At 61.1% G+C, this 115,343-nt stretch carries 95 protein-coding genes and 6 pseudogenes (1 of these 101 cut by a window edge); 62 read left to right on the top strand and 39 right to left on the bottom strand.

Features of this window, described 5'->3' with window-relative positions:
* The first annotated feature begins 235 nt into the window (after positions 1–235).
* The 3 genes from nirB (at position 236) to pcaQ (ending at position 4,511) form a co-directional block, all read left to right on the top strand.
* Complete coding sequence (nirB, locus tag ACMGGN_RS15565) at positions 236–2,788, top strand: nitrite reductase large subunit NirB (protein WP_115272958.1); 2,553 nt, start codon at positions 236–238, stop codon at positions 2,786–2,788.
* On the top strand, positions 2,788–3,150 hold the full coding sequence (nirD, locus tag ACMGGN_RS15560) for a nitrite reductase small subunit NirD (RefSeq protein WP_125924946.1): 363 nt from the start codon (positions 2,788–2,790) through the stop codon (positions 3,148–3,150). Before nirB ends, nirD begins: the two co-directional genes overlap by 1 nt.
* A 428-nt stretch (positions 3,151–3,578) precedes the next feature.
* Positions 3,579–4,511, top strand: a complete 933-nt coding sequence (pcaQ, locus tag ACMGGN_RS15555) for a pca operon transcription factor PcaQ (RefSeq protein WP_046787419.1) — start codon at positions 3,579–3,581, stop codon at positions 4,509–4,511.
* A gap of 63 nt (positions 4,512–4,574) precedes the next feature.
* Here pcaQ and ACMGGN_RS15550 read toward each other — a convergent pair whose 3' ends face one another.
* Positions 4,575–5,897, bottom strand: coding sequence for a hypothetical protein (locus ACMGGN_RS15550; RefSeq protein ID WP_174142135.1), 1,323 nt, complete (start codon positions 5,895–5,897; stop codon positions 4,575–4,577).
* Between the two features lie 361 nt (positions 5,898–6,258).
* On the opposite strand from ACMGGN_RS15550, the gene ACMGGN_RS15545 reads away from it, so the two are divergent.
* From ACMGGN_RS15545 to ACMGGN_RS15530, 4 genes are all read left to right on the top strand, one after another.
* Entirely contained in the window at positions 6,259–7,023 is a 765-nt protein-coding gene (locus tag ACMGGN_RS15545; RefSeq protein WP_012313179.1) for an FKBP-type peptidyl-prolyl cis-trans isomerase, read from the top strand.
* A 279-nt stretch (positions 7,024–7,302) separates the two neighbouring features.
* Complete coding sequence (locus ACMGGN_RS15540; protein ID WP_012313180.1) at positions 7,303–7,743, top strand: YkvA family protein; 441 nt, start codon at positions 7,303–7,305, stop codon at positions 7,741–7,743.
* 100 nt (positions 7,744–7,843) lie between these two features.
* The gene (locus ACMGGN_RS15535) at positions 7,844–8,182 is read left to right on the top strand and encodes a helix-turn-helix domain-containing protein (protein WP_046787417.1); all 339 of its coding nucleotides are present in this window, start codon (positions 7,844–7,846) and stop codon (positions 8,180–8,182) included.
* On the top strand, positions 8,179–8,547 hold the full coding sequence (locus tag ACMGGN_RS15530) for a hypothetical protein (RefSeq protein WP_012313182.1): 369 nt from the start codon (positions 8,179–8,181) through the stop codon (positions 8,545–8,547). The genes ACMGGN_RS15535 and ACMGGN_RS15530 overlap by 4 nt, the downstream gene beginning before the upstream one ends.
* Before the next feature lie 111 nt (positions 8,548–8,658).
* On the opposite strand, the gene ACMGGN_RS15525 is transcribed toward ACMGGN_RS15530, so the two are convergent.
* A complete protein-coding gene (locus ACMGGN_RS15525; protein WP_012313183.1) occupies positions 8,659–10,740 on the bottom strand; it encodes a carboxy terminal-processing peptidase in 2,082 nt (693 codons plus the stop codon).
* A gap of 142 nt (positions 10,741–10,882) precedes the next feature.
* Between ACMGGN_RS15525 and ACMGGN_RS15520 the strand changes: the two genes are divergently transcribed.
* Complete coding sequence (locus ACMGGN_RS15520) at positions 10,883–11,845, top strand: NAD(P)H-quinone oxidoreductase (protein WP_204920134.1); 963 nt, start codon at positions 10,883–10,885, stop codon at positions 11,843–11,845.
* 100 nt (positions 11,846–11,945) lie between these two features.
* Here the strand turns inward: ACMGGN_RS15520 and ACMGGN_RS15515 are convergent, their stop codons facing one another.
* From ACMGGN_RS15515 to ACMGGN_RS15490, 6 genes are all read right to left on the bottom strand, one after another.
* The gene (locus tag ACMGGN_RS15515; protein WP_204920136.1) at positions 11,946–12,599 is read right to left on the bottom strand and encodes an HAD family hydrolase; all 654 of its coding nucleotides are present in this window, start codon (positions 12,597–12,599) and stop codon (positions 11,946–11,948) included.
* A gap of 13 nt (positions 12,600–12,612) precedes the next feature.
* On the bottom strand, positions 12,613–13,602 hold the full coding sequence (locus tag ACMGGN_RS15510; protein ID WP_039602575.1) for an ABC transporter ATP-binding protein: 990 nt from the start codon (positions 13,600–13,602) through the stop codon (positions 12,613–12,615).
* Position 13,603: 1 nt separating this feature from the next.
* Positions 13,604–14,410: an ABC transporter permease gene (locus tag ACMGGN_RS15505; protein WP_012313187.1), complete on the bottom strand. Its 807-nt coding sequence runs from the start codon at positions 14,408–14,410 to the stop codon at positions 13,604–13,606.
* Positions 14,400–15,239, bottom strand: coding sequence for an ABC transporter permease (locus ACMGGN_RS15500; RefSeq protein ID WP_414156087.1), 840 nt, complete (start codon positions 15,237–15,239; stop codon positions 14,400–14,402). Before ACMGGN_RS15500 ends, ACMGGN_RS15505 begins: the two co-directional genes overlap by 11 nt.
* A complete protein-coding gene (locus ACMGGN_RS15495) occupies positions 15,236–16,042 on the bottom strand; it encodes an alkaline phosphatase family protein (RefSeq protein WP_046787413.1) in 807 nt (268 codons plus the stop codon). Before ACMGGN_RS15495 ends, ACMGGN_RS15500 begins: the two co-directional genes overlap by 4 nt.
* A 109-nt stretch (positions 16,043–16,151) precedes the next feature.
* On the bottom strand, positions 16,152–17,216 hold the full coding sequence (locus ACMGGN_RS15490; RefSeq protein ID WP_046787412.1) for an ABC transporter substrate-binding protein: 1,065 nt from the start codon (positions 17,214–17,216) through the stop codon (positions 16,152–16,154).
* Between the two features lie 341 nt (positions 17,217–17,557).
* On the opposite strand from ACMGGN_RS15490, the gene ACMGGN_RS15485 reads away from it, so the two are divergent.
* Positions 17,558–18,271 (top strand): UTRA domain-containing protein, encoded by a 714-nt coding sequence (locus ACMGGN_RS15485; protein WP_046787411.1) that lies wholly within the window; start codon positions 17,558–17,560, stop codon positions 18,269–18,271.
* A gap of 15 nt (positions 18,272–18,286) precedes the next feature.
* Here ACMGGN_RS15485 and ACMGGN_RS15480 read toward each other — a convergent pair whose 3' ends face one another.
* Complete coding sequence (locus tag ACMGGN_RS15480; RefSeq protein ID WP_414156086.1) at positions 18,287–20,443, bottom strand: mechanosensitive ion channel family protein; 2,157 nt, start codon at positions 20,441–20,443, stop codon at positions 18,287–18,289.
* 44 nt (positions 20,444–20,487) lie between these two features.
* On the bottom strand, positions 20,488–20,655 hold the full coding sequence (locus ACMGGN_RS15475) for a hypothetical protein (protein WP_012313193.1): 168 nt from the start codon (positions 20,653–20,655) through the stop codon (positions 20,488–20,490).
* Positions 20,656–20,868: 213 nt separating this feature from the next.
* Here ACMGGN_RS15475 and ACMGGN_RS15470 point away from each other — a divergent pair, with 213 nt between their 5' ends.
* Together ACMGGN_RS15470 and ACMGGN_RS15465 are read left to right on the top strand one after the other, a co-directional pair.
* Complete coding sequence (locus ACMGGN_RS15470; RefSeq protein WP_148708292.1) at positions 20,869–21,300, top strand: hypothetical protein; 432 nt, start codon at positions 20,869–20,871, stop codon at positions 21,298–21,300.
* Between the two features lie 52 nt (positions 21,301–21,352).
* A complete protein-coding gene (locus tag ACMGGN_RS15465; RefSeq protein WP_115272954.1) occupies positions 21,353–22,090 on the top strand; it encodes a hypothetical protein in 738 nt (245 codons plus the stop codon).
* Positions 22,091–22,134: 44 nt separating this feature from the next.
* On the opposite strand, the gene ACMGGN_RS15460 is transcribed toward ACMGGN_RS15465, so the two are convergent.
* The 5 genes from ACMGGN_RS15460 to minC form a co-directional block, all read right to left on the bottom strand.
* Complete coding sequence (locus ACMGGN_RS15460; RefSeq protein WP_039603106.1) at positions 22,135–23,424, bottom strand: M18 family aminopeptidase; 1,290 nt, start codon at positions 23,422–23,424, stop codon at positions 22,135–22,137.
* Between the two features lie 123 nt (positions 23,425–23,547).
* A complete protein-coding gene (locus ACMGGN_RS15455; protein ID WP_012313196.1) occupies positions 23,548–24,183 on the bottom strand; it encodes an RluA family pseudouridine synthase in 636 nt (211 codons plus the stop codon).
* A gap of 141 nt (positions 24,184–24,324) precedes the next feature.
* Positions 24,325–24,579 (bottom strand): cell division topological specificity factor MinE, encoded by a 255-nt coding sequence (gene minE, locus ACMGGN_RS15450; RefSeq protein WP_012313197.1) that lies wholly within the window; start codon positions 24,577–24,579, stop codon positions 24,325–24,327.
* A gap of 3 nt (positions 24,580–24,582) precedes the next feature.
* A complete protein-coding gene (gene minD / locus ACMGGN_RS15445; protein ID WP_115272953.1) occupies positions 24,583–25,395 on the bottom strand; it encodes a septum site-determining protein MinD in 813 nt (270 codons plus the stop codon).
* A 100-nt stretch (positions 25,396–25,495) separates the two neighbouring features.
* Positions 25,496–26,248: a septum site-determining protein MinC gene (gene minC / locus ACMGGN_RS15440; protein ID WP_046787408.1), complete on the bottom strand. Its 753-nt coding sequence runs from the start codon at positions 26,246–26,248 to the stop codon at positions 25,496–25,498.
* A gap of 111 nt (positions 26,249–26,359) precedes the next feature.
* On the opposite strand from minC, the gene ACMGGN_RS15435 reads away from it, so the two are divergent.
* Both ACMGGN_RS15435 and ACMGGN_RS15430 read left to right on the top strand, forming a co-directional pair.
* Positions 26,360–27,295: a lipid A biosynthesis lauroyl acyltransferase gene (locus ACMGGN_RS15435; protein WP_046787407.1), complete on the top strand. Its 936-nt coding sequence runs from the start codon at positions 26,360–26,362 to the stop codon at positions 27,293–27,295.
* 66 nt (positions 27,296–27,361) lie between these two features.
* Positions 27,362–28,510, top strand: a complete 1,149-nt coding sequence (locus tag ACMGGN_RS15430; protein ID WP_174142141.1) for a patatin-like phospholipase family protein — start codon at positions 27,362–27,364, stop codon at positions 28,508–28,510.
* 153 nt (positions 28,511–28,663) lie between these two features.
* On the opposite strand, the gene ACMGGN_RS15425 is transcribed toward ACMGGN_RS15430, so the two are convergent.
* The gene (locus tag ACMGGN_RS15425) at positions 28,664–29,488 is read right to left on the bottom strand and encodes a VacJ family lipoprotein (protein ID WP_115272951.1); all 825 of its coding nucleotides are present in this window, start codon (positions 29,486–29,488) and stop codon (positions 28,664–28,666) included.
* Positions 29,481–30,779 carry a serine/threonine protein kinase gene (locus ACMGGN_RS15420; RefSeq protein WP_039603299.1) on the bottom strand — a complete coding sequence of 433 codons (1,299 nt, stop codon included), beginning with the start codon at positions 30,777–30,779 and terminating at the stop codon, positions 29,481–29,483. Before ACMGGN_RS15420 ends, ACMGGN_RS15425 begins: the two co-directional genes overlap by 8 nt.
* Positions 30,780–30,973: 194 nt before the next feature.
* Here ACMGGN_RS15420 and ACMGGN_RS15415 point away from each other — a divergent pair, with 194 nt between their 5' ends.
* Positions 30,974–31,342 (top strand): hypothetical protein, encoded by a 369-nt coding sequence (locus tag ACMGGN_RS15415; RefSeq protein WP_161872990.1) that lies wholly within the window; start codon positions 30,974–30,976, stop codon positions 31,340–31,342.
* A gap of 39 nt (positions 31,343–31,381) precedes the next feature.
* Here ACMGGN_RS15415 and ACMGGN_RS15410 read toward each other — a convergent pair whose 3' ends face one another.
* Positions 31,382–32,947: a beta (1-6) glucans synthase gene (locus tag ACMGGN_RS15410; protein ID WP_237860391.1), complete on the bottom strand. Its 1,566-nt coding sequence runs from the start codon at positions 32,945–32,947 to the stop codon at positions 31,382–31,384.
* Positions 32,948–33,144: 197 nt separating this feature from the next.
* Here ACMGGN_RS15410 and ACMGGN_RS15405 point away from each other — a divergent pair, with 197 nt between their 5' ends.
* From ACMGGN_RS15405 to ACMGGN_RS15365, 9 genes and pseudogenes are all read left to right on the top strand, one after another.
* The gene (locus tag ACMGGN_RS15405; protein WP_046787404.1) at positions 33,145–34,005 is read left to right on the top strand and encodes a glycine betaine ABC transporter substrate-binding protein; all 861 of its coding nucleotides are present in this window, start codon (positions 33,145–33,147) and stop codon (positions 34,003–34,005) included.
* 244 nt (positions 34,006–34,249) lie between these two features.
* A complete protein-coding gene (locus tag ACMGGN_RS15400) occupies positions 34,250–34,561 on the top strand; it encodes a DUF485 domain-containing protein (RefSeq protein ID WP_039604303.1) in 312 nt (103 codons plus the stop codon).
* Entirely contained in the window at positions 34,558–36,222 is a 1,665-nt protein-coding gene (locus tag ACMGGN_RS15395; RefSeq protein WP_046787403.1) for a cation acetate symporter, read from the top strand. The genes ACMGGN_RS15400 and ACMGGN_RS15395 overlap by 4 nt, the downstream gene beginning before the upstream one ends.
* A gap of 193 nt (positions 36,223–36,415) precedes the next feature.
* Entirely contained in the window at positions 36,416–36,895 is a 480-nt protein-coding gene (locus ACMGGN_RS15390; protein ID WP_046787402.1) for a CS1 type fimbrial major subunit, read from the top strand.
* Between the two features lie 79 nt (positions 36,896–36,974).
* On the top strand, positions 36,975–39,452 hold the full coding sequence (locus tag ACMGGN_RS15385) for a CS1-pili formation C-terminal domain-containing protein (RefSeq protein WP_414156085.1): 2,478 nt from the start codon (positions 36,975–36,977) through the stop codon (positions 39,450–39,452).
* 87 nt (positions 39,453–39,539) lie between these two features.
* On the top strand, positions 39,540–40,274 hold the full coding sequence (locus ACMGGN_RS15380; protein WP_119688433.1) for a molecular chaperone: 735 nt from the start codon (positions 39,540–39,542) through the stop codon (positions 40,272–40,274).
* Between the two features lie 5 nt (positions 40,275–40,279).
* The gene (locus tag ACMGGN_RS15375; protein ID WP_414156084.1) at positions 40,280–41,461 is read left to right on the top strand and encodes a hypothetical protein; all 1,182 of its coding nucleotides are present in this window, start codon (positions 40,280–40,282) and stop codon (positions 41,459–41,461) included.
* 30 nt (positions 41,462–41,491) lie between these two features.
* Positions 41,492–42,118 (top strand): response regulator transcription factor, encoded by a 627-nt coding sequence (locus tag ACMGGN_RS15370; RefSeq protein ID WP_046787399.1) that lies wholly within the window; start codon positions 41,492–41,494, stop codon positions 42,116–42,118.
* A gap of 12 nt (positions 42,119–42,130) precedes the next feature.
* Positions 42,131–45,208: pseudogene (locus ACMGGN_RS15365) on the top strand (transporter substrate-binding domain-containing protein); the annotation flags it as partial.
* Between the two features lie 84 nt (positions 45,209–45,292).
* Here the strand turns inward: ACMGGN_RS15365 and ACMGGN_RS15360 are convergent.
* Entirely contained in the window at positions 45,293–45,445 is a 153-nt protein-coding gene (locus ACMGGN_RS15360; protein ID WP_003252624.1) for a DUF3309 family protein, read from the bottom strand.
* Between the two features lie 206 nt (positions 45,446–45,651).
* Between ACMGGN_RS15360 and ACMGGN_RS15355 the strand changes: the two genes are divergently transcribed.
* Complete coding sequence (locus tag ACMGGN_RS15355) at positions 45,652–46,467, top strand: SDR family oxidoreductase (RefSeq protein ID WP_414156083.1); 816 nt, start codon at positions 45,652–45,654, stop codon at positions 46,465–46,467.
* Between the two features lie 120 nt (positions 46,468–46,587).
* Positions 46,588–46,776: a carbon storage regulator CsrA gene (gene csrA / locus ACMGGN_RS15350; protein ID WP_046787397.1), complete on the top strand. Its 189-nt coding sequence runs from the start codon at positions 46,588–46,590 to the stop codon at positions 46,774–46,776.
* Positions 46,777–46,830: 54 nt separating this feature from the next.
* On the opposite strand, the gene ACMGGN_RS15345 is transcribed toward csrA, so the two are convergent.
* The 5 genes from ACMGGN_RS15345 to mnmC form a co-directional block, all read right to left on the bottom strand.
* On the bottom strand, positions 46,831–47,058 hold the full coding sequence (locus ACMGGN_RS15345) for a YheU family protein (RefSeq protein ID WP_039603187.1): 228 nt from the start codon (positions 47,056–47,058) through the stop codon (positions 46,831–46,833).
* A 61-nt stretch (positions 47,059–47,119) separates the two neighbouring features.
* A complete protein-coding gene (locus tag ACMGGN_RS15340) occupies positions 47,120–48,304 on the bottom strand; it encodes an osmoprotectant NAGGN system M42 family peptidase (RefSeq protein WP_046787396.1) in 1,185 nt (394 codons plus the stop codon).
* A gap of 118 nt (positions 48,305–48,422) precedes the next feature.
* Positions 48,423–50,168 (bottom strand): N-acetylglutaminylglutamine synthetase, encoded by a 1,746-nt coding sequence (ngg, locus tag ACMGGN_RS15335; RefSeq protein WP_046787395.1) that lies wholly within the window; start codon positions 50,166–50,168, stop codon positions 48,423–48,425.
* A gap of 3 nt (positions 50,169–50,171) precedes the next feature.
* Complete coding sequence (locus ACMGGN_RS15330) at positions 50,172–51,959, bottom strand: N-acetylglutaminylglutamine amidotransferase (RefSeq protein WP_414156082.1); 1,788 nt, start codon at positions 51,957–51,959, stop codon at positions 50,172–50,174.
* Positions 51,960–52,175: 216 nt separating this feature from the next.
* A complete protein-coding gene (mnmC, locus tag ACMGGN_RS15325) occupies positions 52,176–54,149 on the bottom strand; it encodes a bifunctional tRNA (5-methylaminomethyl-2-thiouridine)(34)-methyltransferase MnmD/FAD-dependent 5-carboxymethylaminomethyl-2-thiouridine(34) oxidoreductase MnmC (protein WP_414156081.1) in 1,974 nt (657 codons plus the stop codon).
* Positions 54,150–54,312: 163 nt separating this feature from the next.
* Here mnmC and pap point away from each other — a divergent pair, with 163 nt between their 5' ends.
* Entirely contained in the window at positions 54,313–55,806 is a 1,494-nt protein-coding gene (gene pap, locus ACMGGN_RS15320) for a polyphosphate:AMP phosphotransferase (protein WP_119688438.1), read from the top strand.
* Positions 55,807–55,925: 119 nt separating this feature from the next.
* Positions 55,926–56,888: a DMT family transporter gene (locus ACMGGN_RS15315; RefSeq protein ID WP_414156080.1), complete on the top strand. Its 963-nt coding sequence runs from the start codon at positions 55,926–55,928 to the stop codon at positions 56,886–56,888.
* A 97-nt stretch (positions 56,889–56,985) separates the two neighbouring features.
* Here the strand turns inward: ACMGGN_RS15315 and ACMGGN_RS15310 are convergent, their stop codons facing one another.
* Positions 56,986–58,380, bottom strand: a complete 1,395-nt coding sequence (locus ACMGGN_RS15310) for a class II fumarate hydratase (protein ID WP_119688439.1) — start codon at positions 58,378–58,380, stop codon at positions 56,986–56,988.
* Positions 58,381–58,535: 155 nt separating this feature from the next.
* On the opposite strand from ACMGGN_RS15310, the gene ACMGGN_RS15305 reads away from it, so the two are divergent.
* The 7 genes from ACMGGN_RS15305 to ACMGGN_RS15275 all read left to right on the top strand — a co-directional run bounded on the left by ACMGGN_RS15305 (position 58,536) and on the right by ACMGGN_RS15275 (position 66,363).
* Positions 58,536–59,057, top strand: coding sequence for a DUF2059 domain-containing protein (locus tag ACMGGN_RS15305; RefSeq protein ID WP_115272938.1), 522 nt, complete (start codon positions 58,536–58,538; stop codon positions 59,055–59,057).
* 10 nt (positions 59,058–59,067) lie between these two features.
* Positions 59,068–59,367, top strand: a complete 300-nt coding sequence (locus ACMGGN_RS15300; protein ID WP_012313276.1) for a BolA family protein — start codon at positions 59,068–59,070, stop codon at positions 59,365–59,367.
* A gap of 203 nt (positions 59,368–59,570) precedes the next feature.
* Positions 59,571–60,503: a rhodanese-related sulfurtransferase gene (locus ACMGGN_RS15295; protein WP_046787387.1), complete on the top strand. Its 933-nt coding sequence runs from the start codon at positions 59,571–59,573 to the stop codon at positions 60,501–60,503.
* Positions 60,504–60,507: 4 nt separating this feature from the next.
* Positions 60,508–61,140 (top strand): DsbA family protein, encoded by a 633-nt coding sequence (locus ACMGGN_RS15290; protein WP_414156079.1) that lies wholly within the window; start codon positions 60,508–60,510, stop codon positions 61,138–61,140.
* A complete protein-coding gene (locus tag ACMGGN_RS15285; protein ID WP_046787386.1) occupies positions 61,133–62,965 on the top strand; it encodes an ABC transporter ATP-binding protein in 1,833 nt (610 codons plus the stop codon). The genes ACMGGN_RS15290 and ACMGGN_RS15285 overlap by 8 nt, the downstream gene beginning before the upstream one ends.
* 116 nt (positions 62,966–63,081) lie before the next feature.
* Positions 63,082–65,538, top strand: coding sequence for an EAL domain-containing protein (locus ACMGGN_RS15280; RefSeq protein ID WP_414156078.1), 2,457 nt, complete (start codon positions 63,082–63,084; stop codon positions 65,536–65,538).
* Between the two features lie 39 nt (positions 65,539–65,577).
* Positions 65,578–66,363: a TenA family transcriptional regulator gene (locus tag ACMGGN_RS15275; RefSeq protein ID WP_046787384.1), complete on the top strand. Its 786-nt coding sequence runs from the start codon at positions 65,578–65,580 to the stop codon at positions 66,361–66,363.
* Between the two features lie 135 nt (positions 66,364–66,498).
* Here ACMGGN_RS15275 and ACMGGN_RS15270 read toward each other — a convergent pair.
* Positions 66,499–66,657: pseudogene (locus ACMGGN_RS15270) on the bottom strand (YciK family oxidoreductase); the annotation flags it as partial.
* A 3-nt stretch (positions 66,658–66,660) separates the two neighbouring features.
* Here ACMGGN_RS15270 and ACMGGN_RS15265 point away from each other — a divergent pair.
* Positions 66,661–66,924, top strand: a pseudogene (locus tag ACMGGN_RS15265) (TenA family transcriptional regulator); the annotation flags it as partial.
* Between the two features lie 140 nt (positions 66,925–67,064).
* Here the strand turns inward: ACMGGN_RS15265 and ACMGGN_RS15260 are convergent.
* Positions 67,065–67,223: pseudogene (locus ACMGGN_RS15260) on the bottom strand (YciK family oxidoreductase); the annotation flags it as partial.
* A gap of 3 nt (positions 67,224–67,226) precedes the next feature.
* Here ACMGGN_RS15260 and ACMGGN_RS15255 point away from each other — a divergent pair.
* Positions 67,227–67,490, top strand: a pseudogene (locus tag ACMGGN_RS15255) (TenA family transcriptional regulator); the annotation flags it as partial.
* Positions 67,491–67,625: 135 nt separating this feature from the next.
* Here ACMGGN_RS15255 and ACMGGN_RS15250 read toward each other — a convergent pair.
* The 3 genes from ACMGGN_RS15250 to ubiG are packed head-to-tail and all read right to left on the bottom strand — an operon-like array spanning position 67,626 to position 69,782.
* Complete coding sequence (locus ACMGGN_RS15250; RefSeq protein WP_046787383.1) at positions 67,626–68,366, bottom strand: YciK family oxidoreductase; 741 nt, start codon at positions 68,364–68,366, stop codon at positions 67,626–67,628.
* A gap of 43 nt (positions 68,367–68,409) precedes the next feature.
* Entirely contained in the window at positions 68,410–69,081 is a 672-nt protein-coding gene (gene mupP, locus ACMGGN_RS15245; RefSeq protein ID WP_012313283.1) for an N-acetylmuramic acid 6-phosphate phosphatase MupP, read from the bottom strand.
* A 2-nt stretch (positions 69,082–69,083) separates the two neighbouring features.
* Positions 69,084–69,782 carry a bifunctional 2-polyprenyl-6-hydroxyphenol methylase/3-demethylubiquinol 3-O-methyltransferase UbiG gene (gene ubiG, locus ACMGGN_RS15240; RefSeq protein WP_046787382.1) on the bottom strand — a complete coding sequence of 233 codons (699 nt, stop codon included), beginning with the start codon at positions 69,780–69,782 and terminating at the stop codon, positions 69,084–69,086.
* Between the two features lie 110 nt (positions 69,783–69,892).
* Here ubiG and mtnA point away from each other — a divergent pair, with 110 nt between their 5' ends.
* From mtnA to rfbA, 26 genes and pseudogenes are all read left to right on the top strand, one after another.
* Positions 69,893–70,969, top strand: a complete 1,077-nt coding sequence (gene mtnA / locus ACMGGN_RS15235; protein WP_039602966.1) for an S-methyl-5-thioribose-1-phosphate isomerase — start codon at positions 69,893–69,895, stop codon at positions 70,967–70,969.
* A gap of 314 nt (positions 70,970–71,283) precedes the next feature.
* Positions 71,284–74,055: a DNA gyrase subunit A gene (gyrA, locus tag ACMGGN_RS15230; protein ID WP_414156077.1), complete on the top strand. Its 2,772-nt coding sequence runs from the start codon at positions 71,284–71,286 to the stop codon at positions 74,053–74,055.
* A 252-nt stretch (positions 74,056–74,307) separates the two neighbouring features.
* Positions 74,308–75,393, top strand: a complete 1,086-nt coding sequence (gene serC, locus ACMGGN_RS15225) for a 3-phosphoserine/phosphohydroxythreonine transaminase (RefSeq protein ID WP_039604670.1) — start codon at positions 74,308–74,310, stop codon at positions 75,391–75,393.
* Positions 75,393–76,487 carry a prephenate dehydratase gene (gene pheA, locus ACMGGN_RS15220; protein ID WP_039604669.1) on the top strand — a complete coding sequence of 365 codons (1,095 nt, stop codon included), beginning with the start codon at positions 75,393–75,395 and terminating at the stop codon, positions 76,485–76,487. The genes serC and pheA overlap by 1 nt, the downstream gene beginning before the upstream one ends.
* A gap of 160 nt (positions 76,488–76,647) precedes the next feature.
* Positions 76,648–78,888: a bifunctional prephenate dehydrogenase/3-phosphoshikimate 1-carboxyvinyltransferase gene (locus tag ACMGGN_RS15215; RefSeq protein ID WP_414156076.1), complete on the top strand. Its 2,241-nt coding sequence runs from the start codon at positions 76,648–76,650 to the stop codon at positions 78,886–78,888.
* Positions 78,885–79,571 (top strand): (d)CMP kinase, encoded by a 687-nt coding sequence (gene cmk, locus ACMGGN_RS15210; protein ID WP_046787379.1) that lies wholly within the window; start codon positions 78,885–78,887, stop codon positions 79,569–79,571. The genes ACMGGN_RS15215 and cmk overlap by 4 nt, the downstream gene beginning before the upstream one ends.
* A gap of 123 nt (positions 79,572–79,694) precedes the next feature.
* Entirely contained in the window at positions 79,695–81,371 is a 1,677-nt protein-coding gene (gene rpsA, locus ACMGGN_RS15205) for a 30S ribosomal protein S1 (RefSeq protein WP_012313291.1), read from the top strand.
* A gap of 694 nt (positions 81,372–82,065) precedes the next feature.
* Positions 82,066–82,362 carry an integration host factor subunit beta gene (gene ihfB / locus ACMGGN_RS15200; protein WP_012313292.1) on the top strand — a complete coding sequence of 99 codons (297 nt, stop codon included), beginning with the start codon at positions 82,066–82,068 and terminating at the stop codon, positions 82,360–82,362.
* 20 nt (positions 82,363–82,382) lie between these two features.
* Entirely contained in the window at positions 82,383–82,646 is a 264-nt protein-coding gene (locus ACMGGN_RS15195) for a lipopolysaccharide assembly protein LapA domain-containing protein (RefSeq protein ID WP_039601301.1), read from the top strand.
* Positions 82,647–82,750: 104 nt separating this feature from the next.
* Positions 82,751–84,196: an MBL fold metallo-hydrolase gene (locus tag ACMGGN_RS15190; protein ID WP_414156075.1), complete on the top strand. Its 1,446-nt coding sequence runs from the start codon at positions 82,751–82,753 to the stop codon at positions 84,194–84,196.
* 220 nt (positions 84,197–84,416) lie between these two features.
* Positions 84,417–85,469, top strand: a complete 1,053-nt coding sequence (locus tag ACMGGN_RS15185; protein WP_119688447.1) for an LPS O-antigen chain length determinant protein WzzB — start codon at positions 84,417–84,419, stop codon at positions 85,467–85,469.
* Between the two features lie 192 nt (positions 85,470–85,661).
* A pseudogene (gene rfbC / locus ACMGGN_RS15180) lies at positions 85,662–86,201 on the top strand (dTDP-4-dehydrorhamnose 3,5-epimerase); the annotation flags it as partial.
* Between the two features lie 6 nt (positions 86,202–86,207).
* Entirely contained in the window at positions 86,208–86,642 is a 435-nt protein-coding gene (locus ACMGGN_RS15175) for a sugar 3,4-ketoisomerase (protein WP_414156839.1), read from the top strand.
* Complete coding sequence (locus ACMGGN_RS15170; RefSeq protein ID WP_119688449.1) at positions 86,635–87,105, top strand: acyltransferase; 471 nt, start codon at positions 86,635–86,637, stop codon at positions 87,103–87,105. The genes ACMGGN_RS15175 and ACMGGN_RS15170 overlap by 8 nt, the downstream gene beginning before the upstream one ends.
* Positions 87,098–88,213: a DegT/DnrJ/EryC1/StrS family aminotransferase gene (locus ACMGGN_RS15165; protein WP_237860974.1), complete on the top strand. Its 1,116-nt coding sequence runs from the start codon at positions 87,098–87,100 to the stop codon at positions 88,211–88,213. The genes ACMGGN_RS15170 and ACMGGN_RS15165 overlap by 8 nt, the downstream gene beginning before the upstream one ends.
* A gap of 3 nt (positions 88,214–88,216) precedes the next feature.
* Entirely contained in the window at positions 88,217–89,494 is a 1,278-nt protein-coding gene (locus ACMGGN_RS15160; RefSeq protein ID WP_119688451.1) for an O-antigen translocase, read from the top strand.
* A complete protein-coding gene (locus ACMGGN_RS15155) occupies positions 89,491–90,942 on the top strand; it encodes a group 1 glycosyl transferase (protein WP_119688452.1) in 1,452 nt (483 codons plus the stop codon). The genes ACMGGN_RS15160 and ACMGGN_RS15155 overlap by 4 nt, the downstream gene beginning before the upstream one ends.
* The gene (locus tag ACMGGN_RS15150; protein WP_237860977.1) at positions 90,939–92,120 is read left to right on the top strand and encodes a hypothetical protein; all 1,182 of its coding nucleotides are present in this window, start codon (positions 90,939–90,941) and stop codon (positions 92,118–92,120) included. Before ACMGGN_RS15155 ends, ACMGGN_RS15150 begins: the two co-directional genes overlap by 4 nt.
* The gene (locus ACMGGN_RS15145) at positions 92,113–93,018 is read left to right on the top strand and encodes a glycosyltransferase family 2 protein (RefSeq protein ID WP_119688454.1); all 906 of its coding nucleotides are present in this window, start codon (positions 92,113–92,115) and stop codon (positions 93,016–93,018) included. The genes ACMGGN_RS15150 and ACMGGN_RS15145 overlap by 8 nt, the downstream gene beginning before the upstream one ends.
* Complete coding sequence (locus tag ACMGGN_RS15140) at positions 93,015–93,935, top strand: glycosyltransferase (RefSeq protein ID WP_119688455.1); 921 nt, start codon at positions 93,015–93,017, stop codon at positions 93,933–93,935. Before ACMGGN_RS15145 ends, ACMGGN_RS15140 begins: the two co-directional genes overlap by 4 nt.
* Entirely contained in the window at positions 93,932–94,897 is a 966-nt protein-coding gene (locus ACMGGN_RS15135) for a UDP-glucose 4-epimerase family protein (RefSeq protein ID WP_119688456.1), read from the top strand. The genes ACMGGN_RS15140 and ACMGGN_RS15135 overlap by 4 nt, the downstream gene beginning before the upstream one ends.
* The gene (locus ACMGGN_RS15130; protein ID WP_119688457.1) at positions 94,894–95,907 is read left to right on the top strand and encodes an MraY family glycosyltransferase; all 1,014 of its coding nucleotides are present in this window, start codon (positions 94,894–94,896) and stop codon (positions 95,905–95,907) included. The genes ACMGGN_RS15135 and ACMGGN_RS15130 overlap by 4 nt, the downstream gene beginning before the upstream one ends.
* 59 nt (positions 95,908–95,966) lie before the next feature.
* The gene (locus ACMGGN_RS15125) at positions 95,967–97,964 is read left to right on the top strand and encodes a polysaccharide biosynthesis protein (protein WP_119688458.1); all 1,998 of its coding nucleotides are present in this window, start codon (positions 95,967–95,969) and stop codon (positions 97,962–97,964) included.
* A 113-nt stretch (positions 97,965–98,077) separates the two neighbouring features.
* Entirely contained in the window at positions 98,078–99,148 is a 1,071-nt protein-coding gene (rfbB, locus tag ACMGGN_RS15120; protein WP_414156074.1) for a dTDP-glucose 4,6-dehydratase, read from the top strand.
* The gene (gene rfbD / locus ACMGGN_RS15115; RefSeq protein WP_119688460.1) at positions 99,145–100,041 is read left to right on the top strand and encodes a dTDP-4-dehydrorhamnose reductase; all 897 of its coding nucleotides are present in this window, start codon (positions 99,145–99,147) and stop codon (positions 100,039–100,041) included. Before rfbB ends, rfbD begins: the two co-directional genes overlap by 4 nt.
* A gap of 4 nt (positions 100,042–100,045) precedes the next feature.
* Entirely contained in the window at positions 100,046–100,927 is an 882-nt protein-coding gene (rfbA, locus tag ACMGGN_RS15110) for a glucose-1-phosphate thymidylyltransferase RfbA (protein ID WP_119688461.1), read from the top strand.
* 56 nt (positions 100,928–100,983) lie between these two features.
* Here rfbA and ACMGGN_RS15105 read toward each other — a convergent pair whose 3' ends face one another.
* The 9 genes from ACMGGN_RS15105 to wecB form a co-directional block, all read right to left on the bottom strand.
* Positions 100,984–102,240: an acyltransferase family protein gene (locus ACMGGN_RS15105; protein ID WP_237860980.1), complete on the bottom strand. Its 1,257-nt coding sequence runs from the start codon at positions 102,238–102,240 to the stop codon at positions 100,984–100,986.
* Between the two features lie 129 nt (positions 102,241–102,369).
* Complete coding sequence (locus ACMGGN_RS15100) at positions 102,370–103,596, bottom strand: glycosyltransferase family 4 protein (RefSeq protein WP_237860982.1); 1,227 nt, start codon at positions 103,594–103,596, stop codon at positions 102,370–102,372.
* Positions 103,593–104,840, bottom strand: coding sequence for a glycosyltransferase family 4 protein (locus ACMGGN_RS15095; protein WP_237860984.1), 1,248 nt, complete (start codon positions 104,838–104,840; stop codon positions 103,593–103,595). The genes ACMGGN_RS15100 and ACMGGN_RS15095 overlap by 4 nt, the downstream gene beginning before the upstream one ends.
* Positions 104,837–106,576 (bottom strand): hypothetical protein, encoded by a 1,740-nt coding sequence (locus ACMGGN_RS15090; RefSeq protein ID WP_147405241.1) that lies wholly within the window; start codon positions 106,574–106,576, stop codon positions 104,837–104,839. Before ACMGGN_RS15090 ends, ACMGGN_RS15095 begins: the two co-directional genes overlap by 4 nt.
* Positions 106,577–106,619: 43 nt before the next feature.
* Positions 106,620–107,042, bottom strand: coding sequence for a hypothetical protein (locus ACMGGN_RS15085; RefSeq protein WP_119688466.1), 423 nt, complete (start codon positions 107,040–107,042; stop codon positions 106,620–106,622).
* 20 nt (positions 107,043–107,062) lie between these two features.
* A complete protein-coding gene (locus ACMGGN_RS15080) occupies positions 107,063–108,760 on the bottom strand; it encodes a DUF6270 domain-containing protein (RefSeq protein WP_237860986.1) in 1,698 nt (565 codons plus the stop codon).
* Between the two features lie 7 nt (positions 108,761–108,767).
* On the bottom strand, positions 108,768–114,020 hold the full coding sequence (locus ACMGGN_RS15075; RefSeq protein ID WP_237860988.1) for a glycosyltransferase: 5,253 nt from the start codon (positions 114,018–114,020) through the stop codon (positions 108,768–108,770).
* Positions 114,021–114,033: 13 nt separating this feature from the next.
* Positions 114,034–115,296, bottom strand: coding sequence for a UDP-N-acetyl-D-mannosamine dehydrogenase (wecC, locus tag ACMGGN_RS15070; RefSeq protein ID WP_119688469.1), 1,263 nt, complete (start codon positions 115,294–115,296; stop codon positions 114,034–114,036).
* A protein-coding gene (wecB, locus tag ACMGGN_RS15065) for a non-hydrolyzing UDP-N-acetylglucosamine 2-epimerase (protein WP_414156073.1) crosses the window boundary here: on the bottom strand, positions 115,293–115,343 show its 3' end. 1,092 nt of this gene lie beyond the right edge of the window; the window shows 51 of its 1,143 coding nt (coding positions 1,093–1,143); the start codon falls outside the window, past its right edge; it ends in the stop codon at positions 115,293–115,295. The genes wecC and wecB overlap by 4 nt, the downstream gene beginning before the upstream one ends.

The following is a 115,343-nucleotide window of genomic DNA, read 5'->3' as shown; positions in this document are numbered from 1 at the left end:
CAAGCCGGCTCCTGCACGGGCTCCGCTGCTCTCAAGCCCTGTGCTGCAGCTGTGGGCGCCGGCTTGCCGGCGATAGGGCCGGGCCAGGCAACATAACTGGCACATTCCATGCTTTATCTCCAACACAACAAGCCCCACTGATCAACGGCGATCAACCGGGGGCACACCGTGATGAATACAGGCAAAGGCGCCTGGAGCTTCGGCTCCAGGCGCTTTTTTGATCGAGGATCGGCTTATGAAGGCAACAGCGAGCAGCGGGCAACGAGAGCGACTGGTCATCGTCGGCAACGGCATGGTGGGCCACCATTGCGTCGAGCAACTGGTCGAACGCGGCGCGCTGGCGCGCTTCGAGCTGCGTGTGTTCGGCGAGGAGCGCCAGCGCGCCTACGACCGCGTGCACCTGTCTGAATACTTCGGCGGCAGCTGTGCCGAAACCCTGGCGCTGTGCGAGCAGGGCTTCTATGGCGTCAACGGTGTGCACCTGCACCTGGGTGAAGCGGTGCTGCAAATCGACCGCGAGCGCTGTGAAGTGGTTACCGCCGAAGGCCGCTATGGGTATGACCAGCTGATCCTGGCCACCGGTTCCTACCCCTTCGTGCCCCCGATCGAGGGCTCCAGCGGCAACGCGCGCCTGGTCTATCGCACCCTCGACGACCTCGACGCGATACGCGCCGCTGCCGTTGATGCCACCCGTGGCGTGGTGGTTGGCGGCGGACTGCTGGGCCTCGAGGCAGCTAACGCCCTTAAGTCCCTGGGCCTTCAAGCGCATGTGGTGGAGTTCGCCCCGCGGCTGATGCCGGTGCAACTGGATGCTGAAGGCGGCGCCGCGCTCAAGGCGCAGATCGAAGCCCTGGGCGTCGGCGTGCACCTGTCGCGCGCTACCCAGTCGATCAGCGACGGTGAGGCCTACCGCTACCGGATGAATTTCGACGGTGGCGAACACTTGGAAACCGACCTGGTCGTGTTCTCTGCCGGCATCCGCCCGCAGGACGCCCTGGGCCGTGCCTGCGGCCTGGAGATCGCCGCGCGCGGTGGCGTGGTGATCGACAATCACTGCCGCTCCAGCGACCCACGCATCTTCGCCATCGGTGAATGCGCCTCGTGGAACGGCAGCGTGTTCGGCCTGGTTGCTCCGGGCTACAGCATGGCGCGCAACCTGGCGGCGCTGCTGTTGGGCGAGGCGGCCGGGGAATTCACCGGGGCCGACATGTCGACCAAGCTCAAGCTGCTGGGCGTCGATGTCGGCTCCATCGGCGACGCCCATGGCGCCACGCCCGGCTCGCGCAGCTACCGCTTCATCGACGAGGCCAACGCCGCCTATCGCCGGCTGGTGGTCGATGCCAGTGGCAAGCATGTGCTCGGTGCGGTGCTGGTGGGCGACAACAGCTACTACGACACACTGCTGCAATACGCTCAGAACGGCATCGCCCTGCCTGCCGACCCGGCGGCGCTGATCCTGCCGCAAAGCGGTGGCGCACCGGCCCTGGGCGCCGATGCGCTGCCTGACAGCGCGACCATCTGCTCCTGCCACAACGTCAGCAAGGGCGCAGTGTGCGCAGCGATCGACAGTGGTTGCGCCGACCTTGCCGCGGTCAAAGGCTGCACCAAAGCGGCTACCGGCTGTGGCGGCTGCGCGGCGTTGCTCAAGCAAGTGTTCGAGCATGAACTCACCGCCCGTGGCGTGACCGTGGACAAGAGCCTGTGCGAGCACTTCGCCTACACCCGCCAGGAGCTGTACGGGCTGGTGCGGGTGGGTGGCATACGCACCTTCAACGACTTGCTGGCGCGCCATGGCAAGGGCCATGTCGGCTGCGACATCTGCAAGCCGGCGGTGGGCAACATCCTCGCTTCGTGCTGGAACCAGCCGATCATGGACCCTGCGCTGGTGCCACTGCAGGACACCAACGACACCTTCATGGCCAACATGCAGAAAAACGGTACCTACTCGGTGGTGCCGCGCATTCCCGGCGGCGAAATCACCCCGGACAAACTGATCGTGATCGGTCAGGTGGCCAAGAAGTACGACCTTTACACCAAGATCACCGGCGGCCAGCGCATCGACCTGTTCGGCGCCCAGTTGCACGAGCTGCCGCTGATCTGGGGCGAGCTGATCGAGGCCGGCTTCGAGACTGGCCACGCCTATGGCAAATCGACCCGCACGGTGAAGTCCTGCGTAGGCAGCACCTGGTGCCGCTACGGTGTGCAGGACAGCGTCGCCATGGCGCTGCGCCTGGAGGACCGCTACAAGGGCCTGCGCAGCCCGCACAAGCTCAAGTTCGCGGTCTCTGGCTGCACCCGCGAATGTGCCGAGGCGCAAAGCAAGGACATCGGCGTGATCGCCACCGACAAAGGCTGGAACCTTTACGTCTGTGGCAATGGCGGCATGCGCCCACGGCATGCCGAACTGTTCGCTACCGACCTGGACGATGAGACCCTGGTGCGCCTGATCGACCGCGTGCTGATGTTCTACATCCGTACCGCCGACAAGCTGCAGCGCACGTCGGTATGGCGCGAAAGCCTGGACGGCGGCCTGGACTACCTCAAGCAGGTGATCCTCGACGACAGCCTGGGCCTGGCTGCCGAGCTGGAAGCGCAGATGCAGCATGTGGTCGAGCAGTACGAATGCGAATGGGCCAACGCCCTCAACGACCCGGAAAAGCTCAAGCGCTTCCGTACGTTCGTCAACGATCGACGCGCCGACCCGGACGTGCATTTTGTCCGCGAGCGTGAACAGCGTCGCCCCGCTGCACCCCTGCACCTGATCCCTACCGTCGAGGAGGCTGTGTGATGAACCTGTCCAATGCTGCTGTGGCAAAGCAACCCAACTGGCAAGCGGTGTGCAACACCGATGACCTGGTCGCCGACTCTGGTGTGGTGGTGTGGCTCGATGGCACCCAGGTCGCCTTGTTCTACCTGCCTGGGCAGGCGCAGAGCCTGTACGCGGTGGACAACCGCGACCCACGCTCCGGAGCCAACATCATTGGCCGCGGGCTGGTGGGCAGCCTGCAAGGCGAGCTGGTGGTGGCAGCACCGCTGTACAAACAGCACTTCAGCCTGCACAGCGGTGCGTGCCTGGAAGATCCCGGCCAGCGGTTACGTGTGTGGCCGGTACGAATGAACGGGGAGGCGGTGGAAGTGGCGATGGCCTGATCCCGGCTCTTGCCTGTCTCTTGCGCTTGCTCTTGCTTTGCTTTGCTTTTGCTTCTAAGCGCGCGATAGCTCAGGCGCCGCCGATTGCGACTTCAGGAGGCCGAGCGCAGGTCTTGCGAAGGGAGGTGACGGGCATGGATGCCCGTCAAGCGCTGCGGCCCATGGATGGGCCGTCAGCGCGGTCCTCCCGGGAGCAAGGCCGGAGCGAGGGAACCCCGGAGCGCAGCGTAGGGGCCGGATGATGGGAGCCGACGGTTTTGGTTACTTTGGCCACGACCAAAGTAACCCGCCGTAAGGGCGCAAAGGTGAATCAGCGCCTCCATGGCGAATGGATATTCACCCGATCTGAAAGCCGCAAGCCGCAAGCCGCCAGCCGCCAGCAGCGCGACCCGGATACGCCACAGGTGGCGATGCGGTAAGCTTGGCGCATGAACCTCGACACCCGCATCAAGTACCGCCACCTGCTGTGCTTCCTGGAGATTGCCCGGCAGGGCAGCCTGGCCAGGGCCGCCGACATTCTGGCGATCAGCCAGCCGGCAATTTCCAAGACCCTCAAGGAGCTTGAAGACCTGCTCGAGACGCGCCTGTTCGAGCGCAGCCGCCAGGGCGTCGAGCTGACCCCGGCCGGCACCCGCTTCATGCATTACGCCGGGCCCAGCGTACAGGCCCTGCGCGACGGCGTGAGCAGCTTGCGCGGTGAAGCGCGGGCGCCGTCGCAGGTGCGCATCGGCGTGCTGTCCACGGTCGAAGGCCTGCTGATGCCCGAGGTGCTGTGCCGCCTGCATCAACGCCATGAAGCGTTGCTGATCAGCGTGGTGACCGGCGCCAGTGCACAGTTGCTCGGCCAGTTGCGCCTGGGCGAACTGGAACTGGTGGTCGGGCGCATGACCGACAGCCCACAGATCCAGGGGTTGTCGTTCGAACACCTGTACAGCGAGTCGATGGCCCTGGTCGTGCGCCCCGGGCACCCCTTGCTGGCCAGTATGCAGGTAGACCGATCACGCGTTGGCCGTTATCCACTGGTGCTCCCACCACCGGGCACTACCATTCGCCAGCACGCCGACAGCCTGTTCGTGCAATGCGGCATTCAACTGCCGGCGCAGCGCCTGGAGACCCTTTCGCTGGCCTTGAGCCGCCGCTACCTGCTGGGCAGTGATGCCGTGTGGGTGGCGCCGCGTGATGCAGTGCTGCTTGACCTGCGCCGCGGTGAGTTGGCCGAGCTCGATCTGGGGGTGCGGGAGCCAGGCGGGTCGGTGGGCATCTGCCGCAATGCCGCCTTGGCGCTGAGCCTGCCGGGGCAGTGGGTGTGCGATGTATTGCGGGAAGTGGCGGGGCAATATCGCGAGCGGTTGTACCCGTAAGCTTCGTTGTAGCCGAGCGTTCCTGGCCCAGAAACGCTCGTGTGGTGTACGTCCCAACTGTTATCAAGCGGTTCGCAAAGACACCGCGACCACACAAGGAACAGTGGAACCTCGCGCCTCTTCGTCACGGCCATTGATCAACAAGCGCTTGTTGCCTGGATCGAGCGTGACCGTCGATCCCGATGCATAGAAGCCATCCTCTGGCACTTGAGCACCGACCTGGCCATAACCGAGAGGCGGGACGAAGCGGGTGTCAAACGTGCCATCCGAGGTCAAGCTAAAGGCAAGCGTATAAGTGTAGAAACTACCGTAGCCGACCAGGCCATCGCCTGTCTCTACTCCCGCATACCAACCGCCCGGTTGGTCAAACACCAGCGCTTCGCCGCCGTTGAACTCACTGGCCGGCATGCCCGAATAGTCGATTCGGTAAACACTCGGGTGGCTGATATCTTCATCGAGGTCGTACAGTTCCCCGTAGAAAGTGATTCGTTCCGCGACGGGGTCTACGGAAAAACCGTTATTGATGATCCATGGCGCGGACCAGTGCTGGCCATTGTTGCCAAAGGCATTGTCCACTTTCCCGTCGGTGGTCAAGGCTGTGGTGACGCCATACGCGTCTTCCCCCTGCATCAGATACAAGGCCAATACAAGGTGCTGCGAACCTGAGGGGGGTGTAAAACTGGCAATGCCGTCGATGATGTGTGAGTGGGTATCGGGAATCAGCTTGCTGACATCGAGGATGCCATCAGCGCCAAAATCCAAGCGCAATGCGCCGTCACGGTCCAGCCCGATCACCACCGGTTCGAATTTCTGTGGGCCGCGACGCAAGCCTGTGACGAAAATATGGTCTTTCGCCAAAGCCAGGTGCTCCAGCAGCAGTTCCTCCTTGACCAATGCATGGGTAGCAACGTACCCCTTGCCCTCACCAAACGTCAGATCCGGTTGCCCTTCGGCATTCAGTTTCCAAAGGTGACTGGCTGACTCCCCCTGCACCGGGACAACGATCAGTAAATTACCTGCATCATCTTCTGCGATGCTCTCGGGTGCCTCATAGGCTGCGCTTGCAGTCTTGTTGAAATCGAAAATTCCATCGCCATTGAAGCTGCCATCCAGCTTTCCGTTTTGTTTCAGGCAAGCCACAAAGACCCTGGCGTCCTCAGTGTTCGGGTTGAAGCTTTCACCGATTACATAACTGCGTCCATCGGTGACCATGCTGTTGATGATTGCAGTGCTGTCGGCACGAGACCCGGCGCTTTTTTCAAGGATGTAGGCAATCCCATCGATGCCATAAGCACCATCGATGGGAGCTTGTGGCAACTGCATGGATGCTTGGGCCAAGGTTGGGGGCACGCGGGTTGAGCGGGCAGGCTTTCGTGAAGTGTTCATGACTTTTCCTTGGTGATGAGTGACCGCTGGGCATCAAGGCTTCACGCCGTTATCAGCCATCGCGGCTCACTCAGATGCGGCTGGATGCGTTGCAGGGCCATTGGAGGCCAGGCTCGAATCCGGCGCTACTGGCAGAAATGCCAGGGCGGGGCTGGTCGCTGGAAGAGCCAGTTTTGCAGGGGCGTCCGCTGTGCATATGGTCAATACTGGCCAAACGCCCGTAAGGTTGTGTGCAAGCGCGTTGTCGAGTGAACTTACTCCATGAAACCCGCTCTTATGCCGGTAGCCATTGGTAATGGCCGCCTGATAAGCTCGCGGCTTTACCCTGATTGCCCATATGGCGCATGAACAAGGAAATAGCATGAAACAGCATCGTTTGGCGGCTGCGGTTGCCCTGGTAGGCCTGGTACTGGCTGGCTGTGATCAACAGGCCAGCAGCCCCGAGCTGAAAACTCCGGCACAGAAAGCCTCCTACGGTATCGGCCTGAACATGGGCAAGAGCCTGGCTCAGGAAGGCATGGAAGACCTTGATTCCAAAGCCGTCGCCCTCGGCATCGAAGACGCCGTTGGCAAGAAAGAACAGCGCATCAAGGACGAAGAGCTGGTAGAAGCCTTCACCTCGCTGCAGAAGCGCGCCGAGGAGCGTCTGGCCAAGGCCAGCGAAGAAGCCGCCTCCGCAGGCAAGAAGTTCCTCGAAGAAAATGCCAAGAAGCCAGGTGTGGTCACCACCGCCTCGGGCCTGCAGTACGAAGTGGTCAAGAAGGCCGACGGCCCGCAGCCCAAGCCGACCGATGTGGTCACTGTCCACTACGAAGGCAAGCTGATCGATGGCAAGGTGTTCGACAGCTCGGTAGAGCGTGGCAGCCCGATCGACCTGCCGGTCAGCGGTGTCATCCCAGGCTGGGTCGAAGGCCTGCAACTGATGCACGTTGGCGAGAAGTACAAACTGTTCATCCCGGCTGAGCTGGCCTATGGCGCACAGAGCCCAAGCCCGCTGATCCCGGCCAACTCGGTCCTGGTGTTCGACCTGGAACTGATCGCCATCAAAGACCCGGCCCAGCTGCAGGGCGACGCGCCTGAAGCTCAGGCACCTGCCGAAGCTCCGGCTGAAGCACCTGCCAAGTAATACTGGCTGGTAGTGCACAACGCCCCGCTCGCCGGGGCGTTGTCGTTTGTGCATCAGGCATTGGGCCGAACCTCGTGGCCAGGAGATTGTCCGAGAAAGGGCAGTGTGAAGAAGCAGGAGGCTTCTGACGCAAATCGTTTGCGGTTCTGAAACGACTGTGTAAAAAACGCCCGATCTGACCGGGGCCCTTGCTTTACAGGCACCTGCCGTCAGAAACTTCGCCCTGTTCACAAGGTTATCCACAATAAATGTGGATAACCTCTCCCTGCTGGAGGCTACATGAGCGCACCCTGGAATTTCGCCCGCTTCCTGCCCTTGGCCGAGCGCCTGCTTAGCCGTGGCCGCTTGCCGGCTTTGCTGTTCGCCGTGGCCCGCAAAGGCCCACGCCTGGGCCAGTTGCGTGAAGACATCAAGCTTTTGCAGTCGCTGTGCCTTGCCTGGTGGCGTGGCGAGTACCGGGCGATCAGCCCCAAGGCACTGGTGACCATCGTCGCCGGCCTGCTGTACTTCGTCAGCCCCATCGATGCCATCCCCGACTGGCTGCTGGGCGTAGGCTTTCTCGATGATATCGCCGTGCTCGGCTGGGTGCTGAAGACCGTCTCCGATGAGCTGGCGCGTTTCAAGGCCTGGCGCGACAGCCAGGCACCCGAGCGCCTGCGCGTGGTCGAGCGCTTGCCCGACACCCCTGAAGCTTTGCGCCTGGAGCGTAAAACGCACTGAAATCGAGCAGATCCCCACAGACCCCCGGGCTTGGTAATATAATTGGCATAAGGGTTATGCCTACGGATTACATGCGGTAATCCTACGTAAGGGGGTTGTAATGGGTATTCAGGTCATTAGCCGGGACGGTCAGCCCGAGTACGCAGTCGTTCCCTGGGAGCAGTATCAGGCGCTGCTCAAGGCGGCCGGCCAGGCGCCTGCCGAGGCGGTTGGCGAAACCAGCGATCACAGTGCGGCAAGCGCCAGTTTGCCCGCCTTCAGCGAAGTGGCGCAGCTGCGTGAGGCCAAAGGCATCGCACCAGAGCAATTGGCGCGAAATGTGGGGGTAAGCCCCGCCTACCTGGCGATGATCGAGTCGGGTGAACGCCAGCCGGATGCGGCGATCCGCCGTGCCCTGGCCTGGCACTTGGGTGTGGCGGGCTGGAGCGAGCCGTCATGAGCCAGGTCAGGATCAGCCGTCAGCATTGGCAAAGCTTGCTGGATGAGCTTGACCTGGCCCGCCGTCAACGGCATTTGCTGACTTACCGCGCGCTGATCGAGCGTTTGCAATTGCCCAGCCCGGCCATGCAGACGCTGACTGCAGCGCTTGAATACCTGGCGGTGCTCGATGCCCGTGCCGAGCAGCCGCTGCGCAGCTCGCTGGTGATCAGCCAGGGCGCCAGCCGCCTGCCGCGTACCGGCTTCTTCGAATGTGTGGAGCGCCTTGGGCGCTTCTCCGGGCCGGTCGACGGCATGGAGGCAGCGTCGTGGCATGCTTCGGAAGTTGTGCGGGTATTCGAGTACGCCTACCCGGAGATTGCCTGACAGGCCGATAGACCTGCCCCGCCAAACTCCCACCAACGCCACACACCGAAAACAGAAGGGGCCGGGCACTTACGTGCCCGGCCCCTTCTGTTTCACATCAGCGCTGACTGATTACTGCTTGGCCACCTTGGTGCTGGCACTCAGGTAGTCGATCAGGATGCGACCGGTCTCGGACAGGTAAGCGTCGTCTTCGGGCTTGGTGTTTTCATCCTCGGTCGGCAGGGCGTCCTCGTCCTCTTTCTTCAGTTCCTTCAGCGGCTCTTCACCCTTGGCCTTGCGGCGGATGTTTTCCAGCGCCAGCTGTTTGGCCTCGATCTCATCGTGGCGGGCACGGCGGTCCTGCTCGTTGAGGCTGACGGTCTTCTCGTTCATCAGCTTCTGGGTCAGTGCCAGGCGGTCACGGATATAGGTGAACTCCGCGTCCTTGTCGCTGCGCGCTTCATGCTGGGCCTTGAGCTGCGCCAGGAAGGGCTTGAACGGGTCGGCCGCCGGCTTGACCACCGGGCGGATGGTGTCCCACGGCATGGCCTCGGGCAGGGCGCTTTCACCGATTTCCTTGGTGTCGATGATCGACGGGTAGTCGATGTCTGGCAGCACGCCCTGATGTTGGGTGCTCTGCCCGGACACCCGGTAGAACTTGGCCAGGGTCAGTTTCAGCTCGCCATGGTTGAGCGGCTGGATGGTCTGTACGGTGCCTTTGCCGAAGGTCTGGCCGCCTATGATCAGGGCGCGGTGGTAATCCTGCATGGCGCCGGCGAAGATTTCCGAGGCCGAGGCCGAGAGGCGGTTGACCAGCAGCACCAAGGGGCCTTTGTAGAAGGCGCCTGGGTTTTCGTCTTCTAGCACGTCAACCCGGCCATCGCTGTTGCGAACCAGCACCGTGGGGCCTTTCTCGATGAACAGGCTGGTCAGCTCGGTGGCTTCTTGCAGGGAACCGCCGCCGTTGTTGCGCAGGTCGATGACCACGCCGTCGACTTTTTCCTTTTGCAGTTCGGTGAGCAGCTTTTTCACGTCGCGCGTGGTGCTCTTGTACTCCGGGTCCCCGGCTCGGTAAGCCTTGAAGTCCAGGTAGAAGGCCGGGATTTCAATGATGCCCAGCTTGTAGTCACGGCCAGCCTGCTTGAGCTTGAGCACCGACTTCTTGGCCGCCTGCTCTTCAAGCTTGACCGCCTCGCGGGTGATCGACACCACTTTGCTGGTCTGGTCGCTCGGGGCATTGCTGGCCGGGATGATTTCCAGGCGCACAACCGAGCCTTTCGGGCCACGGATCAGCTTGACCACTTCGTCCAGGCGCCAGCCGACCACGTCGACCATTTCCTTGTTGCCCTGGGCGACGCCGATGATCTTGTCGGCCGGGGCCACCTGCTTGGTCTTGGCCGCAGGGCCGGCAGGTACCAGGCGCACGATCTTGACCTGGTCATTGTCGCTCTGCAGCACCGCGCCGATGCCTTCGAGCGACAGGCTCATGTTGATGTCGAAGTTTTCGGCGTTGTCCGGCGACAGGTAGTTGGTGTGCGGGTCGTAGGACTGGGCGAAGGTATTGATGTAGGCCTGGAAGATGTCTTCGGCACGGGTCTGGTCCAGGCGCGACAGCTGGTTCTTGTAACGCTTGGTCAGGGTTTCCTGGATCTGCTTGGGCTCTTTGCCGGCGATCTTCTGGCGCAGCACCTCGTCCTTGACGCGCTTGCGCCACAGGTCGTCCAGCTCGGCCTGGTTCTTCAGCCACGGGGCGTCCTTGCGGTCGATCAGCAAGGTTTCCTTGGCGGTGAAGTCCATCTTGTCGACGCCCTTGTTCAGCTCGGCCAGGGCGAAGTCCAGGCGTTGCTTGACGCGGTCCAGGTAGCGCTTGTAGATGGTGAAGCCCGGGTCGAGGTTGCCGCTTTTGAGGAAGTCGTCGAACTGCCTCTTCCACTTGTCGAACTCGGCGATGTCGGCCGCAGTGAAGTAGCTGCGCGCAGGGTCGAGCAGCTTGATATAGCTGTCGTAGATGATCACCGAGCGGGCGTCATCGAGCGGCGGCTTGCTGTAATGGTGGCGTTTGAGCAACTCAACCACGTTGAGGCTGGCGACGATTTCGTCACGGTCCGGCTGCAGGCTGTCCCATTTGTTGGCGGCCGCCGCATTGCCGCCGAGCGTGAGGCTGCCCAGGCCGATCATCAGGGCCAGGGCGGTGCTTGGGAGGAAATGCTTCATGCTGATTCGACGTGGAGGCAATTGATCACGCATAGTAGGCCGTCTTTTCCGTTGCCGGTTCCATGGAGCCGGACAAATACTGCAAAAAGCCAGGGGCGTGGATACCCCAGGCTCAGTCATGTCAATCAACTATGGAGGCACTGTGAAGGCATTGCAAGGCGAAGACGGACATGTGGAGTGGGTCGAGGCCGAGCGCCCGGCCCTGGATGCCGGCCAGGTACGCATCCGCGTGGCTGCGGCGGGCCTGAACCGGGCCGATCTGTTGCAGATGAAGGGCCTTTATCCGCCACCACCCGGTGCCAGCCCGTACATGGGCCTGGAATGCGCCGGGGTAGTGGAAGAAGTGGGGCCAGGCGCCGACTGGCGGGTAGGCGACCGGGTGTGCGCGCTGCTGGCCAGCGGGGCCATGGCCGAGGAAGTGGTGGTCGATGCCCGCCATGTGCTGCCGGTCCCCGAGGGCCTGAGCCTGCACGAGGCAGCAGCGCTGCCCGAGGTCTACGCCACCGCGTGGTTGAACATTTTCCAGCTCGGTGCGGTGAAGGCCGGCGAGAAGGTACTGGTACACGCCGGTGCCAGCGGTGTCGGCTCCGCAGCCATTCAGTTGTGCAAGGCGTTCGGCAACCCGGTGTACGTCAGCGTTGGCTCGCAGGACCGCCTGGCGTACTGCCAGGCCCTGGGCGCGACGGGCGGAGTGGTGCGCAACGAAAACCTGGAAGCGCTGGAGGGCATGGGCCCGTTCGACGTGATTCTCGACCCGGTGGGTGCCAGTTACGGGCAGCTCAACCTCAAGTTGCTGGCACGCGATGGGCGCTGGGTGATCATCGGCCTGATGGGCGGGCGCATGGTTGAACTGGACCTGGCGCAGGTGCTGGGCAAGCGCCTGGAAATCACCGGTTCCACCTTGCGCAACCGTGATGACGGGTTCAAGGCCGAGCTGCTGCGTGAGCTGCAGCAGCAGGTGTGGCCGCTGTTCACCGAAAAGCGCTTGTCGCCACAGCTGGTGGACACCTACCCCGTCGAATTCGCCCAGGCAGCGTATGCCGAGCTTGAGAGCAATCAGGTGTCGGGCAAGCTGGTGATGGTGATCGACGCTAGCCTGGCGTGAGATTGCCGGGGCTGCCTTGCAGCCCATCGCAACACAAGGCCGCTCCTACCGTAGGAGCGGCCTTGTGTCGCGAAAGGGGCGCAAAGCGCCCCCATGGCCCTCAAGACCAGCTCAGTATCGGCCAGCCATTCTTCTCGGCATGCTCGCGCAACACCGCATCCGGGTTCACCACATGCGGATGATCCACCTTCAGCAACAACGGCAGGTCGTTGCGCGAATCGGAATAGAAGCTCGCCCCCTCCAGGTTCTCCTGCTCCTGGTCCAGCCACTCCAGTAAGCGGGTGATCTTGCCCTCACGGTAAGTCAGCACCCCATGAGTCCTCCCGGTATACACCCCGTTCACAGCCTCCAGCTCGATTGCCAGGTACTCGTCCACCCCTAACCGCGCCGCAATCGGCCCGACCAGGTGAGTGCCCGAGGCGGAAATGATCAGGATGCGGTCGCCACGCTTGCGATGCTCGGCGATGCAGCGGCAGGCATCACCGAAAATGATCGGCTCGATGACATCCTCCACCCATGGTTCCACCAGGTGCTCGACCTCTTCCAGCGTACGCCCGGCAATCGGCTCCAGGCTGAAGGCCATGTACTCTTCCATCTGCAGGTGGCCTTTGCCGTAGGCCTCCATCAGGGCATGGTCGCGGCGCAGGAACTCCTTGCCGTCGACCCAGCCCAGCCGCGCCATTTGCTCGCTCCACAGCGACGCGCAGTCGCCATGGATCAGGGTTTCGTCCAGATCGAAAATTGCCAGTGCCATGCGTTGAATCTCCTTAGGCCACTTCCCGTAGCGCCGTGGGGTCGATCGACAAGGATACCCGCTGGCCGTCCGCGTGCAGGTCGGCCGATGAGCGATTGAGCACATCCACCACCAGCTCCACGTCACGAACCCGTACCCGGTAGCGGATCACATTGCCCAGCAGGCTGTGGCTGCGCACTTCGCCGTCCAGTTCGCCATCGCGGCTCAAGGTGATCGACTCGGGGCGAATCGCCAGGCGGCTGGCCACCGGGCGTTGCAGCAGGCGGCTGGCACTGTCCGGGTCGAGCAGGTTGTAGTTGCCGATGAAGCCGGCGGCAAACAGGTCCACCGGGGCCGTGTACAGGGTTTCGGCGTCGCCGCTCTGCACGATGCGCCCCTGGTTCATCAGGAAGATGCGATCAGACATCGTCAGCGCTTCTTCCTGGTCATGGGTAACGAAGATGGTGGTCAGCCCCAGTTCGCGCTGGATGGCGCGGATCTGCTCGCGCAGGTGCTTGCGAATACGCGCATCCAGCGCCGACAGCGGCTCGTCGAGCAGCAGCAGGCGTGGCCGGGTGACCAGCGAGCGGGCCAGGGCCACTCGCTGGCACTGGCCACCGGACAGCTGGTGCGGGTAGCGCCCGGCAAAACTGCCCAGTTCCACCAGTTCCAGCGCCTCGCGCACACGTACCTGAGTGTCACTGGCCTTGACCTTCTGCATGCGCAGGCCAAAGGCGACATTCTGTTCCACGGTCATGTTGGGGAACAGCGCATAGCTTTGGAACACCATGCCGATACCGCGCTTTTGCGGGCTCAGCGGCACGATGTCCTGGCCGTCGAGCAGGATCTGCCCGCCGTCCACCGGGGTCAGCCCGGCGATGCAGCGCAGCAGGGTGGACTTGCCGCAGCCGGAGGGGCCGAGCAAGGTGACGAATTCGCCGCGCTCGATCTGGCAGTCGATATTTTCGAACACGGGGGTGCCGGCATAGCGTTTGTGCAGTTTCTGTACGCTGACGAAGCTCATGTCAGGTCTTGTCCTTGTTCAGGCGGTTGGCGACCCAGGTCAGTACCAGCACGAAGGCGAAGTACGAGATCACCAGCGCGCTGTTGAAGTGGCCGCTGCTGTTGCGCATGTTGTTCAGGTACACCTGCAGGGTCTCGTAGCGCGTGCCGACCAGCAGGTTGGCGAACACGAATTCGCCGAACAGGAACGAGAACGACAGCAGCAGCGCCACCATCAGGCCTTTGCGCAGGTTGGGCAGCACCACCAGGAACGCCGCCTGCCAGGTGCTGGCGCCGAGCAGTTGGGCGGCGTCCATCAGGTCGCGCAGGTTGATCGCCTGCAAGTTGTTGGTGATCGCCCGGTACATGAACGGCAGGGCGATGGTGAAGTAGCAGCCGATCAGGATCCACGGCGTGCCGACCATGGCCATCGGCCCGCTGCCGTACAGCTGCAGCAGGCCCACCGAGGACACCACCGGCGGTACCGCGAACGGCAGCAGGATGAGGATATTCATCAGTGCGTCGAGCTTGGGGAAGTGGTAGTGCACCACGAACAGCAGCGGCAGGATCAGCACCACCGACAGCAGCAGTGCGCCCACGCACACCAGCAGCGACTGGCCGAAGGCCGCGAGAAAGCGCGGCTCGCCCCACAGCGCCACGTACCACTTGAGGGTCAGGCCGCTGGGCAGCAGGCTGGCTGACCAGCTGGTGGCCAGCGAGTAGAGCAGGGTGCCGGCCAGTGGTAGCAGCAGAATGAGAAACAGCAGGTACACCACAGCGCGGTGGTAGAGGCTGCCGGCGCTGGGCCTGGTTGAGCGGTTAGCGTGCATGGTAGCTCCGTTTCAGCAGCCATTGATGGACGACCGTGACCACCGTCATCAAGCCCACCAGCACCATGGCCAGCGCGCTGGCCAGGTTGGGGTCCAGGCTGATGTCACCGGCCACCAGGCCGGCGATGCGGATTGGCAGCACGTTGAAGTTGCCGGTGGTCAGCGCATACACCGTGGCATACGCGCCCAGGGCATTGGCCAGCAGAATGACGAAGGTACCGAGCAGGGCCGGGGTCAGCACTGGCAGGCCGATGTGCCGCCAGTATTGCCAGTGGCTGGCGCCCAGCAACGCGGCCGATTCGTGCCAGTCTTCGCGCAGGGCATCGAAGGCCGGGTAGAGCAGCAATACGCCCAGGGGGATCTGGAAGTAGGTGTAGACCAGGATCAGGCCGCTTTTGGAGTAGATGCTGAAGTCTTCCAGCAGGCCAACCTGCTTGAGCAGCAGGGTCAGCGCCCCGTTGAAACCAAGCAGGATGATGAACGCGAAGGCCAGCGGCACGCCGGCGAAATTGCTGGTCATGTTGGCGAAAGCGCTGACGAAGTCGCGCAGGCGCGAATCCACCTGGCGCAGCGAGTAAGCACCGAGGGTGGCGATGATGATGCCGAACAGGCTCGACCAGAAGCTGATTTCCAGGCTGCGTTGCAGTGCCTGCAGGTAGAACTTCGAGGCGAACACCTTGCTGAAGTTGGCCAGCCCCCAGCCCGCTTCCGACTGCACGCTGTTGATGGCCACCCAGGCCAGCGGGGCGATCTGGAAGATGACGAAGAACACAGCGAACGGCAGCAGGCAGAGCAGGGCCAGGTAGCGCCCGCGGGCGCCGGCATTCACTTGAGCAGCTCCCGGCAGACGGTCTTGTCGTGGGCAACGCCCAGCAACTCGCAGATGGTGCCACACAGCTCGGTTTGCAGCGGCTTGGCGGCCGGGTCGAGGCTGAAGGCGTCGCCAAACACGAACAGCGGCACTTCACGCTCTTCGGCCAGCAGGCCGTTGTGCGAGCGGTCGTTGTTCATGCCGTGGTCGGCGGTGACCAGTACCTGGTAGCCCTCTTCGAGCCAGTGCGGCAGGTAGTCGGCCAAGAGGATGTCGGCGCTGCGCGCAGCGTTGCGGTACTGGCTGCTGTCCAGGCCGTGGCGGTGGCCGGTGTCGTCGATGCTCATCGGGTGCACCAGCAAAAAGTTCGGCGCATGGCGGCGGCGCAGGTACTCGGCGTCGGCCAGCAGGTGTGAGTCGGGGTAGCGGTCGTCCCAATAGAACAGGCCATGCTGGATCGGCAGCTTCGGCGCGTGGGTATGGCGGTCGCGCTGCGGGTCGAAGGGCGAGCGGTTGTACAGCTCGCTCATCCAGTGATAAGCCGCCGCCGCAGTGCCCAGGTTGGCCTCGCGGGCGTAGTGGAACACGCTGCGCTGGTTGGACAGGCGGTTGACGTTGTTGTGCACGATGCCGCTGTCGATCGGCGCCACGCCGGTGAGGATGCACTCGTACAGCGGCCGGGACAGCGACGGCAGCTCGCATTCCACGCGGTACAGCGCGGCACGGTCGGCTTCGACGTAAGCGTGCAGGTGGCCCATGGCGTGATGGGCCACCTGGTGGTTGAGGCCGTCGAGCAGGACCAGGATGACATTGTGTTGCATGGTGGCTCCCTGTGGAGCTGCAAGCTTCAAGCTACAAGCTGCAAGAACGAGCCGGCATGTCGATCACCTGCTTGCACTTGTAGCTTGCAGCTTGCAGCTTGAAGCTTCTTCATTCCATCTCGATGATGACTTGCTCCTGCCACATCTGCGGCAGCTTTTTCGAGGTCGCTTCCCACACTTCGGGTTTCTTGATCGGCTGCGCAGCGCCGTACTGCTCGTTAGGCAGCAGCTTGGCCTGCACGTCCGCGGGCAGTTTCAGGTGCTCGGCGCGGATCGGCCGGGCATGCCCCTTGGCCAGGTTGATCTGCCCGGCATCGCTGAAGATGTACTCACGCGCAAGCTTGGCTGCATTAGGGTTTTTGGCGTACTTGTTGATGATGGTGGTGTAGCCGGAGATGACCGACCCGTCCGAGGGGATCAGCACTTCGAAGCGTTTCGGGTCGATCTGGTCGCGGTAGCTCAGGCCGTTGAAGTCCCACACCACGCCCACTTCGACCTCGCCTTTCTCCAGGGTCTGTATGGTCGGGTTGGCCAGCGACAGGCGCTTCTGCTGGGCCAGCTTGGTGAACAGCTGAAGGCCCGGGGCGACGTTGCTCTCATCGCCCTTGTAGGCGATGGCTGCGGCCAGCACGCCGTTGGCGGCCTGGGCGGCAGTACTGACATCGCCGATGGCGACCTTGTACTTGCCTTTTTCCAGGTCGTGCCAGGTTTTAGGGCGTTCTTCTTCCTTCACCAGGTCCTTGTTGATGATGAAGGCGATGGTGCCGGTATAGGCCAGCGCCCAGTGACCATCCTTGTCCTTGGCCCAGCCCGGTACCTGGTCCCAGGTGCTCGGTTTGTACGGCTGGCTCACGCCCTTGGCCACGGCAATCGGGCCGAAGGCGGCACCGACGTCACCGATATCGGCGCTGGCGTTGTCCTTCTCGGCATCGAACTTGGCGATTTCCTGGGCCGAGCTCATGTCGGTGTCGGTGTGCTTGAGGCCGTACTTGCTGGCCAGGTCTTCCCAGGTGCCTTTCCAGTTGGCCCAGGCATCGGGCATGCCCACGCTGTTGATCGTGCCCTCCTTGCGGGCAGCGTCTTCCAGGGCCTTGAGGTCGGTGCCGGCGGCCATGGCCGAGGTACACAGGGCCATGGCCGAGCCGAGCAGTGACGCCATGAACAACTTTTTCATCCGAAGCTCCTTTGGGTGGGTGCCTTGCGCGATCGTTGTTATGAGTGAAGCCTTGCTTGGCTAACCTTTGGTCTAGGTCAGCAAACCTTGCGCCAAGGTAGGCCGGTTGCGTGACAATTTGATGTAAGGGAAGGGTTGAACCAGGTGCTGCCGCCTCCTGCGAATACAGCGTAGACCAGATCGCAAGCCCCGATTCATAAGGCTTGGCCCGAATCTGGCAGTGCTCTGATGAAGTGTGTACAGCTGCTTTGTCACAGCATGTTCATCAGCCCTGCCTAGGCTTGCACTATTCTCCAAGTGCCCTGTTCTGGGGCTGGACTAGTCCAGATAGGTAACCCTTGATGCAGTCGACGCCACCGCGTGCGGTAACAGCCATCTGCCATGCCTTGCAGGAGCAGATCGAGCACGGCCTGCTGGCGCCGGGCGGCAAGCTGCCGGCCGAGCGCAAACTCAGCGAGGTGTTCGATACCACGCGTATCACCCTGCGCGAGGCCTTGGTGCAGCTGGAAGCCCAAGGGCTGATCTACCGCGAAGAGCGGCGCGGCTGGTTCGTCGCCCCCGAGCGGCTGACCTACGACCTGATCGAGCGTAGCCACTTTCACGCGATGGTGCGGGACCAGGGGCGGGTGGCCAGTACCGAACTGCTTTCGGCCCGGTTGCAGCCGGCATCGGCGGCCATTTGCGCGCGTCTGCACCTGCCGGCGCTATCCAGCGTGATACGCATCTGCCGGTTGCGGCGTATCGATGGGCGGGCGGTGCTGTATGCCGAGCATTACCTCAACCCGCGTTACTTCCCCGACATCCTCGAACATGACCTGGCGCAGTCGCTGACCGAGATTTATGGGCGGGTCTACGGCATCCGCTACGGGCAGGTGTGCTTTGAAATCCTGCCCACGGCGTTACCCGTGGCTGCGGCCGCAGCCTTGAAGGTATCCACCGGCAGCCCGGGGCTGCATATCACCCGGGTCAACAGTGACCAGCATGGGCACCTGATCGACTGTGACCTTGAGTATTGGCGCCATGATGCGATCCGCATCCGCGCCCAGGCCGGATAGCGGCTGCTGGCGACCCTAATCGGTGGTCCCGCCGGCCTCTGCCATCGAGCCGCCACCCGCCGTCACCACCTGTACCGACAAGCGTGGCATCGCCAGGTCCAGCCCGGCTGCATCCAGCTGGCGCTTCAAGGCCAGGTTGAACGCCCGCGACACTTCCCATTGCTTGATGGGTGCGGTCTTGAAGCGTGCCCGCAGAATCGCCGAACCAGACTCGAAACTTTCCACCCCTTGCAGCTCAAGGGGTGACCAGATATTGCGGCGCATCAGTGGATCGTTGCGCAGTTTCTGCCCCACTTCGCGGATCAGCGTGATGGCCTGGTCGATGTTCATACTGTGCGGGATGGCCACACGGAAGATCGCATAGCCGAACTCGCGCGAGTAATTCTTGATGCTCTTGATCTCGCTGAACGGGATGGTGTGCACGATGCCATCGATGTCGCGCAGGCGCACGGTGCGGATGGTCAGGCCTTCAACGGTGCCCAGGTGGCCACCCACATCGACATAGTCGTCGATGGCCAGGGAGTCTTCGATGATGATGAACAGGCCCGTGATCAGGTCGGCCACCAGCGACTGCGCGCCAAAACCGATGGCCAGGCCGATCACCCCGGCACCGGCCAGCAGCGGCGTGACGTTCATGCCCATGTTGGCCAGGGCGACGATCAGCGCAATGATGAAAATCACCACGAACATCACGTTGCGGATCAGCGGCATCATGGTTTGCGCGCGGGCGTTGGCCAGGCCCCGGCGTGAACGCACCAGGGCGTGGTGCACGGCCGTGTCGGCCAGTATCCACACCAGCCAGGCGACAATCAGCGTGCCGGCCAGGCCCAGCAGGCGCAGGCTGACTTCATGGCCTTCACCTTCGGCGAAGCTGATCATCGACTGGCCCCAAACGCGCAGCCCCAGCTCGATGAACACCAGCCAGATGAACAGGTGCACCAGCACATAACCGAAGTTGCGCAGGCGCTCTGTGTATACCGCTTGCCGCTTGTTGGCGCGCTTGGGGTTGGCGGCGTGGCGGCGCACCAGGCCATTGAGCACCATGCACACCACCACCAGCACCGTGCACATCAGTGACTGGCGCAGCGCGGTGCTGGTGTCGCCGGCCGACACGAAGGTGGCGAACAGCGAGATCGCCACCAGGATCATCGCCGGTATGTACCAGAAGCTGCCAAGGATTTCGATGGTGTCGCTCAGGGTGCGCCGGGTCAGGCGCCGCGACAGTGGCTGGTTGCGGATCAGGTGGGCGATCGGGCGGCGGAAACGCAGGATGAACAGCCCCGTGCACAGCGCGGCGATCACATTGGCCAGGGTGGCCAAGGCGTGCGCCAGGTGTGTACCAAGGGCGACGGTCAGGCGCGGGTCGCTCATCGCTTCGCCAAAGGCGGCGAAGCTGCCGATCAGCCACAGCGGCCGAAATGCCTGGTGGCGCAGGATGTGCAGCGCGCGGTGGCGGTGCGGGCCGTCGAGCAGCGAGAAGGCGATCACGCAGATGGCCGAAAAGCAGGTGCCTACCACCAGCGCATAGGCCAGCACCATGGCCATGGACTTGCCGAGCGAGGAGGGCAGGGCAAAGCTCAGGTACACCGTGAACACCAGCGCCACCAGCCACGGCCCCAGCTTGCGCAGGGCGAAGCGCACCAGGTCCCAGGTGCGCGGGTGCTGTGGCAACTCCTCGGTCAGGCCGAAGCGCACACGCACCCGGTGGCCGATCCAGTTGAATGCATAGGCCAGCAGGCTCCACACGGCGATGATCGCGGCAAAGCCGAACAGGATCGCCGGCCACTGGTGCACGGGCACCACCAGTTCAGCCAGCTCCGCCTGGGCCTGGTCGATTTCCAGCGCCCACCGCTGGAACGGGCTGGCGTCGCCGCTGAACTGCTTCTCGAAATCATGCAGCGCACCGCCGATCAGGCCCAGCACGCCCTGCTCGACGGTGGGTTGCGACTGCTTGGTGGCATCGCGCAGCTTCTTCAGGTCGGCCAGCAGCTTGGCGCGTTGCTGGTCGTTCTCCAGGTTCTTGATCACCTCGTCCAGCGATTTGCCCAAAGGCTCGGTGGCTTCTGGCTGGGCCGGCGCACTGGAGCCAAGCAGGCCAGGCAGGCCGGCGGCCTGTACCGGGGAGATGAACAGAAACAGCAGCAGGGCAAGGCAACGCAGGAGGGCTGGCACCGGGAAATCTACCTCAGGTCAAACGATTGGCCGAGTGTAGAGGTTTATGTGGGGAGTTTCTCCAGGATCTTCCAGCAGGTGAGGCCGAAGATGCCCAAGGTGCCGATCCACATCATCAGCACACCGACGTCGCGCTCACGCAGGCTGAAGCCGATGGTCAGCAGCATCAGGAAACCGAACACGGGGACGAACAGGGACAGGAAAGGGGACATGACGGGCGATCCTTCTGCACGTGCGGGGGGGATGCTTTAAGCATAGTGGCTAGCTGGCGAAGCGGAATGACTTGTATCACATAATGTTTAATCGGTGGGGTTAAAGGTTCATATTTCCTACGCATCTATCAGACCAGTTTCCTACACAGGAATGCATCCCTTGGCCGATATAAGATTCACCACGGTGTGTGGGGATTTTTAGAAGGTTCGACGATGAGTGCAAAATCAGTACGCAACAGTTTATCGTTGTTGGCGGTGGCAGGGTTGAGCATTACTGCCCATGCCGAGAATAACTTGGCAACGGTGATTGTCGATAATAAAACAAGTGCCGCAGCCAGTTACACCTATGAGCACATGTCAGGTACGTCACAGCCGGTCATGGGTGAAGTGAATGCCCGCCAGAACAGAGTGTTTTTAGTTACAAGCTTTGCTGATTCAATTTCGGGCATGCGCTTTGTGTACGCATCCGGTAGTAAAAAGTGTCGTTTCTCCGTATCGCATACTGCGCCACCACCACGCTATATACCCACCTGGAAAAAGGATGCTGTTTCGATCGGGTCATCGCGCGCAACTTGTACGGTGAAGATGGAAAGGATAGGAACGCAAATGCCTTATCACTACACGGTGAGGTTCACTATTCAATGAACCTCGCGGGGCGCTAGTGAAGGTGCCCCTCGATGAGCACCGAGGAACGCCCATGAAAATTTTCAGCGTTAATGCCACGCCTGTCGTACGCCAGGAAAACGTTCTGCTACCGCCCACAAAGTCGGAGGAGGGTACTGCACAACCAGGGTGCAAGGTGAGTTTGTCTGATGAGGCCCTTAACGACGCCAGAAACAAGGACGAGGTTCGAGCACTTCATGCACGGATCTATGGAACACCGTCGCTCGGGGATCGAATCAGTTATAGCTATCGAACACGGGGAGAAGAAAAATTCAAGAATGAACCGCCTCCAGAAAATTACACGCCTGAACAGGCTGAACGCCACCGGCAAGCCCTGGATTATCTGGTAGGTATCGAAAAGCTCTCAGGGGTGGAGACTCAGTTTGAGGAAAACCCGTTTTGGGGGTTGGACCGCGCTCATCTAGTGGCAATCGAGCAGGATGAAAACAGTTATACCGAAGTGGAACGTTATGCGGCAGCTAGAGCAAAAACAGCATTGGACAATATTTTCTTCACACGTCTCAGCGACCATGCCTATAACACAGGCGACCTAAGACCCGTGTTCAAGGGATATCTTGAGTATCTGGATAACTTGACCGACGTCGAACGCCTCAATTTTCCAGCCGATGAACGTGAACGGGTAGCCGGTCTTTTAGCTCGTGCGCAAAGCGAATCTGGCAGCCTCCCCGAAGGCTTCTCCCTCTGGCAATACATGAACTGGGCCCCTGAAGGCCGCCTCGACCTCGAAGCGCTGCTGAACCCCGCGCCTTAGTCGGCAACGCCCGCCCCCACTGAAGGGGCGGGCACTGCCGGCGGTCAGGGCAGTTCGCGGCTGCGGTAAAACGCGGTCAACACCTTCACCAGGTGCGCCAGATCCTGGCTGCCGCACAGTTCACGTATCGAGTGCATGGCAAAGGTCGGCAGGCCGATATCGACCGTGCGCACGCCCAGGTGGCTGGCAGTGATCGGGCCGATGGTCGAGCCGCAGCCCATGTCGCTGCGCACCACGAAGCTCTGCACCGGCACTTCTTCGGCCATGCACAGGTGGCGGAAGAAGCCGGCAGTTTCGCTGTTGGTAGCGTAGCGCTGGTTGTTGTTGACCTTGATCACCGGCCCGGCGTTGAGCTTGGGCCCGTGGTTGCCGTCATGCTTGTCGGCGTAGTTGGGGTGCACGCCGTGGGCATTGTCGGCCGAGACCATGAGCGAGCGCTGGATGGTGCGCACGTAAGTGTCGCCGTCCGGCAGCAGGCGCTGCAGGGTCTGCTCGAGCATCGGGCCGTCGGCGCCGCAGGCCGAGCAGCTGCCGACTTCTTCGTGGTCGTTGCACACCAGCACGCAGGTTTCGTCACTGTCAGCGGCCAGCAGCGCCTGCAGGCCGGCGTAGCACGACAGCAGGTTGTCCAGGCGCGCCCCGGCGATGAAGTCACCGTTCAGGCCGATCAGTGCGGCGTCTTGGGTGTCGTAGAAGCTCAGCTCGTAGTCCAGCACCACGTCGGCGTTGAGCTGGTGTTCACGGGCAAGCTGCTCGGTGAGCAGGGCGCGGAAGTCGATGCGCTCGTCGCCGGCCACCTGGGCCAGGATTGGTGGCAGTTCGTTCTGCGGGTTGATCTGCCAGCCTTCGTTGGCAGTGCGGTTGAGGTGGATCGCCAGGTTGGGAATGATGGCGATCGGCAGCTTGAAGTCGATCAGCTGGCTTTCGACCTTGCCATCACGCCGGAAGGTCACGCGGCCGGCCAGCGACAGGTCACGGTCGAACCACGGCGCCAGCAGGGCGCCGCCGTACACTTCCACACCCAACTGCAGGAACCCTTGGCGCTGCAGCTCCGGCTGCGGCTTGACCCGCAGGCACGGGCTGTCGGTGTGCGCACCGACCATGCGAATGCCACCCAGCAGCGGCGCTTGCTTGCCCAGGTTGATGGCGATGATCGAAGAATCGTTGCGGGTGACGTAATAGCGGCCGCCAGGCACCGTGGCCCAACTGTCACGCTCGTCCAGGCGCTGGTAGCCGGCCGCTTCGAGGCGCAGGGCCAGGCTGGCGGTGGCGTGGAAGGGCGTAGGGGAGGCCTTGAGAAAATCGATCAGGCCGGTGTTCAGTGCTTCGCGCATAACTCACTCCAATTCGAGCTTCAAGCCGCAAGCTGCAAGCTTCAAGCAAGAGCAGGCCGCGGAGCAAGCTGCAACGCGATCTGTTCTGGCTTTTCTTGCAGCTTGTCGCTTGAAGCTTGCAGCTTAAAAAGGTGCAGGGCACTCGAACTTCAGCCGCTCACCGGAAACCGGGTGGGTGAAGCTCAACATGGCCGCATGCAGGCACAACCGCTCATGTGCCGCCAGCGCCTCGGGGTTGGCATACAAACGGTCACCGAGCAGCGGGTGCCCGATCGACAGCATGTGCACGCGCAACTGGTGCGAACGGCCGGTGATCGGCGTCAGCTCCACCCGGCAGTGGTCGCCGCAACGCTCGAGGATGCGCCAGAAGGTCAGGGCGTGTTTGCCTTGCTCATGGTCCACCACATGGCGGGGCTTGGTGGGCGGGTCGTAGCGCAGGGGCAAATCGATGCTGCCGCTGTCCAGCGCCGGTTGGCCCCAGCACAGTGCGGTGTAGGCCTTCTCGGTCTCGCGGTCGTGGAACTGGCGCGACAGCTCGCGGTGGCTGTCGGCATCGCGGGCCAGCAGGATGATGCCGGAGGTTTCCCAGTCCAGGCGGTGGACGATCAGCGCATCCGGGTAGCCGTTTTCCTGCAGGCGGGTGATCAGGCAGTCCTTGTTGTCATCGGCGCGGCCTGGCACCGACAGCAGCAGGGTCGGCTTGTTGACCACCAGGATGGCGGCGTCTTCATGAAGGATCTGGACGTTCGACAGCGGCATTGCGGGTTCTCGGTCAAATCGGGGAAAACCATTGGGGCCGCGTTGCGGCCCGTTCGCGACACAAGGCCGCTCTCTGTAGGAGCGGCCTTGTGTCGCGAACGGGCTGCAAAGCAGCCCCAATGATCAAGCCCGTTCGCTGTATCAGCGATCGGGCAAGGTGATGTTCAGCTCCAGAATCGAGCAACTGCCCTGGTTTTCCAGTTCGATGTGCACATCATCGCTGCCGATGTTCACATACTTGCGGATCACCTCGAGCAGCTCTTTTTGCAGGGCCGGCAGGTAGTCCGGTTCGCTGCGCTGGCCGCGCTCATGCGCCACGATGATCTGTAGACGCTCTTTCGCCACCGACGCACTGGTCTGTTTCTGTCTGCCACGAAAGAAGTCAAAAAGGTTCATGGTTTATTTGCTCCCGAAAATGCGCTCGAAGAATCCCTTCTTCTGTACATCGATGAAGCGCATCGGCTTCTCTTTGCCCAGCAGGCGGTCGACCGCGTCGCTGTAGGCCTGGCCAGCATCGCTCTGATCATCGAGAATGACCGGGATACCTTGGTTGGACGCCTTGAGTACCGCCTGCGACTCCGGGATCACACCCTTGAGCTTGATCGACAGGATCTCTTCCACGTCGGCCACGCTCAGCATTTCGCCCTTGACGACACGCTCGGGGTGGTAACGGGTGATCAGCAGGTGCTCCTTGATCGGCTCTTCGCCGTTTTCAGAGCGGCGCGACTTGCTCGACAGGATGCCCAGCATACGGTCGGAGTCACGTACCGAAGACACTTCAGGGTTGGTCACGACGATGGCTTCGTCGGCGAAGTACATGGCCAGGTGCGCGCCTTTCTCGATACCCGCCGGCGAGTCGCAGATGACGTACTCGAACTGTGCTTTGAGGTCCATCAGTACCTTTTCGACGCCTTCCTGGGTCAGTGCGTCCTTGTCGCGGGTCTGGCTGGCGGCAAGTACGTACAGGTTCTCAAGGCGCTTGTCCTTGATCAGGGCCTGCTGCAGGTTGGCTTCGCCGTTGACCACGTTGACGAAGTCGTAAACCACGCGGCGCTCGCAGCCCATGATCAGGTCGAGGTTACGCAGGCCCACGTCGAAGTCGACGATGACCGTCTTGTGGCCGCGCAGTGCGAGGCCGGTGCCGATGGCGGCGCTGGTGGTGGTCTTGCCCACACCCCCCTTGCCGGAAGTAACGACGAGAATCTTGGCCAAGGTGTTTCACCCCTAAATAAGTCGGGACAGGCGTCCCAGCAAAATGCAAAAAAACGGCAACAGGTAAAAAAGTTGCTCTAAAAATGACGGCAAGTATCCGTTAAAGACGGGTGATGTTCAACACGTCACCGGACAGGCTGACTTGCACGCCGCCGCCCCACAGCGGGTCGCGGCGCAGGTCCTCGCAGACCTTGTACTGGCCAGCGATGGAGACCATTTCGGCGGTCATCTGCTGGCAGAAGATACGGGCCTTGGTGTTGCCTTTGATGCCGGCCAGGGCGCGGCCGCGCATGGCGCCGTACACATGGATGTTGCCATCGGCCAGAAGTTCCGCACCCGGGCTCACAGAGCCTGTGACCACCAGGTCGCCACCCTGAGCATAGATCTGCTGGCCGCCACGTACAGGCGAAGTGATGATCCGGGTCGGGCGGATTTCCGGCTCTGCAGCGGGCGCCGGCGCCGGCTCGGGCTTTTTCACTTCCGGCTCCGGCTCCAGCGGCCGCTCACGGGCGCCGGAGGGCGGCAATACCGGCAGGTCGATGGCGATCGCGGCAGCGATGTCCTCGATGCGGTTTGCACGGATCGCCAGGGTTCGCAAGCCGTGGTGACGGCAGATGCGCATCAGCCCGGGCAGGTCGATCGCCCCTTCGTCGGCCGGCAGCTTGTCCAGCGCCAGCACCAACGGTGTGTTGCTGAAAAAATTGGGGGCTTGGGCCACTTTCGCCGCCAGCTGGCGGTCGAGGGCTTCAAGGTCGTTGCGCCCCAGCTCCAGCACAGTGATGGCGAGCATGCTGCCCTTGAGCTGGAACACGGAGGCGGTGTCGGGTGTGTGGTTTGGGCTCATGGTCTGCATAGACGGCTTGTTGCGGAAAAAGTGCCCTGACTTATAACGATAAGACCGGTTGGCCGCAACCGGCGCCGATCCGATGTAGAATGCTCGGCCTTTGACTTACCGGAAGCTTCAATGGAACGCCCGCGTTTTCGTCCCTATTTCCTTCACCCCAGGTTCTGGGGCCTGTGGCTGGGCCTAGGCCTGCTGTGGCTGGTGGTGCAGTTGCCCTACCGCGCCCTGTTGTGGCTTGGCGCTGCCCTGGGCGCGCTGATGTACCGGGTGGCCGGTGAGCGCCGACGCATCGCTGCACGCAACCTGGAACTGTGTTTCCCCCAGATGTCCGTCGACGAACGGCGCCGTTTGTTGAAGGCGAATTTCGCCTCCACCGGCATCGCCTTCTTCGAAATGGCCATGAGCTGGTGGTGGCCCAAGGCCAGGCTGGCGCGCCTGGCGCACATCGAGGGCCTCGAGCACCTGCAAGCCGCGCAGCAGGCCGGGCAGGGCGCGATCCTCATGGCCGTGCATTTCACCACCCTGGAGATCGGCGCCGCGTTGCTGGGCCAGGTGCACACCATCGACGGCATGTACCGCGAGCATGGCAACCCGTTGTTCGACTTCATCCAGCGCAGCGGCCGTGAGCGCCACAACCTCGATTCGCTTGCGGTGGAGCGTGAAGACGTGCGCGGCATGCTCAAGCTGCTACGTGCCGGCCGCGCTATCTGGTATGCGCCCGACCAGGACTACGGCGCCAAGCAGAGCCTGTTCGTGCCGTTGTTCGGCATCCAGGCGGCGACGGTTACCGCCACCACCAAGTTCGCCCGCTTGGGCAAGGCGCAGGTCATTCCCTTCACCCAGAAGCGCCTGGAGGATGGCAGTGGCTATCGCCTGGTGATCCACCCGCCGCTGGAAGGCTTCCCCGGTGAAAGCGAAGAGGCCGATTGCCTGCGCATCAACCAGTGGATCGAAGGCGTGTTGCGCGAGTGCCCGGAGCAATACCTGTGGGCGCACCGGCGCTTCAAGTCGCGGCCTGAAGGTGCGCCGCGGCTGTATGACAAGAAAAAGCGCTGATCATGTGGGCGCCGGCCTGCCGGCGATGAGGCCAGCACTGGCGGTAAGAGATCCAGGGAGCAAGACATGGCCCCACCCCCGACTACCGGCCTGATCCTCTCTGGCGGCGGCGCCCGCGCCGCCTACCAGGTCGGCGTTCTGGCCGGCATCGCCGAGCTGCTGCCTGCCGGCGCAGCCAACCCCTTCCCGGTGATCGTCGGTACCTCGGCCGGCGCCATCAATGCCGTGACCCTGGCCAGTGGCGCAATGCGCTTCAGCGAGGCAGTGCAAAGGCTCACCGCCTTCTGGCAGAACCTGGGCAGCCACCTGGTGTTGCGCAGCGACTGGCCCGGTGTAATCCGCCAGGCCAGCCGCTTTGTCGGCCACAACCTGCTGGGGCTGGGTGGCCAGGCACCGGTTGCCCTGCTCGACAGCAGCCCGCTGCGTGGCCTGTTGCAGTCGCACATCGACCTCGATGGCATTACCCATGCCCTGGCCAGCGAGCAGCTGCGCGCGGTGGCGGTAACCGCATTCGGCTACGAGTCTGGCCAGGCGGTGACCTTCTACCAAGGCCGCGGCACCATCGACGCCTGGCTGCGCCACCGCCGGCTCGGTGTGCCCACGCCCTTGACCGTTGACCACCTGCTGGCCAGCTCGGCCATCCCGCTGCTGTTCGCCCCGGTGCGGCTCGGCGATGAGTACTACGGCGACGGCGCGGTGCGCCAGTCGGCGCCGATCAGCCCGGCCCTGCACCTGGGTGCCAGCCGCGTGCTGGTGGTCGGCGTCAGCGGCAACCCGCAGCGGCCAGCGCCGCCGCTGCCGACCCAGCGCGTGTTCAGTGGCCATCAGCCAAGCCTGGCGCAGATCGCTGGGCACATGCTCAACAGCACGTTCATCGACAGCCTGGAAGGCGATATCGAGCTGTTGCAGCGTTTGAACCACCTCAGCCGCCTGCTGCCGGCCCACCTGGATGCGCGACGCCTGGGCCTGGCGCCGATCGAGGTGCTGGTGGTGGCGCCCAGCCAGCCGCTGGACGAAATTGCCGCACGGCATCGGCGCGAGCTGCCGGCAGCGCTGCGCTTGTTCCTGCGCGGGCCGGGGGCGACGCGGACCAGCGGGGCGGGGGTGTTGAGCTACTTGCTGTTCGAAGCCAGCTATTGCAGCGAGCTGATCGAGCTGGGGCGGCGGGATGCGCTGGCCAAGCGGCGGGAGCTGGAGCAGTTTCTGGGGGTGTAATCGAACCTACGCGGCGCGTAGGAGCGGCCTCGTGTCGCGAAAGGGCCGCAAAGCGGCCCCAGGTTTTCAGCGGCGCTGCAACTATCGATGGGGCCGCTGTGCGGCCCTTTCGCGACACGAGGCCGCTCCTACAGCGGTTGTGCAGGCAGCACGTTACTCGGCAATCTGCAGCTTGCGCGACTGGGTGTACACATACCGAACCTTCTCGTACTCGAACGGCGAGTTGAGCTGGCCGTAGCGGAATTTGGTGGTGTAGCGCTTGTCCACCGCGCGCAGCAGGAAGATTTCCGGATGATCGGTGCTGACCTCGGCCATGTTCAGGTAATTGATCGCCTGTTCGCCAGCGTAATCCACCACCACCCCGGTGGTATCGCGCAGGTTGGACGGCCCAAGCACCGGCAGCATGATGTATGGCCCATCAGGCACGCCATAGAACCCCAACGTCTGGCCAAAATCCTCGCTCTGGCGCGGCAGGCCCATCTTGGTCGCCGGGTCCCACAGCCCACCCACACCGATGATGGTATTGAACATCAGCCGTGCGGTGATCTCTGCCGAACGCTTGGCCTTGAGCTGCAGCACGCTGTTGAACAGGTTCGGCACATCGCCCAGGTTATTGAAGAAATTGCTCACCCCGGTACGCACGAACCTGGGCGTCACGTACTGGTAGCCATCCACCAGCGGCAGCAGCACCCACTGGTCCAGGCGGTAGTTGAAGTGGTAGATGCGCCGGTTCAGCGACTCCAGCGGGTCGTATATGTTGAGCGCCGCCAGGGTGGAGCGCTCGAATTCGCGCTGGTCCAGGCCTGGGTTGAATTTCAGCTCGCGCAGCGGGTCGGTGAAGCCGTCGGCTTCGGGGGCCAAGGGTTCGGCGGTTACTTGAGGATCGGACTCGATCACGCTGGTGCGCGGCGCGGTTTCCGCGGCCAGGGCATTGCCGGCAACCAGCAGGGCGGTGGCGAAGAGGAATTTGTTAACCACGGAAGAACTCCAGCATGGCGTCGCTGTTGACGCGGTAGTTGAGGTTGCCGCAATGGCCGCCATGGGGGTACAGGGTCAGGCGCTCGCCGAACACCTTGCGCAGGAAGCCGATATCGCCAGGGCCGAGGATGACATCATCGGCATTGTGCATCACGGCGATTTTCGGGCTGTCGCGCAGGTAGTCCTCCAGCGCGTACAGGCTCACCTGGTTGACCAGTTGCAGGATGCTGTTGCCGTCGGTGCGGGCGCGCCACATCGGGATCACCTGCTCGGTCATGTAACAGTCGAAGTCGCACTGCAGGGCACGCTTGAAGAACGGCGTAAGGCTGCTGCCCTCGGTGATCGGGTACTTCGGCGGGATGATCAGGCCACGGCGGTTGATCAGGTCCGACGTGAAGGCGATGTCGGCCGCCGAGAAGCGGAACGAGGTGCCGATCAGCATCGCCATCTGTTCGTTGGACAGGTGCTGGCGCGACTGCTGGAAGTCATACAGCAGCGCCTCGTTGAGGTCGATGTAGCCCTTGTCCTGGAAATAGCGGGTGAGCTTTTCCAGCATCAGCTCATAGAACGTGGTGCTGCGGTCGATGCCTTTGACCTGGGTCTGCACCAGTTTGTCGAGGTTGTTGATCGAGGTGTACAGGTTGACCGGCGGGTTGAGCAGCAGCACACGCTTGAAGTTGAAGCTGCGGCGGGTTTCATCCAGGTGGCTGACGAACGCCGCGTCCAGCGCGCCCAGGCTGTAGCCGGTGAGGTAGTACTCGCTGATCGGCAGGCGCGGGTGCTGGGCACGTACGGCTTGCATCACCCGGTACATGTCTTCGGCGTCTTCCCGGCTGATGCCCGGGGTGGCGAAGCGCGAGGCGGCGCTCATGAAGTCGTAGCTGGTCGGCGACGACAGCTGAACCACATGGTAACCGGCCTGGTAGAACAGTTTTTTCAGGTATTCGTTGATGGTGCTCGAATACGGCGCGCCTGTGCCGGCGATGATGAAGATCAGCGGCGCTTCATGGTCCTGGCGAGCCAGGCGGTACTTGAGCTTTTTCACTGCCCAGAAGTTGTCGGGCAGGGTGAATTCACGCTCCGGGCGCAAATTGAGGCTGTAGTCGCTCTGGTCGATCTCGTCGTCGCTGGGCAGCGTTGGGCGCTGGTCGGGCGGCGTCGTGGCGATCGTCGCCTCGAACGGGTTGGTCAAGGGGAAGCCGTAGGTTGCGGCGTCGATGTCGCGCGCAGAAGCGGCCACAGCCATGAGCAGGCCGCCAAGAAGGGCGGCTAGGCGCCAATATCGAAGCATGTAATCCCCCAGAAAGAACGCGAGCAAGGTACTGCGCTACGCAGGCTAGGACCACAAGTGCCTTGGCAAAGTTGCCAAGTGCGGTGGCCTTTGGTGTGCTTGTTATCTGCAACATAGCTGCAGATTGTGATTTTGCCTTACAACGGGCCTTGGGCGATCATGGATCGTTTCGATTACTGCTATTGGAGAACGGGATGTCTCGTACCTTGCCGGCTGCGCTGCTGTTGCTGTTTCTCGCCTTGTGGTTGGCTGCCAGTTACGGCGTGCGCTACGGGTTGATGGAAGATGCGCAGTGGGTCGGCCTTTGCGCCGTACCGGGTGAGCACTGGCAGTGCCAGGTGCGCTCGATGCTGGGGCTGGGCATTCACTTTCAGGTGATGGCCTGGGCCGGGCTTGCGCTGGCGTTGCTGGCGCAGGTGCTTGGCGGGCGCAGCGGTTGGTGGCTGGCGGTGTTGGCGCTGGTGTTCGGCATCCCGGCGCTGGTGCTGTATACCGCCAGCATTGCTGTATTTGCGGTGGTGCTGGCGGGGTTACGGCTGGTACGGCAAGCGCGTCGCAGCTGACAGGGGCTGCCGTGCAGCCCATTCGCCGGCACCTGGGTATCAAGCCTTGCGCACCCGCAAACTCCGCCACAACGCCGCAGCCATCAGCACACTGACCACCGCCCACCCCCAGGCCTGCTGATTCTCCAGCCCTTCCCGGTACAGCTGCGGCATCACGCCAGCCCCGACGATAAACGCCAGCAACGCCACCTCCGCCCGTGCTGCTACCACCGGGCGCAGCAAGTAAACCAGCGCCGGCAACGCCAACGCCGCGGTAGGGAAACTGCGATAACGCGGGTCGAACACCATCGCAAGCATACTCACTGCCGCGGCAAAGCCTGCCGCCAGCAATAGCCACCCAGCGCGCGTCTCGAGCCAGGCAAACACACGCTCCCGCCAGCCAGCCCGGCGCGCCAACGCAAGTACCGCATGGGCCAGTACCATCAGGTTCAACCCCGCCAGCAACGCCGCCCACAGCCATTCCCCGGCAAACCTTGCGTGGGTCCGCATCAATTCGCCCCACAGCCCCAGGCAGCCAGCGCCAAACGCCGCCAGCAACGGCAACAGCAACGCCCCGGTCGCGGTGCCAGGGCGCCCTGCGAACACCAGCATCACTGCCATCAACACCGCGCTTGCCAGCAACCACTGGGGCCAGTGGTGCAGGTTGCTCACCGGGCCCTCGAGTACGCCTTTGTCCTGCCGGTCGGCATCGTACAGGCCCCAGTAGCCGCCCACCGCGCCTTCGCTGACGCGCTTCCAAGGCTGGTCGAAGGCTTCGATCAGGTTGTAGTGCCAGCCATTGGCCTCGGCCATGGCGACGAAACCGCGGATGAACCGCGCCTCGTTGGCCCGGCTGGGCACAGCGGTCTCGCGCTGGCGGCCTTCGCTGGGCCAGCCGGTCTCGCCGATGAAGATATCTTTGGGCGCAAAGCGCGTGCCGAACACCCGACGCACATCAGCGACATGCGCCAGGGCATCTTCGATACCGCGCGGGTCATCCTCCCAGTAGGGCAACAGGTGAATGGTCAGGAAGTCCACCGCTGGCGCCACCTGCGGGTGCTGCAGCCAGAACTCCCAGACATCGGCATAGGTCACCGGCACCTTGACCTGGCTTTTCACTTTGCCGATCAGCGCGGCCAGGCGCTCGCCCGTCACTTCCTTGCGCAGCAGCGCCTCGTTGCCCACGATCACTGCACTGACCACGTCCGGGTTGGCGTTGGCGGCGGCGATCAGCAAGTCCACTTCCTTGTCGGTATCGGCCGGGTTGGCATTGACCCAAGCCCCGAGCATCACCTTCAGGCCATGCTTGCGCGCCAGTGCCGGAATCGCTTCAAGCCCGGTCATGGAATAGGTGCGGATGCACTGAAATCGTTCGGCCAACAGCGCCAGGTCGGCGTCCATGCGCGCCGGGCGCAAGCGAAAAGGCTGGTCGAAAGGCGACTGGTCCTTGTCGAACGGGGTATAGGAGGCGCACTGCAATTTGTGCGTGGGGCTGGCGGCGTCCGGCAGCAGGATCGGCTTGCCGAGCGAGTACCAGAGCGCCCCAAGCCCTGCAAGGGCAAGCAGGCAGGCGAACAGGTACAGCGGCAGCAACAGGCGGGCAGGGCTGGGCATCAGGCGGTCCATCGTCAGGCGCAAAACGTTAGATAGTAGCCCGGCGCCAATCCTTTGGCATGCAAGGATCGCGCAGAATGGTGCAGGCAGACGCCGCTAATGGCACAGTGCTGTCGCAAAGGCAGCGGGTACAGGTCGCAGTGGGAGCAGGTCACGCTTTGTTGCAGGAACATCATGCAATCTCCGAGACCTGACGAGGGGATGCTTTGATGGCAACTTTGAAAAAAATGCGACGACTCTTGGGGGCGGGCACCGCCCTGGTACTGGCCATGAGCGCTGCGCAGGCGATGGCCAAAGAAGTGAGCATCGGTTACGTGGATGGCTGGGCCGACAGCGTGGCGACCACCAACGTGGCCGCCGAAGTGATCAAGCAGAAGCTCGGCTACGACGTCAAACTGCAGGCCGTGGCCACCGGCATCATGTGGCAGGGTGTGGCCACCGGCAAACTCGACGCCATGCTCTCGGCCTGGCTGCCGGTGACCCACGGTGAGTACTGGACCAAGAACAAGGACAACGTGGTCGATTACGGCGCCAACTTCAAGGATGCCAAGATCGGCCTGATCGTGCCGGAGTACGTCAAGGCCAACAGCATTACCGACCTCAAGACCGACGAAAGCTTCAAGCAGAAGATCGTCGGCATCGACGCAGGCTCCGGGGTGATGCTCAAGACCGACCAGGCCATCAAGGACTACGGCCTTACCGGCTACAAGCTGCAGGCAAGCTCCGGCGCAGCGATGACCGCCGAACTGGGCCGCGCCTACGGCAAGCAGCAGTCCATTGCCGTGACCGGCTGGGTGCCGCACTGGATGTTCGCCAAGTGGAAGCTGAAGTTCCTCGAAGACCCCAAAGGCGTCTATGGTGCCGCCGAGACGGTCAACAGCATCGGCAGCAAGGAACTGGCGACCAAAGCGCCGGAAGTGGCCGAGTTCCTGAAGAAGTTCAGCTGGCAGTCCAAGGACGAAATTGGCGAGGTGATGCTGGCGATTCAGGAAGGCGCCAAGCCTGAGGCAGCGGCCAAGGATTGGGTGGCCAAACACCCGGACCGAGTCAAGGAGTGGACTGGCAAGTAACGAATCAAACTTTGCGAAGCGGGGCTGCTGTGCAGCCCTTCGCGACACAAGGCCGCTCCTACAGGCGTTATGCGCTGTAGGAGCGGCCTTGTGTCGCGAAAGGGCCGCACAGCGGCCCTGCTTTGTTACTTATTCTGTAAAACACCGTTGCATCTAAGACTAAGGTCGTCTGGTTGGCGTTCAAAGGCAGCATAAAGTGACGGTGTGGGTTCCATCCCCTATCTGTGCTGCTAGGACAAAAACAATGAACGACAGCATTTACCTCTCGATACAAAACAGCCCCCGCTTCAAGGAGCTGGTGACCAAACGCGAACGGTTCGCCTGGATTCTCTCGGCGATCATGCTCGGCCTGTACTGCGCCTTCATCCTCCTGATCGCCTACGGTCCTCATCTGCTGGGCGCCAAGCTCAGCCCTGAGTCGTCGATTACCTGGGGCATCCCCCTGGGCGTCGGCCTGATCATTTCGGCATTCGTCCTGACCGCCATCTACGTGCGCCGCGCCAACGGCGAGTTCGATGAGCTGAACAAGGCCATCCTCAAGGAGGCGCAACAATGATTCGTCACACCAAAGCCTTGGCCGTACTGGCCTGCGGCGTTTTCGCACCCGCCGTGTGGGCAGCCGATGCCCTGACCGGCGAGGTGCAGAAACAGCCGCTGAACGTTGCAGCGATCGCCATGTTCGTGGCCTTCGTCGCCTTCACCTTGGGCATCACCTACTGGGCTTCCAAGCGCAACAAGTCGGCAGCCGACTACTACGCTGCCGGCGGCAAGATCACCGGCTTTCAGAACGGCCTGGCGATTGCCGGCGACTACATGTCGGCAGCGTCGTTCCTGGGTATTTCCGCGCTGGTGTTCACCTCCGGCTACGACGGCCTGATCTACTCGATCGGCTTTCTGGTCGGCTGGCCGATCATTCTGTTCCTGATCGCCGAACGCCTGCGCAACCTGGGCAAATACACCTTTGCCGACGTGGCCTCCTACCGCCTGGGGCAAAAGGAAATCCGTACCCTGTCGGCCTCCGGTTCGCTGGTGGTGGTGGCGTTCTACCTGATCGCGCAGATGGTCGGCGCCGGCAAGCTGATCGAGCTGCTGTTCGGCCTGGACTACCATGTGGCGGTGATCCTGGTAGGTATCCTGATGTGCCTGTACGTGCTGTTCGGCGGCATGCTGGCCACCACCTGGGTACAGATCATCAAGGCCGTACTGCTGCTGTCCGGCGCCAGCTTCATGGCACTGATGGTCATGAAGCACGTGGGCTTCGACTTCAACACCCTGTTCTCCGAAGCGATCAAGGTGCACAGCAAGGGTGAGGCGATCATGAGCCCGGGCGGCCTGGTCAAGGACCCGATCTCGGCCTTCTCGCTGGGCCTGGCGCTGATGTTCGGTACCGCCGGCCTGCCGCATATCCTGATGCGCTTCTTCACCGTCAGCGACGCCAAGGAAGCGCGCAAGAGCGTGCTCTACGCCACCGGCTTCATCGGCTACTTCTACATCCTGACCTTCATCATCGGCTTCGGCGCGATCCTGCTGGTCAGCACCAACCCGGACTTCAAGGACGCCGCCGGCGCCCTGCTGGGCGGCAACAACATGGCTGCGGTGCATTTGGCCGATGCCGTGGGTGGCAGCATCTTCCTCGGCTTCATCTCGGCGGTGGCGTTCGCCACCATCCTGGCGGTGGTTGCCGGCCTGACCCTGGCCGGTGCCTCGGCGGTGTCCCACGACCTGTACGCCAGCGTATGGCGCAAGGGCAAGGCCAACGACAAGGACGAGATCCGCGTCTCGAAGATCACCACCATCGCCCTTGGCGTGCTGGCGATCGGCCTGGGTATTCTGTTCGAGAAGCAGAACATCGCCTTCATGGTCGGCCTGGCGTTCTCCATTGCCGCCAGCTGCAACTTCCCGGTACTGCTGCTTTCGATGTACTGGAAGAAGCTGACCACCCGCGGCGCCATGATCGGCGGCTGGCTGGGCCTGGTGAGTGCAGTGACACTGATGATCCTTGGCCCGACCATCTGGGTGCAGATCCTCGGCCACGAGAAGCCGATCTACCCGTACGAGTACCCGGCGCTGTTCTCGATGCTGATTGCCTTCGTCGGTATCTGGTTCTTCTCGGTCACCGACAAGTCCAAGGCGGCTGAAAACGAACGCGCACTGTTCTTCCCGCAGTTCGTCCGCTCGCAAACTGGCCTGGGGGCCAGCGGGGCGGTTTCGCACTGACATAGAGCGCAAAAAACACAACGCCCCGCCAGTCGGGGCGTTGTGCATTGGGCAGTGTCATTTTGCCTTCGCTCGGAAATTTCCGAAGCTCCCTCGGAAGCTTCCTGATTATCCCGCCCCATGCTTCCCGAATACTTCTCCTCACCCGCCGGGCCAACCCGGCAGGCCTGTTACCTTCAAGGAGAAACCATTCGTGAAACGCACGTTACTCGCCCTTCCCCTGGCCCTGATGTTCGCAGGCGCCGCCCATGCCGTCGACCCGATCGAGAAGCAGGTGCAAATCGTCGCCCAGGTGCCCACCGACGCGTTCTACGTCGAGCCCGTGGGTGGCAACTGGATGAACGACCCGCAGGAAATGGCCTGGAATTCCTTTCAAGGCAAGCTCGACCCGATCCGCAAGCAACTGCAGGTCAAGAGCACCATCGGCCCGATCAGCGCCTACCTGGTATCGCCTGCAGTGATCGCCAACGGCAGCAACAACATTGGCCTGGACGTCACGGTCGGTGACACCGTGTTGCAAACCACCCCGGCCGAAGTGGTCAGTGCCACCCAGGCGGCACCGGGCGCGGTCATCGGTTTCCAGGTCGAGGCCCAGCCGGCGCCAGGCACCGGTTATGAGCCAGGCAGCTACCAGGGCCTGGTCAGCATGATCTTCGAAACCGCCGCCCCTTAAGGCTCCGTTCACCTCCAGTGCCTGCCCGGGCCCTCGCCAACGGCGAGGGGCGGGCAGGTCATGCCTGTAAGCGATACCCATGTCCCGACATTCCTCCTCCGCCGTCTTGCGCTGCTGGCTGCCACTGGCTGCCAGCATGGCCTTGTGGGCCGGCATGAGTCATGGCGCGGCCAGTGCCCTGGGGCCGGTCGCAGGCCTGCCGCGCGAGTTCGAGGCGCATTTCTTCGATGTGCCGTTGGCCGTACGGGTCGACCTGGACGGCCGTTACCTCGGTGATGCCATGGTGGTGCTCAGCCGCGACCAGCGGGTGCAGTTGCTGGAATTCACCGAAACCTTCGACAGCCGCGAGCCCGAGAGCCTGCGACGACGCTGGCGCGAGCGCCTGGCCGATGGCAGGCCCCTGGGCGACTGCCAGGCAGACTGCCCGGAAGGCTTGCGTGCGATTCATTACAGCCTGGCCAACTCGCAGCTGTCGCTGCTGACCGACCGTGCCGAAGTGGCCGCCACTGCCGAACGTTTTCATCGCCTGCCGGAGCAGGGCAGCCACGGCCTGTTGCTGCGCAACCAGCTCAACCTGGTCAATGATGGCGTCGCCACCAGTGGCCGCTACGCCTTGCAGGGCCAGGCCAGTGTCGGCCAGTGGACAGCCTTGGCCGACGGCCAGCTCGACCGCGGCAGCGACAGCCGCGAGGGCACCCGCTACCGGGTCGACCAGCTGTATGGCGAGCGCCTGGTCGAGGACCATTTCTACCGCCTGGGGTACTTCACCCCCAGCGCCCAGGGCCTGACCCGCCAACCCAGGCTGATGGGCGCCAGCCCTGACACGACCCTGGGCCTGATGTTCGGCAGCAGCGACAGCCTGCTCATCGACAGCGCCGCGCCCAGTGCCACGCCCATCCATGTCACACCCAGCCGCCCGGCCGTGGCGCAGATCTACCGCAACGGTGTGCTGATCAACAGCCAGCCGGTGCAGCCAGGGTTGCAGACCCTCGATACCAAGGTGCTGCCCGGCGGCATCTACGAGGTCGAAGTACGTCTGGTCGAGGACGGCCAGGTCAGTTCGCGCAGCCAGGCATTCGTCTACAAGCCCGGCAACTGGCGCAGTACCGACGCACCTTGGCGTTACAACCTGTATGTCGGGCGCCAGAGCAGTGAGCTCAGCAATTGGCAGGCCGTGCATGACGACACCCTGGCGGCGGGCGTGCTGGCCAACTACCTGCTGCACCCAAGGGCAATCGTCGGTGTGTCCGCTCAGCGGCTCGACGATGCCATGCAATACGGCACCTCACTGGACTGGGATGTGCGCGACCGGCTCAAACTCTATGGCAACCTGTTCCAGGCCCAGGGCCATGGCAACGGCTTCGACCTGCAACTGATCCATGCCTACGCGAGCGGCTCGCTGGTCGCAAGCCACAGCCGCACCTGGCTGGCGCAGCCCGGCAGGGACTACCTTGGCAATGCACCTGCACGGCCATTCACCCGGCGCCAGACGCAATCATCGCTGTCCTTGAACCATCGCCTGGACCCTCGCAATACCGCCAGTGTGCGTGTGTCGCACAGCAGTGGCAGTGATGCCGGCATCGGCATCGATCTGGGGTGGGCCTATTACGGGCGTTTGTTTGGCTCTGACGCCAACTGGCGCTTGTCGCTGTTCGATCGCCCGGGCAACAGCGGTACCGGTGATGCGCGCAACCGTGGCATCAACCTGAGCCTGAGCATGAGCCTGGGCGACGGCGGCCGACGTTTGTCCGCCAGCATCGGCAGCCGCACCTCGCGTGACGGCGGGCGTGACCTCAATACCTCGCTGGGCTATCGGCAGGATGTAGAGATCGGCCCATTGCGCAGCATTGGCGCCACCCTCAGCGCCGACCGCTACGGCACGGGGCTGGGGGCCGATACCCAGTTCGAGAACCCGTTCATGCAAGGTGACGCTTACCTGCAGCGCTCCTCCTACAACGGCGAATTCACCGGTGGCCTGAACCTGCAAAGCCTGCTGGCCGTGGGTGCCGGCAAGGCGGCAGTGAGCGGCCAGCCCCTGGGGCACCAGGCCGCGTTGATCGTCGATGTGGACACCGACATCGACGGCCTCAGGTTGCGTGCCGACGATGCCATGGGCGTCAACCTGCATGCCGGGCGCAACATCATCCCGGTCACCGCCTACAAGCCCGGGCATGTGCAGTTCGATTTCGACGGGAGCGAGGCGACCGCCGCCGTGATACAGCCATCGAGCGTTGACTACCACCTCAACCGCGGGGGCATCGACTACCGCCAGGTTCGTGTACTGCGCACCGTCACCGTGCTGGGGCGCCTGCTCGATGGCCAGGGCCTGCCGTTGCGTGGCGCCCAGGTGATCAACCATGCCAGCCGCAGTGTCAGCGAGGCCGATGGCTTTTTCGCGGTGGAAATGAGCGAAGCGGCACCGACCCTGGAAATTCGCCAGCGCGGGCAACCGCTCTGTCTCGTACGCCTGGACCTGGAAGGCCTGACGCGTGAAGGCGACGTGCTGCTGGCCGGCGACCAACAGTGCCAGCCCGAGATTGCATCGCGATCTTCGTGAGTTTCGGAATTTTCCTACTGCTTTAGCCGTGGCCGACGGGTTGCGCACGGCAATACCCTTAATCAAATCACCAGGGAGCTTCGCCACATGAAAATGCTTTCTCTATCGGCCTTCGTCCTGCTGGCCATGCCACTGGCTGCCGTGGCCACCCCCGAACTGAACGTTGGCGGATTGTACGATTACCTCGACGGTGACAGGAGCACCCTGCTCAAGCGTGTGCGCAACAGCGGCGACAGCACGGCGTTCGTCAAGGTCAGCGTCGCCGAGCTGGTCTATGACGATGCCGGGGTGGCCCACGAAATCGATACCGACGGCCTGGCCCTGGAGCAGCGCGGCCTGGTCGCCAGCCCGGCGCGGTTGATCGTGCCGGCCCACGGCATGCAGGCCGTGCGCCTGTTGTACCGTGGCCCGCGGGACCAGGAGCGTTACTTCCGCCTGCGCTTCATGCCAGTGCTGCCGGAATTGGGTGACGGTTTTGCCGTGGACGAACAGGAGGCGGCGCAGTACCGCGACGGCCTCAGGGCGGGGGTAAACCTGCTGGCCGGCTATGGCTCGCTGCTGTTCGTACGGCCTGCGCAGGCACGCTTCAACACGCCGGTGCGGCGTGAAAACGGGCAACTGACTGTGGTCAATGAAGGTAACTCCACCGTGGTTCTGGACCGCTTCCGTCAATGCCTGATGGCAGGGGAACAGTGTGAGCCCGCGACCAAGCATCACCTGCTGCCAGGCCGTAGCCGGCAGTTCGAGGGGCACTCGCAAAAGGTGCACCAGTTCGAGCTTCACGAAGGACGTGATCATAAAGTCATGGTGGTGAAGGGGTAAACGTGATGGTTCATCTGATGCGATTTTGCCTGGCATGGGTGGTAACGGCGTGGTTCATGCTGCTGGCCCCAAGTGCCCAGGCACTTGATGTCTCGGTGTCGGCGCAGTATCTGGGCAAAGGGTCGGGGCAATTCGAAAACACGACGCCTCCTGCATTGTTCTGCCGCAGGTTTGCCTATCGCTGTACCAACAATGACGTGGTCGATCTGCCCCTGACCTACACAAAAGAGGTGACTACCGTCTCACCACGGGCAAAGTTTTTCATCCAGATGCCGGGCCGGCGCCAGGTCGATGTCTTCCACGAAGTTACCGGTGAGCCGCACACAGTGTCGTTCGAGTTCACAGGGGTCAGCCAGAAAACGGGGGGCGTGCCCTGGTATGAGAGTCCTACGTACAACGCTGTCGTGCAGGGTGGTTGCACCCGTGTAGCGTCCATTGGCAATCCACCCTGGGTATTCTTCCTCTGGGACATTACCAACCCGACAGCGCCTGCCGGCTGTCACTCATTGAATTCCCGGAATGGGCCTGATTATCACGGGTTCATCGACGTGACTGACATGGGCGTGTCTTACAACCTCCGGATGCCTGCCCCATTTCGCATGAAAACCGGGCTCTATCGAGGAAGCATCAAATACAGCGTTGGCCCTGGCGGCGACTTCGACTTTGGTGATGGCGTTACTGCACTCAATACCAACAGCGTCACAATCAACCTCGTGCTCGACGTCCAGCATGCCTTCTTTTTCGAGTTTCCGCCGGGTACTGACCGCGCCGTGCTGGAGCCTCGCGATGGCTGGCAGCACTGGCTTGCGGGGGGCAGTGTGCCGCAGCGTCTGTATAGAGACTTGCCATTCAGGCTGTCATCCTCTGGCCCGTTCAAAGTTTACAAGCTGTGCCAGTACGATATCGACGCCCAGTGCGCAATCACCAACGACAAGGGCGATCAAGTACCTGTCCTGCTGTCCCTGAGCTTGCCCGCCGGCATCCAGCACCGAGGTCAGATGGTCGAAAGGCTTGCGCTACCGACGGGGCGTGCTCAAGCGCTGCAGTTCGAAGCAGTGCAGCCCACCCTCAACCGCCCTGGCCAGATGCACTTTGAAATAGCCAAGGAGGATGTGCGTCGTATGTTACCTAATACCGGCAGTACCTATACCGGGCTGGCCACCGTGGTGTTCGATGCCGAGTTGTAGGCAGCGAGCAGAATTACAAAGGAGTGCATCATGCCCACAGCGCTGGTGGTCGACGACCACCCATTTATCCGTGCCACGGTCTGCCAGTTGCTGCGCCAGCAGCAGGTCGAAGTGGTTGGCCAGGCCGACAACGGCATCGATGCGGTGCGCCTGGTGCGCGAGCTGGCGCCGGATCTGGTGATCCTCGATATCGCCATGCCTGGCCTGGACGGGCTGGAGGTCATCAGCCGCATCCAGGCCTGCAGCCGTCCGAGCAAGGTCGTGGTGCTGACTTCACAGTTGGCCGTGGCCTACTCGTTGCGCTGCCTGCAGGCGGGGGCAGCCGGCTATGTGGCCAAGACCGATGACCTGGATGAACTGGGCAAGGCGGTACGTGCTGCGCTGTCGGGTTTTACCTACTTCCCCGCAGTGGCCTTGAGCTCGGTGCACAAACAGGACCTGCAGGCCACCGAGCCGCAGTGCATCGCCAGCCTGTCCAGCCGTGAGCTGATGGTTTTGCAGTACCTGGCCCGCGGCCTGAGCAACAAAGCCATCGGCGAGGCCATGCTGCTGAGCAACAAGACCATCAGCACCTACAAGACGCGCCTGCTGGAAAAGCTCAGGCTCAACTCGCTGATTGACCTGGCGGATTTCGCTCGCCGCAATCAGCTGATCTGAATTTCGCCCCGCGTGCCCTTACGTGCCTTGCTCCTGGCGTTGCTCTGTTTCGTGCTGACACTGCCAGCGCTGGCCAGGCCGCAGTTGCACGCGCGGGCCACCCTGGACGGGCCCCGCCACGAGCCCAATGAAGCAGGCATACGCTGGTTGTGGGCGCGCCGCTCCCTGCGTTTGGGCGTGCTGGCCCAGGACAACCCGCCCCTCGACATCCTCGGCACCGGCAGCGCCTATGAAGGCATTACCGCTGATTACGCCGGGCTGCTGGGCGAACAGTTGAACCTGCAGGTGCAGGTGCAGGTTTTCGAAGCGTTCGCCGAGGCGCATGCGGCATTGCGTGCAGGCGAGGTCGACCTGCTCGGCTCGGTCACCAGCCGCCAGGCGCTGGACGCGGGGTTGCGGCTGTCACGGCCTTACGCCGAGGATTGCCCCTTGCTGCTGGCGCGTGAGGCGCGCGGCCGTGAACGGGTCGATGACACGCACGGCCTCGACCTGGTGATGGTCCAGGGCTATCGCAGCCTGGAGCAGGTCCGCGACCGCTACCCTCAGGCACGTGTGCAAACCCACCTTTCTCCGTTCGATGCCCTGGCGACGTTGGCACTCGGGCATGCCGACCTGTACCTGGGCAATGCCTTGGCGGCCCGCTACGCGTTGGGCCGCGGCCAACTTGCCGGTGTCGAGGAAGTCGGCCACGCCGGGCTGCCCCGGCAGGGCATCGGTTTTGCCATGCTCAATGGCGATACGCCCTTGCCGGGGCTGGTCGATGCCGCCCTTGGCAACCTCACCGAGCGCCAGCACCAGCGCATTCGCGAACGGTGGAGCCCACTGGGCGCCGCCGCGCAGCGGCCAGTGCCGCTGCAGTTGAGCGAGGCCGAGCAGCGCTGGTTGCTCGACAATCCACGCGTGCAAGTGGTGATGGACGAGCAGCTGTTGCCGCTGAGCTTTCGCGATGGCAAGGGCCAATGGCGGGGTCTGAGCCTGGATGTGCTGCAACTGATCAGCCGGCGCACCGGGCTGCGTTTCGAGGTGCAGGCTGGCGGCACGCTGCAAGGCATGCTCGAACAACTGCGCGAGGGCGAGGTGCAACTGATTGCCGGCCTGCCGCGCAGCCCAGCCCTGGAGCGCCAGGTGTCCTTCAGCCGTGCTTACCTCAGTGCCTCGCGGGTACTGGTGACGCGCGATGCACCGCAGGCTCCTGGCAACCTCGAGCAACTGGCCGGGCGACCGCTGGCACTGGTGTGGGGCAGTGCCCTGCATGAAATGCTTGGCCAGCATTATCCGCAGGTTGTGCCAATGGCCGTGGCCAGCCCCGTTGAAGCCTTGCGCGCCGTGGCTCGCGGCAAGGCGGCCGCCGCCGTGCTGACCCTCGATGACGCGCGAGCACTGATCGCGCGTGGCTACCCGGGCCAGCTCAAGATCAGCGCCAGCCTGCCGCTGCCGCCCGCGCATTTCGCCCTGGCCAGCGCCCGCGGGGCGGTTGAACTGCAGGGCATACTCGACAAAGCCCTGCTCAGCCTGTCACCGCACGAGATTGACGGCCTGGTGCGTCGCTGGCGCAACCCGATGATCGTCGCTGACGGTGTGTGGCAACGTTACCGCGGCCGTATCCTGCTGGGTTTTGCCACGGCCCTGCTGTTGCTCGGCCTGGCCTTGCTGTGGATCCGCTACCTGCGGCGCCTGCAGGTGCAATTGCGCCGTGCCAAGCGTGAGGCCGATGCCGCAAACCAGGCCAAGACCCAGTTCCTGACCACCATGAGCCACGAGCTTCGCACGCCCTTGCATGCCGTGCAGGGCATGCTTGAACTGGCACGGCGCAAGGCCGAGCGAGGCGAGTTCGACCACCTGGCACTGGAGGTGGCCGACGAAGCGGCGCGTGGCCTGCTGGAACTGATCGGAGACATCCTGGACATCACCCGTATCGAGTCCGGGCACTTGCAGTTTGCTGCCCAGCGGGTGTGCCTGCGCGAACACGTGGGGCGGGTGCTGCAGTTGTTCGAGCAGCAGGCGCGCAGCAAAGGCCTGGCGTTGCGCCTGGTTACCCAAGGCCAGGTGGATGCCCAGGTCATGCTCGACCCGCTGCGCTTCAAGCAGGTGCTGGCCAACCTGCTGAGCAATGCCATCAAGTTCACCGAACACGGCGAGGTGACGGTGAACCTGTCGGCAACAGCGGTGGACGGTTACCTGGCGGTGGAGCTGACGGTGCGCGATACCGGTGTCGGCATTGCCGCAAGCGAGCTTGCGCACCTGGGGCAACCGTTCCGTCAGGCCAGCAACCAATGCCAGTCACCGCGCTGCAGCGCCGGCCTGGGCCTTGGCATCAGCCGCAGCCTGTGCGAGATGATGGGCGGCAGCCTGCACCTGCACAGCGTGCTGGGGCAGGGCACCGAAGTGAACGTGCGCCTGAGCCTGCCGCAGTTGAGTGCTGCCCAGCAACGGCCGGCGGCCGCTACCGGTGACACTCGTCACCCGCCCCAGCCGCTGCGCCTGCTGGTGGTCGACGACTATCCGGCCAACCGCCTGTTGCTGGTGCAACAGCTCGAATACCTCGGGCATCAGGCGTGCGTTGCCCAGGACGGTACCCAGGCCTTGCGCTTGTGGTTGGGCGAGCACTTCGACGGGGTGATCAGTGACTGCAACATGCCTCGGCTCAACGGCTACGCGCTGGCCCGCGCCATCCGCGAGCACGAGCGGCGCAGCGGCAGGCCCAGGTGCCAGGTGATCGGTTTGACTGCCAGTGCCACACAGGTTGAACGCCGGCGCTGCCGTGCAGCAGGCATGGACGCTTGCCTGTTCAAGCCTCTGGGGCTGGACGGCCTGGTTCGGGCCTTGGCCCGTGCCAGTCCTGCACTGCTGGACCTCGAGCACATCAGGCGGCTGGTGGCTGGCGACGAGGCTGCACTGCGAGCGTTGTTGGCCGACCTTCGTGCCAGCAACCTGCAGGACCTGCAGCTACTTGCGCAGGTGCCGGCCAATGCTGAGGCGCTGGCCATGCTGGCCCATCGGATAAAGGGAGGCGCCCGGATCGCTCGGGCAAGAGTGATAGTCGACCTGTGCGAGCGGTTGGAGCGCAGATGCCAAGCCAAACCGCCCGCACCGGGCGATATCGAGCAGGATGTGGGGGCGCTGCGCGAGGCCATGCTGCAGCTTGAACAGCAACTGGCCTTGCACGCCCCCGGTTCAAATCATGCCGAGCAACAACAACACCAGCAGAATCACCAGCACCACGCCAATGATGCCGGATGGGCCATAGCCCCAGCTGCGCGAGTGTGGGAAGACCGGTAAGCCACCAATCAACAGCAGGATCAGGATGATGATGAGGATCGTGGTCATGACGGAGTCCTTGCGTGGTTAGGGGTCAAGAGCCTCGTACAGCTGGCCTCTTGTTAATTCGGACCGGCGCCGCTTGGCAAAGATTCCATTTGCCTGGTACTGACCGTTTGGTCATGCCCGCCCATTCACTACCCTGATGAACCCTCTCTGGCGCCAACGCCTTGATTAGACTGGGCTGACCACCCATCAGTACAAGGCCTGCCACCATGCACAAACGCATCATGATCACTGGCGCCGGTTCCGGCCTCGGCCGCGAGATTGCCCTGCGCTGGGCGCGCGAGGGCTGGCGCCTGGCGTTGGCCGACGTCAACGAGCCAGGCCTGCGCGAAACCCTGGAGCTTGTGCGCGGTGCCGGCGGCGAGGGTTTCGTCCAGCGCTGCGACGTGCGCGACTACAGCCAGCTGACCGCCCTGGCCCAGGCCTGCGAAGAGAAGTTCGGCGGTATCGATGTGGTCGTCAACAACGCCGGTGTCGCCTCGGGCGGCTTCTTCGCCGAGCTGTCGCTGGAAGACTGGGACTGGCAGATCGCGGTCAACCTGATGGGTGTGGTCAAGGGCTGCAAGGCCTTCCTGCCGCTGCTCGAACGCAGCAAGGGGCGCATCATCAATGTGGCGTCGATGGCGGCCCTGATGCAGGGGCCGGGCATGAGCAACTACAACGTTGCCAAGGCCGGTGTGCTGGCGCTGTCGGAGAGCCTGCTGGTAGAGCTGCGCCAGCTGGAAGTGGCTGTGCACGTGGTGTGCCCGTCGTTCTTCCAGACCAACCTGCTCGACTCTTTCCGCGGCCCGAACCCGGCCATGAAGGTCCAGGTGGGCAAACTGCTGGAGGGCTCGCCGATCAGTGCGGCGGACATTGCCGACTACATCCACCAGCAGGTGGACGCCGGTGAATTCCTGATCCTGCCCCACGAGGCAGGGCGCCAGGCCTGGCAGCTCAAGCAGCAGGCGCCACAGCGGCTGTATGACGAGATGGCAGAGATGGCGGTGAAAATGCGTGGCAAGGCCCAGGCACGCGGATTGTAGTTCCGTCTGTAGGGCGAATTACCTGCCGATGTAGGCTTGTTCTGAATTGCTGCGAAGGCGTTGAGTCACCGAATATCCCCATGCACTCTCCGGTTTTCCCTGTTGCCGGAGGACCGGAACATGTTGGTCATTGGACGCGTAGTCGGCGAAGTCATCAACATTGGTGACGATATTGAGATCAAGGTGGTGGAAACACGCAATGGCATGGTGCGTTTTGGCGTGAGTGCGCCGCGTGAAGTGTCGGTGCACCGGGCGGAGGTGTACAAGCGGATCAAGGCGGGGGAGAAGCGCAAGGGCAATTCGGCTTGAGGTTGACCTCACCGGCCGCTTCGCGGGTTTGCTCCGCGAAGCGGCCGGTACCGGTCAGTCGAGCAGTTCGCGCGGCACATCATGCTTGGCCAACAGCTGGCACTGTTGGCTTTCCGGGTCGAACAGGATGAACGCCTGGCCCTTGGCCAGCGCCTGGCGCACCCGCAGCACACGGGTTTCCAGCGGCGTGTCATCACCATTGTCGGTGCCGTCGCGGGTGACGAAATCCTCGATCAGGCGCGTCAGGGTTTCGGCTTGCAAGTGTTCGTAGGGGATCAGCATGGGCGGCATTCAGCTTGGTAAAAGAATGCGCCCATGCTACGCCAAACCGGGCCGCTACGGCTCACTCCTTGTTCCCCACCAGGCTGTCGACGGCAGGCACCCGGGTATCGCTCTCCATCTGCGCATCGTGCTCCAGCTGGTGGCTGAAGCGCTCCAGCGAGGCATTGGCCGGGTTGGAATCGCTTGCGAACACCGGCGGGCTGAGCAGGTAGCCCGACAACAGGCGGCTGAGCGCGGCCAGGCTGTCGATGTGGGTGCGCTCGTAACCATGGGTGGCATCGCAACCGAACGCCACCAGCGCCGTGCGGATATCGTGCCCGGCGGTGACCGCCGAATGGGCATCGCTGAAGTAATAGCGGAACACGTCACGCCGCACCGGCAGCTCCTGGTCGCCGGCCAGTTTCAGCAAGTGGCGTGACAGGTGGTAGTCATAGGGCCCCGACGAGTCCTGCATGGCCACGCTGACGGCGTGTTCGCTCGACGCCTGGCCGGGTGCCACCGGGGCGATGTCGATGCCGACGAACTCGCTGACGTCCCAAGGCAGGGCAGCGGCAGAGCCTGAGCCGGTTTCTTCGGTGATGGTGAACAGCGGGTGGCAGTCGATCATCGGCTGGCGGCCGCTTTCCACGACTGCCTTGAGGGCAGCCAGCAGCGCGGCCACGCCGGCTTTGTCGTCCAGATGGCGGGCGCTGATATGGCCGCTGTCGGTAAACTCCGGCAGCGGGTCGAACGCCACGAAGTCGCCAATGGCAATCCCCAACGACTCGCAGTCGGCGCGGGTGGTGCAGTAGGCGTCCAGACGCACTTCTACGTGCTCCCAGCTGACGGGCATCTGGTCGATGGCGGTATTGAAGGCGTGCCCGCTGGCCATCAGCGGCAGCACGCTGCCGCGGAACACGCCGGTGTCGGTGAATACACTGACCCGGCTGCCCTCGGCGAAACGGCTCGACCAGCAGCCCACCGGGGCCAGGGCCAGGCGGCCGTTGTCCTGCAATTGGCGCACGCTGGCGCCGATGGTGTCCAGGTGGGCCGAGACGGCGCGGTCTGGGGAGCTTTGCCGGCCCTTGAGGGTGGCGCGGATGGTGCCGCGGCGGGTCAGCTCGAAGGGAATGCCCAGTTCGTCCAGGCGTTCGGCGACATAGCGCACGATGGTGTCGGTGAAGCCGGTCGGGCTGGGGATGGCGAGCATCTCCAGCAGGACGCGCTTGAGGTAGTCAAGGTCCGGCTCGGGGTATCGTTCAGACATGGGTACTCCTCGGGTAAAGCTGTGCTCTGGCGGGCCCTATCGCCGGCAAGCCGGTTCCCACATGGACCGTGATGAGCCTTGTAGGAGCCGGCTTGCCGGCGATAGGGCCGTCATGGATTCACGCCAACGCCCGGCTATGCGGGAACAGCAGGTCGACAAAGCGCTCTGCCGTTGGCTGCGGTTCATGGTTGGCCAAGCCGGCGCGCTCATTGGCCTCGATGATCACGTAGTCCGGCTGTTCGGCATCACGCACCATCAGGTCCAGGCCCACCACTGGAATTTCCAGCGCCCGCGCCGCGCGCACGGCCGCGTCGGCCAACACAGGGTGCAGGCGCTCGGTAACATCCTCCAGCGTGCCGCCCGTGTGCAGGTTGGCGGTGCGGCGCACGGCCAGGCGCTGGCCTGCAGGCAATACGCTGGTGTAGTCGAAGCCGGCATCACGCAGGGTGCGCTCGGTCTCGTCGTCCAGCGGAATGCGGCTTTCACCGCCCGTAGCGGCCTGACGGCGGCGGCTCTGGGCCTCGATCAGCTCAAGGATGCTGTGTTTACCGTCGCCGACCACCTGGGCCGGGTGCCGAATCGCCGCCGCAACCACCTCGAAACCGATCACCACGATGCGCAGGTCATGGCCCGGGTGGAAGCTCTCCAGCAGCACACGGCTGTCGAAACGGCGGGCGTGTTCTATGGCTTGGCTGACTTCCTCGTAAGTGGTCAGGTTCACCGCCACCCCTTGGCCCTGCTCGCCATCCACCGGCTTGACCACCACCGCGCCGTGCTCGTCGAGAAACGCCAGGTTGTCGTCCGCATTGCCGGCCAGTTGCTGCACCGGCACCAGCAGGCCGGCGTTGTGCAAGGTTTGCTGGGTCAGGCGCTTGTCCTGGCAGAGGGTCATGCTGACCGCACTGGTCAGGTCGCTCAGCGACTCGCGGCAACGCACCCGACGCCCGCCCAGGCTGAGGGTAAACAGCCCGCCTGCGGCGTCGTCCACCTGCACCTCGATGCCACGGCGGTAGGCCTCATCGACGATGATCCGTGCATACGGGTTCAGCCCCGCTTCAGGGCCGGGGCCCAGAAACAATTGCTGGTTGATGCCGTTCTTGCGTTTGACCGCGAAGGTCGGCAGGTTGCGGAAACCGAGCTTCTCGTACAGCCGCTTGGCCTGGCGGTTGTCGTGCAACACCGACAAGTCCAGGTAGGCCAGGCCGCGGCTCATGAAGTGCTCGACCAGGTGGCGCACCAGCACCTCACCCACGCCAGGGCGGGTGCAATGCGGGTCCACGGCCAGGCACCACAGGCTGCTGCCGTGCTCGGGGTCATCGAACGCCTTGCTGTGGTTCAGGCCCATGACGCTGCCAATCACCGCGCCGCTGTCTTCGTCCTCGGCCAGCCAGTACACCGGCCCGCCCTGGTGGCGCGGCGTCAGCAGCTCGGGCTGCACCGGGAGCATGCCGCGTGCCTGGTACAGGGTGTTGATGGCCTGCCAGTCGCTGGCGCTTTGTGCGCGGCGGATACGGAAACCGCGAAACACCCGTTGCGCCTGGCGGTAGTCGGTGAACCACAGCCGCAGCGTGTCGGACGGGTCGAGGAACAGCTGCTGCGGTGCCTGCGCCAGCAGCTGTTGCGGGGCCGCCACATACAATGCGATGTCACGCTCGCCGGGACGTTCCTGCTGCAGCGCCTCGGCCAGGCTGGCCGGGTCCGGGTAGGTGTGGCCTATCAGCAGCCGGCCCCAGCCGCAGTGCAGCGCACGCGGCTGGCTGTGGGGCTCGCTGCCATCGCCGGCCAGGCGCGCCTGCAGGCGCTCGTAGGACGGCGCCTGGCCACGCAGCAGGCGCTGACCGTAGGCGGTTTCATGGGCTTTCATCGGTCAGATTCCTTGTTCGCTGAGCCACAGGTTCAGCGCCGCCAGCTGCCACAGCTTGGAGCCGCGCAGCGGGGTAAGCTGGCCATGCGGGTTGCTCAGCAGGCGGTCTACCATGGCCGGGTTGAACAGCCCGCGGTCCTGGCTGGGGTCGGTGAGCAGTTCGCGTACCCAGTCCAGGGTGGCGCCTTGCAAGTGCTTGAGGCCGGGTACCGGGAAGTAGCCTTTCTTGCGGTCGATCACCTCATGGGGGATCACCCGGCGTGCGGCCTGCTTGAGCACCTGCTTGCCGCCACCGGGCAATTTGAAGCGCGCCGGGATGCGTGCCGACAGCTCGACCAGGCGGTAGTCCAGGAACGGTGTACGGGCTTCCAGGCCCCAGGCCATGGTCATGTTGTCGACCCGTTTGACCGGGTCGTCGACCAGCATCACCGTGCTGTCCAGGCGCAGCGCCTTGTCTACTGCCTCGGCCGCGCCCGGGCGGGCGAAGTGTTCGCGCACGAAGTCGCCGGCCACGTCGGTCTCCAGCAGCCACGGCGCTTGCACGGTGTCGCGGTACTCGGCATGGCTGCGGTCGAAGAATGCATCGCGGTAGGCGCCAAAGGCATCCTTGGCGCCGTCCACCTGCGGGTACCAGTGGTAGCCGGCGAACAGCTCGTCGGCACCCTGGCCGCTCTGCACGCCCTTGCAGTGCTTGGCCACTTCGCGTGACAGCAGGTAGAAGGCGATGCAGTCGTGGCTGACCATCGGTTCGCTCATGGCGCGGAACGCGGCCGGCAATTGCTCGATGATTTCGCTTTCGGCGATGCGCAGCTTGTGGTGGCGGGTGCCGTAGTGCTTGGCGATCAGGTCGGAGTACTGGAACTCGTCACCGCGCTCGCCGCCGGCATCCTCGAAGCCGATGGAGAAGGTCGACAGGTCATCCACGCCCACTTCGCGCAGCAAGCCGACCAACAGGCTGGAGTCGACGCCGCCGGACAGCAGTACGCCTACGTCCACGGCGGCGCGCTGGCGGATGCCGACGGCATCACGGGTGGCATCGAGCACACGGGTGGTCCAGCCTTCCAGGTCGAGGTCGCGCTCGTCCGGGTTGGGGCCGTAATGCAGCTGCCACCAGGTTTGGCGTTCGACTTCACCGTGGCGGTCGACGCGCATCCAGGTGCCGGGTTCGAGCTTTTGCACATTGGCCAGCAAGGTGCGTGGTGCCGGCACCACGGCGTGGAAGTTGAGGTAGTGGTTGAGCGCTACCGGGTCGATCATCGGGTCGATGTCGCCACCTTTGAGCAGCGCTGGCAGGGTCGAGGCAAAGCGCAGGCGCTCGCCGTTGCGCGACAGGTACAAAGGCTTGACGCCCAGGCGGTCGCGGGCCAGGAACAGGCGCTGGTTGTCGCGCTCCCAGATGGCCAGGGCGAACATGCCGTTGAGCTTGGGCAGCAAGGCCGCGCCCCAGGCGTGGTAGCCCTTGAGCAGCACCTCGGTGTCGCCGTCGGACCAGAAGGTGTAGCCCAGGTCCTGCAGCTCCTGGCGCAGTTCGGGGAAGTTGTAGATGGCACCATTGAAGGCCAAAGACAGGCCCAGGGTGTTGTCGACCATGGGCTGAGCCGAGCCGTCGGACAGGTCCATGATTTTCAGCCGGCGATGGCCCAGGGCAATCGGGCCCAGGCTATGGAAGCCCCAGGCGTCGGGGCCACGAGGCGCCAGGTGATGGGTCATGCGCTCTACCGCGGCGAGGTCCGCCGGGCGAGGGGCTTGGTCGATGGGGGTGAAACGCAACTCTCCTGCTAATCCGCACATAGGTCCTTACCGGTTTTTCCGTTGGGGAATCAGCGCCCCGGATTAGGGCGCCTGTAAGGAACTGACCTGGGGGATTTGCGAGAGTTTTAGACCAATCCGTTATAAGCAGCACTTTGTAATGCGGCCAATCGCCGGCAAGCCGGCTGCCACAGGGCTCAGCAGCGCTGCGGATCGTGGCAGCCGGCTTGCCGGCGATTGGGCTGCACAGCAGCCCCTTCATTTACCCCGAATCAACTTGCGCAAGCCAAACCGGTTCGGATGGCATGCCTCAGCCACCGCCCGCGGCAGCGGCAATGGCTCGCCACTGACCCAGGCCGCAATCAGCTCGCCCGAAAGCGGCGCCGTGATCAGCCCCCGCGACCCATGCCCGCTGTTCACATACAGCCCTTCCAGCCAGGGGCAGGGCACCTCGGGCACCTGCCGCGCGTCCTTGGCCAGGACGGCATAGGCTTCGGCGAAGGCTGCAGGGTCGGCAACCGGCCCCACGATCGGCAAGTAATCCGGGCTGGTGCAGCGAAATGCCGCGCGCCCCTGCAACTGCTCAGGGGCAAGCGCTGCGACACCCAGGCGCCGGGCCAGGTCGCTGGAGATTTCATCCAGCATGGCCAGGTTGCCCTGGTGCTCGGCCACGGTCGGCGCCAGGTCATCGCTATGGAAGTCGAAGCTGGCCCCCAGCGTGTGCTCCTCACCCCTGGGCGGTGCCACATAGCCCTCGGCGCAAACCACGGTAGCCAGCGCCCGGCTGGCGTCGGTCACCGGCAGGCGGGTGATCTGCCCGCGGATGCGCTTGAGCGGCAACTGCGTACAGGGCCCGAAACGCTTCACGTCAGCCGCCCCGGCCAGCACTACCACTGGCGCGCTGGCCAGCAGCCGGTCGCCGGCCCAGGCTTGCCACAGGCCATCGGCCTTGCGCAGTGCGAGCACATCGTGATGGGCCAGCAGGCGAATGTTCCGGTGCTGCAGTTGAGCGTTGCACAGTGCCGGTGGGTGCACCCAGCCGCCTTCGGGGTAGAACAACCCGCCGGCAGGCAGCGCGACACCGGCAATCGCTTCGGCTTCACTGCGCTGCACGGCACGCAGCAAGCTGCCCTCGAAGGCATCAGCGAGCTTGCCCTGGCGTTCGGCTTCCTTGTCGTCGAAGGCCAGTTGCAACACCCCGCACGCATCCCAGTCCAGGCCGCGCTGCAGTAGTTCGAGCTGGCGCCGGGTGTAGCCGAAACCGGACAGGATCATCTGCGACAAAGCCGTGCCGTGTGCGGACAGCTTGAGGTACAGCACGCCCTGGGGGTTGCCGGAGGCTTCGCGGGCCGCTGCGTCGTGACGCTCCAGTACCGTTACCTGCCAGCCGCGTGCAGCCAGGCTGGCAGCGCTGGCGCTGCCAGCGAGCCCTGCGCCGATCACCAGGGCCTCGCGTGGGCCTTCAGGCGCAGTTGGCCGCGCGTACCAGGGCGCCGACATGGGCGCGTTGGGCGTGCCGGTGTACTCACCGCTCATCACCTCCCACTTCTTGCCGATGCCAGGCACCTTCTTCATGGTGAAGCCGGCCTCGATCAAGCTGCGGCGAACCCAGCCGGTGGTGGTGAAGGTGCCCAGTGCGGTGCCGGCATGGGACAACCTGGCCAGTTGCGTGAACAGCTCGGGTGTCCACATGTCGGGGTTCTTGGCCGGGGCAAAACCGTCGAGGAACCACACGTCGATGCGTGCGTCCAGCTGCGGCAGTTGCTCGAGCACATCGCCGATCAGCAGGGTGAGGGTGATTCGGCCCTGGTCGAAGGTGAACTGCTGGAAGCCCTGGTGCACCGCGACGTACTGGCGCAAAAAGGGTTCGGTGAACGCCGCCAGCTCCGGCCACAGGCGCATCGCCCGGGCCATGTCGGCATGGCCCAGGGGGTACTTCTCGACGCTGACGAAATGCAGGCGCGCGTCGGCGTGGGCTGTTTCGGCGAACAGCTGCCAGGCGCAGAAAAAATTCATGCCGGTGCCAAAGCCGGTTTCGCCGATCACCAGGCAGGCGTGGGGCGCCAGGTTGGCGAAGCGCTGGCGCAGGCGGGTTTGTTCGAGGAACACATGCTGGGTTTCGGCAATGCCCTCGTTGATGGCGAAGTACACATCGCCGTATTGCCGCGAATGGGGGCGGCCCTGGTCGTCCCAGTCGATCTGGGCATGCTGAAGGAGGGTGGATGCGGGCATGGCTGGTTTCGCTGGAGGTGGGGAGCTGCAAGCGGCAAGCTGCAAGCTGCAAGCTGGAAGAAAAAGCAGATGGTGGCACGGCCTGCGTTTTCTTGCAGCTTGAAGCGTGCCGCTTGCCGCCAGGATTCCGCTAATCTTGCTTATCCATTGAAGGAGCCAGTGCATGTTCGAATCCGCCGAAATTGGCCACAGCATCGACGACGATACCTTTGAGGCAGAAGTGCCCGCGCTGCGCGAGGCTTTGCTCGAAGCCCAGTACGAACTCAAGCAGCAGGCGCGCTTCCCGGTGATCGTGCTGATCAATGGCATCGAAGGCGCCGGCAAGGGCGAGACGGTCAAGCTGCTCAACGAGTGGATGGACCCGCGCATGATCGACGTGCTCACCTTCGATCAGCAGACCGACGAAGAGCTGGCCCGCCCGCCCGCCTGGCGCTACTGGCGGGCGCTGCCGCCCAAGGGGCGCATGGGCGTGTTTTTCGGCAACTGGTACAGCCAGATGCTGCAGGGCAGGGTGCATGGGCAGTTCAAGGATGCGGTGCTCGACCAGGCCATCACCGGTGCCGAGCGCCTGGAGCAGATGCTTTGCGACGAAGGTGCGCTGATCATCAAGTTCTGGTTCCACCTGTCCAAGAAACAGATGAAAGCGCGGCTCAAGTCGCTCAAGGACGACCCCTTGCACAGCTGGCGCATCAGCCCGCTGGACTGGCAGCAGTCCCGGACCTACGACCGTTTCGTGCGTTTTGGCGAGCGGGTGTTGCGCCGTACCAGCCGTGACTATGCACCGTGGCATGTAGTTGAAGGGGTCGACCCCAACTACCGCAGCCTGGCCGTTGGGCGCATCTTGCTGGAAAGCCTGCAGGCCGCACTGGCCGTCAACCCCAAAGGCAAGCACCAGGGCAACATTGCGCCGTTGGGGCGCAGCATCGATCAGCGCAGCCTGGTCGGCGCCCTGGACATGACCCTGCACCTGGACAAGCAGGACTACCAGGAGCAACTGGTGACCGAGCAGGCTCGCCTGGCCGGCCTGTTGCGCCACAAGCACATGCGCCGGCACTCGCTGGTGGCCGTGTTCGAGGGCAATGATGCTGCAGGCAAGGGCGGGGCGATTCGCCGGGTGGCTGCAGCGCTGGACCCGCGCCAGTACCGTATCGTGCCGATCGCCGCCCCTAGCGAAGATGAGCGTGCGCAGCCGTACCTTTGGCGGTTCTGGCGGCACATTCCGGCACGCGGCAAGTTCACCATCTTCGACCGCTCCTGGTACGGCCGGGTGCTGGTGGAACGCATCGAAGGCTTCTGCACCCCGGCCGACTGGATGCGTGCCTACGGCGAGATCAATGATTTCGAGGAACAGTTGGTGAACGCCGGCGCGGTAGTGGTCAAGTTCTGGCTGGCGATCGACCAGCAAACCCAGCTGGAGCGTTTTGAAGAGCGCGAGCAGATCCCGTTCAAGCGTTACAAGATCACTGAGGACGACTGGCGCAACCGCGACAAGTGGGACCTGTATGTGGATGCAGTGGGGGACATGGTCGACCGCACCAGCACCGAGATCGCGCCATGGACCTTGGTCGAGGCCAATGACAAGCGTTGGGCGCGGGTGAAGGTGTTGCGCACCATCAATGAAGCCTTGGAAGCGGCGTTTGCCAAACACAAGAAATAGTCAGCCGCCATGCCGCAGGGGAATGACCTGATGAATTCTTTTCCCGCCTTTTTTCCCCGTTGGCAGGTAGCAAGCCTTTAGAATCGGGGCACCCTACAACGGGCTCGACCGAGGATTTTATGCACATCACATCCGGACGCCGGAGCTATGGACTGGCCCTGGCGCTTCTGACCGCACTGCTGTGGGGCATCCTGCCAATCAAACTCAAGCAGGTGTTGCAGGTGGTCGACCCGGTGACCGTCACCTGGTTCCGCCTGCTGGTGGCCGGCGGCCTGCTGTTCGCCTGGCTGGCAGCCAAGCGCCGCTTGCCTTCGTTCGGCAAGCTCGGCGCCAAAGGCAAAGGCCTGGTGGCCGTGGCCGTGTGCGGCCTGATGGGCAACTACGTGCTGTACCTGATCGGCCTGAACCTGCTGAGCCCCGGTACTGCGCAATTGGTGGTGCAGATCGGCCCGGTACTGCTGCTGGTGGCCAGCGTGTTCGTGTTCAAGGAGCGCTTCAGCCTGGGCCAAGGCCTGGGGTTGCTGGTGCTGCTTGCCGGCTTCGGCCTGTTCTTCAACCAGCGCCTTGAAGAGCTGCTGACCTCGCTGGGCACCTACACCACGGGCGTGCTGACCATCCTGCTGGCCACCAGCATCTGGGTGTTCTATGCCCTGAGCCAGAAGCAGCTGCTGACGGTGTGGCATTCGCAGCAGGTGATGATGGTGATCTACCTGAGCTGCGCCGCGCTGCTGACACCCTGGGTGCACCCGCTGGAGGCGTTGCAGTTGACGCCCCTGCAAGGCTGGCTGCTGCTGGCCTGCTGCCTGAACACGCTGGTGGCCTATGGTGCTTTTGCCGAGGCACTGGCGCACTGGGAGGCATCACGGGTGAGCGCCACGCTGGCGCTGACACCTCTGGTGACCTTTGTGGCGGTGGCAGTGGCGGCCTGGATGTGGCCGGCGTATGTGCAGGCTGAAGACATCAATGCCCTGGGCTATGTAGGCGCGGTGACCGTGGTGCTGGGGTCGACCCTGGTGGCCTTGGGGCCATCGCTGGTGGCCGGGTGGCGGGCGAGGAGGGCGCGCCTGGCTCAGGTTGGTTGAGAGCCTGTTCCGGCCCTATCGCCGGCAAGCCGGCTCCCACAAAACCCTTGTAGGAGCCGGCTTGCCGGCGATAGGGCCATAAGTACCAGCCAATCAATCAGCCCTTGCCACCCGGTGCCAGCATGTTCTCCGGCCGCACCCACTCATCGAACTGCTCATTGGTCAGGTACTTCAATTCCAGCGCCGCCTCGCGCAGGGTCTTGCCCTCGCTGTAGGCCTTCTTGGCAATCTCCGCCGCTTTGTCATAGCCGATATGCGGGTTGAGCGCGGTCACCAGCATCAGCCCGCGCTCCAGGTGCGCCGCCATCTGGTCGGTATCCGGCTCTATCCCGGCCACGCAGTGCTGCTGGAAGTTGCGGCAGCCATCAGCCAGCAGCGTGATCGACTGCAGCAGGTTATGAATGATCACCGGTTTGAACACGTTCAACTGCAGGTGCCCCTGGCTGGCGGCAAAACCGATGGCCGCGTCATTGCCCAGCACCTGGCAGGCCAGCATCGACAGCGCTTCGCACTGGGTCGGGTTGACCTTGCCTGGCATGATCGAGCTGCCCGGCTCGTTGGCCGGCAGGCGCACCTCGGCCAACCCGGCGCGGGGCCCGGAGCCGAGCAGGCGCAAGTCATTGGCGATTTTCATCAAGGCCACCGCCAAGGTCTTCAGGGCACCCGCCAGGCTGGTCAGCGGCTCGTGGCCGGCCAGGGCGGCGAACTTGTTCGGCGCGGTGACGAACGGCAGGCCGGAGAGGGCGGCCAGTTCCGCAGCAATGGCTTCGGCGAAACCCTGCGGGGCATTGAGCCCGGTGCCCACGGCAGTGCCGCCCTGGGCCAGTTCGCACACCGCCGGCAAGGTGGCGCGGATGGCGCGCTGGGCATAGTCGAGCTGGGCCACGAAGGCCGACACCTCCTGGCCGAAGGTGATGGGCGTGGCGTCCATCATGTGCGTGCGGCCAGTCTTTACCAGTTTATGGTGGCGCGCCGACAGCTCGGCCAGCCCCGAAGACAGTTCGGCGATCGCCGGTAGCAGTTGCTCGTGCACGGCCTGTGCCGCAGCGATGTGCATGGCGGTGGGGAAGCAGTCGTTGGAGCTTTGCGAGCGGTTGACATGGTCGTTGGGGTGCACCGGCGCCTTGCCGCCGCGGCCTTTGCCGGCCAGCTCGTTGGCCCGCCCGGCAATCACCTCGTTGACGTTCATGTTGCTCTGCGTGCCGCTGCCGGTCTGCCACACCACCAGCGGGAACTGGTCGTCGTGCTCGCCGTCGAGCACTTCGTCGGCAGCCTGCTCGATCAAGCGGGCGATGTCGGCTGGCAGGTCGCCATTGCGGTCGTTGACCCGTGCTGCGGCTTTTTTGATCAGCGCCAGGGCGTGCAGCACCGGGAGCGGCATGCGTTCCTTGCCAATGGCAAAGTTGATGAGCGAGCGTTGGGTCTGCGCGCCCCAGTAGGCGTGCTCCGGAACTTCGACCGGGCCCAGGCTGTCTGTTTCGATACGGCTCATGCTGCGTTCACTCCCTTGTCAGTCAGAATCAGCAGTTTAGGCCCCCATGCGATCGAGCGGTTCAATCGCTCGTCGTGCCACTTGAGCGCTGCACCCTGGCGGGAGCAGAATGCTCATCTCTGAGGTACCGCCTCCCCCTCCTTGAAGGATATGCAATGACCCGTCTCCGTGCCCTCTGTGCTGCCGTCGCCCTGGCCTGTGCCAGCGGCCAGGTACTCGCTGCCACCGCCAGCCACAACGCTGCCGCCGAGAAATTCCTGACCTTGGCCAACGCTGACAAGCTGGGCACCCCGGTGTACATGCAGGTCCAGCAGATGTTCGCCCAGCGCTTCGCCCAGACCAAGGCCCCGGCCACCAAGCAGTCGGTGCTGGAAAGCTACCAGGCCAAGGCCAACGCCGCGCTGGACAGCGCCATCGGCTGGAACAAGCTCAAGCCGAAGATGGTCGACCTGTACACCCAGACCTTCACCGAGCAGGAGCTCAAGGACCTGGTGAAGTTCTACCAGTCGCCGCTGGGCAAGAAAGTCCTCAGCCAGATGCCCAAGGTCACCCAGCAGTCGGCCCAGCTGACCCAGCAAAGCCTGGAGCCGGCAGTGCCGGTGGTCAACAAGCTGCTCGAAGACATGACCAAAGAGCTTGACCCCAATGCCGGCAAGGCCGCCCCGGCCAAGAAGTGAGTAATACCCGATGACCATGCAGCAACGCATCGAGCAGCAGCTGGCCGCCCTGGCGCCGCAGCACCTTGAAGTGCTCAACGAAAGCCACATGCACAGCCGTGGCCAGGAAACCCACTACAAGGCGGTGATCGTCAGCGAGCAGTTTGCCGGGCTCAACAGCGTCAAGCGCCACCAGAAGGTGTACGCCACCATGGGTGAACTGATGGGCCAGATCCATGCGCTGGCCATCCACACCTATACCAACGAGGAGTGGGCGAAGGTGGGTGTTGCACCCGCGTCGCCGGTGTGTGCAGGTGGCGGCAAGCACTGAATCCTTTTTGGCGTTCTGGTACAATTTGCGACATCCGGGGGGCCGCTTTGCGGCCCTTTCGCGACACAAGGCCGCTCCTACAGGGGTTATGTATTCACCTGTAGGAGCGGCCTTGTGTCGCGAAAGGGGCGCAGAGCGCCCCCCAGCTTTTTGTCAAACCCGGTCCGCCCCTTACGAGGGCAACCACCTGGAGATTCAACGCAATGACCCAACCGATCGTCGTGGCGGCGCTGTACAAGTTCGTCACCCTTGAAGACTACGTAGAGCTGCGCGAGCCCCTGCTCAAGGCCATGCTCGACAATGGCGTCAAAGGCACCCTGCTGCTGGCCAACGAGGGCATCAACGGCACCGTTTCGGCCACCCGCGAAGGCATCGATGGCCTGCTCGCCTGGCTGCGCAGCGACCCGCGCCTGGTCGATGTCGACCACAAGGAATCCTACTGCGACGAGCAGCCGTTCTACCGCACCAAGGTCAAGCTCAAGAAAGAGATCGTCACCCTCGGCGTGCCGGGCGTGGACCCGAACAATGCCGTTGGTACCTACGTCGATCCCAAAGACTGGAATGCCCTGATCAGCGACCCGGAAGTACTGCTGATCGACACCCGCAACGACTACGAAGTGGCCATCGGCACCTTCAAGGGCGCGATCGACCCCAAGACCGAGACCTTCCGCGAGTTCCCCGAGTACATCAAGGCCAACTTCGACCCCAGCAAGCACAAGAAGGTCGCCATGTTCTGCACCGGCGGCATCCGCTGTGAAAAAGCCTCCAGCTACATGCTCGGTGAAGGCTTCGAGGCGGTCTATCATCTTAAGGGCGGCATCCTGAAATACTTCGAGGAAGTACCCCAGGAAGAAAGCCTGTGGGACGGCGACTGCTTTGTCTTCGACAACCGCGTCACGGTGCGCCATGACCTGACCGAAGGCGAGTACGACCAGTGCCATGCCTGCCGCCACCCGGTCAACGCCCAGGACCGCGCGTCCGAGCACTATTCGCCAGGCGTGAGCTGCCCGCACTGCTGGGACAGCCTGAGCGAAAAGACCCGGCGCAGCGCCATCGACCGGCAGAAGCAGATCGAGCTGGCCAAGGCCCGCAACCTGCCGCACCCGATCGGTTACAACTACAAAGCCGAGGCCTGATTGCATGACTGCCCGCCTGCTCTATGTGATGGACCCGATGTGCTCCTGGTGCTGGGGTTTTGCACCGGTGGCCCAGGCCCTTATCGCCCAGGCGCGTGAAGCGGGCGTGGCCACCCGGGTGGTGCCGGGTGGGTTGCGCCGCGGTGCCAGCCCGCTGGACGCCTCGACCCGCAAGTACATCCTCGAGCATTGGCAGGCGGTGGCCGAGGCCACCGGGCAGCCGTTCGCGTTCGAAGGTGCCATGCCCGATGGCTTCGTCTACGACACCGAGCCTGCCTGCCGCGCCCTTGTAGCCGCCCGCGAACTGGACGCCGAGCGCGTCTGGCCGCTGCTGGCACTGATCCAGCGTGGGTTCTACCAGCAGGGCCTGGACGTCACCACCGCGCCGCAGCTGGTCGAGCTGGCCGAGCAGGCCGGGTTCGATCGCGCAACCTTCGCCAAGGCCCTGCTGCGTGCCGACGTGCGCGCTGCCACTGCAGCCGATTTCAGCTGGGTACAGGACCTGGGGATTGCCGGTTTTCCAACGCTGCTGGCGGAGCGCAACGGCCAGCTCGCCCTGTTGACCAACGGCTACCAGCCGCTGCAAAGCCTGCAGCCCTTGCTTGGCCGCTGGCTACAGCAGGCCGCCTGTGCTTGACCTGCCAGGGTCGCCCGACCCGGTGCCAGGGAAGCCCGCTGCTGTGCCTGACCGGCTGAGCTGGGCGCAAATCCGCCGCTTGGCACTGCACCACAAGAAACACCTCTGGGCCGCCAACCTGGTGGCCGTGCTGGCGGCCTGCTGCAGCGTGCCGATACCGTTGCTGCTGCCCCTGCTGGTCGACGAAGTACTGCTGGGCCACGGCGATGGCGCGCTGAAGTTCATGAACCACCTGCTGCCCAGCGGTTGGCAGGTGGCGGCCGGTTATATCGGCCTGATGCTGGTCGTTACCCTGTGCCTGCGCGTGGCCGCGCTGGGCTTCAACGTGGTGCAGGCCAAGCTGTTCGCCGGCCTTGCCAAAGACATCGTCTATCGCCTGCGCATCCGCCTGATCGAGCGGCTCAAGCGTATCTCGCTCAAGGAGTACGAAAGCCTGGGCAGTGGCACCGTGACCACGCACCTGGTCACCGACCTGGAAACCCTCGACAAGTTCGTCGGCGAAACCCTGAGCCGCTTCCTGGTGGCCATGCTGACCCTGACCGGCACGGCGGCGATCCTGATCTGGATGCACTGGCAGCTGGCCTTGCTGATCCTGTTGTTCAACCCGCTGGTGATCTACTTCACCGTGCAGTTGGGCAAGCGCGTCAAACACCTTAAAAAGCTCGAAAACGACAGCACCTCGCGGTTCACCCAGGCGCTGGCCGAAACCCTGGATGCCATCCAGGAAATCCGCGCCAGCAATCGCCAGGGCTACTTCCTCGGCCGCCTGGGCCTGCGCGCCCGCGAAGTGCGCGATTACGCCGTGGATTCGCAATGGAAAAGCGATGCCAGTGGCCGTGCCAGTGGCCTGCTGTTCCAGTTCGGTATCGATATTTTCCGTGCTGCGGCCATGCTCACGGTGCTGTTCTCCGACCTGTCGATCGGGCAGATGCTGGCCGTGTTCAGCTACCTGTGGTTCATGATCGGCCCGGTCGAGCAGTTGCTCAACCTGCAATATGCCTACTATGCCGCCGGCGGCGCGCTGAGCCGGCTCAACGAGTTGCTGGCGCGTGATGACGAGCCGCAATACCCGGCTGCCCGCGACCCGTTTGCCGGCCGTGAAACGGTTGGCATCGAAGTGCGCGACCTGCGCTTCGCCTATGCCGACGAGCCGGTGCTCGAGCACCTGGACCTGTCCATCGCCCCGGGCGAAAAGGTCGCCATCGTCGGCGCCAGTGGCGGCGGCAAAAGTACCCTGGTGCAATTGCTGCTGGGCCTGTACAGCGCCCAGGCCGGGACCATCCGTTTTGGCGGTGCCAGCCTGCAGGAAATCGGCCTGGAGACCTTGCGTGAAAATGTGGCAGTGGTGCTGCAGCACCCGTCACTGTTCAACGACACGGTACGCGCCAACCTGACCATGGGCCGCGACTGCACGGACGAGGCCTGCTGGCAGGCGCTGCGCATCGCCCAGCTGGACGCCACCATTGGCGCCTTGCCGCAAGGGCTGGACAGCGTGGTCGGCCGCTCTGGTGTGCGCCTGTCCGGCGGCCAGCGCCAGCGCCTGGCGATTGCCCGCATGGTCCTGGCCGAGCCGAAGGTGGTAATCCTCGACGAGGCCACCTCGGCGCTGGACGCCGCCACCGAGTACAACCTGCACCAGGCCCTGGCGCGCTTTCTCAGTGGCCGTACCACGCTGATCATCGCCCACCGCCTTTCGGCGGTGAAGCAGGCCGACCGTGTGCTGGTGTTCGACGGCGGGCACGTGGCCGAGGATGGCGGCCACCAGCAGTTGATCGCCGAGGGCGGCTTGTATGCCAAGCTGTACGGGCATCTGCAGCAGACCTGACCCAAGCGGCAAGCTTGAAGCTTGCCACTCAAAATTCCCTCCACACAGATGGCAAATGGCCTACGCTGAGCTTGTCTGGTTGGTTCGAGCCTTATCTGCTCTGTGACAGGGACTTCATGAAGGGACATCGCACACTAGAGGCGCCAAGGCTGCTGGGTATCATCTGGCCCTTCATCGCCGTTGTAGTCTTCCAGGTCCTGTTGGGCAGCTTCAGCCTGTACGCGCTGTCGGCTGTGCGTGCCTATGTCGCTGGCGAAAGCCTGTGGTCCAAGGCACAGAAAGACGCCATCTATTACCTGAACCTGTATGCCGATACTGGCGATGAACGCACCTACCAGCGCTATCGTCAGGTCATCACTGTGCCCCACGGTGATCGGCAGATGCGTGAGGTGCTCGACCTGCCTGATCCAGACCTTGATGTCGCGCGCCAGGCCGTTTTGCAAGGCGGCAATCACCCCGACGACGTCGACCGTATCATCTGGTTCTACCGCAATTTCAGCCAGATCAGCTATGTGCAGGCGGCGATCGCCTACTGGAATGTCGGTGACGATTACCTCAAGCAACTGGATGTGTTGGCCAACGAGATGCGCGAGGGTTTTGCCGGCGGCCAGGCCGGCCCGCGCCAGGTCAGCCAATGGCGCGCCCGCATCGTCGCCATCAACGAAGGCGTGACCCCGGCAGCCAAATCCTTCAGCGATGCCCTGGGCGAGGGCTCGCGCATGCTGTTGCGCGTGCTGTTGGTCACCAACCTGCTCACCGCGCTGTTCCTCATCACCTTTGCCTGGCGCCGTTCGAGCAAGCTGCTGGCCCAGCGCCAGGCCTTCGCCAGCGCCCTGCAGGAAGAAAAGGAACGCGCGCAGATTACCCTGCAGGCGATCGGCGATGCTGTGATCACCACCGATGTCGATGGCAGCATCGGCTACATGAACCCGGCGGCCGAGCAACTCACCCATTGGCAGGCAGGCCAGGCCCTGGGCCTGCCGTTGACAGCGCTGTTCAGCCTGGTGGACGAGCAGGCCCAGAACGACAGCAGCACCTTGCTCGAACAGGTGCTCAGCGGCAGCCTCAAGGGCGGCGCCGAACATTCACGGTTGATCCAGCGCCTGGATGGCAGCACGGTTTCGATCAACCTGGTGGGTTCGCCCATCATCAACAACGGGCAGGTGGCGGGCATCGTCCTGGTGCTGCATGACATGACCCAGGAGCGCCAATACATCGCCAACCTGTCCTGGCAGGCTACCCATGACGCCCTGACCGGCCTGGCCAACCGCCGTGAATTCGAGTACCGCCTGGAGCAAGCACTGAACGACCTGGTGCGCCAGGGTGGGCGGCATTCGCTGATGTTCCTTGACCTCGACCAGTTCAAGCTGGTCAACGATACCTGTGGGCATGCCGCCGGTGATGAATTGCTGCGGCACATCTGCGCCGTGCTGCAATCGGTGCTGCGCGAAGGCGACACCCTGGCCCGGCTGGGGGGCGATGAGTTTGGCGTGCTGCTGGAAAACTGCCCGGGCGAACAGGCCGAGCGCATTGCCGAAAGCCTGCGCCAGGCGGTGCAAAGCCTGCACTTCGTATGGAAAGGCAGGCCGTTCGTCACCACCGTGAGTATCGGCCTGGTGCACATGGCGCAAGCCCCGGCCACGCTGGAAGCCTCCCTGCGGGCAGCCGACATGGCGTGCTACATGGCCAAGGAGAAGGGCCGTAACCGCATCCAGGTCTACCATGCCGATGACAGTGAACTGTCGATGCGGTTTGGTGAAATGGCCTGGATACAGCGCCTGCACGTCGCTCTGGAGGAGAACCGCTTCTGCCTGTATGCCCAGGAAATCGCCGCGCTCACCGCGCTTGAAGGGCCGGGCCATGTCGAGATTCTGTTGCGCCTGCAAGACGAAAGCGGCCGCACCATCCTGCCTGACAGCTTCATCCCGGCGGCCGAGCGCTATGGCCTGATGACCGCGATCGACCGCTGGGTGGTGCGCAATGTGTTCCAGGTCATTCGCCAGTGCCTGGATGAGGGGCGCGAGGGCCCGCTGTCGATGTGTGCCATCAACCTGTCGGGGTCGAGTATCGGTGACGACAAGTTCCTGGAGTACCTGCGGCGCCTGTTCGTCGAATATTCGATTCCGCCACGGCTGATCTGCTTCGAGATCACCGAGACCAGTGCCATCGCCAACCTCGGCAGTGCCATCCGGTTCATCAATGAATTGAAAGGGCTGGGTTGCAAGTTCTCGCTGGATGACTTTTGTGCCGGAATGTCGTCATTCGCTTATTTGAAACATTTACCCGTCGACTTCTTGAAGATCGACGGAAGTTTTGTCAAAGATATGCTGGATGATCCGGTCAACCGGGCCATGGTCGAAGTCATCAATCACATCGGCCACGTCATGGGTAAACGGACCATTGCCGAGTTCGTTGAAACTCCGTTGATCGAGCAGGCCTTGCAAGAGATCGGCGTGGACTACGCCCAGGGCTATCTGATCGAACGACCGCAGGTATTCACTTGCGACAGTCTGCAGCGCCAACGGATTGCTGCACGGCCCCTGCTGCATCGGGCGCCTGGAACCTTTCGCTGAAGTAGCGTTGGTAAATCACAGGGATCAAGGAGCTGAAAAGTGATTGATGCATTCGTCCGTATCGGGCCTTTGATGGACCCGGCCAGTTACCCCCAATGGGCCCAGCAACTGATCGAAGATTGCCGCCCGGGCAAGCGTCGGGTGGTGGAGCATGAGTTCTACCAGCGCCTGCGCGATGGCCAGCTGCGCCAAGCCACCATACGCCAGTACCTGATCGGTGGCTGGCCGGTGGTCGAGCAGTTTTCGTTGTACATGGCCCACAACCTGACCAAGACCCGCTATGCCCGCCACCCGGGCGAAGACATGGCGCGGCGCTGGCTGATGCGCAATATCCGCGTGGAGCTCCACCATGCCGATTACTGGGTGCACTGGTGCCATGCCCATGGCATTCACCTGCACGAGCTGCAGTCCCAGGAAGTGCCCGCCGAGCTCAATGGGCTAAACGACTGGTGCTGGCGAGTGTGTACCACCGAGTCGCTGGCCATTGCCATGGCGGCTACCAACTATGCCATTGAAGGGGCGACGGGTGAGTGGTCGGCGGTGGTCTGTGCTGAAGACACCTACGCCATGGGCTTCCCGGAGGACCAGCGCAAGCGCGCCATGAAGTGGTTGAAGATGCATGCGCAGTATGACGATGCGCACCCATGGGAGGCGTTGGAGATCATCTGTACCCTGGCTGGCGAAAACCCGACCTTGGGGTTGCGCAATGAGCTGCGCAAGGCGATCTGCAAAAGTTATGACTGCATGTACCTGTTCCTGGAACGGTGCATGCAGCTGGAGGGCCGCCAGCAAGGGCGCATGCGCCCGACCTTGGCTGCGGGCTGAATGCTTGGGGCTGCTTTGCAGCCCTTTCGCGACACAAGGCCGCTCCTACAGATTTGATGCCGGATTCAACGGCACCGCTGTAGGAGCGGCCTTGTGTCGCGAAGGGCCGCAAAGCGGCCCCATCGGTTTCAAGCCCTACTGAGCGTTAAAGGCCTGCCCATTCACGCCGGTACTGTCCGGCCCCATCAGGCACAGGTACACCGGCATGATCTCTTCAGGCAGTGGATTGTTCTGCGGGTTCTCGCTCGGGTAGGCCTGGGCCCGCATCGCCGTACGGGTAGCCCCCGGGTTGATACCTACGCCATGGGCTTCCCGGAGGACCAGCGCAAGCGCGCCATGAAGTGGTTGAAGATGCATGCGCAGTATGACGATGCGCACCCGTGGGAGGCGCTGGAGATCATCTGTACCCTGGCTGGCGAAAACCCGACCCTGGGGTTGCGCAATGAGCTGCGCAAGGCGATCTGCAAAAGTTATGACTGCATGTACCTGTTCCTGGAACGGTGCATGCAGCTGGAAGGCCGCCAGCAAGGGCGCCTGCGCCCGACCTTGGCTGCGGGCTGAATGCCTGGGGCTGCTTTGCAGCCCTTTCGCGACACAAGGCCGCTCCTACAGATTTGATGCCGGATTCAACGGCACCGCTATCCTGTAGGAGCGGCCTTGTGTCGCGAAGGGCCGCAAAGCGGCCCCATCGGTTTCAAGCCCTACTGAGCGTTAAAGGCCTGCCCATTCACGCCGGTACTGTCCGGCCCCATCAGGTACAGGTACACCGGCATGATCTCTTCAGGCAGCGGGTTGTTCTGCGGGTTCTCGCTCGGGTAGGCCTGGGCCCGCATCGCCGTACGGGTAGCCCCCGGGTTGATACCTACGCCATGGGCTTCCCGGAGGGCCAGCGCAAGCGCGCCATGAAGTGGTTGAAGATGCATGCGCAGTATGACGATGCGCACCCGTGGGAGGCGCTGGAGATCATCTGTACGCTGGCTGGCGAAAACCCGACCTTGGGGTTGCGCAATGAGCTGCGCAAGGCGATCTGCAAAAGTTATGACTGCATGTACCTGTTCCTGGAACGGTGCATGCAGCTGGAGGGCCGCCAGCAAGGGCGCATGCGCCCGACCTTGGCTGCGGGCTGAATGCTTGGGGCTGCTTTGCAGCCCTTTCGCGACACAAGGCCGCTCCTACAGATTTGATGCCGGATTCAACGGCACCGCTGTAGGAGCGGCCTTGTGTCGCGAAGGGCCGCAAAGCGGCCCCATCGGTTTCAAGCCCTACTGAGCGTTAAAGGCCTGCCCATTCACGCCGGTACTGTCCGGCCCCATCAGGTACAGGTACACCGGCATGATCTCTTCAGGCAGCGGGTTGTTCTGCGGGTTCTCGCTCGGGTAGGCCTGGGCCCGCATCGCCGTACGGGTAGCCCCCGGGTTGATGCTGTTGGAACGCACCGGTGCCACACCTTCCAGTTCGTCTGCCAAAGTCTGCATCAGGCCTTCGGTAGCGAATTTGGACACGCCATAAGCGCCCCAGTAAGCCCGCCCCTTGCGCCCGACGCTGCTGGAGGTGAACACCACCGAGGCGTCCTCCGACAGCTTGAGCAGCGGCAGCAGGGTGCTGGTGAGCATGAACGTGGCATCGACGTTGATGTGCATCACCCGCATGAAGTTGTCGCCCGAGAGCTGCTCCAGCGGCGTGCGCGGGCCGATGATCGAGGCATTGTTGAGCAGCCCGTCCAGGCGGCCGAACTGTTCCTCGACCATCACCGCCAGTTCGTCGTACTGGTGGGGCAGGGCGGTTTCCAGGTTGAACGGGATCACCACCGGCTGCGGGTGGCCGGCGGCCTCGATTTCATCGTAGACCTCGTTCAGGTTGGCTTCGGTCTTGCCCAGCAGCAGCACAGTGGCGCCCAAGGCGGCATAAGCCTTGGCGGCCGCTGCACCGATGCCACGGCCAGCGCCGGTGACCATGATTACGCGGCCCTTGAGCAGGTCGGGGCGGGCGGTATAGTCGAACATGCGTTTGTCCTTGAGTTGAAGCTTGCAGCTTGCCGCTAAAAGATCAGCACCCGCACAGGGCGCTGTCGAGCACCTTGCGCAGTTCCAGCGGGTGGTCCACCACCACGTCGGCGCCCCAGTTGTTCGGGTTGTCTTCTGGGTGAATATAGCCGTAGCGAACGGCCGCCGTGCGCGTGCCGGCATCGCGGCCAGACTCGATGTCGCGCAGGTCGTCGCCGACGAACAGCACGCTGGCCGGGTCCAGGTTCAAGGTCTTGCAGGCCAGGATCAGCGGCTCCGGGTCGGGCTTGCTGTTTTTCACGTGATCCGGGCAAATCAGCAGTGCAGAACGCTCGGCCAGGCCAAGGCGCTGCATGATCGGCTCGGCGAAGCGGACCGGCTTGTTGGTCACCACGCCCCACAGCAGGTTGCCCCGCTCGATATCGGCCAGCAGTTCGCCCATGCCGTCGAACAGCTTGCTGTGCACCGCGCAGTCACGCTGGTAGCGCTCGAGGAACTCCAGGCGCAGGGCCTCGAAACCTTCATCCTGCGGGCTCATGGCGAAGGTCGCGGCGACCATCGCCCGCGCGCCGCCGGAAATCACATCGCGGATCAGCTTGTCGTCGATGGCCGGCAGGCCGCGCTCGGCGAGCATGGCCTGGCAAATGGCGATGAAGTCCGGCGCCGTGTCGAGCAGGGTGCCGTCCATGTCAAAAAGTACCGCTCGCAAACGCATGCTCATTCCTCGCGCAGGGTCTGGATCATGTAGTTGACGTCCACATCGCTGCTGAGCTTGTAGTGCTTGGTCAGCGGGTTGTAGGTCAGGCCGATGATGTCCTTGACCTCAAGGCCGGCCACGCGGCTCCAGGCACCCAGCTCGGAAGGGCGGATGAACTTCTTGAAGTCGTGGGTACCGCGCGGCAGCATCTTGAGGATGTATTCGGCGCCGATGATGGCCAGCAGGTAGGCCTTGGGGTTGCGGTTGATGGTCGAGAAGAACACCTGGCCACCCGGCTTGACCATGCGGTAGCAGGCGCGGATGACCGAGGACGGGTCGGGCACGTGCTCGAGCATTTCAAGGCAGGTGACCACATCGAACTGCTCGGGCATCTCTTCAGCCAGGGCCTCGGCGGTGATTTGCCGGTACTCCACCTCCACGCCCGACTCCAGCTGGTGCAGCTGGGCCACGGCCAGGGGCGCTTCGCCCATGTCGATGCCGGTGACGGTGGCGCCGCGCAGGGCCATGGCTTCGCTGAGGATGCCGCCGCCGCAGCCGACGTCCAGCACCTTCTTGCCAGCCAGGCTGACGCGCTCGTCGATCCAGTTGACGCGCAGCGGATTGATGTCGTGCAGCGGCTTGAACTCGCTCTCGCGGTCCCACCAGCGGTGCGCCAAGGCTTCAAACTTGGCGATTTCGGCGTGGTCGACGTTGCTCATTGAACAGTCCTCTGAAACTTCTACGAATTGCGCCGGAGTATACCCGAGCGCCCAAGGCTGTTGGTCGCTATAATCGTCCGCTTTTGATATGCGAAAGTCAGGGAGAGGTGATGCGCGAGCGACTTATGGCGGCGGAGAAGGTGACCGGTATCCGGTGGCACCACGGCGCCTTGCACCTGCTCGACCAGCGCCTGCTGCCTTCGCAAGAACGCTGGCTGGCCTGCGACAATGTCGCGCAGGTGGCGGCGGCGATCCGCGACATGGCTGTGCGGGGTGCGGCGGCCATCGGCATTGCTGCCGCCTATGGCCTGGTGCTGGCCCTGGAAGAGCGCTTGGCCGAGGGCGGCGACTGGGAAATGGACCTGGAGGAGGATTTCCTCAGCCTGGCCGAGGCGCGGCCTACCGCCGCCAACCTGTTCTGGGCGCTCAACCGCATGCGTGAGCGCCTGCAGCGCCTGCGCCCAGGCGAGGATGTGCTGGCCGCGCTGGAGGCCGAGGCCGTGGCCATTCACGAAAGCGACCGTGAGGCCAACCTGACCATGGCCCAGCAGGGCATCGAGCTGATCCGCCGCCACCAGGGCAGCGAGCAGGCCCTGCTGACCTACGGCAACGCCGGTGCCCTGGCCAGTGGCGGTTTCGGTACGGCGTTGGGGGTGATCCGCGCAGGCTTTCTCGAAGGCATGGTCGAGCGCGTCTATGCCGGCGAAACCCGGCCCTGGCTGCAGGGTTCGCGCCTGACCGCCTGGGAGCTGGCCAATGAAGGCATTCCGGTGACCCTTTGCGCCGATTCGGCGCTGGCCCACCTGATGAAAAGCAAGGGCATCACCTGGGTGGTGGTCGGCGCTGATTGCATTGCCGCCAACGGCGACGTGGCGAGCAAGATCGGCACCTACCAGCTGGCGGTGAGCGCCATGCACCATGGTGTGCGGTTCATGGTGGTGGCGCCCAGCACCAGCATCGACCTCAACCTGGCCACAGGTGAAGACATCCCGCTGGAAGAACGTGATGCCGACGAATTGCTGGATTACGCCGGCACCCGCGTGGCACCGCAGGTGGAGGTGTTCAATCCGGTGTTCGACGTGACCCCGGCTGACCTGATCGATGTGATCGTGACTGAGAAGGGCGTCGTTGAACGGCCGGATACCGCCAAATTGGCACAATTGATGTGCCGCAAACGCCTGCATTGACCGTTTGGGGTGGGGTGGGAGAGGGAGTGTGTGAGGCCGAGCGCCGGTAATCCGGCATCAGCGCCAATCACGTCAACAATTCCCACAAAACCCCCTTCCACCCCCTGCGCCATATCTCCCCACCGCTACTGCCTTTGTGATAACATCCGGCAGTTTCCAAGACCGCCCATGACGGCGGCCTTCATTGCGCAGATCCATGGCACAACTCATTGATTTGTCGTAAGTCGTCGCACCCTTATGCGCTGCGGCGGCGAGCTTCGTTCGGCCCTTGATGGAGCTGCGAAGTTTCACCAGAAAAAGGAATCAGGCTTCTCATGGGCGAACTGGCCAAAGAAATCCTCCCGGTCAATATCGAAGACGAACTGAGACAGTCTTACCTCGACTACGCGATGAGCGTGATTGTCGGGCGAGCGCTGCCCGATGCACGTGACGGCTTGAAGCCCGTGCATCGTCGCGTTCTCTTTGCGATGAGCGAACTGGGCAACGACTGGAACAAGCCGTACAAGAAATCCGCCCGTGTGGTCGGTGACGTGATCGGTAAGTACCACCCGCACGGCGACACTGCGGTCTACGACACCATCGTGCGTATGGCCCAGCCATTCTCGCTGCGCTACCTGCTGGTCGACGGCCAGGGCAACTTCGGTTCGGTCGACGGCGACAACGCCGCAGCGATGCGATACACCGAAGTGCGCATGGCCAAGCTGGCCCACGAGCTGCTGGCCGACCTGCACAAGGAAACCGTCGACTGGGTGCCCAACTACGACGGCACCGAGCAGATCCCGGCGGTCATGCCCACCCGCATCCCCAACCTGCTGGTCAACGGTTCCAGCGGTATCGCCGTGGGCATGGCGACCAACATTCCGCCGCACAACCTCGGTGAAGTCATCGACGGCTGCCTGGCGCTGATCGACAACCCGGAAGTCACCGTCGACGAGCTGATGCAGTTCATCCCCGGCCCCGACTTCCCGACTGCCGGCATCATCAACGGCCGCCAGGGCATCATCGAGGCGTACCGTACCGGCCGTGGCCGCATCTACATGCGTGCGCGCTCCGAGATCGAAGACATCGACAAGGTCGGTGGCCGCCAGCAGATCGTCGTCACCGAGCTGCCGTACCAGCTGAACAAGGCGCGCCTGATCGAGAAGATCGCCGAGCTGGTCAAAGACAAGAAGATCGAAGGCATCACCGAGCTGCGCGACGAGTCCGACAAGGACGGCATGCGCATCGTCATCGAGCTGCGCCGCGGCGAGGTGCCGGAGGTGGTGCTCAACAACCTCTATCAGCAAACCCAGCTGCAGAGCGTGTTCGGCATCAACGTGGTGGCACTGATCGACGGCCGCCCGCGCGTGCTCAACCTCAAGGACCTGCTCGAAGCGTTCGTCCGCCACCGCCGTGAAGTGGTCACGCGCCGTACCGTGTTCGAGCTGCGCAAGGCCCGTGAACGTGGCCATATCCTTGAAGGCCAGGCGGTCGCGCTGTCCAACATCGACCCAGTCATCGCACTGATCAAAGCCTCGCCGACGCCGTCCGAAGCCCGGGAAGCGCTGATTGCCACTGCCTGGGAATCCAGTGCCGTGCAGGTCATGGTCGAGCGCGCCGGCGCCGATTCCTGCCGCCCTGAAGACCTGCCCGAGCAATACGGCCTGCGCGATGGCAAGTACTACCTGTCGCCGGAACAGGCCCAGGCGATCCTCGACCTGCGCCTGCACCGCCTGACCGGCCTGGAGCACGAGAAGCTGCTGGCCGAGTACCAGGAAATCCTCGAGCAGATCGGCGAACTGATCCGCATCCTCAGCAGCGCCGAGCGCCTGATGGAAGTGATCCGCGAAGAACTCGAAGCGATCCGCGCCGAATACGGCGATGCGCGCCGCACCGAGATTCTCAACGCCAGCCACGACCTCAACTACGGCGACATGATCCCGGAAGAAGAGCGCGTGGTGACCATCTCCCACGGTGGCTATGCCAAGACCCAGCCGTTGTCCGCTTACCAGGCACAGCGCCGTGGCGGCAAAGGCAAGTCGGCGACCGGCGTGAAGGACGAGGACTACATCGAGCACCTGCTGGTCGCCAACAGCCACGCCACCCTGTTGCTGTTCTCCAGCAAGGGCAAGGTGTACTGGAAGAAGACCTACGAGATCCCTGAGGCATCCCGCGCCGCGCGTGGCCGCCCGCTGGTCAACCTGCTGCCGCTGGAGGAGGGTGAGCGCATCACCGCCATGCTGCAGATCGACCTCGAGGCCCTGCAGCAGAGCGCCGACCCGGATGAAGAGCTGGAAGACGGCGACGAGGGCGTGATCGAAGGCGAAGTGGTCGAGGCTGAAGAAATCGACGAAGAAGAGGGCGACACCCCTGAGTGGGTGGCCGAGCCGACTGGCGCGTACATCTTCATGGCCACCGCTTCCGGTACCGTCAAGAAAACCCCGCTGGTGCAGTTCGCCCGTCCGCGCTCCAATGGCCTGATCGCCCTGAAGCTGAAGGAAGGCGACACCCTGATTGCTGCGGCAATCACCGACGGCGCCAAGGAAGTCATGATGTTCTCCGACGCCGGCAAGGTGATCCGCTTCGCCGAGAGCGTGGTGCGTGAAATGGGCCGTACCGCCCGTGGTGTGCGTGGCATGAAGCTGGGCAAGGGGCAGCAGATCATCTCGATGCTGATCCCGGAGTCTGGTGCGCAGATCCTTACCGCGTCCGAGCGTGGCTTCGGCAAGCGTACCCCGCTGTCCAAGTTCCCGCGCCGCGGCCGTGGTGGCCAGGGCGTGATCGCCATGGGTACCAAGGGGCGCAATGGCCTGCTGATCGGTGCTATCCAGGTGCAGGAAGGTGAAGAGATCATGCTGATCTCCGACCAGGGCACGCTGGTGCGCACACGGGTTGGCGAAGTTTCCAGCTTGAGCCGTAACACTCAGGGCGTGACCTTGATCAAGCTGGCTACAGACGAAACGCTGGTAGGCCTGGAGCGTATCCAGGAACCTTCCGAGGAAGAGCTCGACGAACTGGTCGGGGCGGACGAGGAGGGCGTGGAGCTCGATGCGCCGGAAGCGGCGGACGATGACAATGCGGGCGCCGAAGAGGCACCGCAAGAGTAAGCAAGCGCAACAACCCGAACGGGGCGACCAAGGTCGCCCCGTTTGACTGATTACAGCAGGCAACAGCAGGACCTGCCTTTTTTTGGGGCGGCCTTGTGTCGTGAAAGGGTCGCCTGGCGGTCCCAGGGTTAAGCAGCGCAATAACTATCGCGGGGGCTGCTGCGCAGCCCTTTCGCGACACGAGGCCGCTCCTACAGGGGTGCGCGGCCTGCAACAAACGATTTTGTTCTATTTGGCAGAGCGAGAGTGGATGTGAGCAAACGAGCCTTTAACTTCTGCGCAGGCCCTGCCGCGCTTCCTGAAGCTGTCCTGCAGCGCGCCCAGGCCGAAATGCTGGACTGGCATGGCAAGGGCTTGTCGGTGATGGAAATGAGCCATCGCAGCGACGATTACGTGGCCATCGCCGAAAAGGCCGAGCAGGACCTGCGTGACCTGCTGTCCGTCCCCTCCAACTACAAAGTCCTGTTCCTGCAGGGCGGCGCCAGCCAGCAGTTCGCCGAAATCCCGCTGAACCTGCTGCCGGAGAACGGCACTGCCGACTACGTCGAAACCGGCATCTGGTCGAAAAAGGCCATTGAAGAAGCGCGCCGTTTCGGCAACGTCAACGTCGCCGCCAGCGCCAAGCCCTACGACTACCTGGCCATCCCTGGCCAGAACGAGTGGCAGCTGACCAAGAACGCAGCGTACGTCCACTATGCCTCCAACGAGACCATCGGCGGCCTGCAGTTCGACTGGGTGCCGCAAACCGGTGACGTTCCGCTGGTGGTCGACATGTCCTCCGACATCCTCTCGCGCCCGATCGACGTGTCGCAGTACGGCCTGATCTACGCCGGCGCGCAGAAGAACATCGGCCCGAGCGGCCTGGTGGTGGTCATCGTCCGTGAAGACCTGCTGGGCCACGCCCGCAGCAGCTGCCCGACCATGCTCGACTACAAGGTCTCGGCCGACAACGGTTCGATGTACAACACCCCGGCCACCTATTCCTGGTACCTCTCGGGCCTGGTCTTCGAGTGGCTCAAGGAGCAGGGTGGCGTCGACGCCATGGAACAGCGCAACCGCGCCAAGAAGGACCGCCTGTACGGGTTCATCGACGCCAGCGAGTTCTACACCAACCCCATCAGCCACAACGCCCGTTCGTGGATGAACGTGCCGTTCCGCCTGGCCGATGAGCGCCTGGACAAGGCCTTCCTGGCCGGCGCCGATGCCCGTGGCCTGCTCAACCTCAAGGGCCACCGCTCGGTGGGCGGCATGCGCGCTTCCATCTACAACGCCCTGGGCCTGGACGCTGTCGAGGCGCTGGTGGCCTACATGGCCGAATTCGAGAAGGAGCACGGCTGATGTCCGAACATGAGCTCAAGGCGCTGCGCGTACGCATCGATAGCCTCGACGAGAAAATCCTCGAGCTGATCAGCGACCGCGCCCGTTGCGCCCAGGAAGTGGCCAAGGTCAAGACCGCCTCGCTGGCCGAAGGCGAGCAGCCGGTGTTCTACCGCCCTGAGCGTGAAGCTGCCGTGCTCAAGCGCGTGATGGAGCGCAACAAGGGGCCGCTGGGCAACGAAGAGATGGCGCGGTTGTTCCGCGAAATCATGTCGTCGTGCCTGGCCCTGGAAGAGCCGCTGAAAATCGCCTACCTGGGGCCGGAAGGCACCTTCACCCAGGCCGCGGCCATGAAACACTTCGGCCACGCGGTGATCAGCCGCCCGATGGCTGCCATCGATGAAGTGTTCCGCGAAGTGGCGGCCGGCGCTGTCAATTTCGGCGTGGTGCCGGTGGAAAACTCCACCGAGGGTGCGGTCAGCCACACCCTGGACAGCTTCCTCGAGCACGACATGGTGATCTGTGGCGAAGTCGAGCTGCGCATTCACCATCACCTGCTGGTGGGCGAAAGCACCAAGACCGACAGCATCACCCGCATCTACTCGCATGCCCAGTCGCTGGCCCAGTGCCGCAAGTGGCTGGACGCGCACTACCCGAACGTGGAACGCGTGGCGGTGTCGAGCAATGCCGAGGCCGCCAAGCGGGTCAAGGGCGAGTGGAATTCGGCGGCGATCGCCGGCGACATGGCCGCCAACCTGTACGGGTTGACCCGCCTGGCCGAGAAGATCGAAGACCGCCCGGACAACTCCACGCGCTTCTTGATGATCGGCAACCAGGAAGTGCCGCCGACCGGTGACGACAAGACCTCGATCATCGTTTCGATGAGCAACAAGCCAGGTGCCCTGCACGAACTGCTGGTGCCGTTCCACGACAACGGCATCGACCTGACCCGCATCGAGACCCGCCCGTCGCGCAGTGGCAAGTGGACCTACGTGTTCTTCATCGACTTCGTAGGCCACCACCGCGACCCGCTGATCAAGGCCGTGCTGGAGAAGATCAGCCAAGAGGCTGTGGCGCTGAAGGTGCTGGGCTCGTATCCAAAGGCGGTGCTTTGATTCAAGGTTGTTGGGGGCGCTTTGCGCCCCATCGCGACGCAAGGCCGCTCCTACAGGCGTCTGCAATCCCTTGTAGGAGCGGCCTTGTGTCGCGATGGGCTGCAAAGCAGCCCCCTGCGGTCCCAAAGACTGTCGTGATTTCTGAACAGGGTTCGTACCAGTGGTAAATGCAGCAAAAAACAACCCCGCACCGCTCATCGGCCGCCTCGTCGTCGTAGGCCTGGGCCTGATCGGCGGCTCCTTCGCCAAAGGCCTGCGTGAAAGCGGCCTGTGCCGCGAAGTGGTCGGCGTCGACCTGGACGCCCCTTCGCGCAAGCAGGCCGTGGCCCTGGGTGTGGTCGACCGCTGCGAAGAAGACCTCGCCGCCGCCTGTGTCGGCGCCGACGTCATCCAGCTGGCGGTACCGATCCTGGCCATGGAAAAGCTCCTGGCGCGCCTGGCGCAACTGGACCTGGGCAGCGCCGTCATCACTGACGTCGGCAGCGCCAAAGGCAATGTGGTGCGTGCTGCGCGTGAGGTGTTCGGCGACCGCCTGCGCCACTTCGTGCCCGGCCACCCCATCGCCGGCTCCGAGCAGAGCGGGGTAGAGGCCTCCAACGCCACCCTGTTCCGCCGCCACAAGGTCATCCTCACGCCGCTGCCCGAAACCGACCCCGCCGCCCTGGCCCTGGTCGACCGCCTGTGGCGTGCGCTGGAGGCCGACGTGGAGCACATGCCAGTCGAGCGCCACGACGAAGTGCTGGCCGCCACCAGCCACCTGCCGCACCTGCTGGCCTTCGGCCTGGTCGATTCATTGGCCAAGCGCAATGAAAACCTTGAGATCTTCCGGTACGCTGCCGGTGGTTTCCGCGATTTCACCAGAATCGCCGGCAGCGATCCGACCATGTGGCATGACATCTTCCTCGCCAACCGCGAGGCTGTCCTGCGCACCCTGGACACTTTTCGCAGCGACCTCGACGCCTTGCGCGACGCGGTCGATGCAGGGGACGGGCACCAGTTGCTGGGTGTATTCACCCGCGCTCGGGTTGCCCGCGAGCATTTCAGTAAAATCTTGGCCCGCCGGGCCTATGTGGACGCTATGAACGCCAACGATCTGATTTTCCTGGCCCAACCGGGTGGCCGCCTGACCGGGCGAATCCGCGTACCGGGCGACAAGTCGATTTCCCACCGTTCGATCATGCTCGGCTCCCTGGCCGAAGGCACGACCGAAGTCGAAGGCTTCCTCGAAGGTGAGGACGCCCTGGCGACCCTTCAGGCTTTCCGTGACATGGGGGTGGTCATCGAAGGCCCGAACCACGGCCGCGTGACCATCCACGGTGTCGGCCTGCACGGCCTCAAGCCACCGCCCGGGCCGATCTACGTGGGCAACTCCGGCACCTCCATGCGCCTGCTCTCGGGCCTGCTGGCCGGCCAGTCGTTCGACGTGACCATGACCGGCGATGCCTCGCTGTCCAAGCGCCCGATGAACCGCGTGGCCAACCCGCTGCGCGAAATGGGCGCGGTGGTCGAAACCGGCCCGGACGGCCGCCCACCACTGACCATCCGTGGTGGCCACACACTCAAGGCGCTGACCTACACGCTGCCGATGGCCAGTGCCCAGGTCAAATCCTGCCTGCTGCTGGCTGGCCTGTACGCCAAAGGCAAAACCACTGTTACCGAGCCTGCGCCCACCCGTGACCACACCGAGCGCATGCTGCGCGGCTTCGGCTATGCGGTGGAGTCCAACGGCCCGGTTGCCTCGCTGCAGTCCGGCGGCAAGCTCACCGCCACCCGCATCGAAGTGCCCGCAGACATCTCCTCGGCTGCGTTCTTCCTGGTGGCAGCATCCATTGCCCAGGGCTCGGAGCTGGTACTCGAACATGTCGGCATCAACCCGACCCGCACCGGTGTCATCGACATCCTGCGCCTGATGGGCGGCGACATCACCCTGGAAAACCAGCGTGAAGTCGGCGGCGAACCAGTGGCCGACCTGCGTGTGCGCGGTGCCAAGCTCAAGGGTATCGATATCCCTGAGCACCTGGTGCCGCTGGCCATCGACGAATTCCCGGTGCTGTTCGTGGCCGCCGCCTGCGCCGAAGGGCGTACCGTGCTGCGTGGCGCCGAAGAGCTGCGGGTGAAAGAGTCCGACCGTATCCAGGTAATGGCCGACGGCCTGATCGCCCTGGGCGTGAAGTGCGAGCCGACCCCCGACGGCATCATCATCGACGGTGGCCAGATTGGCGGTGGCGAAGTGCATGGCCACGGCGACCACCGTATCGCCATGGCCTTCAGCGTTGCCTCGCTGCGCGCCAGCGCGCCAATCCGCATCCATGATTGCGCCAACGTCGCCACCTCGTTCCCCAACTTCCTCGCGCTGTGCGCCGAGGTGGGTATCCGCGTGGCAGAAGAGGGCAAGTCGTGAATCTGCAAGCGCCGGTCATCACCATCGATGGCCCGAGCGGCTCGGGCAAGGGCACCGTCGCAGGCCTGTTGGCGCGCGAACTGGGCTGGCGGCTGCTGGATTCCGGCGCGCTTTACCGCCTGCTGGCGTTCAACGCCAGCAACCACGGTGTCGACCTGACCAACGAAGAGCTGCTCAAGGCCCTGGCCGCCCATCTGGATGTGCAGTTCATCGCCGCCGAGCCGGGTAAGCTGCAACAGATCATTCTCGAAGGTGAGGACGTCAGCAATGTCATCCGCACCGAGACGGTCGGTGCCGGGGCGTCCATGGTGGCGTCCCTGCCGGCAGTGCGCGAAGCCCTGCTGCAGCGCCAGCGCGCCTTCCGCGAAGCGCCGGGCCTGATCGCCGATGGCCGCGACATGGGTACCGTGGTGTTCCCGGACGCGCCGCTGAAGGTGTTTTTGACCGCCAGTGCCGAGGAGCGTGCCCGTCGCCGCTACCTGCAGTTGAAGGGCAAAGGCGAAGATGTTAGTCTGTCGAGTCTGCTAGATGAGATTCGTGCGCGCGATGAGCGCGACACCCAGCGCGCAGTGGCCCCGCTCAAGCCGGCGGCCGATGCCATTCAGCTGGACTCCACGGAGCTGTCCATCGAGCAGGTGCTGCACCGTATCAGGAGCGAGCTCGCCCAGCGCGACTTGGTCTGATCGTCAGGAAAGCAGGCAGGGGCACCAGTCAACGTCCTGCCCGCTTTCCTTTACTTAACGAAACCCACATTGTCTGGAGTGTGGCGATGGGCGTCTGTTTCGCCCGAATCTACAGGAATTAAAATGAGCGAAAGCTTTGCAGAACTCTTTGAAGAAAGCCTGAAAACCCTCAATCTTCAGCCGGGTGCGATCATCTCCGGTATCGTTGTCGACATCGACGGCGACTGGGTTACCGTACACGCTGGCCTGAAGTCCGAGGGCGTCATCCCGCTCGAGCAGTTCTACAACGAAGCTGGCGAGCTGACCATCAAGGTCGGTGACGAAGTTCACGTTGCGCTGGACGCGGTCGAAGACGGCTTTGGCGAAACCAAACTGTCCCGTGAAAAAGCCAAGCGCGCCGAGTGCTGGATTGTTCTGGAAGCAGCTTTCGCCGCCGAAGAAGTGGTCAAGGGCGTTATCAACGGTAAGGTTAAGGGCGGCTTCACTGTCGACGTTAACGGCATCCGTGCGTTCCTGCCGGGCTCCCTGGTTGATGTCCGCCCTGTGCGCGACACCACCCACCTGGAAGGCAAAGAGCTGGAATTCAAGGTCATCAAGCTGGACCAGAAGCGCAACAACGTTGTCGTTTCCCGTCGCAGCGTGCTGGAAGCCGAGAACTCCGCCGAGCGCGAAGCCCTGCTGGAAACCCTGCAGGAAGGCCAGCAAGTCAAAGGTATCGTCAAGAACCTCACCGACTACGGCGCATTCGTGGACCTGGGCGGCATCGACGGCCTGCTGCACATCACCGACATGGCCTGGAAGCGCATCAAGCATCCTTCCGAAATCGTTAACGTTGGCGACGAAGTCGACGTACGCGTTCTGAAGTTCGACCGTGAGCGCAACCGCGTTTCGCTGGGTCTGAAGCAGATGGGCGAAGATCCGTGGGTTGCTATCACTGCGCGTTACCCAGAAGGTACCCGCGTACAGGCTCGCGTTACCAACCTGACCGACTACGGCTGCTTCGCTGAGCTGGAAGAAGGCGTTGAAGGCCTGGTACACGTTTCCGAAATGGACTGGACCAACAAGAACATCCACCCGTCGAAAGTCGTTCAGGTTGGCGACGAAGTGGAAGTCATGGTTCTGGACATCGACGAAGAGCGTCGTCGTATCTCCCTGGGCATCAAGCAGTGCAAGTCCAACCCATGGGAAGACTTCTCCGGCCAGTTCAACAAGGGTGACAAGATCACCGGTACCATCAAGTCGATCACCGACTTCGGTATCTTCATCGGCCTGGACGGCGGCATCGACGGCCTGGTTCACCTGTCCGACATCTCCTGGAACGAAACCGGCGAAGAAGCCGTACGTCGTTTCAAGAAGGGCGACGAGCTGGAAACCGTCATCCTGTCGGTTGACCCAGAGCGCGAGCGCATCTCCCTGGGCATCAAGCAGCTGGAAGACGATCCGTTCTCCAACTTCGTTGCTGTCAACGACAAGGGCGCTATCGTCAAGGGCATCGTGAAAGAAGTTGACGCCAAAGGCGCCATCGTCACCCTGGCCGACGACATCGAAGCCACTCTGAAAGCTTCCGAAATCAGCCGTGACCGCGTTGAAGACGCGCGTAACGTTCTGAAGGAAGGCGAAGAGATCGAAGCCAAGATCATCAGCGTTGACCGCAAGTCGCGCGTGATCAGCCTGTCGATCAAGTCGAAAGACGACGCTGAAGAGCGTGAAGCCATCCAGAGCCTGAAAAACGCTCCGGAAGCGGCTGCCGATACCACCATGGCTGCGCTGCTGCGCGAAGCAATGGCCAAGCAGAACTAAGTTCTGTTTGATCGGTGTAAAAAAGGGTGGCCTTCGGGCCACCCTTTTTATGCCCAAAATCTCCCCAAGCCTAACGCTATCCCCTGTAGGAGCCGGCTTGCCGGCGATGGCCTGCAGCGCAGGCCCAACCGCGTCTAAACCGCCGCGCAAAGCATCGCCAATGCATAACCAAGCTCTTTACGGCCAGCATAAAAAAGCCTGCCCTCCAGGCCACCCTTTCTCCCTCCAAAAAATTACCCCAGCCAAACGCGATCCCCGGCGGATCAACTGTCTCACCAATTTCTAAAAGTTAACGCAGCTCCTTGTCAGAGCCACTGTCTTGCTCAACTTCTAAAAGCTGGCACGATCCCTGTGGGAGCCGGCTTGCCGGCGATGGCCTGCAAAGCAGGCCCAACCGAGTCTGCACCTGCGCGCAAAGCATTGGCCAATCCATAGCCAAGCTCTGTATACCCAGCATAAAAAAGCCTACCCTCCAGCCCACCCTTTCCAACCCCAAAAATCCCCCCAGCCTAACGCCATCCCCTGTAGAACCCGGCTCGCCCACGATCCCCCACAAAGCTCCCCCAGCCTTATTTCCCAACACTCCATTCTTGAATTTTTTTATTAAGTCAAGAACCACCCTGTTCAAATCCCTCCGAGCGTGCTACAAACTGATTAAGCAATGATCTAGCTGCTTGATAACGAAGGGAAAAATATGACGAAGTCGGAGCTGATCGAACGTATTGTCACCCATCAAGGGCTGCTCTCGTCCAAGGATGTGGAGCTGGCCATCAAGACCATGCTTGAACAGATGTCCCAATGCCTGGCCACCGGAGATCGCATCGAGATCCGCGGCTTTGGCAGCTTCTCTTTGCACTATCGCGCTCCACGCGTAGGTCGCAACCCCAAGACCGGCCAGTCGGTCGAACTGGAAGGCAAGTTCGTTCCGCACTTCAAGCCCGGCAAAGAGCTGCGTGATCGCGTCAATGAAGAAGAGCACGAGCACCCCTGACCGATGAAGGAGCCAGTCTGATGCGTAACCTCAAGCGCGCCCTGGCGGCGTTGTTCGTGCTGCTGCTGGCGGCGGTGGTGCTGTTCTTCGTGCTGGAGAACCAGCAGGCCGTGGCGCTCGTGCTGTTCGGCTGGTCGGCGCCCGAGTTGCCGGTTGCGGTACCGGTGCTGGCGGCCCTGGTAGTAGGCCTGGCGATTGGCCCGCTGTTGGGCGCCTACGGCGTACAGCGCAGCAAACGCAAGATTCGCGCCTCGGCCAGGCAGGCAGCGCTGGAAGGTAAGTGATGAATAATCCTACTTCCATTTAGGAATCCCTCACCTGTGCATGCGCCTTTGGAAATGAAGTAATACCTGCTTCATTTTTCCTGCCCAGGCGAGCGTGCAGCAGTATGGAATATCCCATCCTTTCCCATCACGGTGGCACCCGCGGTGTAACCGGTTCTTGTCACCAGCTTCACCTTGATGAAGCGCAAAGCCTGTTGGTCGATTGTGGTCTGGAGCAAGGTGCAGATGCTGCACCAGATGCCGAACTCGCACCGATCGGTTTCGATATCGGCGGTATCCAGGCGCTGATCATTACCCATGTCCACCTCGACCATGTCGGCCGCATCCCCGCCTTGCTAGCTGCGGGTTTTCGTGGGCCAATCCTGTGCAGCGAACCCTCGGCGAAGCTGCTGCCCCTGGTGCTCGAGGATGCCTACAAGCTCGGTATCAGCTCGGACCCGGTTCAGGTAGACCGCTACCTCGCCTTGTTGCAGCGGCTGGTGGTCGCCCTACCTTTCGAACAGTGGCACACCGTGGTCGAAAGCCGGGGCGTGGCCTGTTCCGTGCGCCTTCAGCGTGCCGGGCACCTGCTTGGTTCAGCCTATGTTGAATGCGATGTGCGCTACCCGGGCGTAGAGCCCAGCACGCGGGTGGTGTTCTCGGGCGACCTTGGCGCCCCTTGCAATCCGTTATTGCGCGCCGTTCAGCCGCCAGAACGCGCGGACGTTCTGGTGCTGGAGAGCACCTATGGCGACAGGCTGCATGCGCCCCGCGACGACAGGCAGCAGCGGCTGGAGGCGGTTATCGACCGCGCGCTGGCGGACAACGGCACCATCCTCATTCCCGCTTTCAGCTTGGGGCGTACCCAAGAGCTGCTGTATGAGATCGAGGACATCCTCCATCGCAAGTCCCTGCTCAGCCAAGGCAAGGTGGACGAGGCGAGCGCGCCAGAGCTGGGGGTGAACTGGTCCCGCTTACCCATCATTCTCGATTCGCCACTGGCGCAGCGCATAACCAAGGCCTATTCGGAGTTGCACGCATACTGGAATGCCGAAGCCAGGCAGCGGCTCGGGGAGGGCAGGGACCCGCTCGGCTTCGGTCAGCTGCTGTGCGTTGATACCCATGCCAAGCATCAGCAGGTGGTCAACTACCTCAAGAGCACGGGGCGGCCAGCCATTGTCATTGCCGGCAATGGCATGTGTTCCGGCGGGCGGATCGTCAACTACCTCAAGGCGATGCTTGGTGATCCGCGGCACGAGGTGGTGTTTGTGGGGTATCAGGCCAAGGGCACGCCGGGGGCGGTGCTTCAGGCCAGTGAGGGGGCAGAAGGGTTTGTGAAAATCGATCTGGATGGAAGGACGTATGAAATCAGAGCGAAAGTCGCCACCATGGGGGGGTACTCCAGTCATGCTGATCAAGCTGCTTTAGTCGCTTTTGCACTGGGCAAGGAGGTAGGTGTCAAGCGAGTAGTGCTTGTACATGGTGAGCAAAAAGCCAAGGTAGCTTTAAGTGAAGCTTTACAGCGCGAGTGGATGAGTCAAGGTGCGTGCGTTGAGGTGACGATTCCGTGATTTATGGTAACGCAGGCCATGCTAAATCTAGGGGGGCCTCTACTCGAATTAGCTCTTTAGCTGTAGTGTGTGGTCTAGGGATGGGTCGGGCAGATGCCGGCGGTGGCGGCGTCTCACCAGTTTGACGTTAGTCGGCTTCACTGATGCTATTGGTCAGTTATGCGGGACGTATGCTTGACATCCCTTAGAACCCTAAGACCAGACAAGGACAGTAAACTAGATGCGCACCCAGACAGAGCGCCGACCTCAACGTGATGAGATAGATCTTCTGGATTTGCTCCAAGGACTTTGGCGTCAAGGAGGGCTGATTGTAGCGATTGCATTGCTCATCACTGCGGTATCCGCAGTTTATGCATTTGTAGCCAAGCCCTTGTACGAGGCAAAGGCGCAGTTGGTGCCGCCCACTGATAGTGAAATTGCAGAGTTGAACTACGGTCGTACCCAGGCTGCGGAGCTTAAGCCGTTTACTGTGGACCAAGTTTACAATGTCTTCCTTCTGCACCTGCAGGGTGACACGCTGCGTCGTCAATTCTACGAAGAGGTCTATGTACCATCCCTCGGAGGAGCTGGTAGCAAAAAGGGAGAAGCGTCCTATTCCAGATTTTCCAGCACGTTGATTATCACCGAGCCAAAGGATAATGGTGCGCGTCGAGCTTCTGTGGCGATTCAGCATCCAGACCCAGCAATTGCTGCGGCATGGGTGCGGGATTACATCCAGCGCGCAGCACTTTCCGCCCGACAAGAGGTCGTCAGCAGCGCGACCAAAGAAGCCCAGGTAAGGTCTCATAACCTGGCTCAGCAGATCGAAAACGCGCGCAAGGATGGTGCGCGTACCCGAGAAGACAAAATTGCACGTCTCAGCGAGGCATTGAGGATTGCAAACGCGATCGGGCTCGAGAACCCTCCACTTATCAACAGCGATCTTTCAAAGGAGGTGTCATCCCGTATGGATGGTGAGCTTACCTACATGAGGGGTGTCAAGGCACTGAGTGCTGAGATTGAGAACCTTCAAAACCGAGCCTCCAATGATCCGTTCATCGACAATCTCCGCCAGCTGCAGGTGCGGCAGCGTTTCTACGACGACCTAAATGCTCAGCCGCGGGAAGTTGAGGTCTATCGACTTGACGGTGTAATTGACCAGCCTGAATTTCCCGTTAAACCAAGAAAAGGGTTGATCATTGCGGTAGGGCTTCTTGTCGGATTGATGCTTGGGTCACTGGTTGCGCTTGTTAGGGAGTTTCGTCGGAATGGCCTATTAAAAGCACAGGTGTAAGAGGTAGTGAGTGGCGCAGGCGTAAAAAACCTGTTATTTCAATACGAAAAGGTTCTAATTAGAAGTCGCGCGAGTTTCTTGCCGGTGGTGGCATATTGCCGGGGTGCCCAATTGATTCTGGTCGCCAAGCCCATACTAGCGTGCTGCTGATTCTGATGATTTGTTGAGCAAGTTTTTTGTCAAAGGGTCGAGATGAAATTAACCCAAACGAACATTCCGGAAGTTGTAATTATTGAGCCCTCTGTGTTTGAGGATGAGCGTGGCTGGTTCATGGAATCATTCAACGAACCACGTTTTCACAGCGAGCTAGGAAAGCTCGGGTTGCCTCGGCCTCGGGCTTTTGTTCAGGACAACCACTCCTATTCCAGTAAAGGCGTACTGCGCGGCTTGCACTGCCAGCGTGATCCTCATGCGCAAGGCAAACTGGTCCGTGTCGTCAAGGGTGCTGCATTCGACGTCGCTGTAGACGTGCGCCCTGGTTCACCCACCGCAGGTCAGTGGGTGGGCGTCGAATTGACTGAACACAACATGAAAATGCTATGGATTCCCGAAGGCTTTGCGCACGGTTTCGTGGCACTCGAGGACGACACGCATTTCCTGTACAAGACAACCGATATCTACAACAAGGCGTCGGAAGTGAGCGTCCATTGGGATGACCCCGATTTAGCGATTGAATGGCCGCTGCGTGATCAACTGATCATTAGTGAGAAAGACCATCAAGCACCTTCTTATGCCGAGATGATGGTCGATGCCTCGTCGCTGGATGAGCAGTATCGCGATGAGTTGATTGATTTCAAGGTAATGGGCGATGAGCGCGGAACGTTGGTGGCGCTACAAGGTTGCGATAATGTTCCGTTTTCGATCAGGAGAGCCTATTACCTGACGAACACCCAGCCGGGTGTATCGCGTGGTTTTCATGCGCATCGTCAATTGCAACAAATGGCAGTTTGCGTTTCGGGCCGATGCCGGATGGTGATGGATGACGGTGTGCAGCGGACCGAGTTCTGGCTTGAACGGTTCGACCAGGGCATTTTGATTCCACCTATGATTTGGCACGAAATGCATGATTTCAGTGAGGATTGTGTTTTGCTGGTCCTCGCTGACGCTTATTATGATGAAGCCGACTATATTCGTGACTATTCCCAGTTTATTGAGGTGATTGGTCTTGCCTAAAATTCACCCGTTAGCGGATGTGCAGAGCACGGTTATTGGCGAGCAGACACGCGTTTGGCAATATGTCGTCATTCTTGATGGGGCCGTCATTGGGCGTAACTGTAATATTTGTGCTCATGCGCTTGTCGAGGGCGGGGTAATTATTGGCGACAATGTGACTGTTAAATCTGGTGTTTTCCTGTGGGAAGGCACTGTCGTGGAGGATGATGTATTCATCGGGCCGAATGCGACATTTACTAATGATCCATTGCCACGCTCCAAAATGTATCCGGAGCAATTTAAAGGTATAACGCTGCGGAAGGGTTGCAGTATCGGCGCAAATGCGACGCTGCTACCCGGTGTGACTGTAGGCGAACGCGCCATGGTGGGTGCAGGGGCAGTGGTGACAAAGGATGTTCCACCGTTTGCTGTCGTGATTGGTAACCCGGCGAAAATTATAAGAGTGATGGATAACAATGCTTAAATTTCTCGATCTTCAAGCCATAAATGCGCAATATCGCGAGGAGCTCATCGCCGCCTGTGCCCAGGTCATCGATTCTGGCTGGTACGTTATGGGGGATCAACTCAAGAAGTTCGAGACGGACTTTGCTGCCTATTGTGGCGTCAGGCATTGTGTGGGGGTTGCCAATGGTCTAGATGCCCTGATCCTTACTCTGCGAGCTTGGAAGTTACTCGGTAAGCTTCAAGAGGGCGATGAGATAATCGTGCCGGCGAATACGTACATCGCTAGCATTTTGGCCATTACTGAGAACAGGCTGGTACCGGTCTTGGTTGAGCCTGAAGAGAGCTCCTACAACCTGAACCCTGCTCTCGTAGAGCGCGCCATAACTCCTAGCACACGGGCGATCTTGCCAGTTCATCTCTATGGCCGCATGGCAAACATGCCTGCCATCATGGAAATTGCCCGCAAGCACCAGCTGCTTGTATTGGAAGATTCGGCGCAGTCCCACGGCGCGGCCATTTCCGATGTGAAATGCGGTAGCTGGGGTGATGCCTCCGGTTTCAGCTTCTACCCGGGCAAGAATCTGGGGGCTCTGGGTGATGCCGGTGCGGTAACGACCAATGATGATGATTTGGCTCAGACCCTACGCACGCTTCGGAACTACGGTTCCCAACAGAAGTACTTGAACATCCATCAAGGCGTGAATAGCCGGCTGGACGAGTTGCAGGCAGCCATGCTGTCGGTGAAGTTGAAATACCTTGATGCCGAAACGCGAGCGCGTCAGGCAATCGCCAAACGCTATTTGAGTGAAATTAATTCGTCTCATCTCCTGCTTCCAGAAGCGGGTGCTAAGGGTGAGCACGTTTGGCACCTATTCGTCGTCCGCTGTAAAGACAGGGACGATTTCCAGCGCTATTTGAATGGCGCCGGCGTTCAGAGCCTCATTCACTATCCTACCCCGCCACATCAACAGCAGGCATATCCACAGCTCAACGCGTTGAGCCTTGAGCTTACGGAGGCAATGCATCGGGAGGTGGTTAGTTTGCCAATAGGGCCGACTCTCAGCTCGAATGAAATCGAGCATGTGGTTCGTGTCTGCAACGAGTACGTCCCCACGCAGGCGAAGTGAATCATGTCGATGATTCGCACCAGCCTGCTGAATGGGATCGCGGTTGTTGTTAAAATGCTGACCCTGCTGGGCTTGAACAAGATTCTGGCTATTTACGTGGGGCCGGTGGGGTATGCTGCGATTGGCCAGCTGCAGAATGCAGTTCAAATAATAACGACTGTTTCCAGTGGGGCGATCAACTCGGGAGTGGTGAAATATACCGCCGAGTACAAGGGTGACCGTGTCAAGGAGGCAACGCTTTGGAAAACGGCGGGCACCCTCACAGCATTGGCAAGTGTGGGGCTCGCTGTCATCATGGCGCTCTTGAATGTGCAGTTATCCCAATTATTTTTCGGTCATGAAAACTTGGGCGCTGTGTTTTTATGGTTTGCAGTTGGTGTTATTTTCTTTTCATATAATGCTTTGTTGCTCGCGATTTTGAATGGCAAGAAAGAGATTGTTGCATATGTGGCAGCTAATATAGCGGGAAGTCTTTTGTCATTTTTTGCGACGGTGATGCTGACAACCCATTTTGGCCTGTACGGCGCGCTCGTTGCCCTAGTCACATATCAGTCTTTCAGTTTTCTCGTGACGGTTTTTATTATCGCCAGAAAAGGCTGGTTCAATTGGGGGTACCTATTAGGCAAAATCGATGCTGTCGTTGCAAAAAACCTGGGCCGCTTCGCGCTGATGGCGTTGACCTCAGCCCTATGTATACCGCTGGGGCAGATTCTGATCCGGCATCACCTGATCCAGGTTTTTGGAGGTGAGGCGGCAGGTTACTGGGAGGCGATGACACGCTTGAGCAGTGCCTACCTGCTCATGATCACCACCACCCTCGGTGTTTACTATTTACCGAGGTTATCAGAACTCGATACAGGGCAAGCTATCCGACGTGAAATTCTGAACGGCTACAAAGTCATTGTGCCGATAACCATCCTGGGGTGTGGGTGTGTTTATCTCCTGAGGGATATTGTGGTCCACCTACTGTTTACCCGAGACTTTGCCCCGATGCAGGTACTGTTCGCAGGGCAACTGGTAGGTGATACCTTGAAAATCATCAGTTGGATCATTGCATATGTGATGCTGAGCAAGGCGATGCTCAGGCTGTATGTTGTTACTGAGGTGTGCTCCTGTGTGCTGTTATATGGCCTCACGCTTTCACTGACGCATTATCTCGGTTTAGAGGGAGCCGCTTGGGCGTACGCCTTGAACTACTTGATATACGGAGCCGTCATGTACTTCTTTGTTTATCGGCGGCTCGAAGATCATTCCAGCTCAGCACAAGGACTACCCTCATGAAGCAAATTCTGGCTGAGTTAGCGCAGAGCATTATCGCCGAGCCCTCACTGGAGCATGCGCTAGAGCTGGCTCAACACTATGGCAACCTTTGCTGGACGATGAACGTCGGTATCTACGATAATCCGGCGCTGGAGCAGGAACTGGCTAAGCGGCTTAAGGCCGAATCGGGCCCCTTCAAAATGGCGAGCTTCGAGGGCCGTGATACGCTTCATGTCGTCAGTGAGCCCTATCTGACGGGAGGGCATACACGCTTGATGGAGAAGCTGGCGGGTATGCATGATGTGCTGCCAGACTTAATGATCACTCGGCCTACTCATGGCGATGTTGCCGGTAAAGTCGCGAGCTACTTCTCCCAGACTTACAGGGCAGATGCTGTTACCGCGTATATAGAGCGCGTCCGGTATATGGTCAGTGTAATGGCCTCCTACGAGCGTGTGGTACTGCATATCCATCCGGATGACATCACCACGGTAGTAGCCAGTATTTTAGCCAAGGAGCTGTCTGGCACGTGTATCTACTTGGTGAACCATGCAGATCACACGTTTACATTCGGTTCAGCCGCCGCCGACGTCTATTTCGAACTCAGCAGCTATGGGCGCAGGGTCGATCAGGAAAAAAATATTAGCGGATGCAAAAGCTTTCTAGGCATCCCTGTAAAAATGCCTGCCGTTGGTTTGGCGGAGGGCGAAGCAATGGAGCGCGCAAAAGGAGATCTTCTGTTCCTCTCCGCTGGCTCTGACACTAAGTTCAAACCCAGGCGTGGCGCTGATCTCAGACCGCTCATCAGAGCGCTTTTGAATGAGTTTCCCGCTGCACGATTCGTTGTCATTGGCCCCAACTTGCTGCGAAATGTTTGGTGGTGGCCGATGAAGATCCGTTTCGCTGGTCGGCTCAAGTTGATGCGGCATTTACCTTTTGATGAGTATACGCAGGTGGCGCGCAAGGCTAGTTTCTTTGTCGACAGCCACCCATTTCCCGGGGGAACTGCCTTTGCCGAGCAGCTTTTGGCAGGGCAACGATGCGTAGGGCTGGTATCTCCTTTCCAAGGATACTCACCTGCAGACAAGGTCAAATCAGTAGATCCGGCAGGTGTGATCAACAGGGTTGCGAACTATCAGATCCCTACTGCTGTGATCGAACAGGTCGTTTGCGTCAATGGATATGAGCATGTGAAAAAACGTTACCTGGATTGTCTTTACAAACGTCGCTATTCGGCCAACCTGCTCGATGAATATTGTCAGTGGACGGGAGATATATGCTTCATGCAGGCTGACGAAGGCGCTCGTAATGTAGATGTGTCGGCGAAGGCTTTCCTGGGTATCGCCAGGCTGGCACCGGTGAGTGCACGTGCCGTATTCTTGCGTTTGCAGACAAACAAAAAAATCAAGCTGATGGCTAAGCTATTGTTGCAGGAAGGCAGGCGCTTGGTGTTGGGTAAGGGTTGGTGAGTGCGTCCATGAACACACCAAGGCTGTCGTATTCGCTGTTTTTTTTGTACTGTTTGTGCAGTATTTTGTTTCCTGTTTTCATATTTAATAAGTTGCTGTACGTTCCTTTGATAGTGTCTTCATTGTTGTTTGCGCTGATGGGGCCGGTAAGGACGGTTTCGCCGTTTGTGGTTTTTGGCATTTTTCTGTACGGTTTTTTGCTGTCGTTTTTCAATCAGAGCGATTTTGCATTGTCCAAGCAGATGTTGCTAGGTTGCACGACGTTATTTTTTATTTACTACATCGTTCATGAAAATATCGATATGACAGCCATCGTGAAGTCCGTGGGTGTTATATTCGCCGCATTTATGTGCGGAATGTCGTTGCTTGTGATGCTATCGCCTGGCTCTGCGGCGGGTGCAGAAGTTTTGAACTTCTACACTTCCCATGAGCTCGGGTTTTATGGTGTGCGCCAGTTTGGCGGCTTGCAGATGTTCATGCTGCACCACCGGTCATCGCCTTTTCTGCTTGTGCCACTCTCGCTGTTCTTTTTATCCTTTATGGCGGGGAGGAGGCGCGATGCAGTTTGGATATCGCTGATCGTATTGTGTATATTTTTTTCCGCATCGCGTGCATTGATGCTTATGGCAGTCCTAACGATGCTAGCTCTGTTCTTGTATAGAAGCTCATGGCTCGTGCGCATGGCGGTTTTTTCAACGCTGGTGCCCGCTGTCCTCGGTTGCCTTGCCTATCTGTGGATGTTTACCAGTATGTTCAGCCCTGCTGAAACATCGAATAGTATTAAGCTTGGCCATCTTATCTCGTTCTATGATTCGATTGACGTAACGACCCTGCTGTTGGGGAATGGAAGCGGGAGCTACTTCTTTACTTCAGGCTATGATCGTTGGGTTGCGCAGACAGAGATTACCTGGATGGATTCTGTTCGCTTCTTCGGCGCGCCGCTATCGATCGTGTTGCTCGGTGCAATTATTTTTCCGAATGGGACGCTTTTTTTCAGGCATTGGCGGCAGGTCAGTGCGCGCACGATCATCGTCATTTATTTGTTCATGTCATTTAGTAATCCAGTGCTATTCAACTCCTTTGGCTTCATCGTCGTGTTATGGTACTGGAGCCAGGCATTGTTGGTCGAAGACGAGCAGTGGGAAAACTACCAAGAAAAAAGGATTGTAAATGAGTAGGATAGGGGCGGTCGTCGTTAGTTATCATCCGGATGTGGAGGTTCTGGATGATTTGTTGCGGTCGTTACTACGGCAGGTTGAGTTGCTCATCTTGGTAGATAACGGAGGCGGGGAGACGTTTCTTACAACGGATGCTGTTGCTCGGCAGAGCATAAATTACATAGCGCTCGGTGCAAACCTCGGTTTGGGTGCGGCGCTGAATAAGGCGTTTGCCGTTGCTGCCGAAAAAGGCTTGGACTTCCTCGTTACATTCGATCAGGACAGCCATGCGAACGCAGACCTTATCGCAAATTTGCATCAGAGCATGCAGTGCGCGCTTTCAAAAGACCCCAAATGTATTGCCGTAGGCCCACATTTCTTCGATCGACGAGAAGGCGAAAAGATTCCATTCCCCTTCTACGTCTCAGACAGCGGCAAGATCGCGCCTGCTTTCTCCACCACGTCCACAGATGGATTGCTGCGGGTAGACACACTGATTACCTCAGGTATGCTGGTGTCTGTACCTGCGTGGGTAGGCGGAATGAAATACGACGAAGGTATGTTTGTTGACTATACCGATACCGAATGGTGTTTCCGTGCAAGAAGTTGTGGCCACACCCTATATGGTTGCCTGGCCGTTGAAATGGGGCATGCCTTGTCGGATGCTCCACCCGTAAAATTCATGGGTTTGAGTTTTTTTGAGTATTCGCCCGTGCGGCGCTATTTTTATTTCAGAAACACCATGGCCGTGATCAGAATGAAACATACTCCCGCGGCCTGGAAAAAACGCCTTGCCCAAGGGCTGCTACTACGTTTCTTTGTCAACATCATCATCGATAAGCAGCGTTTCAAATCCGTCGGTATGATGATTCGTGGTGTATCTCACGGTCTAGCTGGCAAGCTGGGAGGTCTGCGATGAATGACGGCGTTCCGCGGGTATTGGTATTGCTTGCAGCTTACAATGGGCGAGCGTGGATCACTGAACAGATCGAATCCATCCTTCAGCAAGCTGGAGTGGATATCCGGATTGCGATAAGTGTTGACGCTTCAACAGATGGCACTGAGACGCTCGCCTCTGAATGGGCACTGCGTGATACTCGAGTTTTTTGTCTGCCCTATGGCAAACGCTTCGGTGGCGCAGCCCCGAATTTTTTTCGTCTTCTAGTCGATACGAATCTGGAAGGCTATGATTATGTGGCGTTCGCTGATCAAGACGATATCTGGTTGCCTAATAAATTGAGGCGGGCACATGAGTTGCTTGCAACTGGGGAATACAGCGCTTATTCGTCGGATGTATTAGCATTCTGGCCAAACGGTAAAGAACAGGTCATCAGAAAGTCTCAGCGCGAGGTGGCTTACGATTATTTGTTCGAAGCGGCGGGGCCGGGGTGTACGTATGTTTTTACAAGCCCTTTGGCAAATGTCATCAAGCAAAATATCGTGCGACACCAAAATAGAATAGGTGATGTGTCGCTACATGACTGGTTCTGCTACGCCTTCGCCAGAGCCAATGGTTATCGCTGGTATATCGACGACCAGCTGCATATGCGCTACCGGCAGCACGCGCACAATCAGGTTGGTGTCAACACCGGACTGTCTGCATTTAACAAGCGACTCCGGCAAGTGTTTGATGGCTGGTGGCTACGTCAGGCGAGTCTGATCGCTCAACTGATCGGAATGGAAAACCATCGATTTGTACGCTCCTGGAGTACCGGCAAGCGCTCGGCACTTTTCCGCCTTGCACTTAGGTGCGGTGAATGTCGTCGCCGCCCCAGAGACAAGATTGCATTTGCCGTTTTGTGTGTGGGGTTGGCAATAAAAGGAGTTAATAAATGAAGCGGTCACTGCTGATCACCGGAGCCAACGGCTTTGTAGGGACTGCCTTAATGCAGCGCCTGAGCCTCGAGAGCCGGTTTCGTACAGTAGGGCTGGTGAGGCGTGCCCCCCGGATTCCGGTCACCGATACCCACTATGAAGTAGCTGTTGACCCTTTGACGGCGTGCCCTTCATCAGTGCTGGAGGGCACAGATACAGTCATCCACCTTGCCTCTCGTGTCCATGTGATGCAGGAACGCATTGCCGACCCTCTTGCCGAATTCAGGCGCATCAACGTGAACGGCACGCTCGAGTTGGCTCGTGCTGCTGCACAGGCCGGTGTGCGTCGGTTCATCTTTGTCAGTTCGATCAAAGTCAACGGCGAAGGCACTGATGGCGGCCGCGCTTATACGGCCGACGACGATGCTAGGCCGGCGGACCCCTACGGCATCTCCAAACGAGAGGCCGAAGAAGCGCTGACAGCTTTGGCTGCAAAGTCGAACATGGAAGTGGTTATCGTGCGTCCCGTTCTGGTCTACGGCCCGGGTGTGAAAGCCAACTTCCGCAGCATGATGAGTTGGCTTAGCAAGGGCGTGCCCTTGCCGTTTGGCGCCATTCACAACAAGCGCAGTCTGGTTGCCCTGGAAAATCTGGTCGATCTGTTGGTCACTTGCATCGACCATCCGGCAGCCGCCAATCAGACGTTCCTCGCCAGCGATGGCGAGGACCTCTCTACCACCGAGCTGTTGGTCCGTCTTGGTGCAGCGCTTGGCAAACCGGCAAGGCTGATACCGGTGCCTGCCGCACTAATCAAGGGCGCTGCACGGCTCGCTGGCAAGGGCGCTTTGTCCCAACGCCTGTGCGGTTCATTACAGGTGGATATCAGCAAGACCCGCGCCTTGCTAGGCTGGGAGCCGCCGCTTGGGGTCGACCAAGCGCTCAAGGCAACTGCTGACAACTTCTTGAAAGAGCAAAAAAAATGATCGGATGGTGGTTGATTCCCTTGGCAGCAAGCATTTCGTTGCTTCTGACTGCACTGCTCCGGCGCTACGCTCTGAACAAACAGATCATCGATGTGCCAAATGCCCGAAGCTCCCACACCATACCCACCCCGCGTGGGGGTGGTGTCGCCATCGTGCTGACATTCCTTGCTTGCCTGCCAGTTCTCGGCCTGTTCGGATGGGCGTCGCCCCGTGCTCTGGTGGCTATCGGTGGCGCCGGGGCGTTGGTCGCCGTTATTGGCTTCATGGATGACCACGGACACATCGCTGCGCGCTGGCGTCTGCTGGGCCATTTCGCAGGTGCGTCTTGGCTGCTGATTTGGCTCGGTGGGCTAGCGCCTCTGCAAATGTTCGGTTTTACCCTGAACCTGCAATGGTTTAGCTATATCGTGGCAGCTTTCTACTCTGTCTGGATGCTAAACCTCTACAACTTCATGGATGGCATTGACGGAATTGCCAGTGTCGAGGCGATCACCGCGTGCGTTGGCATGGCCGTGCTTGCGGCGTTGGCGGGTGTACCGGATCTCATGGCATTGCCATTGCTCCTTGCCGCAGCCACAGCCGGTTTTCTGTTCTGGAATTTCCCTCCCGCCAAAATATTCATGGGGGATGCAGGTAGCGGTTTTCTCGGTATCGTGCTGGCAGGTTTGTCCCTGCAGGCCGCCTGGCTATCGCCTCCGCTATTTTGGGCATGGCTGATACTGCTGGGTGTATTCGTGGTCGATGCCACCTTCACCCTGATCCGGCGCTTGGTCCGTGGTGACAAGGTTTACGAAGCGCACCGCAGCCATGCCTATCAGTTTGCCTCCCGCCACTACGGTAAGCACTTGCCAGTTACCTTAGCCGTGACGGCCCTCAATGTGTTGTGGCTGCTGCCTGTGGCATTGTGCGTGGTGCTACTGGGCCTGGATGGCGCGGTGGGACTGGTGATTGCGTATGTGCCGTTGGTGCTGCTGGCTGTACGCTGGCGTGCCGGTGGGCTTGAACACTAGCTAAAGTGATAAGGATGAGGGCTGTACGCGTGTCAGTCTGGAACGACTTCAGAGGTGTTATGGATAAGCTGCGCACAAGATTGCTGGGATTGCCTCGTCGCCATAAGCGACTGATTCAGGTTACTACGGACGTCGTTCTGGTCTGGTTTGCGCTGTGGTTGGCATTTGTCGTGCGCCTGGGAATCGATGATCTGGCGAACCCGGTGCTCGATCACACCTGGCTATTCGCCTGCGCTCCGGTGGTGGCAATTCCCCTGTTCATCCGGTTCGGCATGTATCGTGCCGTGATGCGCTATTTCGGCAATGATGCGCTGATTGCGATCATCAAGGCTGTCACCCTGTCGGCATTGATTCTCGGGTTCATCATCTACTGGGCAAGCAATCATCAGAATGTGGTGCCGCGCTCTATCACCTTCAACTATTGGTGGCTAAGCCTAATTCTGGTCGGGGGGCTGCGCCTGGCCATGCGCCAGTACTTCTTGGGCGATTGGTTCGCTACTGCAGTGCAGCATGTTCCATTTGCCAACCGTGATGATGGTTTGCCTCGCGTAGCCATCTATGGCGCCGGCTCGGCGGGTAACCAGCTCGTTGCCGCACTGCGCATGGGTAAGGCCATGCGCCCGGTGGCGTTCATAGATGACGACGTCAGCATCTCTGACCGGGTGATTGCGGGACTGCAGGTGTATCCACCCGAGCAGCTGCAACAGATGATCGACGCTACAGGCGCGCAGGAAATTCTCCTAGCCTTGCCCTCTGTAAGCAGAAGCCGTCGGCGCGAGATACTCAATTTGCTCGAAGGTTATCCGCTGCACGTGCGAAGCGTGCCTGGATTCATGGACCTGGCCAGCGGCCGGGTCAAGGTGGACGACATCCAAGAGGTGGATATCGCCGACCTGCTCGGCCGCGATGCGGTGCCTGCCCAAAATGACCTGCTGGAACGCTGCATTGTCGAGCAGACGGTGATGGTGACTGGTGCCGGCGGCTCAATCGGCTCGGAACTGTGCCGGCAGATCCTGGGGCAGGCGCCTCGGACCTTGCTGCTGTTCGAGCACAGCGAGTTCAACCTCTATAGTATTGCCAGGGAGCTCGAGCAACGTATCGTCCGCGAAGGGCTGGCGGTGCAGTTGCTGCCGATTTTAGGTTCGGTTCGCGACCAGGCGAAGATGCTCGACATCATGCGCGCATGGCAGGTGGACACTGTTTACCACGCCGCCGCCTACAAGCATGTGCCGATGGTCGAGCACAATATCGCCGAGGGCGTGTTGAACAATGTCATCGGCACCTTGCATACCGCCCAAGCGGCCCTGCAGGCCGGTGTCGCGAACTTCGTGCTGATTTCCACCGACAAGGCGGTGCGCCCGACCAACGTCATGGGCAGTACCAAGCGCCTTGCCGAGATGGTCCTTCAGGCCTTGAGCCGCGAACTAGCACCAGTGTTGATGGGCGACTCAGGCAACGTTTCGCAGGTCAACAAGACCCGCTTCACTATGGTGCGTTTCGGTAATGTCCTGGGTTCCTCCGGGTCGGTGATCCCATTGTTCCATGCGCAGATCAAGGCTGGTGGTCCACTGACTGTGACGCACCCGAAGATCACCCGCTACTTCATGACCATTCCCGAGGCCGCCTTGCTGGTTATCCAGGCGGGCTCGATGGGGCAGGGCGGGGATGTGTTCGTGCTGGACATGGGCGAACCGGTCAAGATTGTCGAGCTGGCAGAAAAGATGATTCATCTTTCTGGTTTCAGCATCCGCTCCGAGCGCAACCCACACGGGGACATCGCCATCGAGTTCACCGGCCTGCGGCCAGGTGAAAAACTCTATGAAGAGCTCTTGATTGGCGAAAATGTTATGGCTACCCGGCATCCGATGATCATGAGTGCCAATGAGGACTATCTGCCATGGGACGTGCTGAAGCAGCGTCTCGATGCGCTGCTAGCGGCGATTGCCGCCGATGATTTCAAGACTGTCCGTCAGTTGTTGCGCGATACCGTGAGTGGGTATACGCCAGGTGGAGAGATCGTCGACTGGTTGTACCAGCGTCGTCGCCACGAGCCCTGAGGGCTGCTCGATTATCAATATTTAAGGAAGCGCCGTCTCTCGCCAGGCGGTGCATGTGATATGAACTTCAAACCTCGCCGGGTTTGAATGTGTGCCATGGGAAGAACTGAAAAATGACTATTTTGGTAACAGGTGGTGCTGGTTTTATCGGTGCAAACTTCGTTCTGGATTGGCTTGCCGGCTCCAGCGAAACCGTGGTGAACCTCGACAAGCTCACCTACGCAGGCAATCTGCAGACTCTAAGCAGCCTGCAAGGCGACCAGCGCCATGTCTTCGTGCACGGCGACATCGGTGACTCCGAATTGGTGGCGCGCCTGCTCCAAGAGCACCAGCCACGCGCCATCGTCAACTTCGCCGCAGAGTCTCACGTCGATCGTTCGATTCACGGCCCCGAAGATTTCATCGAAACCAACATCGTCGGCACCTTCCGCCTGCTCGAATCCGTGCGTGCATACTGGGGCGGCCTGAGCTCCCAAGCGCGTCAGGCGTTTCGCTTCCTGCACGTGTCCACTGACGAGGTCTATGGTTCGCTGGCCGCAGATGAGCCGGCGTTCACCGAGACCCACCAGTACCAGCCGAACAGTCCTTACTCGGCGAGCAAGGCAGCCAGTGACCATCTGGTGCGCTCCTACCACCACACTTACGGCCTCCCCGTGCTGACCACGAACTGCTCTAACAACTACGGGCCGTTCCACTTTCCTGAGAAGCTGATCCCGTTGATGATCGTCAACGCCCTGGCCGGAAAGGCGTTGCCGGTTTATGGCGATGGTCAGCAGATCCGCGACTGGCTGTACGTCAAGGACCACTGCAGTGCCATCCGCCGAGTGCTCGAAGCTGGGCAGCTGGGGGAGGTGTACAACGTCGGCGGCTGGAACGAAAAGCCGAACCTGGAGATCGTCAACCGCGTCTGCGCGCTGCTGGACGAGCTGCGCCCACGTAACGACGGTAAGGCGTACGCCGAGCAGATCACCTACGTCACCGACCGCCCAGGGCATGACCGACGCTATGCCATCGATGCACGCAAGCTTGAGCGCGAGCTGGGTTGGAAGCCTGCCGAAACCTTTGAGACCGGCATCCGCAAGACTGTAGAGTGGTATCTGGCGAACGCGGAGTGGGTAGAGAACGTGCAGTCCGGCAACTACCGCGACTGGGTCGAGAAAAACTACGCCGGTCGTTCGGTATGAAGATTCTCCTTCTGGGCAAAGATGGCCAGGTGGGCTGGGAGCTGCAGCGCAGCCTTGCCCCGCTGGGGCAGTTGCTAGCGCTCAGTTCCAGAAGCCAGGATTACTGTGGTGACCTGGCGAATCTGCAAGGCCTGGCAGCCACCGTTCTAGCCTTTGCGCCGGATGTGATCGTGAACGCCGCCGCCTACACTGCCGTGGACAAGGCCGAGTCCGAGCGCGAGCAAGCCTTCAAGGTCAATGCCGAGTCGGTGGGCGTACTGGCTCAAGCGGCCAAGGAGAGTGGTGCATTGCTGGTGCATTATTCAACCGACTATGTCTTCCCTGGGCAGGGCGTTCAGCCTTGGCGCGAGGACGACGCGGTCGGCCCGCTGAATACCTATGGCGAAAGCAAGCTGGCAGGCGAGCAGGCGATTCAGGCTACCGGTTGTGCCCATCTGATCTTCCGCACCTGCTGGGTTTACGCTGCACGTGGCAACAATTTCGCCCGCACCATGCTGCGCTTGGCGTCGGAGCGGGAAACCCTCGGCGTCATCGATGATCAGTACGGTGCACCAACCGGCGCTGAACTGATCGCCGACGTAACCGCCCACACTATCCTCGCCGCTCGCCGCAACCCACAGCTCAATGGCCTGTACCATCTGGCGGCAGGAGGCGAGACCACGTGGTGCGGTTATGCCCGTTTTGTGCTGGAGCAGGCGGCAGGTCTTGGCGTGCAGCTGAAGGTTTCGAGTGATCAGGTCCGGGCTATCGGTACAGATGCCTATCCCACGCCGGCCAAACGGCCAGCCAACTCGCGTCTTGATACAAATAAATTGCAGCAGGCATTCGCATTGAAATTGCCCGATTGGCGACAAGGTGTCGCCCGAATGCTGATGGAAATCCAGGGGAAATAACAATATGAAACGTAAAGGCATCATTCTCGCAGGCGGCTCCGGTACCCGCCTGCATCCAGCGACGCTGGCGATTTCCAAGCAATTGCTGCCGGTGTATGACAAGCCGATGATTTACTACCCGCTGACCACGCTGATGCTGGCTGGCATTCGGGACATATTGATCATATCCACGCCTCAGGATACGCCGCGGTTCGAGCAATTGTTGGGCGATGGTCATCAATGGGGCATCAATATTACGTATGCGGTGCAGGCCTCCCCTGATGGTCTGGCCCAAGCATTCCTGATCGGTGAAGAATTCATCGGCAACGACTTGTCGGCGTTGGTGCTGGGCGACAATATCTATTACGGCCACGACTTCCAGAACTTGCTGCTTAGCGCGATGGGACGTGGCGAAGGTGCCAGCGTCTTTGCCTATCACGTGCACGACCCAGAGCGCTATGGCGTTGTGGAATTCGATGCTCAGGGTAAGGCCATCAGCCTTGAAGAGAAGCCGGCCAAGCCGAAATCCAGCTATGCCGTGACCGGCCTGTACTTCTATGACAAGGACGTGGTCGAGATCGCCAAGGGCATCAAGCCCTCGGCGCGTGGTGAGTTGGAGATCACCGATCTCAATCGTGTCTATCTTGAGCAGGGCCGATTGTCGGTGGAAATCATGGGGCGCGGTTATGCGTGGCTGGACACTGGTACTCACGACTCGCTGCTGGAGGCCAGTGGTTACATCGCCACTATCGAGCGCCGCCAAGGCCTGAAAGTAGCCTGCCCGGAAGAGGTTTCGTTCCGTCAGGGTTGGATTGAGGCGCAGCAATTGGAGAGGCTGGCAGCGCCACTTGCCAAGAATGGCTATGGTCAATATCTCAAGCGATTGCTGCAAGATAAGATTTATTGAACTTGACGCCCGTCTTACCAGTATGGCGTGTTGGAAAGGCGGGCATTGGTCGATGGCTATTGGCTTGGTCTTGTGTCCGCGCGGGGTGCCTGCAAAGTGAACTTTTCCATGGCAGGCTGGCAGGCTTTATCGACTCCCTGGCGACCTAGCAAAACTGCAGAGAAACGGTTCGCCAGTCTGATGGCCATGTTGTCCACTTTGAGATAAAACAAGTATGAAGCAATCAATGTAATGAACAGAGTTGAGGCTAATGTCAGGAACATTGATATCACGCCCATGCCTATGTGCTTGGTAAATAATTGCCCCATGATGACAAGGGCGAAGGTGTGCAGTAGATAGACGGAGAATGAAAGCTTTCCGAGCCACTTCATAGGCGTGCTGTCTAATACTGAGAAGATTTTCTGTGAGTTAAGGACGCTCAGGAGAATGATCAGCCCCCCCGCAGCCGGTACGATCAGCATCCAATAAGGTTGATAGCCGGTGTAGGCAGACAAAGCCCGCGTGGCGCTATTGATTGACACGTAGGAGCCGCTTGCAGGATGGAACCCCGCAAGATAAAGACCCAACACAAGCCCACTCAGGCTTATGAGGGTTTTTACAATGTTATTGCGAGCTTGCTCAAAACGAAACGTGATCAGCATGGAACCGACGAAAAATAGGGATGTGTACATCGCGATCTTGTTTGGCGACGCGGAGAGCACCAGAAAGGTGCATACGCAAAACGCCCGGTAAATCGCCTTGTTGGTACCAAACAGTGCAAAAGCCGCAAAGATTGCAAAAGAGCCAATGAGCTCAATTTGAATTGTCCACAGTACATAGTTGTATCGACTGTCGCCAAGTGCCAATGCACCGTAGATCGCATCACGAAAAGCGGTTGCCCAGCTCGCATTGAACAGGTAAGGGGTCGACAGCACAGGTGCTGGTGAGACCTCTGTGGCTTCGTAGAGGCCCAACTTCATGAGCGCGCAGCCGAGGAGTACGGAGGCGGCTACAGGAATACCCAACCGAATGTAGCGTTTGATCGCCGCGTTGCGAATAGCATCCAGAACGTCTCCATGTTTGGAGATACTGTATGTCAGCACAAGCCCGCTGAGGATGAAGAACATGGAAACGGAAAAACCACCGCGATAGAAAAATGAGAATGGGCTTTCGAACCACTCGATTCCGTCGAGTGGGCGGCCTGCCGTTCGCTGTCCCAAATGCATCGCTGGGTAATACCAGAACAAAACATGGGAGAACACCACGATGATGGCAGCAAGCCCGCGAATGCCATCCAGCTTTGATAGACTTGCCCTCTGGAGCCCGTTGGTCATTTGTTATTTCGATCCTTTGTATATTGGCCGATTGAGCTGTCTGAGATTTGAAATGTGGGAGCGTAGGGCAGCGTGATCGAAGTGCCGGTCACTGTATTTGTAGATAAGTACCCCAGGTATAACTACCCTTCACTGACGAAATTTGCTGCTAGCAAGTCGGGCTATGTATTTAGGCGATATCTGCAGAACGTCCTTGGCCATCTCTTTCTTGATAGTGCGCCGCGAGAACTGTTCGACAAACTCAAGGCGAGAGGTCTTCTGTAGTTTCAATCGATGGAACGCTTCGATGGCGCCATTGACGTCGCAAGGGCAAAATAGTGCGGAATTTTTGATCCGCTTCTTTGCAAATCGGCTTGCATATCCGGACAAACCACCCCAGATCGGCTTGTCAGTGGCCGCGTACTCGAACAATTTCGACGGCAGTACTCTGCGGAAGGCTCTTAGGTTGTTCAAATGCAGAAACAGGACATCGGCATCCTGATAAATTCGAAGCAACTGGTCCCTTTTCATTGGCGCGGATAGCCTTACATTGTCGACCTGAGCACGTTCAAGCGCTGTCTTCAGGCTGTCCAGTGCACCACCGCCACCGATCACGTGAAACTCTACCTTGTCAGCCAAGCGCTTGGCGAGCTCTGGAAGAATAAGATGCAGGCCTTGGCCCATACCGATATTGCCTGCATACACTACTTGCAGGCGTGATGCGTATTTCACATCGGCGCGTAGTTCAATGAGCGGCGCTGGCTCGAGGAAAAGGTCATCGACGCCATTTGTGTAGAGCGTGAAACGTCGTCCTGGGTAGCGAGTGTTAAAGTAAGGCAAAAAGCCCGGCGATATCAAGTTGACCCGCGCCGCCCGGCCGATGGTCCAGCGTTCGATAGGAGAGAATAACCAGGCCGCCAGTCGCCCCCAGCGTGATGGCAGCAGATCACGCAATGTGTCGACGAAAATGTCACGTATGTCCAGATAGAGCCCGCTACCATTGCGTTGCGCGATGAGTGCACCAAGGGATGCTGTCATCAATCTTGAGGATGTGGCGAAGATCAGGTCGTACTGTTTTTTTCGTGTCAGTCTGAGGGCATTGATGGCGAAGCATAGAAAGGCTCGCGACTGATCCCTTATGCCACTGCGGTGGACGGGTACGTCCACTCGCCGTACCGTTAGCAGTGGGGAGCGCTCAACACTGATCGCATTGGCGGTGAATGAGTGGTAGCGGTTGGGCTTAGTCGTGACGACCTCAATATCCACATGCTGTCCCAGTTCAGCACGTAAGGCCTTTACCATCGCCTCGGCGCGGAACGATCCGGCGGAAAGGTCCGGCGGGTAGTAGAAACTCAGCAGGAGAACCCGTGTAGTCATGGCCTGGCCTGCCCAGTGGAAGGCGCCGAAGATAATATCTGGCGGTAAAGATCCACCAGGCGTGATTCCTGTTCTTCCCAGTTCAGTGTGCCTGCAGTGATGCGTGCGTTACCTGCATAAAATGCGCGCAGCTCAGGATCGGCAACCAGTTTGTTTAGGGCTAGGGCTAGGTTGGTAGCATCGTTGGCTGGTACCAGAAGGCCGACATCCTGGCCACGCACGATGCGGCGTATCTCCGGGAAGTCGCTGGCCACCACCGGCAATCCGGCAATCAGGTATTCAAACAACTTGTTGGAGTCGGTGGTGTAGTGGTTCAGGCAGGTGTTTTCGATCGGCTGAACACCGATGTCCGCCGAGGCCGTATAAGTCGGTAACTCCGCAAGGGCGACAGTGGGAATGAAGTGCACCCGCTCCTGCAGCCCCAACTGTTCCGTGAGCTGGATCAAGCCCTGAGTAAGCCGCCCACCGCCGATTAAGACGAAGTAGGCGTCAGGTACGTCTGCTGCAGTGCGCACGAGCTTCTCCAGTCCACGGCCTTGTTGCAGGCCCCCCTGGTATACAATGATCGGCCAGGGCGCTGTAAGCCCGAGTTCCTCGCGGATTCGGTTGGAGGCTTGGCAACGCGTCAGCCGCGGGCGATTTTGCAGTACTATCGGGCGTGCGACGCCGTAGGCGCGGGCAAAATATTTCGCCCTTGCATCTGTGGTGGTGATGCTGCCGTCGGCTTTGGGCATCAGTTTTTTCTCGACCATGCCTACTAGGCGCCGGAAGCTGTCATAACCTTCGCGACTGGTACTGATTTCATGCGCGTCATATACCAGGCGAGCACAGCCAAGTCGGGCAGCCAGCCAGGCAGTAGGGAGCGTGTTCACATCGTGTGAATGGACAACGTTGGGGCGGTAGCGAACCATGTGCCAAAGCAAGGCGCTGTGAGTCCATGCGCGTGCGGCCAGGCGCAACAACTGGTGCTTGAGGCTGAGCTTGCCAATCGGGCCTTGGGCGTTGTTGGGCTTGGTAGCGCTGAAAACCGCAGCTTTCCCTTTGCGCCATTTCCAGAGGGGGCTGCGCGCCACACGGAAGACTTCTATGCCCGCTGGCAGGCGTTCCTGCTGCCGAGTCATGCCAGGGGTGTGCAAGGCAAAGACTCGAACCTGATAGCCTGCGTTTTGCAGGGTCTGGGCTTCCTTGAGCACACGTGCATCATTGAGAAACTCGTTCCAGACGATCATGGCGATTTTTTTCATTGAACGGATTCCCGCCTACTTTCTGGAGGTTGATCGATATCGGCTGCATCGAGAATGTCATTGAGCATCTTCAATGCTGCGGGATAGTCCTTGCGCAGCAGGAAGCGTTCGAAGCTGTACATTAAGGCCGCCAGCAACACATCGTTGGTCGCTACGCTGGCCATGCTGTGACGAATGCCTCGGGCCGACTCCACCGCTTCACGCAACCGCTGCCGTTCACCGACGGGCCAGTTGCAGCCCACCGCTTCGATGCGCCAACTGCTCCAGTGGCTCAGATGAAATACCTGCGAGGACGAAATCAGGAGTGCCTCGTTTGTAATGTCCAACGATACGATTTGCCGTGGTAGCGCACCCAATGTCTGGATGATCGCCGGTAGTAAAGCCAGCAGCCGTTCGACTTTATCTGCGTCCTCTGGGCTGGAGCAGGCATAGCGCAGCGGTTCAATAGCCGAAGATTGCAGTCGCTGTTCGAGGAAAGGGCGGGTGCGGCTGAAGCGCAGCAGCAGGTCGGCTGCAGGTTCGCAATGCAACAACTGCCGATTGATGGCAACCACGCCGTCGCCGATCTGGCGACGTATTAGCTTTTTATGGCCATCCAGGCGGTACAGATGGCAAGCGATACCCTGCAGATGATGGTGGCCGAGCCACTCCGGTGAAGGCAGTTGCGGTTGGTGTTCAAGCACCAGGCGCTCTTGCTCGGCCAAGGTTGCAATGTTGTTACCAAACAACTTGGCCAAGTACTCGTCTGGGCCCTCTGCGCCTTTCAACTCGATTCGGAATGCATAGACGTCCACGGCATCGAGTTGATGCCAGTGAACCTGCAGCCCATGGCTCGCATCGATGCCTGCCTGCTCCATGAGAGCAAGGGCCCAGGTTTCTCGGCTCTCGGGGCTGAGCAGGCACTCGAGTTGATGATTGTTTTGAGGTTGTTCCAGCAGTGGCTTTGAGTGGAAAAACATTGCGTTGATTTGGCGATGCTGCATGCGCAGGCCGACGATGTCCTGCACCATGCCGGTCAGACGTTGCAACGCCTGACGCATGACCAATACAGCAATCACCATGTGGAAAATTCGTTGGTGGGGGAAGTACAGGAAGTCCGCCACCAGGCAGAAGAAACTCAGTAGAAAACCCGTCGCCGACAAGGCATTGAGAATGTTGCCGTGGTTTTGTTGAAACTGTGCCTGGGCCCTCAGGCTGACATTGTAGAGCGCGATGCAGACCAGTGTAGCCAGCAGGGTGTAGGCAGAGACAATAATCAGCAAGCTGGGGTAGATAATCAGCAAGACCATAGCGCTGATGCTGACGAATAATGCGGCCGCCATGGCTCGGGTAAAGCGGGTGTAGGCTTGCGTCGCGGTTTTTTCCTGATTTTCGAAAAGGTTGAGCTTGGCACTGCGCTGCAATAGGGTGCGTGCACCTCGACGGCTGCAGTAGGCAATCAGCAACTCACTCAGCAGGTACAGCACATAACATACAGCTGCGGCCGAACTGAGCGAGACGATCAAATGGTTCTTCTTCAATGCCTGCAAAGCACTCGGGAAGTAATTCGGTATCTTTTCCGACCCTAATAAAATGATGACTTTAAGCGGCAGGAAAAAGGCGAGCAACAGGAATATCTGACTCGCCAGGGTTGTTACCTGAACGGTAAGTGTCGCGACAGGCACAACCCGCAGCAGCTTGATGCCCAAAGACAGGCACCAGCCAAGCGTCGCTCTGATGTGATGTTGAAGTTTCATCGGCGGATGATTCGTTCAAAAGTGTGAGTCGACGCTTGGCAAATCATTTTTCCTGCCAATACAGCGTTGCAACCGTTTCAGTTTTGGCGTCCCGGTTTAGCATTGTGTAGATGCCGCCCACGACGGGTAAGTCCTTCTTGTAGTACTGGACCTTGTACTGATTGTTGGCATTGCTGATCACTTTTCGCGTGTAACCTGCTTTTTGCATGTGCATGTACACATCGTTTTCGGCCATTTTGTCCATGGACGGGTAGCTGAACTCGTGCATGCTTAGCTTCCCGGCACTGTTGGGTTTGGCATACGACTTCAGATGCGAGCCGTTTAGCAGTAGGCTTGAGCCGTCGGATAGTTGCAGCTTGCCTTTGGCCTGTGCAGCCTGGGCGCTTTCTTGAGTGGCTTCGCCTGCGTGCTGGTCACAGCCCGCGAGGGCCAGCAAGGCAACGAATGCAGCAGTTTGGATTTTCATGGTTCGCATGTTCCCGTAGATCAACTCATGATTCTTGCAAGCAGTTGCTTGGCAACGGTTTTGTAGTAGGTGCTGTCGTAGTGATAAGGGCAGAAAGCCCATTTGTGATCGCCGCCGGCAACCAAGCCCGCTTCCAGGCCCCCAATTTGTTCCACCGCAGTGGCAGAATCCTCGAGCGTAGCGAGCATCGGGTCGATGATAGAGTTGTTCAGCTCGATGAGGCGTTCGAATTCACCTCCTTTGAAGCTTTCGAGCGTGTTATTCGCCTTGTATTGGTATGCCCATACCGCTTTGTGCACGAAAATATTGGGACAGATACTTCCAACTTTGTCCAGGAATGCGGGCAATGCCCACGCGCGAAGCTGCTGGATTTCGGGGCTCCAAGGGCGTTTGATTTCATGCGTGATGTTTTTGCGCTCAAATGCCTTGAGCAGCGGCCCACTCGCCGACATTAGCGAGCTCTGGTGTTGAACGATACCAATACGTTCGTCGATAAAGTCGATAATGACGATGTCAGGTCGTGACTCCTCAAGCAGTCGCCAGTGGAGTTTGAGTTTGTCCCAATGTGAACGCTTGCCTTCGAAGGAACTTGCATCGATCCCAAGTTTTGGGTCGAAGCATGGGGGTGCCATCCACGAGATGACAGAGGACCTAGCCATGTAAAAGCAGATTTCAAAGGCGTCCAGGGTACTTTTCTGAAACTCGAAAAGGTCCCGGGTTACGCAGGAGCCGAGAATGGCCACGCGGATTTTTTCTTTCAGCGGACCTGCCGGGTTCGGGCGCACGGCAGTACGTTCCAGTCTTGCTTTGCGTGCCATCAAGGCATCAATGCCTGTGTTCGCCTGATCGGTGCCTTTGTTCAGTTCCGCCTTGATCTGATTGCGCACATTACCCAATTTTTCAAGGTATTTATGTGGCATGCCGATAGGCGACTGCTTAAGTAGCGCCGACAGGAAATCCAAGCGCTGTTGGCTGAGTCCAAATGAGCGCAGTTGGCTATCTTTTAAACCAACAGTCTTGTTGGTATCCCCCAGAATCCGGGCGCGGGCACCAAAGAAATACGAATCGCTCAGCGGGTGCTTGGTATAGGTATAGAGAGGCTGTTTCGATTTCAGCAAAATGTGCTTGGCATTGATCTCCTGCTTCTTCAGGGTCTCGACAACCATATGGTGAGCATATTGGGTAATGCTTCGCGTCTTGGTGCCAGGGGTTTTATCGACCAAGGTCAGTGCGAGCGCCAGCGTGTCATAAGTGACAGGACGATAGCAGTCATCAGATGGCAGGAACTCAAGCCCGTTGTGCAGCGAAATCAGCAGCATGTCCTCGGCGTGCTCGTTTGAGCGCGCGTGTTGCTGAATGGTTTCGATGACGTCCTGGTGAATACAGTCATCGTCATCGATACGGGAAGTCAGGACAATGTCTTCATGGCTCTGCGCCAGTAGCTTCGACACTTCCCTATTGGTCAGCGAATAGTCACTGACTTTTTGCGTTCTTGCATTCAGGCCCGACGAGGCAATCGCAGCCTCAAGGCGGGCGTGGTGCAGGACAGGCAGTGCTTCATCAATGAAAATGGTCCACTCGAATGCCTGGTTGCTTTGGTTGGCCAGCGACGGGAAAACCGTATTCGTGAAAATCTCCAGCCGATACGACAGCCACAGTTCATCCTTGATTCCGATGCCAAAGTTGGTGAAAACGTAATGTTTCAAAGACTTGCTCATAGGGACTTCAAACGTCTCGGAATAAGTTCAATTCGAGGTGTGCCATCTTTTTCCAGTCGCTTTGCTGGCGCACGCGTTCGGCTGCCTGACCCGACAAGATGGAAAACTGCGCTGGGTCCAGATAGAGGCGCTCCAGCGCTTCGGCCAGTTGCTCGGGGCTCTCCGGCTCGACGACGAAACCACTGTCTTGGTCCACGAATTCGGGGATCGCCGCCACATGGGTTGTTACAGGAACAAGGCCTGATGACATGGCTTCATCGCGTGAAACACCTTGAGTGTCCATTCGGCTTGGGCAGAGGAATACCCCGTGATCCTTGTGCAGCGAAGCGATTTCGCCATGGTTCAGGAAGCCACGCTCAATCTGTACATTTGAATAAGCGCGCAGCGGCGCCAAGGTGTCATCGAACATCGGACCATCACCGATCAAGCGGAAGGTCATGTCCTTAAACCACGATTTTTTCGCCAGCAATTCAATAGCTTTTACCGTCAGGTCGTTGGCATAAGTCTTCGAAGTAAAAGGACGGATTGACAGGACCTTCTTACGCTGCTCTGGAGACTTCTTTTGGTAGCTGAAGGTGTCTGTATTGATCGGATTATGAATAATTTCGTACTGGCTTTCAGGAACGCGGAAGCCCAGGTCTTCCATCACTTCCTCGGCAAAGTAGCGTGAAACGAACACCAACTTTAGGTTCTCGTGCATCGGCTTCAGTACGTTATGCCAGAACGCCATTCGTTTCTCGCTGGCGAGTTTGCCCAGTTGCAGTTGCTCTTCGGTGCTGTAGTTGTACTCCCTGCGCCACCACGGCTGGATCTCGGAGCCATGTACCCAGACGATGATGCGAGTGGTGTCGAGGTGGGGTCGCAGCACGTTCCACATGTTTTCATCGAGGAAGTGCACGAGAATAGTCTTGTAGCGGTTTTTCTCTAGCATCTTCGCTAGGGTGGAGCGGCAGCCGCTCACCACATCGACGTTTTGGAACTCCTGATAGCTGACCGTTTCGTTGTCACGCAAGCGGAAGACGTCGACCGCAACGCCTTCTTGCTGATAGGCCGTCACCCGGCTGTGTACGAACTTGTTGCGGTACAAGTCTGCATATGCTGGATAGTGGTTGGTCAGCAGCAAGTGCTCAGCTTGTCCCAGCATTTCCGAAGGCTGCAGGTTGCGATGCCCCAACACCAATGCCTTGATTTCCGCATTGCCTGCGGCATAAGCGCGCAAACCGAAGCGCACGAACGCGGCCTCTGGCGGTACATCGGAGGTCTGGTTGCGGTTGGCATGCTGCATCACATGGCTGATGCGCTGCTTGTCGGCATCAAGGAACAGCACCACCAGTTGCAGGTTCAGGCCCGGGGTACAATCCAGGAACAGCTTCAGCTTGCCTTGTTCGACATTCAGTCCCGCCAAGGCCACTTCCTGCAAGGCATAGACGTATTCGTGTTTGCCATCGGCCAGCTTGGAATGGATACGCCACTGATCAACATCCACCTCCAAGTCGAGGAATTTATTGCGCGCCACGCCGAACATTTCTGACAGTTCGCGGCCGTTGATTTCCGGCGAGTCGTGGCTGACCTGGAGTGGAGCGATGGATTGCGCGCGCTCCTGAAGCTGGTCGATGGTCAGGCCGCAGTCGATTAGCAGGTCATCGACGTGGGCGGCGATCGTCGTCTGCTGCGCCGCGCCTTTCTCGCAATAGTTGAATGGGTCGATGGCCAGGCCCTGATCCAAAGTGTAGCGCAGCGAGGGCAGGTTCTTCAGCCAGTTGCCTACTGGTTGGCTGGCTACCAGCTTGGTGCTGACGAGCGTGCGGCGGGCGCTCAGGCTGTCGGCGGGGCGATAGGCCTGGCCATTGGCGAGCATCTGCGCGGCCTTGCCATCCCAGGCGAAGTGCGCAACCTTGCCGACCATGCTGGCGCGGCTGTAGCGCGTCGCCAAGGCCAAATCGAGCAGGTAATTCGGGCCGTAGTAGTCTTCTGCACAAAGGCCGGCAAGCCAGGGGGTATCGCCTACCAGCTGGCCGAGCGTGGTCTTTTTCAACTGGGCGCGCTTGATCAGCTGGATGCGTGGGTCATCCTGCACCGCGCTGGCGTCAAGGGTATCGCTGATCAGCAACAGGCGCACGTTGTCGTGGCGCTGGCGTGCCAGATGCCCGCGCAGGGCGGTCAGCTGGGCGTGATCGTTGGCCTCGGCGATGGCGGCGATCTGCGGCAGGCGGCGGGTTTCGCTATTGCCGGTGACTTTGCTCAGCACATAGTCCAGGCGCTGGGTGTAGGTGTGTTCCTGCATCACCTTGCGCAGCGCAGCCAGGCGCAGCTTGTCGCTGTTGAGCGGGTCTTCGGCCAGCAGTTTAAGGCGGCGCAGCATTTCTTCGCCGTTGTCGGTAGTCACCACCAGGTCGCCGAACAACAGGCGCACGCCGCGGGAGAAGTTGCTTACGGTCAGCGTGTTGCAACCGAGTAGCTCAAAGACCCGGCGGGCGAACATCGATTGCGACTGCTTGATCGAGTTGAGGTTGATCGCGTAGTGGTAGCCTTTGTAAGCGGTGTCGATCTTTTCGAAGGGCAGGGTGCCGACGATGTAGGGTTGGTATTCGGCAGGGAACTGGTAGTTGACGTCGTCCTTGCCGAAATTGCGGTCGAAGATCTCCAGAGGGCGGAATTTGGCCAATTCGCTGACGAAGTTGCCAAGGTCGCGGGTGCGCTCGGGGTAGCGTGCGTAATAGGCCCCGGCGAAGCAGAAGGCGTCCTTGCGCTCGTACAGTTCGATGGGGTTGTGTAGCGCCGGCTGGCAGGCAAACGGCAGCAGATAGACGCGCTCGTGGCCAAGCGCACCTTTGTAGCGGTGGATGCAGTCGATGTCGGTGGTGAACACGTGGTCAAACTGCTTGGCGGTGGTGAGGAAGGTCTCGAAGTGGACCGGATCTTCTTTGTTCCAGAACACCGTCGGCACCTGATGTTCGCGGCACCAGGCGATGATGTCCTGCAGCTCCTGGCTGTTGTGCCCGACCTTGCTGCCCCATAGGTCATCCTTGCCGCGCCAGGCCGATTCGATGAAAAGCAGTTCGGGACCGAATCCATTCAGTTCGGCTTCCCAGTTGGTCGGTGTCAGCGGCTGCAGGTCGCACTCGTAACGGTATGAGCCGAAGGTGAATTCGTCCATGACACACGCCACCTTGAGCTTGCTTGCCGGCTGCTCGGCACTACGCAGCAACTGCGCGCGGCTGTGCTCGCTGCTGGCCAGCGCGGGCGGCAGCTTCAGGTAGTTATCGTCCTGCAGCGGCGGGGTCGGCGGCAGGATCAGTTTCGGCGCCTCGGCGGCCAGCAGTTTCTGCTGGCTTTGCTCACGTTGCTTGTGGGCTTTGCGGTACAGGCGCAGCAGGCGCACCGGCAATTTAACCAAGCCGCCCAAGGAACTGGCGCTGCTCTTGATCTGGTAACCCAGCTGATAAGTGAGGCTGGCGCGGGTCTTGACCAGGCGCTGTTCTGCCAAGTGCCGCTGGGAATTTGCCCGTTTAAGGTTTTCATTGAGCTCGTCGATCTTGCTCTGCTGTGTGGCGCTGCGCTCCAGCAGCTGGTTCAGGCTGGCCTTGAGGTGTGGAATCTGTTCACCGGTGACTGCGCGGTACTTCATGTTCGCCACGCCCAAGCCGGTTCGGGAGGAGTTCAGCTCCTGTTCTAGTTGCTGGCGCAAGCCTTGCCACTGCTCTTGCGTGGCCGCCAGCGTAGCCTCCACTGCCTGGCGGCTGGTGCTTTCTAGCAACAGCTGCTCCTCGAGGGTGGTTCTTGCTTCTTCTAGGGCGGTGATGGCTAGGCTCTGCTTCACGCTTTGCTCTTCAATGAGAGCCTTGGATGCAGTGAGGTCGTTCAAATTGCGTTCCAGCGCGCTACGTTGCTCCATCAGCAGAGTGATGGTGTCTGCCTGGTTGGCGCGGTGCTCTTCAACGTCAGCCATGGCGCTCATCAGTGCCTGCAATTGGCTCTCCAGCTCGCGGCGCTGCTGCGTCAGTTCGACGATGCTTTGCGCTTGCGACGCATGATCGCTTCTCACTTCGTCGAGCTGTTGATTGAGCGCGGACAGTTGGGCGGTCAGTGCCACTTGCTGCTCCCGCAACGCTTCAACGGCTTGCTGGCGCTCACCAGCAGTAGCGGTCAGTTGCGCTATTTGGGCTGCCTGATTGCCTGAGGCGTTCAGGGCCTGCTGCAACGCGGCGATTTCCGCCTGCTGGTTTTGCACCTGACTCGACAGCGGCTCGACCTTGGCTGCCTCTGGCTTGAGCACTGCGATCTGTTCGGTTGCCGCTCGGTACTTCTTGTTCGCTTCGTCCAAGCGCTGCTGGATTTCGTCCAGCTCCTGAATGATACGAGTCTTTGCTTCCACGACTTCTCGACTGGCCTTCTGCTGAACCGCAAGCTCACCTTCACGCGCCTGCAATTGCCGCGCCAAAGCCTCGGCCTTCTGGGCTTCGGGCTTGAGCAGGCTGATCTGCTCGGTGGCACTGCGGTACTTCTTGTTGGCCTCGTCCAGCCGCTTGCTGATGGAGCTGACGTTCTCTCGCAGGTCGCGCTCGATCGTCTCGAAAGCTTTTTCCAGCTCCCGCACGCGGCTGATCGGCAATGCTTCGGGCGAGCCGGCGACGAATGTCTCGGTTTTCAGCGCAACGATGCCTAACCACTTGCCCAATACCTTGATATCGCCGATCTGCAGATGCTCGCTGAGCATGCGGAATGGCTCCATCAGGTAGAAGGTGTGCTTGTGATCGATGAAATCGTTGACGCCGAAGGGCACCGTGATAATCAGTCGGCCACCAGGTTTGAGCAGGTGGCTGGCCTTTTCGACGAACAGCTCGGGGCGCACCAAGTGTTCGAGCACTTCGCTGATGACGATAGTATCCGGCTCGACATCGACACTTTCCAGGCTAAGGAAGTCGGCATTAACGTAGGTCACGTTCTGCTGCACATGGGCCGGTTCGGCGGCCATGTAGCCCTTGGCTTCCTCGATGGCCTGCGGGCTGGTGTCGACGCCAGTCACCTGGCAGCCCTCACGGGCGAGCAGCAGCGGCACTATGCCCTGCGAGCAGCCGACGTCCAGCACCCGACGACCCTTGATCTGCGCGCAGATCCAGTGGATCCGCGCCTGGGTTTCGCGCATGAACTGATCACCCAGCTTGCCGTAGTAAGCCTCCATCACGCGGTCATGAATATCGGCCAAGGGTGAAGGCTGCTCAGTGTTCACGGTGGGTTTCTCAAGCGTGGTCGTGTTCATGCGGTCTGTTCCATCAACCTTGGGTAACGCCTGCGGCGTCGATGACGAATGCGGCATCACGCACCTTGAATGCGTTGCGGAATTCGCGGTGCTTAACCAGCAGTACGTGAATGTCGGCGCTGTCCTGCGCGCAGTTGAAGTCCACGTGCTCATGGCGCGCCAGGCGCTCCGGCAGTTGCTCGATGTTCGGTTCTACCAGCTGGAGGGTACACTCCAGCTCGTTGCCAAGACGCTCGGCGATGCTCAGCGCTGGGCTTTCACGCAGGTCGTCGATGTCAGCCTTGAAGGCCAGGCCGTAGCAGGCGATCTTCACCTGGTGCGCCGATTTGCCCTGGTGCTTGATCAGGTAGTTGGCCAGCGCCATCTTCACCTTGTCGATCACCCACTCCGGCTTGCTGTCGTTGACCACGCGCGCGGTGCGGATCAGACGCGCCTGCTCCGGGGTCTGGCTGACGATGAACCACGGGTCGACGGCGATGCAGTGGCCGCCGACGCCCGGTCCTGGCTGCAGGATCGTGACGCGCGGGTGGTGGTTGGCTAAGCGGATCAGTTCCCAGACGTCGATCTGCAGTTTGTCGCAGATGATCGATAGCTCGTTGGCGAAGGCGATGTTCACGTCGCGGAAGCTGTTCTCGGTCAGCTTGCACATCTCGGCAGTACGCGCGTTGGTGATGATGCACTCGCCTTCGACGAAGGTACGGTACAGCCGCACGGCGGCTTCGGAGCATTTTCTGGTCATGCCGCCGATGATCCGGTCGTTCTCCACCAGCTCGCGCAGCACATGACCGGGGAGCACCCGTTCAGGGCAGTGGGCGATGCGGATGTCGGAGTCTTCGCCGTGGCTCTGTGGGAAGCTCAGATCCGGGCGCGCCTGGGCCAGCCAGTAGGCCATCTGCTCAGTGGCGCCCACCGGCGAGGTGGACTCCAGGATGACCAGATCGCCCTTTTTCAGCACCGGCGCGATGGCCTTGCTGGCGGATTCGATGTAGCTCAGGTCCGGCTGGTGATCATTCATGAACGGTGTAGGTACGGCGATCAGGAATGCATCGGCGGGTTCCGGCACGGTGGAGGCGCGCAGGTAGCCCTCTGTAACAGCCGCGTGCACGACCATGTCCAGCTCAGGCTCGATGATGTGGATTTCGCCGCGGTTGATGGTGTCCACCGCATGCTGATTGATGTCGATGCCAATCACTTGCTTCTTGCGGGCGGCGAATACGGCGGCGGTTGGCAGGCCGATGTAGCCCAGGCCGACAACGGAAATCTTATTGAAACTCATGCTGCGTCCTTGGAGTTGGAGAAAGCGGATAGGGCATCAAGAATTCG

It is taken from the genome of Pseudomonas sp. BNK-30, from assembly GCF_047456185.1.
Taxonomy (GTDB): Bacteria; Pseudomonadota; Gammaproteobacteria; order Pseudomonadales; family Pseudomonadaceae; genus Aquipseudomonas; species Aquipseudomonas putida_E.
Note: the sequence above shows the minus strand (reverse complement) of the source record. Positions and strands in the feature narration are given on the sequence as shown.

What these genes read in the sequence shown, in the direction of transcription:
- ACMGGN_RS15530 (WP_012313182.1), top strand. Translation starts at nt 8,179, where the DNA reads ATGAGCCAGGTCAGGATCAGCCGTCAGCATTGGCAAAGCTTGCTGGAT.
- ACMGGN_RS15490 (WP_046787412.1), bottom strand. Translation starts at nt 17,216, where the DNA reads ATGAAAAAGTTGTTCATGGCGTCACTGCTCGGCTCGGCCATGGCCCTG.
- ACMGGN_RS15315 (WP_414156080.1), top strand. Translation starts at nt 55,926, where the DNA reads ATGCACATCACATCCGGACGCCGGAGCTATGGACTGGCCCTGGCGCTT.
- ACMGGN_RS15495 (WP_046787413.1), bottom strand. Translation starts at nt 16,042, where the DNA reads ATGCAACACAATGTCATCCTGGTCCTGCTCGACGGCCTCAACCACCAG.
- ACMGGN_RS15125 (WP_119688458.1), top strand. Translation starts at nt 95,967, where the DNA reads ATGGATAAGCTGCGCACAAGATTGCTGGGATTGCCTCGTCGCCATAAG.
- ACMGGN_RS15185 (WP_119688447.1), top strand. Translation starts at nt 84,417, where the DNA reads ATGCGCACCCAGACAGAGCGCCGACCTCAACGTGATGAGATAGATCTT.
- ihfB (WP_012313292.1), top strand. Translation starts at nt 82,066, where the DNA reads ATGACGAAGTCGGAGCTGATCGAACGTATTGTCACCCATCAAGGGCTG.
- ACMGGN_RS15465 (WP_115272954.1), top strand. Translation starts at nt 21,353, where the DNA reads ATGAAAATTTTCAGCGTTAATGCCACGCCTGTCGTACGCCAGGAAAAC.
- nirB (WP_115272958.1), top strand. Translation starts at nt 236, where the DNA reads ATGAAGGCAACAGCGAGCAGCGGGCAACGAGAGCGACTGGTCATCGTC.
- rfbD (WP_119688460.1), top strand. Translation starts at nt 99,145, where the DNA reads ATGAAGATTCTCCTTCTGGGCAAAGATGGCCAGGTGGGCTGGGAGCTG.
- ACMGGN_RS15540 (WP_012313180.1), top strand. Translation starts at nt 7,303, where the DNA reads ATGAGCGCACCCTGGAATTTCGCCCGCTTCCTGCCCTTGGCCGAGCGC.
- ACMGGN_RS15370 (WP_046787399.1), top strand. Translation starts at nt 41,492, where the DNA reads ATGCCCACAGCGCTGGTGGTCGACGACCACCCATTTATCCGTGCCACG.
- ACMGGN_RS15410 (WP_237860391.1), bottom strand. Translation starts at nt 32,947, where the DNA reads ATGGACCGCCTGATGCCCAGCCCTGCCCGCCTGTTGCTGCCGCTGTAC.
- ACMGGN_RS15470 (WP_148708292.1), top strand. Translation starts at nt 20,869, where the DNA reads ATGAGTGCAAAATCAGTACGCAACAGTTTATCGTTGTTGGCGGTGGCA.
- ACMGGN_RS15345 (WP_039603187.1), bottom strand. Translation starts at nt 47,058, where the DNA reads ATGCTGATCCCCTACGAACACTTGCAAGCCGAAACCCTGACGCGCCTG.
- ACMGGN_RS15430 (WP_174142141.1), top strand. Translation starts at nt 27,362, where the DNA reads ATGGCCCCACCCCCGACTACCGGCCTGATCCTCTCTGGCGGCGGCGCC.
- rpsA (WP_012313291.1), top strand. Translation starts at nt 79,695, where the DNA reads ATGAGCGAAAGCTTTGCAGAACTCTTTGAAGAAAGCCTGAAAACCCTC.
- ACMGGN_RS15485 (WP_046787411.1), top strand. Translation starts at nt 17,558, where the DNA reads ATGCAGTCGACGCCACCGCGTGCGGTAACAGCCATCTGCCATGCCTTG.
- rfbA (WP_119688461.1), top strand. Translation starts at nt 100,046, where the DNA reads ATGAAACGTAAAGGCATCATTCTCGCAGGCGGCTCCGGTACCCGCCTG.
- ACMGGN_RS15295 (WP_046787387.1), top strand. Translation starts at nt 59,571, where the DNA reads ATGACCCAACCGATCGTCGTGGCGGCGCTGTACAAGTTCGTCACCCTT.
- wecC (WP_119688469.1), bottom strand. Translation starts at nt 115,296, where the DNA reads ATGAGTTTCAATAAGATTTCCGTTGTCGGCCTGGGCTACATCGGCCTG.
- minC (WP_046787408.1), bottom strand. Translation starts at nt 26,248, where the DNA reads ATGCAGACCATGAGCCCAAACCACACACCCGACACCGCCTCCGTGTTC.
- ACMGGN_RS15290 (WP_414156079.1), top strand. Translation starts at nt 60,508, where the DNA reads ATGACTGCCCGCCTGCTCTATGTGATGGACCCGATGTGCTCCTGGTGC.
- mnmC (WP_414156081.1), bottom strand. Translation starts at nt 54,149, where the DNA reads ATGCCCGCATCCACCCTCCTTCAGCATGCCCAGATCGACTGGGACGAC.
- ACMGGN_RS15155 (WP_119688452.1), top strand. Translation starts at nt 89,491, where the DNA reads ATGAAGCAAATTCTGGCTGAGTTAGCGCAGAGCATTATCGCCGAGCCC.
- ngg (WP_046787395.1), bottom strand. Translation starts at nt 50,168, where the DNA reads ATGAAAGCCCATGAAACCGCCTACGGTCAGCGCCTGCTGCGTGGCCAG.
- mupP (WP_012313283.1), bottom strand. Translation starts at nt 69,081, where the DNA reads ATGCGTTTGCGAGCGGTACTTTTTGACATGGACGGCACCCTGCTCGAC.
- ACMGGN_RS15375 (WP_414156084.1), top strand. Translation starts at nt 40,280, where the DNA reads ATGGTTCATCTGATGCGATTTTGCCTGGCATGGGTGGTAACGGCGTGG.
- ACMGGN_RS15280 (WP_414156078.1), top strand. Translation starts at nt 63,082, where the DNA reads ATGAAGGGACATCGCACACTAGAGGCGCCAAGGCTGCTGGGTATCATC.
- ACMGGN_RS15505 (WP_012313187.1), bottom strand. Translation starts at nt 14,410, where the DNA reads ATGCACGCTAACCGCTCAACCAGGCCCAGCGCCGGCAGCCTCTACCAC.
- ACMGGN_RS15305 (WP_115272938.1), top strand. Translation starts at nt 58,536, where the DNA reads ATGACCCGTCTCCGTGCCCTCTGTGCTGCCGTCGCCCTGGCCTGTGCC.
- ACMGGN_RS15415 (WP_161872990.1), top strand. Translation starts at nt 30,974, where the DNA reads ATGTCTCGTACCTTGCCGGCTGCGCTGCTGTTGCTGTTTCTCGCCTTG.
- ACMGGN_RS15175 (WP_414156839.1), top strand. Translation starts at nt 86,208, where the DNA reads ATGATGGTCGATGCCTCGTCGCTGGATGAGCAGTATCGCGATGAGTTG.
- gyrA (WP_414156077.1), top strand. Translation starts at nt 71,284, where the DNA reads ATGGGCGAACTGGCCAAAGAAATCCTCCCGGTCAATATCGAAGACGAA.
- ACMGGN_RS15085 (WP_119688466.1), bottom strand. Translation starts at nt 107,042, where the DNA reads ATGAAAATCCAAACTGCTGCATTCGTTGCCTTGCTGGCCCTCGCGGGC.
- ACMGGN_RS15405 (WP_046787404.1), top strand. Translation starts at nt 33,145, where the DNA reads ATGGCAACTTTGAAAAAAATGCGACGACTCTTGGGGGCGGGCACCGCC.
- ACMGGN_RS15535 (WP_046787417.1), top strand. Translation starts at nt 7,844, where the DNA reads ATGGGTATTCAGGTCATTAGCCGGGACGGTCAGCCCGAGTACGCAGTC.
- mtnA (WP_039602966.1), top strand. Translation starts at nt 69,893, where the DNA reads ATGCGCGAGCGACTTATGGCGGCGGAGAAGGTGACCGGTATCCGGTGG.
- ACMGGN_RS15385 (WP_414156085.1), top strand. Translation starts at nt 36,975, where the DNA reads ATGTCCCGACATTCCTCCTCCGCCGTCTTGCGCTGCTGGCTGCCACTG.
- ACMGGN_RS15105 (WP_237860980.1), bottom strand. Translation starts at nt 102,240, where the DNA reads ATGACCAACGGGCTCCAGAGGGCAAGTCTATCAAAGCTGGATGGCATT.
- ACMGGN_RS15525 (WP_012313183.1), bottom strand. Translation starts at nt 10,740, where the DNA reads ATGAAGCATTTCCTCCCAAGCACCGCCCTGGCCCTGATGATCGGCCTG.
- ACMGGN_RS15135 (WP_119688456.1), top strand. Translation starts at nt 93,932, where the DNA reads ATGAAGCGGTCACTGCTGATCACCGGAGCCAACGGCTTTGTAGGGACT.
- ACMGGN_RS15460 (WP_039603106.1), bottom strand. Translation starts at nt 23,424, where the DNA reads ATGCGCGAAGCACTGAACACCGGCCTGATCGATTTTCTCAAGGCCTCC.
- ACMGGN_RS15090 (WP_147405241.1), bottom strand. Translation starts at nt 106,576, where the DNA reads ATGAAACTTCAACATCACATCAGAGCGACGCTTGGCTGGTGCCTGTCT.
- csrA (WP_046787397.1), top strand. Translation starts at nt 46,588, where the DNA reads ATGTTGGTCATTGGACGCGTAGTCGGCGAAGTCATCAACATTGGTGAC.
- pheA (WP_039604669.1), top strand. Translation starts at nt 75,393, where the DNA reads ATGTCCGAACATGAGCTCAAGGCGCTGCGCGTACGCATCGATAGCCTC.
- ACMGGN_RS15395 (WP_046787403.1), top strand. Translation starts at nt 34,558, where the DNA reads ATGATTCGTCACACCAAAGCCTTGGCCGTACTGGCCTGCGGCGTTTTC.
- ACMGGN_RS15075 (WP_237860988.1), bottom strand. Translation starts at nt 114,020, where the DNA reads ATGAACACGACCACGCTTGAGAAACCCACCGTGAACACTGAGCAGCCT.
- ACMGGN_RS15515 (WP_204920136.1), bottom strand. Translation starts at nt 12,599, where the DNA reads ATGGCACTGGCAATTTTCGATCTGGACGAAACCCTGATCCATGGCGAC.
- ACMGGN_RS15165 (WP_237860974.1), top strand. Translation starts at nt 87,098, where the DNA reads ATGCTTAAATTTCTCGATCTTCAAGCCATAAATGCGCAATATCGCGAG.
- ACMGGN_RS15455 (WP_012313196.1), bottom strand. Translation starts at nt 24,183, where the DNA reads ATGCCGCTGTCGAACGTCCAGATCCTTCATGAAGACGCCGCCATCCTG.
- ACMGGN_RS15400 (WP_039604303.1), top strand. Translation starts at nt 34,250, where the DNA reads ATGAACGACAGCATTTACCTCTCGATACAAAACAGCCCCCGCTTCAAG.
- ACMGGN_RS15100 (WP_237860982.1), bottom strand. Translation starts at nt 103,596, where the DNA reads ATGACTACACGGGTTCTCCTGCTGAGTTTCTACTACCCGCCGGACCTT.
- ACMGGN_RS15140 (WP_119688455.1), top strand. Translation starts at nt 93,015, where the DNA reads ATGAATGACGGCGTTCCGCGGGTATTGGTATTGCTTGCAGCTTACAAT.
- ACMGGN_RS15360 (WP_003252624.1), bottom strand. Translation starts at nt 45,445, where the DNA reads ATGACCACGATCCTCATCATCATCCTGATCCTGCTGTTGATTGGTGGC.
- ACMGGN_RS15310 (WP_119688439.1), bottom strand. Translation starts at nt 58,380, where the DNA reads ATGAGCCGTATCGAAACAGACAGCCTGGGCCCGGTCGAAGTTCCGGAG.
- ACMGGN_RS15160 (WP_119688451.1), top strand. Translation starts at nt 88,217, where the DNA reads ATGTCGATGATTCGCACCAGCCTGCTGAATGGGATCGCGGTTGTTGTT.
- ACMGGN_RS15510 (WP_039602575.1), bottom strand. Translation starts at nt 13,602, where the DNA reads ATGAGCTTCGTCAGCGTACAGAAACTGCACAAACGCTATGCCGGCACC.
- nirD (WP_125924946.1), top strand. Translation starts at nt 2,788, where the DNA reads ATGAACCTGTCCAATGCTGCTGTGGCAAAGCAACCCAACTGGCAAGCG.
- ACMGGN_RS15435 (WP_046787407.1), top strand. Translation starts at nt 26,360, where the DNA reads ATGGAACGCCCGCGTTTTCGTCCCTATTTCCTTCACCCCAGGTTCTGG.
- rfbB (WP_414156074.1), top strand. Translation starts at nt 98,078, where the DNA reads ATGACTATTTTGGTAACAGGTGGTGCTGGTTTTATCGGTGCAAACTTC.
- ACMGGN_RS15380 (WP_119688433.1), top strand. Translation starts at nt 39,540, where the DNA reads ATGAAAATGCTTTCTCTATCGGCCTTCGTCCTGCTGGCCATGCCACTG.
- pcaQ (WP_046787419.1), top strand. Translation starts at nt 3,579, where the DNA reads ATGAACCTCGACACCCGCATCAAGTACCGCCACCTGCTGTGCTTCCTG.
- pap (WP_119688438.1), top strand. Translation starts at nt 54,313, where the DNA reads ATGTTCGAATCCGCCGAAATTGGCCACAGCATCGACGACGATACCTTT.
- ACMGGN_RS15355 (WP_414156083.1), top strand. Translation starts at nt 45,652, where the DNA reads ATGCACAAACGCATCATGATCACTGGCGCCGGTTCCGGCCTCGGCCGC.
- ACMGGN_RS15545 (WP_012313179.1), top strand. Translation starts at nt 6,259, where the DNA reads ATGAAACAGCATCGTTTGGCGGCTGCGGTTGCCCTGGTAGGCCTGGTA.
- minE (WP_012313197.1), bottom strand. Translation starts at nt 24,579, where the DNA reads ATGAACCTTTTTGACTTCTTTCGTGGCAGACAGAAACAGACCAGTGCG.
- ACMGGN_RS15145 (WP_119688454.1), top strand. Translation starts at nt 92,113, where the DNA reads ATGAGTAGGATAGGGGCGGTCGTCGTTAGTTATCATCCGGATGTGGAG.
- ACMGGN_RS15475 (WP_012313193.1), bottom strand. Translation starts at nt 20,655, where the DNA reads ATGTCCCCTTTCCTGTCCCTGTTCGTCCCCGTGTTCGGTTTCCTGATG.
- ACMGGN_RS15300 (WP_012313276.1), top strand. Translation starts at nt 59,068, where the DNA reads ATGACCATGCAGCAACGCATCGAGCAGCAGCTGGCCGCCCTGGCGCCG.
- ACMGGN_RS15080 (WP_237860986.1), bottom strand. Translation starts at nt 108,760, where the DNA reads ATGAGCAAGTCTTTGAAACATTACGTTTTCACCAACTTTGGCATCGGA.
- ACMGGN_RS15420 (WP_039603299.1), bottom strand. Translation starts at nt 30,779, where the DNA reads ATGCTTCGATATTGGCGCCTAGCCGCCCTTCTTGGCGGCCTGCTCATG.
- ACMGGN_RS15250 (WP_046787383.1), bottom strand. Translation starts at nt 68,366, where the DNA reads ATGTTCGACTATACCGCCCGCCCCGACCTGCTCAAGGGCCGCGTAATC.
- ACMGGN_RS15095 (WP_237860984.1), bottom strand. Translation starts at nt 104,840, where the DNA reads ATGAAAAAAATCGCCATGATCGTCTGGAACGAGTTTCTCAATGATGCA.
- ACMGGN_RS15130 (WP_119688457.1), top strand. Translation starts at nt 94,894, where the DNA reads ATGATCGGATGGTGGTTGATTCCCTTGGCAGCAAGCATTTCGTTGCTT.
- ACMGGN_RS15550 (WP_174142135.1), bottom strand. Translation starts at nt 5,897, where the DNA reads ATGAACACTTCACGAAAGCCTGCCCGCTCAACCCGCGTGCCCCCAACC.
- ACMGGN_RS15330 (WP_414156082.1), bottom strand. Translation starts at nt 51,959, where the DNA reads ATGTGCGGATTAGCAGGAGAGTTGCGTTTCACCCCCATCGACCAAGCC.
- ubiG (WP_046787382.1), bottom strand. Translation starts at nt 69,782, where the DNA reads ATGAGCAACGTCGACCACGCCGAAATCGCCAAGTTTGAAGCCTTGGCG.
- ACMGGN_RS15195 (WP_039601301.1), top strand. Translation starts at nt 82,383, where the DNA reads ATGCGTAACCTCAAGCGCGCCCTGGCGGCGTTGTTCGTGCTGCTGCTG.
- ACMGGN_RS15190 (WP_414156075.1), top strand. Translation starts at nt 82,751, where the DNA reads ATGGAATATCCCATCCTTTCCCATCACGGTGGCACCCGCGGTGTAACC.
- ACMGGN_RS15340 (WP_046787396.1), bottom strand. Translation starts at nt 48,304, where the DNA reads ATGTCTGAACGATACCCCGAGCCGGACCTTGACTACCTCAAGCGCGTC.